Source organism: Pseudomonas sp. PDM26 (genome assembly GCF_019219185.1).
GTDB lineage: Bacteria > Pseudomonadota > Gammaproteobacteria > Pseudomonadales > Pseudomonadaceae > Aquipseudomonas.
The window spans coordinates 170,624-285,966 of the sequence record NZ_JAHUWC010000005.1 but is presented as its reverse complement, the minus strand read 5'-3'; the positions used below and the strand labels follow the sequence as shown (position 1 = coordinate 285,966).

The 115,343-nt window shown below is 60.7% G+C and carries 100 protein-coding genes and 2 pseudogenes (2 of these 102 running past the window's edge); 47 read left to right on the top strand and 55 right to left on the bottom strand.

Going from position 1 to position 115,343, the window contains the following annotated elements:
• The 9 genes in view from KW849_RS12700 to KW849_RS12660 are tightly spaced (each overlapping or abutting the next) and all read left to right on the top strand, a layout consistent with a single transcriptional unit that may run on beyond the window.
• Positions 1 to 1,278: the 3' portion of an MMPL family transporter gene (locus KW849_RS12700; RefSeq protein WP_218429712.1), read on the top strand. 1,062 nt of this gene lie to the left of the window's left edge; only the last 1,278 of its 2,340 coding nucleotides appear in the window; its start codon lies beyond the left edge, outside the window; it ends in the stop codon at positions 1,276 to 1,278.
• Positions 1,275 to 2,435, top strand: a complete 1,161-nt coding sequence (locus KW849_RS12695) for a sodium:proton antiporter (protein ID WP_218429711.1) — start codon at positions 1,275 to 1,277, stop codon at positions 2,433 to 2,435. Before KW849_RS12700 ends, KW849_RS12695 begins: the two co-directional genes overlap by 4 nt.
• A complete protein-coding gene (locus tag KW849_RS12690) occupies positions 2,422 to 3,669 on the top strand; it encodes an NAD(P)/FAD-dependent oxidoreductase (protein WP_218429710.1) in 1,248 nt (415 codons plus the stop codon). Before KW849_RS12695 ends, KW849_RS12690 begins: the two co-directional genes overlap by 14 nt.
• Entirely contained in the window at positions 3,666 to 4,391 is a 726-nt protein-coding gene (locus KW849_RS12685) for a class I SAM-dependent methyltransferase (RefSeq protein ID WP_218429709.1), read from the top strand. Before KW849_RS12690 ends, KW849_RS12685 begins: the two co-directional genes overlap by 4 nt.
• The gene (locus tag KW849_RS12680; RefSeq protein WP_218429708.1) at positions 4,391 to 5,023 is read left to right on the top strand and encodes a hypothetical protein; all 633 of its coding nucleotides are present in this window, start codon (positions 4,391 to 4,393) and stop codon (positions 5,021 to 5,023) included. Before KW849_RS12685 ends, KW849_RS12680 begins: the two co-directional genes overlap by 1 nt.
• Positions 5,020 to 6,216, top strand: coding sequence for a beta-ketoacyl-[acyl-carrier-protein] synthase family protein (locus tag KW849_RS12675; RefSeq protein ID WP_218429707.1), 1,197 nt, complete (start codon positions 5,020 to 5,022; stop codon positions 6,214 to 6,216). The genes KW849_RS12680 and KW849_RS12675 overlap by 4 nt, the downstream gene beginning before the upstream one ends.
• Entirely contained in the window at positions 6,213 to 6,671 is a 459-nt protein-coding gene (locus tag KW849_RS12670) for a hotdog family protein (protein ID WP_218429706.1), read from the top strand. Before KW849_RS12675 ends, KW849_RS12670 begins: the two co-directional genes overlap by 4 nt.
• Entirely contained in the window at positions 6,671 to 7,399 is a 729-nt protein-coding gene (gene fabG / locus KW849_RS12665) for a 3-oxoacyl-ACP reductase FabG (protein WP_218429705.1), read from the top strand. Before KW849_RS12670 ends, fabG begins: the two co-directional genes overlap by 1 nt.
• Positions 7,399 to 8,625, top strand: coding sequence for a beta-ketoacyl-ACP synthase (locus KW849_RS12660; protein ID WP_218429704.1), 1,227 nt, complete (start codon positions 7,399 to 7,401; stop codon positions 8,623 to 8,625). The genes fabG and KW849_RS12660 overlap by 1 nt, the downstream gene beginning before the upstream one ends.
• 208 nt (positions 8,626 to 8,833) lie before the next feature.
• On the opposite strand, the gene KW849_RS12655 is transcribed toward KW849_RS12660, so the two are convergent.
• The 3 genes from KW849_RS12655 to KW849_RS12645 all read right to left on the bottom strand — a co-directional run bounded on the left by KW849_RS12655 (position 8,834) and on the right by KW849_RS12645 (position 10,995).
• Complete coding sequence (locus KW849_RS12655) at positions 8,834 to 9,217, bottom strand: type II toxin-antitoxin system PemK/MazF family toxin (protein WP_218429703.1); 384 nt, start codon at positions 9,215 to 9,217, stop codon at positions 8,834 to 8,836.
• Between the two features lie 98 nt (positions 9,218 to 9,315).
• Complete coding sequence (locus tag KW849_RS12650; RefSeq protein WP_108216253.1) at positions 9,316 to 9,579, bottom strand: DUF6124 family protein; 264 nt, start codon at positions 9,577 to 9,579, stop codon at positions 9,316 to 9,318.
• Between the two features lie 513 nt (positions 9,580 to 10,092).
• Complete coding sequence (locus tag KW849_RS12645; RefSeq protein ID WP_218429702.1) at positions 10,093 to 10,995, bottom strand: LysR family transcriptional regulator; 903 nt, start codon at positions 10,993 to 10,995, stop codon at positions 10,093 to 10,095.
• Positions 10,996 to 11,068: 73 nt separating this feature from the next.
• On the opposite strand from KW849_RS12645, the gene KW849_RS12640 reads away from it, so the two are divergent.
• Positions 11,069 to 12,388, top strand: coding sequence for an MFS transporter (locus tag KW849_RS12640; RefSeq protein ID WP_256357198.1), 1,320 nt, complete (start codon positions 11,069 to 11,071; stop codon positions 12,386 to 12,388).
• Between the two features lie 82 nt (positions 12,389 to 12,470).
• Here the strand turns inward: KW849_RS12640 and hemE are convergent, their stop codons facing one another.
• From hemE to KW849_RS12585, 11 genes are all read right to left on the bottom strand, one after another.
• On the bottom strand, positions 12,471 to 13,538 hold the full coding sequence (gene hemE, locus KW849_RS12635; RefSeq protein WP_218429700.1) for a uroporphyrinogen decarboxylase: 1,068 nt from the start codon (positions 13,536 to 13,538) through the stop codon (positions 12,471 to 12,473).
• 254 nt (positions 13,539 to 13,792) lie between these two features.
• The gene (locus tag KW849_RS12630) at positions 13,793 to 15,211 is read right to left on the bottom strand and encodes an FAD-dependent oxidoreductase (protein WP_218429699.1); all 1,419 of its coding nucleotides are present in this window, start codon (positions 15,209 to 15,211) and stop codon (positions 13,793 to 13,795) included.
• Between the two features lie 32 nt (positions 15,212 to 15,243).
• Entirely contained in the window at positions 15,244 to 19,689 is a 4,446-nt protein-coding gene (gene gltB, locus KW849_RS12625) for a glutamate synthase large subunit (RefSeq protein WP_218429698.1), read from the bottom strand.
• Positions 19,690 to 20,039: 350 nt separating this feature from the next.
• The gene (locus tag KW849_RS12620) at positions 20,040 to 21,641 is read right to left on the bottom strand and encodes an AAA family ATPase (RefSeq protein ID WP_218429697.1); all 1,602 of its coding nucleotides are present in this window, start codon (positions 21,639 to 21,641) and stop codon (positions 20,040 to 20,042) included.
• A 10-nt stretch (positions 21,642 to 21,651) separates the two neighbouring features.
• Positions 21,652 to 22,752, bottom strand: coding sequence for a 3-dehydroquinate synthase (gene aroB, locus KW849_RS12615; RefSeq protein WP_218429696.1), 1,101 nt, complete (start codon positions 22,750 to 22,752; stop codon positions 21,652 to 21,654).
• 150 nt (positions 22,753 to 22,902) lie between these two features.
• Positions 22,903 to 23,421, bottom strand: coding sequence for a shikimate kinase AroK (gene aroK / locus KW849_RS12610; RefSeq protein WP_015093141.1), 519 nt, complete (start codon positions 23,419 to 23,421; stop codon positions 22,903 to 22,905).
• Between the two features lie 4 nt (positions 23,422 to 23,425).
• The gene (gene pilQ / locus KW849_RS12605) at positions 23,426 to 25,498 is read right to left on the bottom strand and encodes a type IV pilus secretin PilQ (RefSeq protein WP_218429695.1); all 2,073 of its coding nucleotides are present in this window, start codon (positions 25,496 to 25,498) and stop codon (positions 23,426 to 23,428) included.
• 13 nt (positions 25,499 to 25,511) lie between these two features.
• Positions 25,512 to 26,039 (bottom strand): pilus assembly protein PilP, encoded by a 528-nt coding sequence (locus KW849_RS12600; RefSeq protein ID WP_218429694.1) that lies wholly within the window; start codon positions 26,037 to 26,039, stop codon positions 25,512 to 25,514.
• A complete protein-coding gene (locus tag KW849_RS12595; protein ID WP_218429693.1) occupies positions 26,036 to 26,659 on the bottom strand; it encodes a type 4a pilus biogenesis protein PilO in 624 nt (207 codons plus the stop codon). Before KW849_RS12595 ends, KW849_RS12600 begins: the two co-directional genes overlap by 4 nt.
• Positions 26,656 to 27,222, bottom strand: a complete 567-nt coding sequence (locus tag KW849_RS12590) for a PilN domain-containing protein (RefSeq protein WP_218429692.1) — start codon at positions 27,220 to 27,222, stop codon at positions 26,656 to 26,658. Before KW849_RS12590 ends, KW849_RS12595 begins: the two co-directional genes overlap by 4 nt.
• On the bottom strand, positions 27,222 to 28,286 hold the full coding sequence (locus KW849_RS12585) for a pilus assembly protein PilM (protein WP_218429691.1): 1,065 nt from the start codon (positions 28,284 to 28,286) through the stop codon (positions 27,222 to 27,224). Before KW849_RS12585 ends, KW849_RS12590 begins: the two co-directional genes overlap by 1 nt.
• A 219-nt stretch (positions 28,287 to 28,505) precedes the next feature.
• Here KW849_RS12585 and KW849_RS12580 point away from each other — a divergent pair, with 219 nt between their 5' ends.
• Positions 28,506 to 30,947: a penicillin-binding protein 1A gene (locus KW849_RS12580; protein WP_371319136.1), complete on the top strand. Its 2,442-nt coding sequence runs from the start codon at positions 28,506 to 28,508 to the stop codon at positions 30,945 to 30,947.
• A 189-nt stretch (positions 30,948 to 31,136) separates the two neighbouring features.
• Here the strand turns inward: KW849_RS12580 and KW849_RS12575 are convergent, their stop codons facing one another.
• The 3 genes from KW849_RS12575 to rpmE form a co-directional block, all read right to left on the bottom strand.
• A complete protein-coding gene (locus tag KW849_RS12575) occupies positions 31,137 to 32,405 on the bottom strand; it encodes a malic enzyme-like NAD(P)-binding protein (RefSeq protein ID WP_218429689.1) in 1,269 nt (422 codons plus the stop codon).
• Positions 32,406 to 32,588: 183 nt separating this feature from the next.
• Positions 32,589 to 33,389: a thermonuclease family protein gene (locus tag KW849_RS12570; protein ID WP_218429688.1), complete on the bottom strand. Its 801-nt coding sequence runs from the start codon at positions 33,387 to 33,389 to the stop codon at positions 32,589 to 32,591.
• Between the two features lie 14 nt (positions 33,390 to 33,403).
• Positions 33,404 to 33,634, bottom strand: a complete 231-nt coding sequence (rpmE, locus tag KW849_RS12565) for a 50S ribosomal protein L31 (RefSeq protein WP_053153366.1) — start codon at positions 33,632 to 33,634, stop codon at positions 33,404 to 33,406.
• Positions 33,635 to 33,922: 288 nt separating this feature from the next.
• Here rpmE and KW849_RS12560 point away from each other — a divergent pair, with 288 nt between their 5' ends.
• From KW849_RS12560 to KW849_RS12515, 10 genes are all read left to right on the top strand, one after another.
• On the top strand, positions 33,923 to 36,142 hold the full coding sequence (locus KW849_RS12560; RefSeq protein ID WP_218429687.1) for a primosomal protein N': 2,220 nt from the start codon (positions 33,923 to 33,925) through the stop codon (positions 36,140 to 36,142).
• Positions 36,143 to 36,325: 183 nt separating this feature from the next.
• Positions 36,326 to 38,062: an arginine--tRNA ligase gene (argS, locus tag KW849_RS12555; protein ID WP_218429686.1), complete on the top strand. Its 1,737-nt coding sequence runs from the start codon at positions 36,326 to 36,328 to the stop codon at positions 38,060 to 38,062.
• A 1-nt stretch (position 38,063) separates the two neighbouring features.
• The gene (locus tag KW849_RS12550) at positions 38,064 to 38,777 is read left to right on the top strand and encodes an SPOR domain-containing protein (protein WP_218429685.1); all 714 of its coding nucleotides are present in this window, start codon (positions 38,064 to 38,066) and stop codon (positions 38,775 to 38,777) included.
• 133 nt (positions 38,778 to 38,910) lie between these two features.
• Complete coding sequence (gene hslV, locus KW849_RS12545) at positions 38,911 to 39,441, top strand: ATP-dependent protease subunit HslV (RefSeq protein ID WP_046031180.1); 531 nt, start codon at positions 38,911 to 38,913, stop codon at positions 39,439 to 39,441.
• Between the two features lie 55 nt (positions 39,442 to 39,496).
• Positions 39,497 to 40,834, top strand: coding sequence for an HslU--HslV peptidase ATPase subunit (gene hslU, locus KW849_RS12540; protein WP_218429684.1), 1,338 nt, complete (start codon positions 39,497 to 39,499; stop codon positions 40,832 to 40,834).
• Positions 40,835 to 40,977: 143 nt separating this feature from the next.
• Positions 40,978 to 41,355 (top strand): gamma-butyrobetaine hydroxylase-like domain-containing protein, encoded by a 378-nt coding sequence (locus tag KW849_RS12535; protein ID WP_218429683.1) that lies wholly within the window; start codon positions 40,978 to 40,980, stop codon positions 41,353 to 41,355.
• Positions 41,356 to 41,614: 259 nt separating this feature from the next.
• On the top strand, positions 41,615 to 43,294 hold the full coding sequence (phaC, locus tag KW849_RS12530; protein ID WP_218429682.1) for a class II poly(R)-hydroxyalkanoic acid synthase: 1,680 nt from the start codon (positions 41,615 to 41,617) through the stop codon (positions 43,292 to 43,294).
• A 165-nt stretch (positions 43,295 to 43,459) separates the two neighbouring features.
• Positions 43,460 to 44,314 carry a poly(3-hydroxyalkanoate) depolymerase gene (gene phaZ, locus KW849_RS12525; protein WP_108216233.1) on the top strand — a complete coding sequence of 285 codons (855 nt, stop codon included), beginning with the start codon at positions 43,460 to 43,462 and terminating at the stop codon, positions 44,312 to 44,314.
• Positions 44,315 to 44,429: 115 nt separating this feature from the next.
• Positions 44,430 to 46,112 (top strand): class II poly(R)-hydroxyalkanoic acid synthase, encoded by a 1,683-nt coding sequence (phaC, locus tag KW849_RS12520; protein WP_218429681.1) that lies wholly within the window; start codon positions 44,430 to 44,432, stop codon positions 46,110 to 46,112.
• A gap of 172 nt (positions 46,113 to 46,284) precedes the next feature.
• On the top strand, positions 46,285 to 46,902 hold the full coding sequence (locus tag KW849_RS12515) for a TetR/AcrR family transcriptional regulator (RefSeq protein ID WP_218429680.1): 618 nt from the start codon (positions 46,285 to 46,287) through the stop codon (positions 46,900 to 46,902).
• 140 nt (positions 46,903 to 47,042) lie between these two features.
• On the opposite strand, the gene KW849_RS12510 is transcribed toward KW849_RS12515, so the two are convergent.
• From KW849_RS12510 to KW849_RS12500, 3 genes are all read right to left on the bottom strand, one after another.
• Positions 47,043 to 47,864: a phasin family protein gene (locus tag KW849_RS12510; RefSeq protein ID WP_218429679.1), complete on the bottom strand. Its 822-nt coding sequence runs from the start codon at positions 47,862 to 47,864 to the stop codon at positions 47,043 to 47,045.
• 10 nt (positions 47,865 to 47,874) lie between these two features.
• Positions 47,875 to 48,297 carry a phasin family protein gene (locus KW849_RS12505; RefSeq protein WP_218429678.1) on the bottom strand — a complete coding sequence of 141 codons (423 nt, stop codon included), beginning with the start codon at positions 48,295 to 48,297 and terminating at the stop codon, positions 47,875 to 47,877.
• Positions 48,298 to 48,549: 252 nt separating this feature from the next.
• Positions 48,550 to 48,825 carry a polyhydroxyalkanoic acid system family protein gene (locus KW849_RS12500; RefSeq protein ID WP_218429677.1) on the bottom strand — a complete coding sequence of 92 codons (276 nt, stop codon included), beginning with the start codon at positions 48,823 to 48,825 and terminating at the stop codon, positions 48,550 to 48,552.
• 155 nt (positions 48,826 to 48,980) lie between these two features.
• Here KW849_RS12500 and ubiE point away from each other — a divergent pair, with 155 nt between their 5' ends.
• The 11 genes and pseudogenes from ubiE to KW849_RS31845 all read left to right on the top strand — a co-directional run bounded on the left by ubiE (position 48,981) and on the right by KW849_RS31845 (position 57,197).
• Positions 48,981 to 49,751, top strand: coding sequence for a bifunctional demethylmenaquinone methyltransferase/2-methoxy-6-polyprenyl-1,4-benzoquinol methylase UbiE (gene ubiE / locus KW849_RS12495; protein WP_008005057.1), 771 nt, complete (start codon positions 48,981 to 48,983; stop codon positions 49,749 to 49,751).
• Complete coding sequence (locus KW849_RS12490; RefSeq protein WP_218429676.1) at positions 49,751 to 50,374, top strand: SCP2 domain-containing protein; 624 nt, start codon at positions 49,751 to 49,753, stop codon at positions 50,372 to 50,374. Before ubiE ends, KW849_RS12490 begins: the two co-directional genes overlap by 1 nt.
• Positions 50,371 to 51,975: a ubiquinone biosynthesis regulatory protein kinase UbiB gene (gene ubiB / locus KW849_RS12485; protein WP_218429675.1), complete on the top strand. Its 1,605-nt coding sequence runs from the start codon at positions 50,371 to 50,373 to the stop codon at positions 51,973 to 51,975. Before KW849_RS12490 ends, ubiB begins: the two co-directional genes overlap by 4 nt.
• A gap of 81 nt (positions 51,976 to 52,056) precedes the next feature.
• Positions 52,057 to 52,458: a phosphoribosyl-AMP cyclohydrolase gene (gene hisI / locus KW849_RS12480; RefSeq protein ID WP_108216225.1), complete on the top strand. Its 402-nt coding sequence runs from the start codon at positions 52,057 to 52,059 to the stop codon at positions 52,456 to 52,458.
• Positions 52,451 to 52,783, top strand: a complete 333-nt coding sequence (locus KW849_RS12475; RefSeq protein WP_007975564.1) for a phosphoribosyl-ATP diphosphatase — start codon at positions 52,451 to 52,453, stop codon at positions 52,781 to 52,783. Before hisI ends, KW849_RS12475 begins: the two co-directional genes overlap by 8 nt.
• Positions 52,784 to 52,808: 25 nt before the next feature.
• Entirely contained in the window at positions 52,809 to 53,081 is a 273-nt protein-coding gene (locus KW849_RS12470; RefSeq protein WP_108216223.1) for a twin-arginine translocase TatA/TatE family subunit, read from the top strand.
• A gap of 10 nt (positions 53,082 to 53,091) precedes the next feature.
• A complete protein-coding gene (gene tatB, locus KW849_RS12465) occupies positions 53,092 to 53,544 on the top strand; it encodes a Sec-independent protein translocase protein TatB (protein ID WP_108216222.1) in 453 nt (150 codons plus the stop codon).
• Entirely contained in the window at positions 53,541 to 54,335 is a 795-nt protein-coding gene (tatC, locus tag KW849_RS12460; RefSeq protein WP_218429674.1) for a twin-arginine translocase subunit TatC, read from the top strand. The genes tatB and tatC overlap by 4 nt, the downstream gene beginning before the upstream one ends.
• The gene (locus KW849_RS12455) at positions 54,332 to 55,039 is read left to right on the top strand and encodes a 16S rRNA (uracil(1498)-N(3))-methyltransferase (RefSeq protein ID WP_218429673.1); all 708 of its coding nucleotides are present in this window, start codon (positions 54,332 to 54,334) and stop codon (positions 55,037 to 55,039) included. The genes tatC and KW849_RS12455 overlap by 4 nt, the downstream gene beginning before the upstream one ends.
• A gap of 241 nt (positions 55,040 to 55,280) precedes the next feature.
• Positions 55,281 to 56,342 (top strand): annotated as a pseudogene (locus KW849_RS31850) (methyl-accepting chemotaxis protein); the annotation flags it as partial.
• Complete coding sequence (locus tag KW849_RS31845) at positions 56,325 to 57,197, top strand: methyl-accepting chemotaxis protein (protein WP_371319135.1); 873 nt, start codon at positions 56,325 to 56,327, stop codon at positions 57,195 to 57,197. The pseudogene KW849_RS31850 and the gene KW849_RS31845, both read left to right, overlap by 18 nt.
• Positions 57,198 to 57,286: 89 nt before the next feature.
• Here the strand turns inward: KW849_RS31845 and mdoH are convergent, their stop codons facing one another.
• From mdoH to hutC, 17 genes are all read right to left on the bottom strand, one after another.
• Positions 57,287 to 59,857, bottom strand: coding sequence for a glucans biosynthesis glucosyltransferase MdoH (mdoH, locus tag KW849_RS12445; protein ID WP_218429671.1), 2,571 nt, complete (start codon positions 59,855 to 59,857; stop codon positions 57,287 to 57,289).
• Positions 59,850 to 61,664 (bottom strand): glucan biosynthesis protein G, encoded by a 1,815-nt coding sequence (locus tag KW849_RS12440; RefSeq protein WP_218429670.1) that lies wholly within the window; start codon positions 61,662 to 61,664, stop codon positions 59,850 to 59,852. Before KW849_RS12440 ends, mdoH begins: the two co-directional genes overlap by 8 nt.
• A 321-nt stretch (positions 61,665 to 61,985) precedes the next feature.
• Positions 61,986 to 62,423: a D-aminoacyl-tRNA deacylase gene (gene dtd, locus KW849_RS12435; protein WP_007989269.1), complete on the bottom strand. Its 438-nt coding sequence runs from the start codon at positions 62,421 to 62,423 to the stop codon at positions 61,986 to 61,988.
• Positions 62,420 to 63,391, bottom strand: a complete 972-nt coding sequence (gene pip / locus KW849_RS12430) for a prolyl aminopeptidase (protein ID WP_218429669.1) — start codon at positions 63,389 to 63,391, stop codon at positions 62,420 to 62,422. Before pip ends, dtd begins: the two co-directional genes overlap by 4 nt.
• A 104-nt stretch (positions 63,392 to 63,495) precedes the next feature.
• Positions 63,496 to 64,401 carry an alpha/beta hydrolase gene (locus KW849_RS12425; protein ID WP_218429668.1) on the bottom strand — a complete coding sequence of 302 codons (906 nt, stop codon included), beginning with the start codon at positions 64,399 to 64,401 and terminating at the stop codon, positions 63,496 to 63,498.
• A gap of 144 nt (positions 64,402 to 64,545) precedes the next feature.
• Complete coding sequence (gene choX, locus KW849_RS12420; protein WP_218429667.1) at positions 64,546 to 65,502, bottom strand: choline ABC transporter substrate-binding protein; 957 nt, start codon at positions 65,500 to 65,502, stop codon at positions 64,546 to 64,548.
• A 244-nt stretch (positions 65,503 to 65,746) separates the two neighbouring features.
• Positions 65,747 to 66,550 (bottom strand): N-formylglutamate deformylase, encoded by an 804-nt coding sequence (hutG, locus tag KW849_RS12415; protein ID WP_218429666.1) that lies wholly within the window; start codon positions 66,548 to 66,550, stop codon positions 65,747 to 65,749.
• A gap of 10 nt (positions 66,551 to 66,560) precedes the next feature.
• Positions 66,561 to 67,766 (bottom strand): imidazolonepropionase, encoded by a 1,206-nt coding sequence (gene hutI, locus KW849_RS12410; protein ID WP_218429665.1) that lies wholly within the window; start codon positions 67,764 to 67,766, stop codon positions 66,561 to 66,563.
• A gap of 17 nt (positions 67,767 to 67,783) precedes the next feature.
• On the bottom strand, positions 67,784 to 69,190 hold the full coding sequence (locus KW849_RS12405) for an amino acid permease (protein ID WP_218429664.1): 1,407 nt from the start codon (positions 69,188 to 69,190) through the stop codon (positions 67,784 to 67,786).
• 109 nt (positions 69,191 to 69,299) lie between these two features.
• Positions 69,300 to 70,832: a histidine ammonia-lyase gene (gene hutH, locus KW849_RS12400; protein ID WP_218429663.1), complete on the bottom strand. Its 1,533-nt coding sequence runs from the start codon at positions 70,830 to 70,832 to the stop codon at positions 69,300 to 69,302.
• Positions 70,833 to 70,945: 113 nt separating this feature from the next.
• On the bottom strand, positions 70,946 to 72,469 hold the full coding sequence (gene hutH, locus KW849_RS12395) for a histidine ammonia-lyase (RefSeq protein WP_218429662.1): 1,524 nt from the start codon (positions 72,467 to 72,469) through the stop codon (positions 70,946 to 70,948).
• A 108-nt stretch (positions 72,470 to 72,577) separates the two neighbouring features.
• Positions 72,578 to 73,408, bottom strand: a complete 831-nt coding sequence (locus KW849_RS12390) for a glycine betaine/L-proline ABC transporter ATP-binding protein (RefSeq protein ID WP_218429661.1) — start codon at positions 73,406 to 73,408, stop codon at positions 72,578 to 72,580.
• Positions 73,405 to 74,256 (bottom strand): proline/glycine betaine ABC transporter permease, encoded by an 852-nt coding sequence (locus KW849_RS12385; protein ID WP_103396924.1) that lies wholly within the window; start codon positions 74,254 to 74,256, stop codon positions 73,405 to 73,407. Before KW849_RS12385 ends, KW849_RS12390 begins: the two co-directional genes overlap by 4 nt.
• A gap of 70 nt (positions 74,257 to 74,326) precedes the next feature.
• Complete coding sequence (locus tag KW849_RS12380; RefSeq protein WP_218429660.1) at positions 74,327 to 75,295, bottom strand: ABC transporter substrate-binding protein; 969 nt, start codon at positions 75,293 to 75,295, stop codon at positions 74,327 to 74,329.
• A 240-nt stretch (positions 75,296 to 75,535) separates the two neighbouring features.
• Positions 75,536 to 77,218: a urocanate hydratase gene (hutU, locus tag KW849_RS12375; RefSeq protein ID WP_218429659.1), complete on the bottom strand. Its 1,683-nt coding sequence runs from the start codon at positions 77,216 to 77,218 to the stop codon at positions 75,536 to 75,538.
• A 512-nt stretch (positions 77,219 to 77,730) separates the two neighbouring features.
• Positions 77,731 to 78,300 carry a HutD family protein gene (locus KW849_RS12370; RefSeq protein WP_218429658.1) on the bottom strand — a complete coding sequence of 190 codons (570 nt, stop codon included), beginning with the start codon at positions 78,298 to 78,300 and terminating at the stop codon, positions 77,731 to 77,733.
• Positions 78,297 to 79,007 (bottom strand): histidine utilization repressor, encoded by a 711-nt coding sequence (gene hutC / locus KW849_RS12365; RefSeq protein ID WP_162135916.1) that lies wholly within the window; start codon positions 79,005 to 79,007, stop codon positions 78,297 to 78,299. Before hutC ends, KW849_RS12370 begins: the two co-directional genes overlap by 4 nt.
• 146 nt (positions 79,008 to 79,153) lie before the next feature.
• Here hutC and KW849_RS12360 point away from each other — a divergent pair, with 146 nt between their 5' ends.
• Complete coding sequence (locus KW849_RS12360) at positions 79,154 to 80,518, top strand: formimidoylglutamate deiminase (protein WP_218429657.1); 1,365 nt, start codon at positions 79,154 to 79,156, stop codon at positions 80,516 to 80,518.
• Positions 80,519 to 80,634: 116 nt separating this feature from the next.
• On the opposite strand, the gene KW849_RS12355 is transcribed toward KW849_RS12360, so the two are convergent.
• Together KW849_RS12355 and KW849_RS12350 are read right to left on the bottom strand one after the other, a co-directional pair.
• Positions 80,635 to 81,204: a lipocalin family protein gene (locus KW849_RS12355; RefSeq protein WP_218429656.1), complete on the bottom strand. Its 570-nt coding sequence runs from the start codon at positions 81,202 to 81,204 to the stop codon at positions 80,635 to 80,637.
• A gap of 30 nt (positions 81,205 to 81,234) precedes the next feature.
• The gene (locus KW849_RS12350) at positions 81,235 to 81,489 is read right to left on the bottom strand and encodes a hypothetical protein (protein WP_056725770.1); all 255 of its coding nucleotides are present in this window, start codon (positions 81,487 to 81,489) and stop codon (positions 81,235 to 81,237) included.
• Positions 81,490 to 81,772: 283 nt separating this feature from the next.
• On the opposite strand from KW849_RS12350, the pseudogene KW849_RS31840 reads away from it, so the two are divergent.
• A pseudogene (locus KW849_RS31840) lies at positions 81,773 to 82,807 on the top strand (cache domain-containing protein); the annotation flags it as partial.
• 93 nt (positions 82,808 to 82,900) lie between these two features.
• Positions 82,901 to 83,665, top strand: a complete 765-nt coding sequence (locus KW849_RS31835) for a methyl-accepting chemotaxis protein (protein WP_371319134.1) — start codon at positions 82,901 to 82,903, stop codon at positions 83,663 to 83,665.
• A 138-nt stretch (positions 83,666 to 83,803) separates the two neighbouring features.
• On the opposite strand, the gene KW849_RS12340 is transcribed toward KW849_RS31835, so the two are convergent.
• The 5 genes from KW849_RS12340 to KW849_RS12320 form a co-directional block, all read right to left on the bottom strand.
• Complete coding sequence (locus KW849_RS12340) at positions 83,804 to 84,406, bottom strand: DUF924 family protein (RefSeq protein WP_218429654.1); 603 nt, start codon at positions 84,404 to 84,406, stop codon at positions 83,804 to 83,806.
• Between the two features lie 3 nt (positions 84,407 to 84,409).
• Positions 84,410 to 85,420: a class 1 fructose-bisphosphatase gene (locus KW849_RS12335; protein ID WP_108216199.1), complete on the bottom strand. Its 1,011-nt coding sequence runs from the start codon at positions 85,418 to 85,420 to the stop codon at positions 84,410 to 84,412.
• Positions 85,421 to 85,696: 276 nt separating this feature from the next.
• The gene (locus KW849_RS12330; RefSeq protein ID WP_218429653.1) at positions 85,697 to 87,070 is read right to left on the bottom strand and encodes a DUF3999 domain-containing protein; all 1,374 of its coding nucleotides are present in this window, start codon (positions 87,068 to 87,070) and stop codon (positions 85,697 to 85,699) included.
• Positions 87,067 to 90,258, bottom strand: coding sequence for a DUF2339 domain-containing protein (locus KW849_RS12325; RefSeq protein WP_218429652.1), 3,192 nt, complete (start codon positions 90,256 to 90,258; stop codon positions 87,067 to 87,069). The genes KW849_RS12330 and KW849_RS12325 overlap by 4 nt, the downstream gene beginning before the upstream one ends.
• A gap of 148 nt (positions 90,259 to 90,406) precedes the next feature.
• Entirely contained in the window at positions 90,407 to 92,857 is a 2,451-nt protein-coding gene (locus KW849_RS12320) for a glycogen/starch/alpha-glucan phosphorylase (RefSeq protein ID WP_218429651.1), read from the bottom strand.
• Positions 92,858 to 93,112: 255 nt separating this feature from the next.
• Between KW849_RS12320 and KW849_RS12315 the strand changes: the two genes are divergently transcribed.
• Entirely contained in the window at positions 93,113 to 93,550 is a 438-nt protein-coding gene (locus KW849_RS12315; protein WP_108216195.1) for a YkgJ family cysteine cluster protein, read from the top strand.
• A gap of 192 nt (positions 93,551 to 93,742) precedes the next feature.
• On the opposite strand, the gene typA is transcribed toward KW849_RS12315, so the two are convergent.
• Together typA and thiI are read right to left on the bottom strand one after the other, a co-directional pair.
• Positions 93,743 to 95,563 carry a translational GTPase TypA gene (gene typA / locus KW849_RS12310; protein WP_046041316.1) on the bottom strand — a complete coding sequence of 607 codons (1,821 nt, stop codon included), beginning with the start codon at positions 95,561 to 95,563 and terminating at the stop codon, positions 93,743 to 93,745.
• Positions 95,564 to 95,702: 139 nt separating this feature from the next.
• The gene (thiI, locus tag KW849_RS12305; protein ID WP_218429650.1) at positions 95,703 to 97,157 is read right to left on the bottom strand and encodes a tRNA uracil 4-sulfurtransferase ThiI; all 1,455 of its coding nucleotides are present in this window, start codon (positions 97,155 to 97,157) and stop codon (positions 95,703 to 95,705) included.
• Between the two features lie 329 nt (positions 97,158 to 97,486).
• Here thiI and glnA point away from each other — a divergent pair, with 329 nt between their 5' ends.
• From glnA to ntrC, 5 genes are all read left to right on the top strand, one after another.
• The gene (gene glnA, locus KW849_RS12300; protein WP_218429649.1) at positions 97,487 to 98,893 is read left to right on the top strand and encodes a glutamate--ammonia ligase; all 1,407 of its coding nucleotides are present in this window, start codon (positions 97,487 to 97,489) and stop codon (positions 98,891 to 98,893) included.
• 298 nt (positions 98,894 to 99,191) lie between these two features.
• Positions 99,192 to 99,707, top strand: a complete 516-nt coding sequence (locus KW849_RS12295; protein WP_218429648.1) for a DUF4124 domain-containing protein — start codon at positions 99,192 to 99,194, stop codon at positions 99,705 to 99,707.
• Positions 99,704 to 100,324, top strand: a complete 621-nt coding sequence (locus KW849_RS12290; protein WP_218429647.1) for a DUF4124 domain-containing protein — start codon at positions 99,704 to 99,706, stop codon at positions 100,322 to 100,324. The genes KW849_RS12295 and KW849_RS12290 overlap by 4 nt, the downstream gene beginning before the upstream one ends.
• 230 nt (positions 100,325 to 100,554) lie before the next feature.
• Positions 100,555 to 101,640, top strand: coding sequence for a nitrogen regulation protein NR(II) (glnL, locus tag KW849_RS12285; protein WP_057712404.1), 1,086 nt, complete (start codon positions 100,555 to 100,557; stop codon positions 101,638 to 101,640).
• The gene (ntrC, locus tag KW849_RS12280; protein ID WP_108216190.1) at positions 101,637 to 103,073 is read left to right on the top strand and encodes a nitrogen regulation protein NR(I); all 1,437 of its coding nucleotides are present in this window, start codon (positions 101,637 to 101,639) and stop codon (positions 103,071 to 103,073) included. The genes glnL and ntrC overlap by 4 nt, the downstream gene beginning before the upstream one ends.
• A 516-nt stretch (positions 103,074 to 103,589) precedes the next feature.
• Here the strand turns inward: ntrC and KW849_RS12275 are convergent.
• Positions 103,590 to 104,030: a hypothetical protein gene (locus KW849_RS12275; protein WP_218429646.1), complete on the bottom strand. Its 441-nt coding sequence runs from the start codon at positions 104,028 to 104,030 to the stop codon at positions 103,590 to 103,592.
• Between KW849_RS12275 and trmL the strand changes: the two genes are divergently transcribed.
• Positions 104,029 to 104,484: a tRNA (uridine(34)/cytosine(34)/5-carboxymethylaminomethyluridine(34)-2'-O)-methyltransferase TrmL gene (gene trmL, locus KW849_RS12270; RefSeq protein ID WP_110751963.1), complete on the top strand. Its 456-nt coding sequence runs from the start codon at positions 104,029 to 104,031 to the stop codon at positions 104,482 to 104,484. The two genes, KW849_RS12275 and trmL, sit on opposite strands and share 2 nt — an antisense overlap.
• Before the next feature lie 116 nt (positions 104,485 to 104,600).
• Here trmL and secB read toward each other — a convergent pair whose 3' ends face one another.
• Genes secB through KW849_RS12255 form a run of 3 tightly spaced genes read right to left on the bottom strand, consistent with a single transcriptional unit; the run spans position 104,601 to position 105,812 of the window.
• Positions 104,601 to 105,086, bottom strand: coding sequence for a protein-export chaperone SecB (gene secB, locus KW849_RS12265; RefSeq protein ID WP_008047739.1), 486 nt, complete (start codon positions 105,084 to 105,086; stop codon positions 104,601 to 104,603).
• 56 nt (positions 105,087 to 105,142) lie between these two features.
• On the bottom strand, positions 105,143 to 105,397 hold the full coding sequence (gene grxC, locus KW849_RS12260; protein ID WP_108216188.1) for a glutaredoxin 3: 255 nt from the start codon (positions 105,395 to 105,397) through the stop codon (positions 105,143 to 105,145).
• A gap of 1 nt (position 105,398) precedes the next feature.
• Positions 105,399 to 105,812 carry a rhodanese-like domain-containing protein gene (locus tag KW849_RS12255; protein WP_108216187.1) on the bottom strand — a complete coding sequence of 138 codons (414 nt, stop codon included), beginning with the start codon at positions 105,810 to 105,812 and terminating at the stop codon, positions 105,399 to 105,401.
• A 153-nt stretch (positions 105,813 to 105,965) separates the two neighbouring features.
• On the opposite strand from KW849_RS12255, the gene gpmI reads away from it, so the two are divergent.
• The 5 genes from gpmI (at position 105,966) to KW849_RS12230 (ending at position 112,582) form a co-directional block, all read left to right on the top strand.
• The gene (gene gpmI, locus KW849_RS12250; RefSeq protein WP_218429645.1) at positions 105,966 to 107,495 is read left to right on the top strand and encodes a 2,3-bisphosphoglycerate-independent phosphoglycerate mutase; all 1,530 of its coding nucleotides are present in this window, start codon (positions 105,966 to 105,968) and stop codon (positions 107,493 to 107,495) included.
• 316 nt (positions 107,496 to 107,811) lie between these two features.
• Positions 107,812 to 109,107, top strand: a complete 1,296-nt coding sequence (locus KW849_RS12245) for a murein hydrolase activator EnvC (protein WP_218429644.1) — start codon at positions 107,812 to 107,814, stop codon at positions 109,105 to 109,107.
• A 34-nt stretch (positions 109,108 to 109,141) separates the two neighbouring features.
• Positions 109,142 to 110,461 carry a S41 family peptidase gene (locus KW849_RS12240; RefSeq protein WP_218429643.1) on the top strand — a complete coding sequence of 440 codons (1,320 nt, stop codon included), beginning with the start codon at positions 109,142 to 109,144 and terminating at the stop codon, positions 110,459 to 110,461.
• 1 nt (position 110,462) lies between these two features.
• On the top strand, positions 110,463 to 111,254 hold the full coding sequence (locus KW849_RS12235) for a divergent polysaccharide deacetylase family protein (protein WP_218429642.1): 792 nt from the start codon (positions 110,463 to 110,465) through the stop codon (positions 111,252 to 111,254).
• 104 nt (positions 111,255 to 111,358) lie between these two features.
• Positions 111,359 to 112,582, top strand: a complete 1,224-nt coding sequence (locus tag KW849_RS12230) for a serine protease (RefSeq protein WP_218429641.1) — start codon at positions 111,359 to 111,361, stop codon at positions 112,580 to 112,582.
• Positions 112,583 to 112,585: 3 nt separating this feature from the next.
• Here the strand turns inward: KW849_RS12230 and KW849_RS12225 are convergent, their stop codons facing one another.
• The 5 genes from KW849_RS12225 to hisH all read right to left on the bottom strand — a co-directional run.
• On the bottom strand, positions 112,586 to 113,341 hold the full coding sequence (locus KW849_RS12225; protein WP_218429640.1) for an ABC transporter substrate-binding protein: 756 nt from the start codon (positions 113,339 to 113,341) through the stop codon (positions 112,586 to 112,588).
• 72 nt (positions 113,342 to 113,413) lie between these two features.
• Positions 113,414 to 114,184 (bottom strand): imidazole glycerol phosphate synthase subunit HisF, encoded by a 771-nt coding sequence (hisF, locus tag KW849_RS12220; RefSeq protein WP_007972752.1) that lies wholly within the window; start codon positions 114,182 to 114,184, stop codon positions 113,414 to 113,416.
• A 9-nt stretch (positions 114,185 to 114,193) separates the two neighbouring features.
• Positions 114,194 to 114,931, bottom strand: coding sequence for a 1-(5-phosphoribosyl)-5-[(5-phosphoribosylamino)methylideneamino]imidazole-4-carboxamide isomerase (gene hisA / locus KW849_RS12215; protein ID WP_007972753.1), 738 nt, complete (start codon positions 114,929 to 114,931; stop codon positions 114,194 to 114,196).
• Between the two features lie 42 nt (positions 114,932 to 114,973).
• A complete protein-coding gene (locus KW849_RS12210; protein ID WP_218429639.1) occupies positions 114,974 to 115,234 on the bottom strand; it encodes a DUF2164 domain-containing protein in 261 nt (86 codons plus the stop codon).
• Positions 115,235 to 115,343 carry the end of an imidazole glycerol phosphate synthase subunit HisH gene (hisH, locus tag KW849_RS12205; protein WP_218429638.1) on the bottom strand. It continues 530 nt past the right edge of the window, so 109 of the gene's 639 nt are visible here — the last part of the coding sequence; its start codon lies off the right edge, out of view — the gene reads right to left on this strand; the stop codon is at positions 115,235 to 115,237.

Sequence of the window (115,343 nt, the reverse complement as noted above, 5' to 3'; positions counted from 1 at the left end):
GGTATCGGCTATCTGGCCCTGGCCTGGACCCCCTTCCCGGCGCTGACCCAGATTGCCGCGTTCTCTGCCGCCGGCTTGCTCGGCGCCTATCTCTCCGCCGTGTGCCTGCTGCCGGCATTGCTCAAGGGCGTAGACCTGCGCCCGGCGCAGTGGCCATTGCGTGTTTGCGAGCTGTTGCTGGACTGTCGTGAAGCGCTGCTCAAACAGGCGAAAACACCGGTCCTGCTGGCGCTGCTGATTGCCTTTTGCGTGGGCGGCCTGTTACAGCTCGGCAGCAAAAACGACATCCGCCAATGGATCAGCGCGCCGCAACAATTGACCGACGAAGCCCAGACCATTGCCCGGATCACCGGCTATCAACCCACCAGCCAGTTCTTCCTGATACGCGCCGCCAACCAGCAGCAACTGCTCGAACGCCAGACTGCCCTGAGAGAGCGACTGGATCAATTGATTGGCCTGGAAAAGCTCCAGGGTTATCTGTCGCTCAATCAACTGGTCAGCCCGCCGCACGAACAGCAACAGGTGCGCGCAGCATTGAGCAAACTGCCGTCGTTCTGGCAACCGTTGCTCGACATCGGCATACCGGCCGAGGCGCTGCAAGCGGAGCTGACGAAGCTACAGGCGTTGCCGATCGTGGACATCGACGCAGCGCTCAGCGGCCCGTTGGCAGAACCCTACCGGCCCCTGTGGCTGGGGCCGACCGATGACGGCGTGGCGGCGATAGTCAGCCTGCAAGGCATCAACAACCCGGCCCTGCTGCGGCTCCAGGGTGAGGACTTACCCGGCGTGACACTGGTGGATCGACTGGGTGAATTGAACAACGTCTTCGCGGCCACCCAAATCAGTGCCGCGGAACTGAAACTCGCCTCCTGCGTGCTGATCGTGCTGGTGCTGATCCTGCCCTTCGGCCTCGGCGGCGCGTTGCGTATCGTGTCCCTGCCCCTGCTGGCGGCGTTGTGCAGCCTGGCCAGCCTCGGCTGGCTGGGGCAGCCGTTGACCCTGTTCAGTCTGTTCGGCCTGCTGCTGGTGACGGCGATCAGCGTCGATTACGCGATCCTGATGCGCGAACAGGTCGGCGGCGCGGCCGTGAGCCTGCTGGGCACCCTTCTGGCGGCATTGACCACCTGGCTGTCGTTCGGTTTGCTGGCGGTGTCGAGTACCCCGGCGGTGAGCAACTTCGGACTGTCGGTGAGCCTGGGCCTGATCTTCAGCTTCCTGCTCGCGCCGTGGGCCGGTCGACAGGCGCATGGGGCTGCGGCCGTGGAGCGGGTAACATGATGGTCGTGCTGTTCTGGGCGATGGCGCTGGCATTGTTCGCAGTGGCGACCCGTGTCGGCCGGCATTTTGGCCTGATTCCCATCGTCAGCCAGTTGTTGCTGGCGACCCTCGGCTTGCCACTGTTGATGTATTTCTGGATCGAGCCCCAATGGCAATTGAGCGGTGCGTTGCTGGTGTCGCCGGGCTGGCTGAAGAACCTCTACAGCCTGAGCTTTGCCCTGTTGCTGGGCTACATCCTCAGCGATGTGATCGACCTGCAACTGGATCGCCAGAGCCTGAAAATCGCCCTGCCCAGCTTTTGCATTCCGTTTGCCTGCGGCCTGGCCACGGCGGTCTGGTTATTGCCGCCGCAGCCGTGGATCAGCTCGCTGGCCGTCGGCCTGTTGTTCGCCATCACCGCGATTCCGGTGTTGTACCTGTACCTGCGGCACATCGATTACCCACCCGCCGCCACCCGGCGACTGGTGCAAACCGCAATCCTCATCGACCTCGCCTGCTGGACCCTGTTCGGCATCGCCCAGGGTAGCCTGCACCTGAGCAGCCTGTTGCTGCCCCTGGCCGGCGCGTGCCTGCCGGTGCTGCTGCGGCTGCTGGGTCTGCGCCAGACATGGCTTTACAGCCTGTGCTTTTTCGCCCTGCTGGTCGTCGCCGAGCACTACAAGCTCAATGCGCTGATTTTCGGCATCGGCTATGTGCTGATCATGGCCGCGCTGAAAGCACCGCTGGTGCTGCCGTTGCCGGCCGTGTGGATGAGCCGCTTGCAGACGTACATCGCCATCCCGCTGATCCTCACGTTCGGCATTGTGCAGATCAACGTGCACAGCGCGATCGACAGCCTCGGCTGGACGCAGTTGGCGGCCCTGCTGCTGTTGCCGATGCTGAGCAAGCTGCTGGGTAACTGGCTCGGCCTCGGCTGGGCCGGGGCCTCGTTCCAGGGCGCCAGCCGCTGGCGGGAAAGTGTGCTGCTGAACATCCGCGGCTTGAGCGAGATCGTTTTTCTCAACCTGCTGCTGCAACAGCAACTCATCAGCCCGCCGCTGTACTTTGCCCTGATGCTGATGGGCCTGATCGCTACACTGCTGCCAGCCCTGGCGGGCATGCACCGAATCCCCCTGAAAACCGCTGTCCCGGCAAGGAGCCCTCATGCCAACCGTTGAAATGGAATGCCGCCAGGTCGTGGTCATCGGCGCCGGCCCTTCCGGTGCCATCGCCGCCGCGTTGCTCAAGCGCAAGGGACACGATGTGCTGGTGATCGAGCGTCAGCATTTCCCACGGTTTTCCATCGGTGAGAGCCTGCTGGCCCATTGCCTGGACTTCGTCGAGGAAGCGGGCATGCTCAACGCCGTCAACGCCGCCGGATTTCAGGTGAAAACCGGTGCCGCGTTTGCCTGGGGCGAGCGCTACAGCGCGTTCGACTTCGGCGAGACGTTCAGCCACGGCAAATCGACGACCTTTCAGGTCCAGCGCGCCGATTTCGATAAGCTGCTGGCCGATCAGGCCGCGCTGCAAGGCGTGGAAATCCGCTATGGCGAAACCATCGTCAGCGTCGACATTGAGCCCGGAAAACCGCAGCTCGGCGTGCGCCGCGAAGACGGTAGCGAGTACCGCATCGAAGCCGATTTCCTGCTCGATGCCAGTGGCTACGGCCGCGTGCTGCCGCGCTTGCTCGACCTTGAGGCGCCGTCGAACTTCCCGGTGCGTCAGGCCGTGTTCACTCACGTTGAAGACCATATCGACCTCCCGTCTTTCGATCGCAGCAAGATCCTCGTGACCACTCATCCAACCCTGCGCGACGTGTGGTTCTGGACCATCCCGTTCAGCAACGGGCGTTGCTCGGTCGGCGTAGTCGCCGCCGAGGAACGTTTCGCTGGCCGCAGCGACAATCTGGATCAGTGCCTGCGCGGCTTTATCGCCGAGACGCCAAGCCTGGCCAGCGTGTTGCAAAATGCGCAGTGGGACACCGAGGCGCGAACCATCGGCGGTTACTCGGCCAACGTCAAAACCCTGCACGGCCCGGGCTTCGCGCTACTGGGCAATGCCGCGGAATTCCTCGACCCGGTGTTTTCCTCTGGCGTGACCATCGCCATGCGTTCGGCGAGCATGGCCGCCGGGGTGTTGCACCGTCAGCTGCAAGGCGAAGCCGTCGACTGGCAAACCGAGTTCGCCGAACCGCTCAAGCGCGGCGTCGACACGTTCCGTTGCTATGTCGAAGGCTGGTACGCCGGGACCTTCCAGGACGTGATTTTCCACGAGGGCAGCTCGCCGGAAATCCGCGGGATGATCAGCTCCATTCTTGCCGGGTACGCCTGGGACCGACGCAACCCGTTCGTCAGCGAAGCCAGGCGCCGGTTGAAGGTGATATCGGAGTTCTGTGCAAGGGATGCGTCATGAACTACTTGAGCGACCACTACGTCGAAGAATCCCGTTTCGGGCTGTGGTTCCTGCGCAGCCAGATCTGGCAACACTATGTGCTGCGGTTGGCGATCGACGATTTGCGTAGCCTGTTCAGCGAAGCGCTGCCTGTCGGCCCGGTGCTGCTGGATGCCGGTTGTGGCCAGGGCAAGTCATTCCCGCTGCTGCGCCAGGCCTTCGCGCCCGCTCGTCTGATTGGCGTCGATGCTGATCCCCACAGCCTGAACCAGAGCCGCGAAGAAGCGGTCCGCCAGGGCATGGCAGTGGAGTTGATCGGCAGTGACTGCGCCAGCCTCAACCTGCCGGACGCCAGTGTCGACCTGCTGTTCTGTCACCAGACCTTCCATCATCTGGTGGAGCAGGAACAGGCACTGGCCGAGTTCTATCGTGTGCTCAAACCCGGCGGTTATCTGCTGTTCGCCGAATCCACCGAGGCTTACATTGATACCTGGGTGATCCGCTGGTTATTCCGCCACCCCATGCACGTGCAGAAAAGCGCGGCGCAGTACCTGCAAATGATTCGCCAGCAGGGCTTCGAATTTACCGCGCAAAACGTGTCTTATCCGTACCTGTGGTGGAGTCGCGCCAAGGATTTCGGCCTGCTCGAACTATTGGGTGTGTGCAAGCCAAAACCCTTTGGCCAACGGGAAGAAACCCTGGTCAATGTGGTGGCGCGCAAACCTTTTGAAGGAGCTGTGTGATGTTCATTGCCAGCCGCTTGAACTGCACAACCTGTGGGAGCGAGCCTGCTCACGATAGCGGTGGGTCAGTCAACATCCATGTCGACTGTATCGCCGCCATCGCGAGCAGGTCGAATCGTCGCACCGTCGCTCCTACAGGGGTAACGGGTGTTCTGCGATTTCTGCTACTTGCTGCAGCCCTGCTTTTGAGCGCCTGCGCCGGTCGGGCGCCGCTACCCGAGCACAATCCGGATGTGCAGTTGCCGCTGCAACTGCACATCCAGCTCTTGCAGCCCGACGACCGCCAGGACTGGGTGCTGGTGATCCAGCGCGAAGAATCAGGCATTCGCTGGTCGATGATGGACCTGCTGGGCATTCCACAGGCTCGCCAGAAGTTGATCGACAAAACCTGGGAGGCCGATGGTTTCTTGCCGCCCAATCCGCAAGCCCGAGAACTGTTCGCGGCGCTGCTGTTTGCGCTGACGCCGCAAGATGAACTGGCGACCAACTATCCCGGCGCCTGGCAGCACGGCAGACAACGGTCCCTGCCCGAGCGCTGGGACATCCGCTACGCACAACCGCAGAATTTTCAATTGAAGTTTCCGAACGGTCCGACCTATCAAGTCACCCCCCTGAGCGGTGAAACACCATGACGGCTTACCTCAATGCCCTCGGATTGGTCTGCGCGTTGGGCCGCGACAGGCAGGAAGTTGCCCGCAACCTGTTTGCCGGCGACTGCGGCGGCATGCGCGAACAAGCCGGGTGGGTGCCGCAACGCACGCTGCCGGTCGGTGCGGTCCAGGGCAAACTGGCAACCCTTCCAGCCGAGATGTCGCGCCATCACAGTCGCAACAATCAGTTGTTGCTGGAGGCCACGCTGCAAATCCGCCCGGACATCGACAGTGCAATCCAGACCTACGGCCGCGACCGCATCGGTGTCGTGCTGGGTACCAGCACCTCGGGTATCGACGAGGCCAGCCAGAGCCTGGCACATTACCTGCGTGAAAAGCAGTTCCCTGCCGAGTACGACTATCAGCAACAGGAGCTCGGGGCGCCGGCGAACTTCCTCGCCGAATGGCTGCAATTGAATGGGCCGGCCTATGTCATTTCCACGGCCTGCACCTCCAGCGCCCGGGCCTTGATGAGTGCCCAGCGCCTGTTGGACCTGGGCATTTGCGACGCGGTGCTGTGTGGCGGTGTCGACACCTTGTGCAAGCTGACCCTCAACGGTTTCTCGGCGCTGGAAGCGGTCTCGGAACAACGTTGCAATCCGTTTTCGGTGAACCGCAATGGCATCAACATTGGCGAAGCGGCGGTGCTGTTCCTGATGACCAAACGTGCAAGCGACAGCCAAGCAATTGCCTTGCTCGGCAGCGGCGCCAGTTCCGATGCGCATCACATCTCCGCCCCGGAGCCGAGCGGGCGTGGCGCCCTGCAAGCGATGCGCAAAGCCTTGGGCCGCGCCAACCTGCAACCGGAGCAGATCGGCTATCTGAACCTGCACGGCACCGCCACCCAGCACAACGACGCCATGGAAAGCCAAGCCATGGCGACGCTGTTCCCGGCCGGCGTGCCCTGCTCGTCGAGCAAACCCATGACCGGTCACACCCTCGGTGCCGCCGGGGCGCTGGAAGCGGCGTTCTGCTGGTTGAGCCTAAGCCCGGACAATCGCGAGCATGCCCTGCCGCCGCACGTCTGGGACGGACAGCCCGACCCCGAACTGCCACCGCTGCACTGGGTGACCCCGGCCACTCGCCTGACGTCCATTGCACCCCGCTACCTGATGAGCAATTCCTTTGCCTTCGGTGGCAACAACGTCAGCCTGATTATCGGAGACGCCCCATGATTGACTGGCCGCTCGCCGAATTGCTGCCCCACGCTGGCGACATGATCCTTATTGATCAGATCCTGGCGTTCGATGAAGAGCAGATTCACACACGCCTGACCGTCAAGCCCGATGGCCTGTTCAATCTCCCCGACGGCAGCCTGCCGGCCTGGGTCGGCATCGAACTGATGGCCCAGAGCGTGGCCGCCTTCGCCGGTTGCCATGCGCGCCAGCGCGGTGATGCGGTGGAGTTGGGTTTCCTGCTCGGCAGCCGAAAGTTCGAATGCAATGTCGAAAGTTTTCCGGCCGGTACCGAGTTGACCATCCATGGGATTCGCTCCCTGGAAGACGACAACGGCATGGGCGTGTTCGAATGTCACATCAACGCCCCCGGCATTCACGTCAGCGCTCGTCTGAACGTGTATCGCCCACCCCAGGCCGCTCAATATCTCCATGAACCCGAAGGAGTCCAGTGATGACTGAATCCGTACTGGTCACCGGTTCCAGCCGTGGCATCGGCCGCGCCATCGCCTTGCGCCTGGCCCAGGCCGGGCACGACATCGTATTGCATTGCCGCAGCGGCCTGGCCGACGCTGAAGCCGTCAAGGGTGAAGTCGAGGCCTTGGGCCGGCGCGCGCGCATCCTGCAGTTCGATGTGGCCGACCGCGCCCGTTGCAAGGAAGTTCTCGAAGCCGACGTGGAAACCCACGGCGCCTATTATGGCGTGGTGCTCAATGCCGGCCTGACCCGTGACGGTGCTTTTCCGGCGCTGAGCGAGGAGGATTGGGATGTGGTGATGCGCACCAATCTCGACGGTTTCTACAACGTGCTGCACCCGGTGATGATGCCGATGATTCGTCGTCGCGCCGCCGGGCGGATTGTCTGCATCACCTCGGTATCCGGCCTGATCGGCAACCGTGGCCAGGTCAACTACAGCGCCTCCAAGGCCGGGTTGATCGGCGCGGCCAAGGCATTGGCGATCGAGCTGGGCAAGCGCAAAATCACCGTCAACTGTGTCGCCCCCGGCCTGATCGACACAACCATGCTCGACGAAAACGTGCCGGTGGAAGAACTGATGAAAATGATCCCGGCACAACGCATGGGCACCCCTGAAGAGGTGGCCAGCGCAGTGAATTTCCTGATGTCGGCGGAAGCCTCGTACATCACCCGGCAGGTTCTGGCCGTCAACGGAGGCCTGTGCTGATGAAGCGCGTCGTCGTCACCGGCATGGCCGGCATCACCTCACTGGGCAGCGATTGGGAGACCATCGCCGGTAACTTCGCGGCCAACCGCAGCGGCATCCGCCGGATGGACGAGTGGGATCGTTTCACCGAACTCAACACGCGCCTGGCTGGCCCCATCGATGACTTCAAGGTGCCGGGCCACTGGACCCGCAAGCAACTGCGCAGCATGGGCCGGGTATCACGGCTGGCCGTCGGCGCGTCGGAACTGGCACTGGCCGACGCCGGATTATTGGGTGACGAATCGATCAAGGACGGGCGCATGGGCGTCGCCTGCGGCTCCTCCACCGGCAGCACCGACGAGATCAAGGCGTTCGGCAACATGCTGCTCAACTCGGTGGCCGAAGGCCTGAACGCCAACTCCTACGTGCGCATGATGCCGCACACCACGGCAGCCAATATCAGCATCTTCTTCGGCCTCACCGGCCGCCTGATCCCGACATCCAGCGCCTGCACCAGCGGCAGCCAGGGCATCGGCTATGCCTACGAGGCGATCAAGTTCGGGCGCCTGCCGCTGATGCTCGCCGGCGGCGCCGAAGAGCTGTGCCCGACCGAAGCCATGGTCTTCGACGCGCTTTACGCCACCAGCCTGAAAAACGACACCCCGCAACGCAGCCCGCGCCCTTACGACTCCGCACGCGACGGCCTGGTGATCGGCGAAGGCGGCGGCATGCTGGTGCTCGAAGAACTGGAACACGCCCTGGCCCGCGGCGCCCACATCCATGCCGAGATCGTCGGCTTCGGCAGCAACGCCGACGGCCAGCACACCACCCGTCCCGAACAGATCACCATGCGCCGGGCCATGGAACTGGCCCTGGAAGACGCCGGGCTGAAACCGTCGGACATCGGCTACGTCAACGGCCACGGCACCGCCACCGAACAGGGCGACATTGCCGAAACCCTGGCCACCAGCAGCCTGTTCGGCGAACACATGCCGATCAGCTCGCAGAAAAGCTTCCTCGGCCACACCCTCGGCGCCTGCGGTGCGCTGGAATCGTGGTTCAGCATTGAAATGATGAACCGCGACCTGTACGCCCACACCTTCAACCTCGACGAAGTCGACCCGCATTGCGGCAAGCTCGACTACCTGCGCGGTGAGTTTCGGCAGATGAGCAATCGGTACGTGATGAACAATAATTTTGCGTTTGGCGGGGTGAATACTTCGCTGATTTTCAAGCGCTGGTCGTAAGGCCAGAAACGACAAAGGGCGCCTTTCGGCGCCCCTTCACAGACAGGTTGGCTTGTCATCGCCCTTCACCTGCCTGGCTCTGTGATTGCTGGTTGCCCAGGATCCTCAGAGTCTCACAAGCCCCTTTCGGGAACGCCGTCAGTATTGTCGGAAATCATCCTGCGAACAACAGCTGGCAACTGGCCTGCCTCAATCAAACTTGCTGTGATTACAGGCCCAAGGCCTTGCGCACCGCGACTTTGATCGCAAAAAACTCGTCTGTTTCAAGTTGTAAAATGACGTAAGTGCGCTTCCCTCGACGATCTCGGCTCTTGATCCGGTCGAGCCTGGAAAGACTGACGGTGGCAACCATATCGCATTTAGCCCAACACGTCGGACTTGCTCCCTGCAGATGATTCGGCAGCTCCAGATGATGTTCAAGCATATGATCTGGAGCGGTTGTACTAAGCGGCACAACCGTCACCAACAAGTTGTTGGTTCTGTGTTTGCGAATCACGACAACAGGTCTGATCTTGATCATCTCGGGAACTTCATACCCCCTGAAATCACAAATCAGTACGCTGCCTTCCTTGGGTTGATATAGAAGTGGCATCCATGGCACTCAGCTAAAGAAATCGATTCTGCTCAATAATCGGGTAAATCGCGAAACCGGATCCGTTACGCGAAGTGTCCCAACGCTCCCTGGGTGATTCAGGGTGGATCGAGGTTATCCAACACCCGATTCACCGCCAGTTCCCCCAGCATTATCGATTGCTGAATCCCCAGCAGTGTGTGGCTCTGCGCTCCGTTCAGATTCCTCGCGAAGTCGCTCGCCATGACATTGGCTGATGCCAGTGACACGCAGGCGTATTCCAACAGGGTGTGGTTGTCGATTTCGGGGGCGATGAAGAAGATATTGCTGGCTTGGTGTGGAGTGTCCGGATCGGTATCCGGTGGGTTTGGTGTATGCGTCATGATTCAGCGTCCTGACAGTGGGGGGGCCACACCGAATCGCTACTGATCAAAGGGGTGGCAGCTGTACGCAGGTTAGTAGACCGGGCAAAGCGAAAACCGGCGCGCCCGAAGGCGCCCTGCGCACAGCTACCGTCAAGGGCAGGTATGGACATACCTGCCTATCAGGAGCGCATGTGCGCTTCGGTTTGCTACGGGCTACTAAACCCGATCACTGACAATCAGTGACCCGATCAAGCTACCGATGACCTCCAAGGCGCACAAGCCGGCGGATTCTGGAGTAGTTGCAGGCAACGTCGCAAGGCGCTGTAGCCTCTCTGAGGGATTTCGGAAATGTCCCACTGGCGGCGGTGAATCTTCTGACACAGCCTCCGCTGACAGTTGGTTTTTGTGGTGCTCTTGCGGGCGCTTTCGCGGGCAAGCCCGCTCCCACAGGGTTTTGCAATGTGGCCAATATTGTGCTCACACCGCAGATCCTTGTGGGAGCGGGCTTGCCCGCGATTGACGGCGCAGCAGTCACGCCTGCAACGGCTCAACCTTTCGCGTCAGCAGTTCAACAAACGCCCGCGCCATCGCCGACTTCTGATCCTTGCGCTGCACCAGCCACACCGCCGACACCGCCGCCGGATCCAGCAAGGGTCGATAGACCACACCGTCGATGCGCATCCGCTGATAAGACGCCGGTAGCACCGACACACCGAGCCCCGCCGCCACCAGCCCGATGATGGTCATCGCCTCTCCGGCCTCCTGGGCGAAGTGTGGGCTGAAACCGGAGTCCCGGGCCAGGCTGAGCAACTGCGCATATAGACCGCTGCCGTAGCTGCGCGGAAAAAACACAAAGGGCTCAAGCGCCAGGGCGGACAGAAACAAGCCCTCCTCGCTGCCCTCCACCAACGGGTGCTTGGAGCTGAGCACCGCGACCAGTGGCTCGCGCATCAATTCGACCACGCTGAGGCAGTCCGGCAGCCCGAGCGGGCGCATGATGCCGACCTCGATCGACTCGTCCACCAGCGCATCGGCGACCTGGGTGCTGCTCATTTCCCGCAGGTTCAGGTGCACCGCCGGGAAGCGCTGGCGGAAAGAGAAAATCGCCTGGGGAATGGTCGAGTTGAAGGGGGCCGACGAGGTGAAGCCGATTTTCAGCTCACCCAACTCACCCAGTTGCGCCCGTCGCGCGACATCCGCCGCTTTGTCGACCTGCGCCAGCACCAACCGTGCCTCTTGCAGAAACAGCCGACCGGCCTCGCTCAGCTCGACCCGACGATTGGTACGTTCGAACAGCCGTGCGCCGACTTCCTGTTCCAGCGCCTGAATTTGCTGGCTCAGCGGCGGCTGGGAGATGCCCAGTACCTGTGCGGCGCGGCCGAAGTGCAGTTCTTCGGCGACGGCGATGAAGTAGCGCAGGTGACGCAATTCCATGGAAACCCCATTAGGTCGTAAAAGCTATCAAACAGGTCGAACAATATATTGGATTGAATCATTAGCCAGCTATATGCTTTTTTCATTGCCTGACCGGCTGCGTCCTCCGAGGTCCCACGTGAAAACTGCTGTCGCCCCACTCGCCCATGAAGTTCCTCCCGCAGCAGCGGACGCTATCGCCGCTGAGCGGGCGGAGATCTACATCGAAAAAGGCACGCCAGCGTTCATGCGCACGGTGCTGGCGTTGTTCTGCGGCGGCTTCGCGACCTTCGCCCTGCTCTACTGCGTGCAGCCGATGATGCCGCTGCTGTCCCACGAGTATTCCATCAACGCGGCGCAGAGCAGCCTGATCCTGTCTATCGCCACCGGCATGCTTGCCATCGGCCTGCTGATCACTGGCCCGATTTCCGACCGTATCGGGCGTAAACCGGTGATGGTAGCCGCACTGTTGGCCGCTGCGCTGTGCACCATGGCCAGTGCAATGATGCCGAGCTGGCACGGTGTGCTGCTGATGCGTGCGCTGATTGGATTGTCGTTGAGCGGTCTGGCTGCGGTTGCGATGACTTACTTGAGCGAAGAGATCCACCCACAGCACATCGGCCTCGCCATGGGTTTGTACATCGGTGGCAACGCGATTGGCGGGATGAGCGGACGCTTGATCACCGGGGTATTGATCGACTTCGTCAGCTGGCACACGGCGATGCTGGTGATCGGTGGCCTGGCGCTGATTGCCGCGGCAGTGTTCTGGAAAATCCTCCCGGAATCGCGCAACTTCCGCGCCCGCTCGCTGCACCCGCGCAGCCTGCTCGACGGTTTCACCATGCACTTTCGCGACGCCGGCCTGCCGCTGCTGTTTCTTGAAGCCTTTGTGTTGATGGGCGCGTTCGTCACGCTGTTCAACTACATCGGCTATCGCCTGCTGGCCGCGCCGTACCACATGGAACAGGCCTTTGTCGGGTTGCTGTCGGTGGTGTACCTGTCGGGCATCTACAGCTCAGCGAAAATCGGCTCGCTGGCCGACAAACTCGGTCGCCGCAAAATGCTCTGGAGCACCATCGCGCTGATGATCGGCGGTCTCGCCTTGACGATGTTCACGCCGCTGCCGCTGGTGATCATCGGCATGCTGGTGTTCACTTTCGGCTTTTTCGGCGCCCACTCGGTGGCCAGCAGCTGGATCGGCCGCCGAGCCACCACGGCCAAGGGGCAGGCATCGTCGCTGTACCTGTTCAGCTATTACGCCGGTGGGAGCATCGCCGGAACCGCAGGCGGCGTGTTCTGGCATATGGGCGGGTGGAACGGGATCGGGTTGTTCATCGGCTCGCTGCTGGTGATTGCGCTGCTGGTCGCGTTGAAGCTTGCGAAGTTGCCGCCACTGGGTGATGTGAAGGCCTGAAGACAAAAACATGTGGGAGCACAATCCAAAACCTCTTACAAAAACGCCCGGCATATGCCGGGCGTTTTTTATTGGGTGCCGATCACTCGTGATATTGCGCCGACAATTCATGCACGGCACGCAGGAACGCGCCGGCGTGCTCCGGGTCGACTTCCGGCGTGATGCCATGGCCGAGGTTGAACACGTGGCCGCTGCCCTTGCCGTAGCTGGCCAGAATACGCCCGACTTCTGCGCGGATGGCTTCCGGTTTGGCGTAGAGCACGGTCGGGTCCATGTTGCCTTGCAGGGCAACCTTGTCGCCGACACGGGCGCGGGCGTTGCCAATATCGCAGGTCCAGTCCAGGCCCAGCGCATCTGCGCCAGCCTCGGCAATGCTCTCCAGCCACAGGCCGCCGTTCTTGGTGAACAGGATGACCGGCACCTTGCGGCCTTCGTGCTCGCGGATCAGGCCGCTGACGATTTTGCGCATGTAGGCCAGGGAGAATTCCTGGTACGCCGCCGCCGACAGGTTGCCGCCCCAGGTGTCGAAGATCTGCACCGCTTGCGCGCCGGCCATGATCTGGCCGTTGAGGTAGCTGGTGACCGACTGCGCGAGTTTATCGAGCAGCAGGTGCATGGCTTGCGGGTTGTCATAGAGCATGGCCTTGGTCTTGCGGAAGTCTTTCGACGAGCCGCCTTCGACCATGTAGGTCGCCAGGGTCCACGGGCTGCCGGAGAAACCGATCAACGGCACACGGCCGTTCAGTTCGCGGCGGATGGTGCTGACCGCGTCCATCACGTAGCCCAGGTCTTTCTGCGGGTCAGGAATCGGCAGGGCTTCGATGTCGGCCAGGGTGCTGATGACTTTCTTGAAGCGCGGACCTTCACCGGTTTCGAAGTACAAGCCCTGCCCCATGGCATCGGGGATGGTCAGGATGTCGGAGAAGAGGATCGCCGCATCCAGCTGTGGATAACGGTCGAGCGGCTGCATCGTGACTTCGCAAGCGAACGCCGGGTTCATGCACAGGCTCATGAAGTCGCCGGCTTTGCCACGGCTGGCGCGGTATTCAGGCAGGTAGCGACCGGCCTGACGCATCATCCACACAGGGGTGACGTCTACGGGTTGCTTAAGCAGGGCGCGCAGGAAACGGTCGTTCTTCAGGGCAGTCATGTCGGCATCCGGAAAAAAAGTGCGGTCATTTTCTCAGAGCCGGGCGCAAAAGGCACGGCAAGAGCGGAGGCTTTTGTCTTTCGGGTCAATTTGTCGCAATGAAATACAGAGTTTAGCAACACCGCGAAACAACTGTGGGAGCGGGCTTGCTCGCGAAGAGGCCGGCACAACCAACATTGAAGTTGGCTGACAGACCGCTTTCGCGAGCAGGCTCGCTCCCACAGGGTTACTGCATTTCAAGTCTGGATCGAGGCTCAGACCCCCAGATAATCCAGAATCCCTTCCGCCGCATTACGGCCTTCGAAGATCGCCGTCACCACCAGGTCGGAACCGCGCACCATGTCGCCACCAGCAAAGATTTTCGGATTGCTGGTCTGATGCTTGTACTGACCTTGTTCCGGCGCCACCACGCGGCCCTGGCTGTCGGTCTGGATGCTGAACTGCTCGAACCATGGCGCCGGGCTCGGGCGGAAACCGAAGGCGATGACCACGGCGTCGGCCGGGATGATCTCTTCGGAACCAGGGATCGGCTCGGGGCTGCGACGGCCGCGGGCGTCCGGTTCGCCGAGACGGGTCTCGACCACCTTCACGCCTTCGACCTTGTCTTCGCCGACGATGGCGATCGGCTGGCGGTTGTAGAGGAACTTCACGCCTTCTTCCTTGGCGTTCTTCACCTCTTTGCGCGAGCCCGGCATGTTCGCTTCGTCACGACGATAGGCACAGGTCACCGACTTGGCGCCCTGACGAATCGAGGTTCGGTTGCAGTCCATCGCCGTGTCGCCGCCGCCCAGGACCACGACCTTCTTGCCTTTCATGTCGACGAAATCTTCCGGCGACTTTTCAAAGCCCAGGTTGCGGTTGACGTTGGCGATCAGGAAGTCCAACGCGTCATACACGCCAGGCAGATCTTCACCGGCAAAGCCGCCCTTCATGTAGGTGTAGGTACCCATGCCCATGAACACGGCATCGTATTCTTCGAGCAGTTGCTCGATGGTTACATCCTTGCCGATTTCGGTGTTCAGGCGGAACTCGATACCCATGCCGGTGAAGACTTCGCGGCGATTGCTCAGCACGGTCTTTTCCAGCTTGAACTCGGGAATGCCGAAGGTCAGCAGTCCGCCGATTTCCGGGTTCTTGTCGAACACCACCGGGGTCACGCCACCACGTACCAGCACGTCGGCACAGCCCAGGCCGGCAGGGCCCGCGCCGATCACCGCAACCCGCTTGCCGGTCGGCTTGACCTTGGACATGTCCGGGCGCCAACCCATGGCGAACGCGGTGTCGGTTATGTACTTCTCCACCGAACCGATGGTCACCGCGCCGAAGCCGTCGTTGAGGGTGCAGGCACCCTCGCACAGACGATCCTGCGGGCACACCCGGCCGCAGACTTCGGGCAGGGTGTTGGTCTGGTGCGACAGCTCGGCGGCCTGGAGGATGTTGCCCTCGGCCACCAGTTTCAGCCAGTTGGGAATGAAGTTGTGCACCGGGCACTTCCATTCGCAATACGGGTTACCGCAACCCAGGCAGCGGTGGGCCTGGTCGGCCGACTGCTGGGGTTTGAAGGGTTCGTAGATTTCCACGAACTCTTTCTTGCGTTGACGCAACAGTTTCTTCTTCGGATCCTTGCGCCCGACCTCGATGAACTGGAAGTCATTATTCAGACGTTCAGCCATTTTAAAACCTCATCAAACTCTTCAGGCGCATATCACTGCGGGTTGGCACGGGTGCTGGAAAGCAACGATTTCAAGTTGGCAGCCTTGGGCTTGACCAGCCAGAAACGGCGCAAGTAGTCATCGAGGTTTTCGGCGAGTTCACGCCCCCACTCGCTGTCGGTTTCCGCGACGTACTCGTTCAGCACGTTTTGCAGGTGGCTGCGATAGGCTTCCATCGCCTCGCCGCTGATCCGCTGGATTTCCACCAGTTCGTGGTTGACCCGGTCAACGAAGCTGTTGTCCTGGTCGAGCACGTAGGCGAAACCGCCGGTCATGCCAGAGCCGAAGTTGTAACCGGTCTTGCCCAATACGCAGACAAAACCACCGGTCATGTACTCGCAGCAGTGATCGCCAGTGCCTTCCACCACAGTGTGGGCACCAGAGTTACGCACGGCGAAACGCTCGCCCGCGGTGCCGGCGGCGAACAGCTTGCCGCCAGTGGCGCCATACAGGCAGGTGTTGCCGATGATGGCACTGTCCTGGGTGCGGTAGACGCTGCCTTTGGGCGGTACGATGACCAGCTTGCCGCCGGTCATGCCCTTGCCGACGTAGTCGTTGGCGTCGCCTTCCAGGTACATGTTCAGGCCACCAGCGTTCCACACGCCGAAACTCTGCCCGGCCGTACCTTTGAAGCGGAACGTGATAGGCGAATTGGCCATGCCCTGGTTGCCATGCTTGCGCGCGATTTCGCCGGAGATCCGTGCGCCGATGGAACGGTCGCAGTTGCAGATATCCAGGGCGAATTCCGCGCCGCTCAGGTCGTTGATCGCCGAGGTGGCCATGTCGACCATTTTCTCGGCCAGCAGCCCCTTGTCGAACGGCGGGTTGCGTTCAACGCCACAGAACTGCGGCTTGTCCGCCGGGACGTGGTCGCTGCCCAGCAACGGGGTCAGGTCCAGGTGATGTTGCTTGGCGGTCTGACCTTCGAGGACTTCCAGCAGATCGGTACGGCCGATCAGCTCTTCGAGGGAGCGCACGCCCAGCTTGGCCAGCCACTCACGGGTTTCTTCGGCGACATAGGTGAAGAAATTCACCACCATGTCGACGGTACCGATGTAGTGATCCTTGCGCAGCTTCTCGTTCTGGGTCGCGACGCCGGTGGCGCAGTTGTTCAGGTGGCAGATGCGCAGGTATTTGCAGCCCAGGGCGATCATTGGCGCGGTGCCGAAGCCGAAGCTTTCAGCGCCGAGGATCGCCGCCTTGATCACGTCGAGGCCGGTTTTCAGGCCGCCGTCGGTCTGTACCCGGACTTTGCCGCGCAGGTCGTTGCCGCGCAGGGTCTGGTGGGTTTCGGCCAGGCCGAGTTCCCACGGAGCGCCCGCGTATTTGATCGAGGTCAGTGGCGATGCACCGGTACCGCCGTCGTAGCCGGAGATGGTGATCAAGTCCGCATAGGCCTTGGCCACACCGGCAGCGATGGTGCCGACGCCCGCTTCTGCCACCAGCTTTACCGAGACCAGTGCCTTCGGGTTGACTTGTTTCAAGTCGAAAATCAGCTGCGACAAGTCTTCGATCGAGTAGATGTCGTGGTGCGGTGGTGGCGAAATCAGGGTTACACCCGGCACTGCGTAACGCAGCTTGGCGATCAGACCGTTGACCTTGCCCCCTGGCAGTTGACCACCTTCGCCCGGCTTGGCGCCTTGGGCGACCTTGATCTGCAGCACTTCAGCGTTGACCAGGTATTCCGGGGTCACACCGAAACGGCCGGTCGCCACTTGCTTGATTTTCGAGCTCTTGATGGTCCCGTAGCGCGCCGGGTCTTCGCCGCCTTCGCCGGAGTTGGAACGCGCACCGAGGCGGTTCATGGCTTCGGCCAGGGCTTCGTGAGCTTCCGGCGACAGGGCGCCCAGCGAGATGCCGGCGGAGTCAAAGCGCTTGAGCACCGATTCCAGCGGCTCGATTTCACTCATATCCAATGGAGTGTCGAGGGTTTTGACTTTCAGCAAGTCGCGGATCATCGACACCGGGCGGTTGTCCACCAGCGACGTGTATTCCTTGAACTTGCTGTAGTCGCCCTGCTGCACAGCGGCTTGCAGGGTGCTGACCACATCTGGGTTGTACGCGTGATATTCGCCACCGTGGACGAACTTCAGCAGACCACCCTGCTGGATCGGCTTGCGCGGGCTCCAGGCTTCGGTGGCCAGGGCTTTCTGCTCCGCTTCGATGTCGACGAAACGCGCCCCCTTGATGCGGCTCGGCACGCCACGGAAGCTCAGGTTGCAGACTTCCTCGGACAGGCCGATGGCCTCGAACAACTGCGCACCACGGTACGACGTGATGGTCGAGATGCCCATCTTCGACAGGATCTTGAGCAGGCCCTTGGTGATGCCTTTACGGTAATTCTTGAACACCTCATAGAGGTCACCCAGCACTTCACCGGTACGGATCAGGTCGCCGAGCACTTCGTAGGCCAGGAACGGGTAAACGGCGGAGGCGCCGAAACCGATCAACACGGCGAAGTGATGCGGATCGCGGGCGGTGGCGGTTTCCACCAGGATGTTGGAGTCGCAACGCAGGCCCTTTTCGGTCAGGCGGTGGTGCACCGCGCCGGTAGCCAGGGACGCGTGGATCGGCAACTTGCCCGGGGCGATGTGACGATCACTCAGTACGACCTGGGTACGACCGGAGCGCACGGCTTCTTCAGCCTGATCGGCAACATTGCGGATCGCAGCTTCGAGGCCGACGCTTTCGTCGTAGTTGAGGTCAATGATCGCGCGCTCGAAGCCCGGACGATCGAGGTTCATCAGCGAGCGCCACTTGGCCGGGGAAATGACCGGCGAGCTGAGGATCACGCGCGAAGCGTGTTCCGGCGACTCCTGGAAAATGTTGCGCTCGGCACCGAGGCAGATTTCCAGCGACATGACGATGGCTTCACGCAGCGGGTCGATCGGCGGGTTGGTGACCTGCGCGAACTGCTGGCGGAAATAGTCGTACGGCGTGCGCACGCGCTGGGACAGCACGGCCATCGGCGTATCGTCGCCCATCGAGCCCACGGCTTCGTAGCCCTGTTCGCCGAGCGGACGCAGCACCTGGTCGCGCTCTTCGAACGTGACCTGGTACATCTTCATGTATTGCTTGAGCTGATCGACGTCGTAGAACGCCGAACCGTGGTCGTTGTCTTCCATGGTCGCCTGGATGCGCAGGGCATTCTTGCGCAGCCATTGCTTGTACGGATGACGGGACTTCAAACGGTTGTCGATCGCATCGGTGTCGAGGATCTGACCGGTTTCGGTGTCCACGGCAAAGATCTGGCCAGGTCCCACACGGCCCTTGGCGATCACGTCTTCAGGCTGGTAGTTCCAGACACCGATTTCCGAGGCCAGGGTGATGAAGCCGTTCTTGGTGGTGACCCAACGCGCCGGACGCAGACCGTTACGGTCGAGCAGGCACACCGCGTAACGACCGTCGGTCATTACCACGCCGGCCGGGCCGTCCCACGGTTCCATGTGCATCGAGTTGTATTCGTAGAACGCACGCAGATCCGGGTCCATGGTCTCGACGTTCTGCCACGCAGGCGGAATGATCATCCGCACGCCACGGAACAGGTCGATGCCACCGGTGACCATCAGCTCGAGCATGTTGTCCATGCTCGAGGAGTCGGAACCGACGCGGTTGACCAGCGGGCCGAGTTCTTCCAGGTCCATCAGATCGTTGGTGAACTTGGTGCGACGGGCCACGGCCCAGTTGCGGTTGCCGGTGATGGTGTTGATCTCGCCGTTGTGCGCCAGGAAGCGGAACGGTTGGGCCAGCGGCCATTTCGGCAGGGTGTTGGTGGAGAAGCGCTGGTGGAACACGCAGATCGAGGTTTGCAGGCGCTTGTCGCTGAGGTCTGGATAGAAGGCGGTCAAGTCCGCCGGCATCATCAGGCCTTTGTAAATGATGGTCTTGTGCGAAAAGCTGCAGACGTAGTGGTCGGTGTCAGCGGCGTTGGCCACGGACGAGCGACGACGGGAGGTGAACAGCTTGACGGCCATGTCCTGATCGCTCAGGCCTTCACCGCCGATGAACACTTGCTCGATCTGCGGCAGGCGCTCAAGGGCCAGGCGGCCGAGGACGCTGGTGTCGATCGGCACTTTGCGCCAGCCGACCAGCTGCAGGCCGGCGGCCAGGATCTCGCGGTTCATGTTCTCGCGAGCAGCTTGGGCTTTGACCGGGTCCTGGTTGAAGAAAACCATGCCCACGGCATATTGCCTGGGCATTTCGACGCCGAAGGTTTCCTGGGCGATGGCTCGCAGGAACACGTCCGGCTTTTGAATCAGCAGACCGCAACCGTCACCGGTCTTGCCGTCGGCATTAATCCCACCGCGGTGGGTCATGCAGGTCAGGGCCTCGATGGCCGTTTGCAAAAGGGTATGACTGGGCTCGCCCTGCATATGAGCAATCAGGCCGAAACCGCAGTTATCCTTGAATTCATCTGGTTGGTACAGACCTGCTTTCATAGACACTTTCTCACCAGGCTGCCTCTGATCGAGGCAAATTTCTTTTCAATTCAACCACTTGCCATCCGCGCCGAACGCACGCCAGCTTTGCGGAAACAAAAGGGAGGTCATTGTACACACCGACACTTGGCCTCACAAATTTGACGACGAAATGTCGCAAATCTATGTCGCATTTGTGAAAGGTTTAAAGCGATCTGCTGTGCTAGTCAAAACTTTTTTTAATTTTGACCGCTACGACTCAAAAGCTACTATGACGCAGACACCACAAGGCACGCAGCCCGGAAGGCGGCGCGCACTTGTAGAAATTTTGAGGTGCTTGGAGAGGCGGCCTGGGTAAGGCCGCCGAATCTTCAGCGAGTTGTTGCCAGTTCCTGTTGGACGCTGGCGACAGTGCGAGGCCAAGGTTTACCAGCCTGAACCTTCGCTGGCAAGGCCTTGATGGCGGAAACAGCTGCATCACGATTGGCAAAGTTGCCGTAGGTGATCACGTAGAGCGGCTTGCCGTTGAGGACTTTCTTGAAGTAACGGTACTCGCCACCCTGCTCCTTGACGAAGCTTTGCGCGCTCGCTTCGGAGCTAGTGCCGAGAATCTGTACCACGTAATTGCCCGGTGCTTGCCCTGCGTACCAGGTGCCGCCAGCCGCCTTGGCCGCCGGAGCCGGAGCCGGAGCCGGTTTCTCGGCAGGCTTGGCTGCAGCAGCAACGGCTGGTTTGGCTGGTGCTGGAGCAGGTTTAGCCACTGGAGCAGGCGCTGGCTTGGCACTGGCGACCTGAGTCGGCGCAGGCGTCGGCTTGGCGGCTGGCGTCGGCGCAGGGCCGGCAGGAACGCCCACAGGCGGTGCAGTGGTGGTCACCGTCGGCGGTGTGGCGCTGGAACCTTCGACCGGCACGCCGTCGTCGCCTTCGGTGATGCCGCCTGCGGCTTCAGCCAGCGGACCGCGCATGACCGGCTGCGAATTGCCGACCAACGGCAATGGCATCGGCTGCGTGTTGCCGGCGAATTCGACGGCCGGAGCACCGCCATTCGCTGTTGGCTGACCCTGACCAAGCGGCAGTTGCGCCTGTTCATTGGCCGGTGCACCCGTGGTCGGTGCCTTGTTGCGACCCGGCATCAACCAGGCGGCAGCTACCGCGACCACGACCACGGCGGAAATCGCCAATACGTGTTTCTTCGGCATATTGAACCCCATTTTTGGACGCTTGACCGCTGAGCGGCTGGCGATCATGGCTTCGATCATTGCATCGCGGGCGACCTGATTGATGCTGCCAGGCCAGCCTTCGGAGCTTTCGTGAATATCAGAGATCTGATCTGCGGTGAAAAGTTCGATACCGCGACCAGCGCCTTCAAGCCGCTGCTCCAGATATTCGCGGGTTTCTTCCTCGGTGTAGGGTTGCAGCTCGATGACATGGAAACGTTCTTCCTCGAGATGCAAAGCCTCAAACTGAGCAATCAGCGAGGTTTCACCGAACAGGAACACATGCGGGCGGCCCTCAGGCGCGCCGGCAGCGAGGATCATCAGCGCCTCAAGGGCGGACTCGTCGAGTTGTTCGGCGTCATCGACCAGCAGATAGACTTCCTGCCCGGTCAGTGCAAGCTGTACCACCTGGGCCAGAATAGCGTCCGCATCAGCCCGGGCAACGTTCAGCGCCTGGGCCACCTGACGCAACACTCCGGCCGCATCGCCGGCGCCACGGGCGGACACCACCAGACTTTGTACCGATTGCTTGTTGGTGCTGGCGACCAAGGCCTGACGCAACAGGGTCTTGCCACTGCCCTCGGGGCCGGTGACCACCAGCAGCAACTGGCTGTAACGCGCCAGGTGATGCAGTTGTCCCAGCACCGGTTTGCGCTGGGCCGGGAAAAATTTGAAGCCAGGCACCCGAGGAGCAAAAGGGTCATGACTCAACTGGTAATGGCCGAGGAAAGCCTCGTCGGCATGCAAACTAGTCATCGTGTTCTTATTAACCTTTAAGCTGGGCCAGGGCGCGGTAGTCTGCCCCCAGCGTGGCCTGTAGAACCTCTTTCGGATAATCGTCGGTCACCACCGCTTCACCCATGTGGCGCAGCAGCACCAGGCGCAAACGACCGTCGATCACTTTTTTATCAATGGACATGTGTTCGAGGAAATCGGCTTCTGTCATCTCTTCTGGCGGTATGACCGGCAGCCCCGCACGCTGGAACAGGCGAATGCCGCGATCGCGCTCTTGCTCGCTGATCCAGCCCAGTCGCGCGGACATTTCCAGCGCCATTACGGTGCCAGCAGCCACGGCTTCACCATGAAGCCATACACCATAGCCCATGTGGGTTTCGATGGCGTGGCCAAAAGTGTGGCCCAGGTTCAACGTGGCACGAACACCGGTCTCTTTCTCATCGGCACCGACCACCGCTGCCTTGGCCGCGCAGGAGCGCTCGATGGCATAAGTCAGGGCTTGTTGATCCAGATTGCGCAGACGGTCGACGTTGTCTTCGAGCCAGGTCAGGAACGGCTCATCGCAGATCAGCCCGTACTTGATGACTTCGGCCAATCCGGCGGACAGCTCGCGCGCCGGCAGGGTATTGAGGCTGGCGGTATCGATCAGCACCACGTTCGGCTGATAGAAGGCACCGACCATGTTCTTGCCCAGCGGATGGTTGATCCCGGTCTTGCCGCCCACCGAAGAGTCGACTTGCGACAACAGCGTGGTCGGAACCTGAATGAAATCGACGCCGCGCTGGTAGCAGGCGGCGGCAAAGCCGGCCATGTCACCGATCACACCGCCACCGAGGGCGATCACTGTCGTGCGGCGGTCATGCCGGGCAGTCAGCAGGCCGTCGAAAATAAGTTGCAGGGTTTCCCAGGTCTTGAAGGCTTCGCCGTCGGGCAGCACCACGGAAATCACCGAGAACTGCGCCAGGCTGCGGGTCAGACGCTCGAGATAGAGCGGCGCAACAGTCTCGTTGGTAATGATCGCTACTTGCCGTCCGCGAATGTGCGGGGCCAGCAGCTCAGGCTGATCCAACAAACCTTCGCCAATATGAATCGGGTAGCTGCGCTCGCCTAGATCGACCTTGAGTGTCTGCATGTGTCCCCACAGTGAAAATGAATCAGGCATCCTGCCCTGAGTTTACGGATATCCACGGCCTCTGCTGGTGTGACGCCGTTCGCAAGCCATCCGCCACAACCTTGAGCGGTCATGGCGCGACGTCGAGGATAGCGCATTTCGCGCGGCGCTTTAACGGGGTGGCAACTGCTGCAAGCGCTCTAGAATGTCGAGTACGACCATTCGTGGCGGGCGCTCATCGGTTTCGACCACCAGGTCGGCAATTTCCCGATAAAGCGGATCGCGGATCGCCAGCAGATCCCGAAGGGTCTTGGCCGGATCGGCAGTACGCAATAATGGCCGATTGCGGTCGCGGGCCGTACGGCCGACCTGCTGCTCGACCGACGCGTGCAAATAAACCACCCGCCCACCGGCATGCAGTGCCCGGCGATTGGCTTCGCGCATGACCGCGCCGCCGCCTGTCGCCAGCACCACACCGTCGTAATCGCACAGCTCGGCAATCATTGCCTGTTCGCGATCACGAAAGCCCGGTTCGCCTTCTTTATCGAAGATCCAAGGGATATTGGCGCCCGTGCGCAATTCAATTTCCTTATCGGAATCTTTGAATGGCAGGCGCAGCTCTTTGGCCAGCAACCGGCCGATGGTGCTTTTTCCAGCACCCATCGGTCCAACAAGAATCAAATTTCGCACAGAATCAATGACTCACAGCAATCGCCTGGTTATTCATGATACGCGGAGTGAGGAATACCAACAGCTCGGATTTTTTCTCCGAAACCACATCACGCCGGAAAAGGCGGCCAAGATACGGCACATCGCCAAGAAATGGCACCTTATCTACGACCTTGCTCTGAGTATTTGAGAAAACACCGCCAATGACGATGGTCTCGCCATCGTTGACCAGGACCTTGGCGTTGACTTCGTTTTTCTTGATGGGCGGCACATCCTGGACCTTGTTCAGGAAGTCCGGTTCGTCCTTGGTCACCTTGACCTCCATGATGATCCGGTTGTCGGGCGTGATCTGCGGCGTCACCTCCAGCGACAGCGAAGCCTCCTTGAACGACACTGAAGTCGCGCCACTGGAACTGGCTTCCTGATAGGGAATCTCGGTGCCTTTGAGGATTTTGGCGGTTTCCTTGTCGGACGTGACCACCTTGGGTTGCGAGACGATTTCCCCGTTGCCGGTTTTCTCCATGGCTGTCAGTTCCAGGTCCAGCAAGACGTTATCGGTGATGAACGCGATGCCGATGCCCGAGGTGTTATTGACCGTGCCCATGTCGACGAACGGTGAATTGGTGCCGGTACTCCCGGGTGTGCCAATGGTCGACGACCCATTGATCCCGTTGCTGACACCGGAGGTGTTCCAGTTGCCCTTGTTCTGTATCGAACCGCCCCAGCGCACCCCGAGGCTTTTGTCATAGTCGACGTTGGCTTCGACAATGCGCGCCTCGATCATGACCTGACGCACAGGGATATCCAGCTGCGTGACAATCCTGCGCAGCTCATCAAGCCGGTCCTGGGTCTGGTAGGCAATGATGTTGTTGGTGCGCTCATCGACGGTGATCGACCCCCGTTCGTCGGGTTTCGCTTCGGCACTGGTCACCGACTGGAAGAGCTTGGCGATGTCCGCCGCCTTGGCGTAGTTGACCTGCAACAGCTCCCGACGCAATGGCGCCAGATCGGCAATCTGCTTCTGTGATTCGAGCTCCTGGCGCTCACGGGCAGCAATTTCATCGGCCGGCGCAACAAGCAAGACATTGCCGACCTTGCGCTTATCCAGCCCCTTGGTTTTCAGCACCAGATCCAGCGCCTGATCCCACGGCACGTTCTGCAAGCGCAAAGTGATGCCACCCTGCACCGTGTCGCTGGCCACCAGATTGAGGTTGGTGAAATCGGCGATCAGTTGCAGCACCGAACGTACATCGATGTCCTGGAAATTCAGCGAAAGCTTCTCGCCGCTGTAGGCCTGTTGCCCGGCATTGCGCTTTTGCAGGTCGTCGACCGTCGCCGGGCGAACGCTGACCGTGAGCTTGTTGTCGGTCTGATAGGTCGAGTAATCGAACCTGCCACCGGGCTCAATGCTGATGGTGGCTCGATCGCCGCTGGCGCTGGCGTTGACGAACTGCACTGGCGTGGCGAAATCCTTCACATCCAGACGCACGCGCAACGGCTCGGGCAATCGGGTTTTGGCAAAGCCAACGATGATCTTGCCCTCGCGCTCTTGTATGTCGGGCGCCATCGATGGATCCGACAAGTCGATCACCACGTTGCCTTCACCCTGGGTTCCCCGCTGGAAATCCACACCGCGGATGGCCTTGCCTGCCGGCGCAGCGGCTCGTGCCGGAGCCGGCATTGTTGCTGTAGCCGCCGGCCTGGATGTCGACGGCTTGACACCCTGCCCGACTACTACCAGCAAATTGTTGCCTTCAATTCGCGATTCGTACGGCGCTGGCTGAGTCAGATTGATGATCAATCGCGTACGGTCCCGGGCTTCCACCACCGTCGCACTGCGGGCATTTCCACTGCCGAGATCGCGAGTCTTGCTGGCCAGCTGACTGGCGACACCCGGCAAATCCAGGGCAATCCGGGCCGGCGACTCTGTCGTGTAGCCGTGGGGCACCGGGGGCGGTTCATCGAACGACAACTTCAACTCGACACGGTCTCCCGGCAACACAGCGACATCCAGCGCCTTGAGATTGGCCGCTTGTACCGTCGGCGACAACAACGCTATCCATAGCGAAAGGCCGAAGGTGGAGAAGATCCTGTTCATTATTGGAGTTCCACTATGAGTGCTCTTTCAAAGGAATGGTCCGGGGACGCTCCAGCCACGCGCCCTGACCATCAGGGACAATTTCAACCACATCGACCTGCGAGCCACTGATCGCAACGATCCGTCCGTCGTTGCGCCCCAGGTAATCGCCGACTTTCAACCGATGGACCCCACCCGCCCCACGCAGCAAGGCATAGGAGCCCTTTGCATTGGAAAGGGTGCCGACCATTTCAAACTGCTCGATGTTGAAACCTTCGAGGTATTGCTTGACCCGACCAGGGTCGGGCTTGACGTTAGGTGAACCCCGCCGCCGGGCCGCCAGATCAGTGCTGATCTGCGGTGAAAACGGGCTGCGCAGATTCGCCGCGTTGTAAGTGAATGTCGGGTAAGACCGGAATACCGGCGTTGGTTCAATCCTGCCCGGCCCACGCAGGCGCATTTCGTCCATGTACGCGTCCAGATCGTTGTAGTCATCGCCTGCGCCACAACCGGACAGAACAGACAGCAGCACCACTACCGAAAAACACTGCGCCGGCCTCATTGATGCTGTCCCTTGTCGCTGTAGCGGTAGGTCTTGGCGAGGATGCTCAAGCGCAGTTTCGGACCACCCTGGGGGCTGACGGGCGCAAGGTCGAAATCGTGCAAGGTGACGATTCGCGGCAACCCGGCCACACCACTGACGAAGGTGGCCAGATCGTGGTAATCCCCGGTGACCGTGATCTGGATCGGCAGTTCGATGTAGAACGGCCGGGCGACCTCCGGCAGCAGCTTGATCTCTTCGAACTCCAGGCCACTGCCCAGACCGGTACGAGTGATGTCTTCCAGCAAGCCGGGCACCTCGGTGTCGCTGGGCAATTGTCGCAGCAGTACGACGAAGGCGTTCTCCATCTCCTTCAGTTGCCGGGTGTAGAGATCCAGATTCGCCGCCTTGCGGGTTTTGTCGGCGAACTGTTCCTTGAGTGTCGACTCCTCCTCGCGCTTGAGATCGAGCTGGCTCTCAAGGTCGCGAGTGGAAAAGTTGTAGCCCAGGGCCAGCACCAGAAGCATGAGCAACCCGGCCACCAGAATCTTGATCGGCGGCGGCCAGGAACCCATGTTGCTGGTATCCAGCTCATTGATGTCGATCTTGCGCAGCCCTTCGAACCATTCGGATGGACTCATTTGCCCTCCTCCGGTGTTGCGGGTTGAGTCTGACGAACGGTCAACTGGAAGACGTTGGCCTGCTCCACCTGGCCGGCAGCTGTGGCCTTGACTTCGGTCAGGTTCGGCGCATCGAACCAATCTGATGCCTCGAGGTTGCGCATCAAGTCTGAAACACGGTTGTTCGATTGCGCAGCGCCGGTGATGGACAAGGTCTTTGCGGTCATTTTCACTTCGGTGAAATACACGCCGTCGGGCAGTGCTCGCGCCAATTGGTCAAATATTCGCCCGCTGATTTGGCGATTGCCTTGCAGGTCCTGGATGATGCGCATGCGCTCGACCAGTTGCTGACGACGCGCCTTGAGATCATCGATCTGTTTGATCTGCTCATCGACCACAGCGACTTGCTTGCCGATGTAGTCGTTACGGGTGACTTGCCGGTCGATGGCAGCGCTGATGGCCTGGTTCGCGACCAGTACCGCGCCCATCGTGCCCACCATCACGGCCACCAGGATCAGCAGCAAGCGCTTGCGACGGGCTTCACGCCGCTCCTCGCGCCAGGGTAAAAGATTGATCCGTGCCATCAGTCGAAGCTCCTGAGGGCCAGGCCACAGGCGATCATCAACGCCGGGGCATCACTCGCCAGAGCAGCACCATTGACCTTGCTGCCCAGCGTCATTTCGAAAAAAGGATTCGCAACCTGGGTCGGCGTGCCCAATTGCTGCTCGATCAATCGGTCCAGCCCCGGGATCGACGCGGTACCGCCGGCTAACAGGACATGGTCGACGGCGCTGTACTGGCCTGAGGCGAAGAAGAACTGCAACGAGCGCGACACCTGCTGCACCAGCGCCTCTCGAAATGGCTGCAAGACCTCACTGGCATAGTCATCCGGCAGGCCGCCCTTCTTTTGCGCCAGCCCCGCCTGCTCCAGCGTCAGGCCATAGCGACGCTGGATTGCCTCGGTCAATTGCCGACCGCCGAACAATTGTTCTCGGGTGTAGATAATCCGCCCGCCGTGCAGCACGCTCAGGGTGGTCATGGTGGCGCCGATGTCCACCACTGCGACCGTCGAAGATTCCCCGGAAACCGCGAGCCGACTGGCCAGCAATTCGAAGGAGCGCTCCAGCGCGTAGGCCTCGACATCGACCACGCGGGCGGTCAGCCCCGCCAGGGCCAGGGCTGCCTCGCGAACTTCGACGTTTTCCTTGCGGCAAGCGGCGAGCAGCACGTTGACGCGCTCGGAGTTGCGCTCAGAGGTGCCCTGGACTTCAAAGTCGATCGCGACTTCATCCAGGGGATATGGAATGTATTGATCAGCCTCAATCTTCAGCTGGCTTTCCATCTCGTCCTCGGAAAGACCGGCCTCCATCTCGATGGTCTTGGTGATCACCGCAGAGCCCGCCATGGCCACGGCCACGTTCTTGAGGCCGGTTCTGGCCTTGGTCAGCGCGCGGGCGAGGGCCAACCCCACGCCTTCGAGCTCGGCGATATTCTTTTCGATCACCGCGCCGACCGGCAACGGCTCGACCGCATAGGCCTCGACCCGGAAGCGCTCGCCCTGACGGCTCAACTCCAGAAGCTTCACCGAGGTGGAGCTGATATCGATTCCCAGCAGCGTATTGGATTTTTTGTTGAAGAGTCCTGGCACTACCAATTCCCTATGACTTTCCGTGAGTTACGGACTCTGCAATGTCAATTGCGTTCAATCCACCCGTCTTGACAGCAGCGCCAACCACGCTCCCGAGCAGAAAAATGCTTATAATGCCCAGCGCTTTTTTTCCGCATTTGCTCAATGCGCGGGTCGTTCTCATTTAGCCTGAACCCTGTTGCCCAATTCATTTTTTGCCCTGGATATCCAAAAGCCTTGATTCGTCTGCTGAAGTTTTTCGGTTGGTCCATCGTCGCGGTTTTCTGCGGACTCCTTCTGGGTCTGAGCGGGGCGTACCTCTACCTTAGTCCCGGGCTGCCGTCCGTGGAGGCACTGAGAAGCATCCAGTTGCAGATCCCTTTGCGGGTCTATAGCAGCGATAACAAGTTGATCGCAGAATTCGGCGAAATGCGCCGTACACCGATCCGTTTCGCCGACATTCCCCCCAATTTCATCAATGCGTTACTAAGTGCTGAAGACGACAATTTCGCCAACCACTACGGCGTCGATCCGAGCAGCCTGATGCGTGCCGCGACCCAGTTGGTCAAAAGCGGACACATCCAGTCCGGTGGCAGCACGATCACCATGCAAGTGGCGAAGAACTTCTTCCTGAGCAGTGAACGCAGCTTTTCGCGCAAGACCACCGAGATCCTGCTGGCCCTGCAGATCGAACGGCAGTTGACCAAGGACGAGATCCTCGAGCTGTACGTCAACAAAATCTATCTGGGTAACCGTGCGTACGGCATCGAGGCGGCAGCGCAGGTCTATTACGGCAAATCGATCCGTGATGTCAGCCTGGCGCAGATGGCGATGATCGCCGGCCTGCCCAAGGCACCGTCGCGCTTCAACCCGCTGGCCAACCCGGCGCGCAGCAAGGAACGTCGCGACTGGATCCTGGGGCGCATGTACAAGCTCGGGAAAATCAGCGAGGCCGACTACACCACTGCGATCAACGAGCCGCTGAACGCCAGCTATCACGTGCCGACCCCGGAAGTGAACGCCCCGTACATCGCCGAAATGGCCCGTGCCGAAATGGTTGGGCGTTATGGCAGCGACGCGTATACCGAAGGCTTCCGCGTCACCACCACGGTGCCGAGCAACCTCCAGGAACTGGCCAACACCGCGGTCCACGAAGGTCTGATGACCTACGATCAGCGCCACGGCTATCGCGGACCCGAGTCGCGGCTACCGGGCAAGACTCGCGAAGCCTGGGCCACCGAGCTGACCAAACAACGCACCATCAGCGGCCTGGAACCGGCCATCGTGACCCTGGTCGACAAGAACGGCCTGCAAGTGCTGACCCGCACCGGCCAGGAACACGTGAGCTGGGACACCATGAAATGGGCCCGCCCGTTCCTCAATACCAACAGCATGGGCGCCAATCCGAAGCAGCCTTCGGACGTGGCTCAAGTGGGCGATCTGATTCGCGTGCAGCGTCAGCCGGACAATTCGCTGAAGTTCAGCCAGATCCCGCAGGCCCAGGGCGCGCTGGTGTCCCTGGACCCGCAGAACGGCGCCATTCGTGCGCTGGTCGGCGGTTTCGCCTTCGAACAGAGCAACTACAATCGCGCACTGCAAGCCAAGCGCCAGCCGGGATCGAGCTTCAAGCCGTTCGTCTACGCCGCCGCACTGGATAGCGGCTACACCGCCTCCAGCCTGGTGAACGACGCACCGATCGTGTTCGTCGACGAGTACCTGGACAAGGTCTGGCGTCCGAAGAACGACACCAATACCTTCCTCGGCCCGATTCGCCTGCGTGAAGCGCTGTACAAGTCGCGCAACCTGGTATCGATCCGCTTGCTGCAAGCGATGGGCGTAGGCAAGACCATTGACTACATCACTCGCTTCGGCTTCAACAAACAGGACCTGCCACCCAACCTGTCCCTGGCGCTGGGCACCGCGACCCTGACGCCTATGGAAATCGCCACCGGCTGGAGCGCCTTCGCCAACGGCGGCTACAAGATCACCCCGTACATCATCGACAAGATCGAAAGCCGCAACGGCGACACACTGTTCGTCGCCAACCCACCAAGCGTGCCTCTGGGCAGCGCAGCCAGCGATGGCATTGCCGCGCCAACCGCCCCTCAAGCCTTCACAGTCAACGCAACGGTGGGCGAAACCCCAGGCACTACGTCGACGCCACAAGCACCCGCCGTGGCTGAACGCATCATTGACGGGCGCACCACGTACATCCTCAACAGCATGCTTGAGGACGTGATCAAGCTCGGCACCGGTCGCCGCGCACTGGCCCTGGGCCGCCCGGACATTGCCGGCAAGACCGGTACGACCAACGAATCCAAGGACGCCTGGTTCTCCGGTTACAACGCCGATTACGTGACGACCGTGTGGACCGGTTTCGATCAACCGGAAAGCCTGGGCCGCAAGGAATTCGGCGGCACCGTCGCGCTGCCGATCTGGATGAACTACATGGGCCCCGCGCTCAAAGGCAAACCGCCGCATACGCAGCCGGAGCCGGAAGGCATCCTCAGCCTGCGAGTCGATCCGGTCAGTGGCCGCGCAGCCACCCCAGGCACGCCAGGGGCCTATTTCGAGCTGTTCAAGGCCGAAGATACGCCGCCATCAGTCAACGAACTGGGCAACGGCTCAGTGCCAGGCAGCCCGCTGCCGGCGGATGAAGCGGCGCCGATCGATTTATTCTAGAGAGGCAGCTGCAGGAGCGAGCTTGCTCCGGGCGGCGTTCCGACGAAGGACTCAAGGATGGCGCGTTTATTCAGAACACACGCGCTATCGTTCACGTCCATCGTCGGAACGCCGCCCGGAGCAAGCTCGCTCCTACAGTGCCCATAAAAAAACCCAGCGCTTGGCTGGGTTTTTTATGGGCGACTGCTGTTAACCGTTGAACACATCATCCACGCTTTTCAGCGGGTAGTTCTTCGGGTACGGCAGGGTCGCCACACCGGTCTCGATGGCGGCTTTAGCCACGGCATCGGAGATCAGGGTGATCAGGCGGGCATCCATTGGCTTCGGAATGATGTACTCACGACCGAATTCCAGCTTGATGCCGCCGTAGGCGTCGCACACTTCCTGAGGCACCGGCAGCTTGGCCAGTTCGCGCAGGGCGTTGGCCGCAGCCACTTTCATTTCTTCGTTGATGCGCTTGGCGCGAACGTCCAGGGCACCACGGAAGATGAACGGGAAGCCCAGTACGTTGTTGACCTGGTTCGGGTAGTCGGAACGACCGGTGGCCATGATCACGTCGTTACGGGTGGCGTGCGCCAGTTCCGGGGCGATTTCCGGATCAGGGTTGGAGCAGGCGAACACGATCGGGTTAGGCGCCATCGACAGCAGGCCTTCAGCGCTCAGCAGGTTCGGGCCGGACAAGCCTACAAACACGTCAGCGCCTTGCAGGGCGTCAGCCAGGGTGCGCTTGTCGGTCGCGTGAGCGAACACCGCCTTGTACTGGTTCAGGTCGTCACGGCCGGAGTGGATCACGCCGGTACGGTCGACCATGTAGATGTTTTCGATGTTGGCGCCCATGCTCACCAGCAACTTCATGCAGGAGATGGCGGCAGCGCCGGCACCCAGGCAGACGATCTTGGCTTCCGACAGGGTTTTGCCAGCGATTTCCAGGGCGTTGATCATGCCGGCAGCGGTCACGATAGCGGTGCCGTGCTGGTCATCGTGGAATACCGGGATATCGCACTGCTCGATCAGAGCGCGTTCGATTTCAAAGCACTCTGGTGCCTTGATGTCTTCCAGGTTGATGCCACCGAAGGTGATGGAGATACGCTTGACGGTGTCGATGAAGGCTTGCGGGCTTTCGGAGTCGACTTCGATGTCGAAAACGTCGATGCCGGCGAAGCGCTTGAACAGTACGCCTTTACCTTCCATCACTGGCTTGGAAGCCAATGGGCCGAGGTTACCCAGGCCGAGAATCGCGGTGCCATCGGAAATAACTGCAACCAGGTTGCCTTTGCCGGTGTACTTGTAGGCGAGTTCAGGATCGCGGGCGATCTCGCGTACTGGTTCGGCTACGCCCGGGCTGTAGGCCAGCGACAGGTCGCGAGCGGTAGCAGTGGCCTTGGTGAGCTCGACACTCAGCTTCCCTGGACGAGGATTGGCGTGATATTCGAGAGCGGCAGTTTTCAGATCAGACATTTTGGCATTCCGCTTTTTACTGTTGGACAGACTGGTCAGCGAGGATACGCCCCTCGCAAAGTCCCCACAAGACTGACCGGTCACCCCTGTCAAGCGCCCGGCCCTACGACTTTGGGCCAAGAGCCACGGTACACAAGGGTCTGACTGTTCACAATCGACAGAAAAAATGTCTACAATTTTTTATCACTGTGCCGCTTGCAGCATCGCCGGATCGGTCAAGGGCAACATCCAGCGCGCCTGGCCATCCTTAAGACCGCCTTTGCGCGAGCGATCCAGCACCCAGCCGCGCGCCTCGACCTGCTTGCCCTTGAGGCTTTCCAGTGAGTTCACATCGAAACGCGCCAGCAGATTGGGCGCAACGCGTAATACAACCGAATCCTGCAACTCGATCCAAACGCCGCCGCGATTGCGCTGAACCTTGCTCACACGACCGCTGAGCACAGCAAAGCCGGAAGCGCTGATCTGCTCCGCTTTCAGTACAGGTGACTGGCGCCACAACCCGAGCCCGGCCTGACGCGCACTGCGCTCGGCCGCTTGCTGACAGGCGACCAGATCGACATTCGGCGCCACGGCCACCAGAAAACCCAGGCCTTCGGCGAGCATCTGCGCTTCGAGGTTGGCGCCATTGGCACCGTAGACATGGGCCAGGGTGCGGCCGTAATGGTCCTCGCTTTCTTCGCCAGGCACCAACCCAACCCGCCCGTCACTCGCCGCCACCAGGGCTTCGAGGCGTTTGCGCGCGGCCACGGCGAATGGTTCATCGGAACGGCCCTTCTTGCCCAGCTCCGGCGTGTTCAAGCCGATCATGCGCACGCTGCGGCCATCGCTCAGGCGCAGAGTGTCGCCGTCCACTACCCGCTGCACCGCGACGGACGTCAAGCCGCTGGGTGCCGGGCAAAACGCCTGGGCGCCAGACAGCCAAATCGCGGACACAAAAAAGGCGCCCGCAAGGGACGCCTTTTTTAACAGCAAGGAAAAGCCCATAAGGCTCTTTAACCTTACTCTGCAGCAGCTGGAGCTTTCTTGCCGAAAGCACCGAAACGGTCGGCGAAGCGCTGAACGCGGCCGCCAGTGTCCAGAGTCTTCTGCTTACCGGTGTAGAACGGGTGGCATTCGTTGCAAACGTCGATCGCCAGGGCTTTGCCGAAGGTCGAACGGGTTTCGAACTTGTTGCCGCAGCTGCAGGTAACAGCAACTGCCGGGTATTCTGGATGGATATCAGCTTTCATGGTGTCTTCCTCAGGCTAGCGTGCCGCCACCCAACACTATTGTTGAATACCGCACGTAATTAGGCCGCGGATTCTACCAGACAATCCTGATCACGCAAGCTGTCCCTGAAACCAGTCGTCTGCTAGGCTCCCGGCCCAATACGCGATCCCCTGTAGGAGTGAGCCTGCTCACGATAGCGGTCTGCCAGTCGCCGCAATGTTGACTGCAAGATTGCTATCGTGAGCAGGCTCACTCCTACAGGTTATATGTCACGCCCCCCTATTATTTGTTGATCGAGATCCCCCCGCGTGCCCAACGCCATTCTGCGCCTCGCCCTGCCTTCGCCGCTGCGCCGCCTGTTCGACTACCGCGCTCCGGCCGGCGTCCTGCGCGCGCAACTGCACCCCGGCATGCGCCTGCGGGTACCGTTCGGCCGGCGCGAGATGATCGGGATTCTGGTGGAAGTCACCAACACCAGCGAAGTCCCGGCCGAGAAACTAAAGCCGGCCCTGGCCCTGCTCGACGCTACGCCACCACTGCCGCCCGCGCTGTTCAAGCTGTGCCTGTGGACCTCCCAGTATTATCAGCACAGCCTTGGAGACACTTTGAGCTGGGCGCTGCCGGTTTTGCTGCGCCAGGGTGAGCTGGCCGAAGCGCGCCAGGAGCGCTTCTGGTCCGCCGCGCCTGGCGCCAGCTTTGATGATCCGCGCATCGCCCGCGCCCCGCGCCAGCGCGAAGCCCTGGCCACGCTGGCCCAGCATCCCCACGGCGTCGCCCATCAGTTGCTGAGCAAACTGATGCTGAGCAAGGACAGTCTGGATTTGCTGCTGGCCAAGGAGCTGGTGCAGGTCGAGATCCGCCGCCACGCCCCGGGCGTACGCCACGAACACTGGCTGGCGCAACCGGAACTGCCGCTGAACCCCGAGCAACGCGCCGCCTATGAGGCGATTCGCGCCGGCTTCGACAGTTATCACGCGTTCCTGCTGGCCGGCGTCACCGGCAGCGGCAAGACCGAAGTCTATTTACAGTTGATCCGCGAAACTCTGGAGGCTGGCAAGCAAGCACTGGTGCTAATCCCGGAAATCAACCTCGGCCCACAGACCCTGGCGCGCTTTGAACAGCGGTTCAATGCCCGCATCGCGTTGATCCATTCGGCGGTCAATGACCGCGAACGCCTCGAGGCCTGGCTGGCCGCCCGGGACGGTGAGGCCGACATTATTATTGGCACCCGTTCGGCCCTGTTCACACCGATGAAGAACCCCGGTCTGATCATCATCGACGAAGAACACGACGGTTCCTATAAACAGCAGGAAGGCTTGCGCTATCACGCCCGCGATCTGGCGCTGGTGCGGGCGCGACAGGAAAACATCCCGATCGTCCTCGGCTCCGCCACCCCGTCGCTGGAAAGCCTGCACAACGCCTACACCGGCCGCTACGGGCTGCTGCGCTTGAACGAGCGCGCCGGCGGTGCCAAACAGCCGCGCTTCCTGCGCCTGGACGTCAAAAGCCGTCCGCTGGACAGCGGCATTTCCGGGCCGATGCAACAGGCTATTGGACAGACCCTGGCTGCCGGGCAACAGGTACTGGTGTTCCTCAACCGACGCGGCTTCGCCCCGACCCTGTTGTGCCATGACTGTGGCTGGATGTCCGAGTGCCAGCGTTGCGATGCGCGGATGACCGTGCACCAGCGTCACGGTGAATTGCGTTGCCACCATTGCGGCTACGTCGAGCGTGTGCCGCGCCAGTGCCCCAAGTGCAACAAGGTCGATCTGCGCCCCGTGGGCGCCGGCACCGAACGGGCCGAGGAGCGCCTGGCGATTCTGTTCCCGGACTATCCGGTGCTGCGGGTCGACCGCGACAGCACATCGCGCAAGGACGCGATGAACCAGTTGTTCGCAACCATTCAAAAAGGTCAGCCGTGCATTTTGATCGGCACGCAGATGCTTGCCAAAGGTCACCACTTTCCGCGGGTGACGCTGGTGTCGATCCTCGATGCCGACGGCGGCCTGTTTTCCGGCGACTTCCGCGCCAGCGAGCGCATGGCTCAGCTGATTGTGCAGGTCGCGGGCCGCGCAGGCCGCGCCGAAGAGCCGGGGAAAGTGATTATCCAGACGCACCTGGCCGACCACCCACTGCTGGTGCAATTGACCGAGCAAGGCTATTTCGCCTTTGCCGAACAGGCCTTGAGCGAACGTCGTGCGGCAGGCTTGCCGCCGTTTGCGCACCTGGCGCTACTGCGAGCCGAGGCGCACAAACCGGGTCAGGCCGAAGGCTTCCTGGATGAGGCGTGCAGCGAGGCGGAACGCTTGCTGGCCGAGCAGAATCTGACGGGGATCGAGTTATTGGGACCGGTCCCGGCACCGATGGAGCGCCGGGCCGGGCGCTATCGTGCGCAGTTGTTGTTGCAGGCTACGGCGCGGGCACCGCTGCATCGGTTGCTAGCCAATTGGTTGCTGGTGCTGGAGCAGATGCCTAGCGGACGGGCAGTGCGCTGGTCGCTGGATGTTGATCCGGTGGATTTGTATTAAGAAGGTCAAGATCAAAAGATCGCAGCCTTCGGCAGCTCCTACCCTGCGATCTTTGCCTCTTTTGTCACCACACATCCATATCCTGCCTGCTATGGTTGGCAAGCCCGTCTTCGCAACGGATAATGCCCAGTTTTTCCACCAGCGCATGATGCGCCGCCGCGCCTGCGGTCGAAAGAGAAGACCATGAAAGACACCATTCGCCAGCTGATCCAACAAGCCATCACCCAACTCGTCAACGAAGGTGTGTTGCCTGAAGGCCTGTCGCCGGCGATCCAGGTGGAAAACTCCCGCGACAAGAAGAACGGCGATTTCGCCAGCAACATCGCCATGATGCTGGCCAAGCCGGCCGGTATGAAGCCGCGCGATCTGGCGGAAAAAATCATCGCCGCACTGCCGGCTGACGAAAACGTCGCCAAGACCGAAATCGCAGGTCCCGGCTTCCTGAACTTCTTCCAGAACACCGATGCCCTGGCCGCACGCCTGGACGCCGCCCTGGCTGACACCCACATCGGCGTGCGCAAGGCCGGCCCGGTACAGCGCACCGTGGTCGACCTGTCGGCACCGAACCTGGCCAAAGAGATGCACGTCGGCCACTTGCGTTCGACCATCATCGGCGACGGCGTGGCCCGGGTACTCGAATTCCTCGGCGACACCGTGATCCGTCAGAACCACGTCGGCGACTGGGGCACCCAGTTCGGCATGCTGATGGCTTATCTGCAGGAAAACCCGTACACCCGCGACGAACTGTCGGACCTGGAAAACTTCTACCGCGCCGCCAAGCAACGCTTCGACGAATCCGCAGAGTTTGCCGATCGCGCCCGTGGCCTGGTGGTCAAGCTGCAGGCCGGCGATGCCGACTGCCTGGCACTGTGGACCAGGTTCAAGGACATCTCGCTGTCCCACTGCCAGAAGATCTACGAACTGCTCAACGTCAAACTGACCATGGCCGACGTAATGGGCGAAAGCGCCTACAACGACGACCTGATCAACGTGGTCAATGATTTGAAGGCGGCAGGCATGCTGGTCGAGAGCAACGGCGCCCAGTGCGTGTTCCTCGACGAATTCAAGAATGCCGATGGCGACCCGCTGCCGGTGATCATCGTCAAGGCTGACGGCGGCTACCTCTACGCCACCACCGACCTGGCGGCCGTGCGCTACCGCAGCGGCAAGCTCAAGGCCGATCGCGCGCTGTACTTCGTCGACCAGCGTCAGGCCCTGCACTTCCAGCAAGTGTTCGCCGTGGCGCGCAAGGCCGGTTTCGTGACCCATCCGATGGAAATGGAACACATGGGCTTCGGCACCATGAACGGCGCGGACGGTCGTCCGTTCAAGACCCGTGACGGCGGCACCGTGAAGCTGATCGACCTGCTGACCGAAGCACAGGAACGCGCCTACACCCTGGTCAAGGACAAGAACCCGGAGCTGGCCGAAGCCGAGCTGCGCAACATCGCAAAAGTGGTGGGCATCGGCGCAGTGAAATACGCCGACCTGTCCAAGCACCGCACCAGTGACTACAGTTTCAACTTCGACCTGATGCTCAATTTCGAAGGCAACACCGCGCCGTACCTGCTGTACGCCTACACCCGCGTGGCCGGCGTGTTCCGCAAACTCGGCAAGGATTTCAGCGAAGTCGACGGCCAGATCGTTCTGGAAGCAGCGCACGAACACGAACTCGCGGCGAAACTCGCGCAGTTCGGTGAAATCCTGAACAACGTGTCCGAAAAAGGCACCCCGCACATTCTTTGCACTTACCTGTACGACGTCGCCGGCCTGTTCTCCAGCTTCTACGAGAACTGCCCGATCCTCGCCGCCGATACCCCGGCACAAATGCAAAGCCGCCTGCGCCTCGCCGCGCTGACCGGACGCACCCTCAAGCAAGGCCTGGAACTCTTGGGCCTGGAAACTCTGGAGCGTATGTAAGTTGGCTGCCAAGAAAAAACCTGCACCCAAGCGTGGCGCCAGCCGTTACCAAGCTCCTGCAAAACAACCGATCCCGGGCTGGCTGTGGATGGCCATCGGCCTGACGGTCGGCGCCTTCATCGTGTTCCTGATGAAGCTGGAACCGGGCAAGGGCAGCGACACGGTCAAGCGTGAAAAAGTCGAGCAACAGCAACAGCAGAAAGCCAGCAAGATCGCCGAGGCCAACAAGACCCCGCCGAGCCCGACGCAACCGGTGAAGCCAAAGTACGACTTCTACACCTTGCTGCCGGAATCGGAAGTCATCGTGCCGCCGGATGCCGTGCCGGAAAAAACCCTGCCGACGCCGCAAGTACCGGTCATCCCGACTACGCCGGTCACCCCGGCCGAAGCGGCGAAGATCGATACGGCTCGCGCCCAGGCAGCCCTGGCCGGGATCACGCCGCCACCAGCGCCTCCGGTCAAGGCGGCGCCGGTGACGAAGTTTTTCCTGCAGGCTGGCTCGTTCCGCAAAGAGACTGATGCGGACAAGGTTCGGGCGCAGATCATCCTGCTGGGTCAGGCTGTAGCGGTTGAATCGGGCACGGTGAAGGATGAAACCTGGTATCGGGTGCTGGTCGGTCCATTCAGTAACCGGGAACAACTGACCACGGCGCAGAAACAATTGGCCGGTGCGGGTTTCAGCAATCTGTTGTTACAACAACGCCAGAGCCGCTGATCACCTGCCATCGCAGCTCCTACGCGCCTCGCACCACTCGTCCCCTCTCCCGTCCTACAGTTGAAATCCACTCCAGCACCCCCATATGAATGGGCATAAGGCATTTTCGCCCCGCTGCGTGGAGACTCTTCCCTTGACCACCATCGTTTCAGTTCGCCGCCATGGCAAAGTCGTCATGGGCGGCGACGGCCAGGTTTCCCTTGGTAATACCGTGATGAAAGGCAACGCGAAAAAAGTTCGTCGCCTGTACCACGGCCAGGTCATCGCCGGTTTTGCCGGTGCCACCGCTGACGCCTTTACCCTCTTCGAACGCTTCGAAGGCCAACTTGAGAAACATCAGGGCCACCTGGTGCGGGCCGCCGTCGAACTCGCCAAGGAATGGCGCACCGACCGTTCCCTGAGCCGCCTCGAAGCCATGCTCGCCGTCGCCAACAAAGACGCCTCCCTGATCATCACCGGCAACGGCGATGTAGTTGAACCCGAAGAAGGCCTGATCGCCATGGGTTCCGGCGGCGGTTACGCCCAGGCCGCTGCCAGTGCGCTGCTGAAGAAAACCGATCTGTCGGCCCGGGAAATCGTCGAAACCGCCCTCGGCATCGCCGCCGACATCTGTGTATTCACCAACCACACCCAGACCATTGAGGAGCAGGACTGCGCCGAGTAAGCCCGTGCAGCCCACCGCACCACGGCTCATTCTTGCTTGAGGTCCACAGAATATTATGTCCATGACTCCCCGTGAAATCGTCCACGAACTCAACCGCCACATCATCGGCCAGGATGATGCCAAGCGCGCCGTCGCCATTGCCCTGCGCAACCGCTGGCGCCGCATGCAGCTGCCTGAAGAGCTGCGCGTTGAAGTCACGCCAAAGAACATCCTGATGATCGGCCCGACCGGTGTAGGTAAAACCGAGATCGCCCGTCGCCTGGCGAAACTGGCCAACGCACCGTTCATCAAGGTCGAAGCGACCAAGTTCACCGAAGTCGGCTATGTCGGCCGCGACGTCGAATCGATCATTCGTGACCTGGCCGATGCCGCGATCAAGCTGCTGCGCGAGCAGGAAATCGTCAAGGTTCGCCACCGCGCCGAAGACGCTGCAGAAGAGCGCATCCTCGACGCACTGCTGCCACCGGCGCGCATGGGCTTCAGTAGTGACGACGCCCCGACTGCCGACTCCAACACCCGTCAGTTGTTCCGCAAGCGCCTGCGCGAAGGTCAGCTGGACGACAAGGAGATCGAAATCGAAATCGCCGAAATGGCCGGCGTCGATATCTCCGCGCCACCGGGCATGGAAGAGATGACCAACCAGCTGCAAAGTCTGTTCGCCAACATGGGCAAGGGCAAGCGCAAGAGCCGCAAGCTCAAGGTCAAGGAAGCGCTCAAGCTGGTGCGCGACGAAGAAGCCAGCCGCCTGGTCAACGATGAAGAGTTGAAGGCCAAGGCCCTGGAAGCGGTCGAGCAGCACGGCATCGTGTTCATCGACGAAATCGACAAGGTCGCCAAGCGTGGCAATTCCGGTGGCGTCGATGTGTCCCGCGAAGGCGTGCAGCGCGACTTGCTGCCGCTGATCGAAGGCTGCACGGTCAACACCAAGCTGGGCATGGTCAAGACCGACCACATCCTGTTCATTGCTTCCGGTGCGTTCCACCTGAGCAAGCCAAGCGACCTGGTGCCAGAACTGCAAGGTCGTCTGCCGATTCGTGTTGAACTCAAGGCACTGAGCCCGGAAGATTTCGAACGCATCCTCAGCGAACCGCACGCCTCGCTCACCGAGCAATATTGCGCCCTGCTGAAAACCGAAGGCCTGGGCATCGAGTTCCTGCCGAGCGGCATCAAGCGCATCGCGGAGATCGCCTGGCAGGTCAACGAAAAAACCGAAAACATCGGTGCCCGTCGCCTGCACACCCTGCTCGAGCGCCTGCTCGAAGAGGTGTCGTTCAGCGCCGGCGACCTGGCCAGTGTCCATGACGACAAGGTGATCCAGATCGACGCCGACTACGTCAACAGCCATCTGGGCGAATTGGCGCAGAACGAAGACCTGTCTCGTTATATCCTGTAGGTCACCTACTCTCCTGTGAGAACGAAACACTTGTAGGAGCTGCCGCAGGCTGCGATCTTTTGATCTGGTTTTTGAAGCAAGATCAAAAGATCGCAGCCTGCGGCAGCTCCTACAGAACGTTCCACATAGACGGACGACCTGTCATGACCCAACTCCCCACCGACATCAAGCTGCACAAAGCCTCGAAAACCCTGACGCTCAAATACGCGTCCGGCGAGGAATACACCCTGCCCGCCGAGTTCCTGCGCGTGCACTCTCCTTCCGCCGAGGTCCAGGGCCACGGCAAACCCATCCTGCAATTTGGCAAGATCAACGTAGGCCTGACCAAGGTAGAACCGGCCGGACAGTACGCACTGAAACTGACCTTCGACGACGGCCACGACAGCGGCTTGTTCACCTGGGAATATCTGTACGAGCTGGGGCGACGTTATGACGCACTCTGGGATGATTATCTGGCCGAGCTCAAAGCCGCCGGAAAAACCCGCGACCCGAACGAATCCGTCGTCAAGCTGATGCTCTAATCCGAGCCTCTTGCTCTTTAGAGGGCATTTTCTAATTTCATCTGTTTGAATGCTCCGCTTCAGGGCCACCGACTGGCCTGCTTGCGAAAAAAATTAAACTCGGGTAACCAATGGAACTGGCAAGTTCCCTGCAGTGCTCTCTGCATTAAAAAAGCAGCGGTGCAGTATTAACGGTCACCCCGAGCAGTAGTACCTGGCATTGGCTGTGTGACTGCACAGCAGGACCCGGTACTCGTCTCAGGACAATGGAGCGTCGTAGATGAGTAAACAGAATAACGATGACTTGAAGTATCAGGCCTCGGAAAACACCTTGGGCCTGAATCCTGTCGTTGGGCTGCGTGGAAAGGATCTACTGGCATCTGCTCGCATGGTACTCAGGCAGGCCATCAGGCAACCCGTGCACAGTGCGAAGCATGTTGCGCATTTCGGCCTTGAACTCAAGAACGTACTGTTCGGCAAATCCGAGCTGCAACCGACCAGCGATGACCGTCGCTTCGCGGATCCGGCCTGGAGCCAGAACCCGCTCTACAAACGTTATCTGCAAACCTACCTGGCGTGGCGCAAGGAACTCCACGCCTGGATCGACGACAGTAACCTGCCAGCCAAGGATGTCAGTCGCGGGCACTTCGTGATCAACCTCATGACCGAAGCTTTCGCGCCGACCAACACGGCGGCCAACCCCGCGGCGGTCAAGCGTTTCTTCGAAACCGGCGGTAAAAGCCTGCTCGATGGTCTCTCGCACCTGGCCAAGGACCTGGTGCACAACGGCGGCATGCCGAGCCAGGTCAACATGGGCGCCTTCGAGGTCGGCAAGACCCTTGGCGTGACCGAGGGTGCGGTGGTCTTTCGCAACGACGTGCTGGAGCTGATCCAGTACAAGCCGATCACCGAGCAGGTGCATGAACGCCCACTGCTGGTGGTACCGCCGCAGATCAACAAGTTCTACGTGTTCGACCTGAGCCCGGACAAGAGCCTGGCGCGGTTCTGCCTGCGCAACAACGTGCAAACCTTCATCGTCAGCTGGCGCAACCCGACCAAGGAGCAGCGCGAGTGGGGCCTGTCGACCTACATCGAAGCGCTCAAGGAAGCGGTCGATGTGGTCACCGCCATTACCGGCAGCAAAGACGTGAACATGCTCGGCGCCTGCTCCGGCGGCATCACCTGCACCGCGCTGCTGGGCCACTACGCGGCAATCGGCGAGAGCAAGGTCAATGCCCTGACCCTGCTGGTCAGCGTGCTCGACACCACTCTGGACAGCGACGTGGCCCTGTTCGTCGACGAGCAAACCCTTGAAGCCGCCAAGCGTCACTCCTACCAGGCCGGCGTCCTCGAAGGCCGCGACATGGCGAAAGTCTTCGCCTGGATGCGCCCCAACGACCTGATCTGGAACTACTGGGTCAACAACTACCTGTTGGGCAATGAGCCGCCGGTGTTCGACATTCTGTTCTGGAACAACGACACCACCCGATTACCTGCCGCGTTCCACGGCGACCTGATCGAGATGTTCAAAAGTAACCCGTTGACCCGTGCCGATGCACTGGAAGTGTGCGGCACGCCGATCGACCTGAAGAAAGTCACCGCCGACATCTTCTCGCTGGCTGGCACCAACGACCACATCACCCCGTGGCGTTCCTGCTACAAATCGGCGCAACTGTTCGGCGGCAACGTTGAATTCGTGCTGTCCAGCAGCGGGCACATCCAGAGCATTCTGAACCCGCCGGGCAATCCGAAATCGCGTTACATGACCAGCACCGAAATGCCCGCCAGTGCCGATGAATGGCAGGAAGAGTCAACCAAGCATGCCGATTCCTGGTGGCTGCACTGGCAGGCATGGCAGGCACAACGTTCAGGCAACCTGAAAAAAGCTCCGCTGAAATTGGGCAACAAGGCCTATCCAGCGGGTGAAGCGGCGCCAGGCACCTATGTGCATGAGCGGTAACTGACACACCTCGCCCCTTGTAGGAGCGAGCTCGCTCGCGATGAACGTCAACGATAACGCGTGCTGTCTGGATGAATGCGTTGCCTTTGCGTTTTTCGCGAGCAAGCTCGCTCCTACAGGAGGGACAGGGAAGAATTCGAGAAAGCGACCCACAGGGCCTGAAGCATGCCGCAACCCTTCATATTCCGTACCGTCGATCTGGATGGCCAGACGCTCCGCACGGCGGTACGCCCCGGCAAGCCTCACTTGACGCCCTTGCTGATTTTCAACGGCATCGGCGCCAACCTGGAGCTGGTGTTCCCGTTCATCGCGGCGCTGGATCCGGACCTGGAAGTCATCGCCTTCGACGTACCCGGCGTCGGCGGTTCGTCGACGCCGAACCGGCCGTATCGTTTTCCGAGCCTGGCGAAACTCACGGCGCGGATGCTCGACTATCTCGACTACGGGCAGGTCAACGTCATCGGTGTGTCCTGGGGTGGCGCCCTGGCCCAACAGTTCGCCTACGACTACCCGGAGCGCTGCAAGAAACTCGTGCTGGCGGCGACGGCGGCTGGGGCGGTGATGGTGCCGGGCAAGCCGAAAGTGCTGTGGATGATGGCCAGCCCGCGACGTTACATCCAGCCATCCCACGTGATCCGCATTGCGCCGATGATCTACGGCGGCTCTTTCCGTCGCGACCCAACGCTGGCCGCGAGCCATGCGGCCAAGGTGCGTTCAGCGGGCAAGCTCGGCTACTACTGGCAGCTGTTCGCCGGCCTCGGCTGGACCAGCATTCACTGGTTGCACAAGATCCGCCAGCCGACCCTGGTACTGGCCGGCGACGATGACCCACTGATCCCGTTGGTCAACATGCGCTTGCTGGCCTGGCGCATTCCCAACGCCCAGCTGCACATCATCGATGACGGGCATTTGTTCCTGATTACCCGGGCCGAAGCGGTGGCCCCGATCATCATGAAATTCCTGGAAGAGGAGCGCCAGCGCGCGGTGATGCATCCGCGTCCGGCGCCATTGGGCGGCTAAAGCGCTGCATCAGCGGTCGGCAGGACGCCGCGCCGCGCAACAACCCGTTACAGCGTCTATGGTGTTCTGGTTCGGTGTATTTGTTTTTGGCCTGAAGACGAAGGAGTGTTGACTCATGCGCGAGAAACCAGCGAGGGATTCCCTACCGACTCCCGCCGCGTTCATCAATGCACAGAGTGCGATTACCGGCCTGCGCGGCCGGGATCTGTTGTCGACCCTGCGCAGTGTGGCCGCCCATGGCTTGCGCAATCCGGTGCACAGCGCCCGACATGCCCTCAAGCTCGGTGGTCAGCTTGGCCGTGTGCTGCTGGGTGACACCCTGCACCCGACCAACCCGCAGGACGCTCGCTTCGCCGACCCCGCTTGGAGCCTCAACCCGTTTTATCGCCGCAGCCTGCAGGCCTATTTAAGTTGGCAGAAGCAGGTCAAAAGCTGGATCGACGAGAGCAACATGAGCCCGGACGACCGCGCCCGCGCCCACTTCGCTTTCGCCTTGCTCAACGACGCCGTATCGCCCTCCAATACCCTGCTCAATCCACTGGCGGTCAAGGAGCTTTTCAATTCCGGCGGAAACAGCCTGGTGCGTGGCATCAGCCATTTGGTGGACGATCTGCTGCACAACGATGGCCTGCCTCGACAAGTCACCAAGCAAGCGTTCGAGGTCGGCAAGACGGTCGCCACCACCACCGGTGCCGTGGTGTTTCGCAACGAACTGCTGGAGTTGATCCAGTACAAGCCGATGAGCGAAAAGCAGTATTCCAAGCCCTTGCTGGTGGTACCGCCGCAAATCAACAAGTACTACATTTTCGACCTCAGCCCCCACAACAGCTTCGTCCAGTTCGCCCTCAAAAACGGCCTGCAAACCTTCATCATCAGCTGGCGCAATCCGGATGTGCGTCACCGCGAATGGGGGCTCTCGACCTACGTGGAAGCCGTGGAAGAGGCCATGAATGTCTGCCGGGCGATCACCGGCGCACGCGAGGTCAACCTGATGGGCGCCTGCGCCGGCGGGCTGACCATTGCCGCGTTGCAAGGCCACTTGCAGGCCAAACGGCAGCTGCGCAGGGTGTCCAGCGCGACCTATCTGGTGAGCCTGCTCGACAGCCAGCTGGACAGCCCCGCTTCGCTGTTCGCCGACGAACAGACTCTGGAGGCAGCCAAGCGCCGCTCCTATCAGAAAGGTGTGCTGGACGGCCGCGACATGGCCAAGGTCTTCGCCTGGATGCGCCCCAATGATTTGATCTGGAGCTACTTCGTCAACAACTACCTGTTGGGCAAGGAGCCACCGGCGTTCGACATCCTCTACTGGAACAACGACAACACGCGTTTGCCGGCCGCCCTGCATGGCGACCTGCTGGACTTCTTCAAGCACAACCCGCTGACCCACCCGGGCGGGCTGGAAGTGTGTGGCACGCCGATCGATTTGCAGAAGGTCACCGTCGACAGCTTCAGCGTCGCCGGCATCAACGATCACATCACACCGTGGGATGCGGTGTATCGCTCTACGCTGCTGCTCGGTGGCGAGCGCCGCTTCGTGCTGTCCAACAGCGGTCATGTGCAGAGCATCCTCAACCCGCCGAACAACCCGAAGGCCAACTACGTCGAGAACGGCAAACTGAGCAGCGACCCACGGGCCTGGTACTACGACGCCAAGCGTGTCGATGGCAGTTGGTGGACCCAATGGCTGGGCTGGATTCAGGAACGCTCCGGCGCGCAGAAGGAAACCCACATGGCGCTTGGCAACCAGAACTACCCACCGATGGAAGCTGCGCCCGGTACCTACGTACGTGTGCGCTGAACCTAAAAAAGGCCGCAGTCAGTCTCCGACCCTGTAGGAGCGAGCATGCTCGCGATGGACATCCAGACGCCGCGGGTAATCAGGTAGCCCGCGTAATCGTTAACGACCATCGCGAGCATGCTCGCTCCTACAGGACTGGAGGTTGGCCTGGCACGAACATTAAGAAGACTGGATGAAAACCCGCGACCGGATCCTCGAATGTGCCCTGCAGTTGTTCAATCAAAAGGGCGAACCGAATGTCTCCACCATGGAAGTTGCCAATGAAATGGGCATCAGCCCGGGCAACCTCTATTACCACTTCCACGGCAAGGAACCGCTGATTCTCGGGCTGTTCGAGCGCTTTCAGGGCGAACTGGCGCCCTTGCTCGATCCACCGGCCGATGTCGAACTGGCACCCGAAGATTACTGGCTGTTCCTGCACCTGATCGTCGAGCGCCTGTCCCACTACCGGTTCCTGTTCCAGGATCTGTCGAACCTCGCCGGACGCCTGCCGAAACTGGCCAAGGGCATTCGCAATCTGCTCAATGCACTCAAGCGCACACTGGCGTCGTTGCTGGCACGATTGCAGGCGCAAGGGCTGCTGGTCAGCGATACCCAGGCACTGGGGCAATTGGTGGAGCAGATCACCCTGACGCTGCTGTTCTCACTGGATTACCAGCGGATTCTCGATCGCGAAGGCGAGGTGCGGCTGGTGGTTTACCAGATCATGATGCTGGTGGCGCCACACCTGCTGCCGTCGATGAAGGCTGCGACCGAACAGATGGCGATGGAGTATCTGGAAGAGCATTAAGATCAAAAGATCGCAGCCTGCGGCAGCTCCTACATGGGATCGCGTTTACCTGTAGGAGCTGCCGCAGGCTGCGATCTTTTCAATACTCAAACAAAAACGCCCGACCTTCACAGGCCGGGCGTTTTCTTGAGCCCTGAAAATCAGGACTGACTGGTTGGCGTCGATGGAGCTGGCGCGGCAGTCGGGGTGACAGCAGGGGTTGGCGCGGCAGCGGAGTTCGATGCGCTGACCGGAGCTGCCGGGGTCGCCGGTTTGGCAGCTGCCACTGCTGGTTTTGGCGCGGCGGCTTTTGGAGCTGCCGGCTTTTTCACTGCAGGTTTTCTCGCCGCAGCGGGTTTGGCCGCTGCAGTTTTCGCTGCAGGCTTGGCGGCCGGTTTAGCCGCTGGTTTGGCAGCGGCTTTTGCGGCGGCCGGTTTGGCGGCTGCAGTTTTAGCTGCAGGCTTGGCAGCAGGTTTAGCCGCTGCTTTTGCCAGTGGCTTGGCTGCGGTTTTGGCGGCCGGCTTGGCAGCAGGTTTGGCTGCCGCGGTTTTCGCCGCAACAGGCGCAACCTTGGCGCCGGTCAGTTTTTCGATTTGCTTGGTCAGTGTTTCGACCTTGCTGTGCAGTGCCTTGACTTCGTTGCGGCTCGGTACGCCCAGACGCGAAATGGCGCTGTTCAGACGCTTGTCAAAAGCGCCTTCCAGCTCATCCCACTTGCCCAGTGCGCGATCTTTCACGCCGCTGATGCGCGACTTGGCCGAGGAAGCAGAGTCCTTGGCGGCGTCGACTGTCTTGCCAACAGCGCTCTTGGTGAGCTTCTCGGCTTTCTCGCCGTCCTTAACCAATGCATCGAAGAGCTTGCTGCCGTCAGTGTCGATCTTCGAGTACACGCCTAAACCAGCCAGCCAGATTTTTCGGGAATATTCTTCAACCTTCCCGATCCACGAGCTGCCTTCTTTTTCGGTTTTCTTTTTAACAGCCATCCCGTTCTCCTTAAGATTTACGCGCGACACGTTCGAGCAATGCCGTCAGCTCATCGAGCTTAGCAGAGAGTGTCTCAACGTCATGTTTAGACGGAATGCCGATACGATTCAAGGCACTTGCGACACGCGTGTCGAACGCCTTCTCGACCTTGTCGAGTTGAACTTCGACGCGGCCTTTGAAAGTGCTGATTTCACTCTTGGCTTCATCGATTTCGGCATTGGCCGCTTCCAGTTTCTCGGCGACTACCTTTTTGCTTTTCTTTTCAACAACCTGACCAGCCTTGATCAACTCTTGAAAGTATTCGCCGCCCTCTTGACCGACCTTGGCGTAAGCACCCAGGCCTGCCAGCCAGATCTTGCGGGCATAGGATTTGACGTCGCTCAGCGTACTGGTCGATACGTCGGTTTTTTTCTTCAGAATGGCTTTGGCCATGGTGCACCTCACGCGCAGAAGGTTTGAGGAACCGCCCGGACAAGTGTCGGGCACTGGCACAAAGTAGGGAGAAAAATTAGAAACGGCACCCTAACAAATGACATAAACCTTTGAGCACACCACATCAAAAACTGTAGGAGCGGGCTTGCCCGCGAAGGGGCCGGTACATCCACCATATTGTCTGTGGCTGAACTACCGCCTTCGCGGGCAAGCCCGCTCCTACAGGGGGATCGGTTCGGCGCGAAGTCGGGATCAGACCAGGACCTTATCCAGCGCCTTTTCGATTTCCGCTTTGATCATGCCGCTCATGGCCGACATCATCAGGCCCAGTTCCACTTCGACGCGAATCGAACCCTCGGTGACATGCACCGCGCCCTTCACACCCGAGCGCGTGAGGTTCAGGGTATCGCCGGACCACCGTGGCTCCAGGCCATACTGATCGGAAAGTTTCTGCGCCAGCTTGTCGGCCTTCTCGCGAGCCGCTTCCTTACCCAGGCCATGGGCACGTTCAACACTAATACGGGCCATCGAATGACTCCTGCTTTATGAATGCTTTCCCGAGGCATCTTGACCCCTGCTGCGTCAAAACGTCCCGATGGTTACCCATCTTACCTTCAGCCTTGCCAAGACAAAGCATGCCTTGGGGATTAGAATGTCGCGCATTCTCTTTTGGTGACAGCGATATGACTGATCAGCGCAAAGGCAGCGATGCCGAACCCACCACTCACTTCGGCTTCAAAAACGTTCCGGAAAGCCAGAAAGCGGAAAAAGTCGCTGAGGTATTCCACTCGGTAGCCGCCAAGTATGACCTGATGAACGACCTTCTGTCGGGCGGCATGCACCGTCTGTGGAAGCGTTTCGCGATCGAACTGTCGGGCGTGCGCACCGGCAACCGCGTGCTGGATATCGCCGGCGGTACCGGCGACCTGACCCGCAAGTTCTCGCATCTGGTAGGCCCCACCGGCCAGGTCGTGTTGGCCGACATCAACGAGTCCATGCTCAAGGTCGGTCGTGACCGCCTGCTGGACCTCGGTGTGTCCGGCAACGTTGAATTCGTCCAGGCCGATGCGGAAAAACTGCCGTTCCCGGACAACCATTTCGACTGCGTGACCATCGCCTTCGGCCTGCGCAACGTGACCCACAAGGAAGATGCCCTGCGCTCGATGCTGCGCGTGCTCAAGCCGGGCGGCCGTTTGCTGGTGCTGGAATTCTCCAAGCCGACCAACGCGCTGATGTCCAAGGCCTACGACGCCTACTCGTTCGCCTTCATGCCGCTGATGGGCAAGCTGATCACCAACGACTCGGAAAGCTATCGCTACCTGGCCGAATCGATCCGCATGCACCCGAATCAGGAAACCCTGAAGTCGATGATGGTCGAGGCCGGTTTCGATCGCGTGACCTATCACAACATGACCGCAGGCATCGTCGCCCTGCACCGCGGCATCAAGCCCTGATGCTGCTCGCCGGCCTGCTCGCCAGCGTTGAACTCGGCCTGAACCGGGTGCTGCGTCTCGACAGCACGGCGCTGCCGCGGCTGGCGCATTTGAGCGGCAGAGTGATTGCCGTCGACTGCCGCAGCCCGGCGCTGCAACTGTTCATCCTGCCCAGCGACGAAGGCCTGATGCTCGCTTCCCAGTGGGAAACCGGCGCCGACTGCACCTTGCGTGCACCGGCCTCGAGCCTGTTGAAACTGGCGATGAGCAAGGACAAGACTTCTGTTCTGCACGCCCCTGAAGTCGAACTCGACGGCGACAGCGGCGTACTGCTGGAACTGGCGGCGATCCTCCAGGACCTGGAGCTGGACTGGGAGTACGAACTCTCGCGCTGGTTGGGCCCTGTGGCCACGCAACTGGTCGGCGGTCACCTGCGCAGCCGCGCCCGCTGGTATCAGCAAGGCTTTGCCAGCTTGGGCCAGAACCTGGGCGAGTACCTGGCCGAAGAGTCGCGCACCCTGGTCGGTCAGCGCGAAGCCGAAGCCCGATTCAGTGAACTGGACCAGATCAAGCTCGATCTGGAACGTCTCGAGGCGCGTTTCGAGCGCCTTTCCCGATCCCTCGACCCAAGCGATAACGCATGAAGCTGCTTGCCGTCCGCCGTTTGTTGCGCATCCAGCGCGTCGTGATCCGCTACCGCCTCGATGACCTGCTGTTCGCCCTGCCACTGCCCTGGTTCCTGCGGGCGCTGCGTTATGCCCTGCCGTGGCGCTGGTTCCCGCGCAAGACCCTGGACCTGAGTCGTGGCGCGCGCTTGCGCCTGGCGTTGCAGGACCTGGGGCCGATCTTCATCAAGTTCGGGCAGATCCTGTCCACTCGCCGCGACCTGTTGCCCGAAGACATCGCCGACGAACTGATGAAGCTGCAGGACCGCGTTCCGCCGTTCGACTCGCAAGTGTCGGTCAAGCTGATCGAAGAACAACTCGGCAAGAAAATCAGCGAAGTGTTCAGCCGTTTTGATGTCGAACCGCTGGCCTCGGCCTCAGTGGCGCAGGTGCATGCCGCGCAACTGAAAACCGGTGAAGAAGTGGTGGTCAAGGTGATCCGCCCTGGTCTCAAACCGGTGATCGCCCAGGACCTGGCGTGGCTGTTCATCCTCGCTCGCGCCGCCGAAAAACTTTCGGCCGATGCGCGCCTGCTGCACCCGGTGGACGTGGTCAGCGATTACGAAAAAACCATCTACGACGAACTCGATCTGCTGCGCGAAGCGGCCAACGCCAGCCAGTTGAAGCGCAATTTCGACGGCTCTCCGCTGCTGTACGTGCCGCAAGTCCATTGGGACTGGTGTCGGCCGAAAGTGCTGGTGATGGAACGCATCTACGGCATTCAAGTTACCGATCTGGCGACCCTGGCCGACCAGCGTACCGACATGAAAATGCTCGCCGAGCGTGGCGTGGAGATTTTCTTCACCCAGGTGTTCCGCGACAGCTTCTTCCACGCCGACATGCACCCGGGCAATATTTTCGTCAGCACCGTGAATCCGTGGAGCCCGCAGTACATCGCCATCGACTGCGGCATCGTCGGCAGCCTGACTCCGGAAGACCAGGATTACCTGGCGCGCAACCTGTTCGCCTTCTTCAAGCGCGATTACCGTCGCGTGGCGCAGCTGCACATCGATTCGGGCTGGGTGCCGGCGGAAACCAAACTCAACGAATTCGAAGCAGCGATCCGCACGGTGTGCGAGCCGATCTTCGAAAAACCGCTGAAGGATATTTCCTTCGGCCAGGTGCTGATGCGCCTGTTCCAGACCGCGCGACGCTTCAACATGGAAGTGCAGCCGCAGCTCGTGCTGCTGCAGAAGACCCTGCTGAACATCGAAGGCCTGGGTCGCCAGCTGTACCCGGACCTCGACCTGTGGAACACCGCGCAACCGTTCCTCGAACGCTGGATGCGCGAGCGGGTCAGCCCCAAAGCCCTGCTCGGCAACGTGCACAGCCAGTTCGAACAGATCCCGCACTTGGCCAACATGGCCCGCGACCTGCTTGAGCGCATGTCCCAACCCCACGCCTACGACCCGCCGCCAGCGTGGCATCGACGCCGCGATGACTGGTTCCTGCGCCTGCTCGGCACGGCCCACCTGGCCGGAGGCGCAATCCTTGCTGCTGGCGGCCCGCTGAACCAGTTGGCTTACTGGCCGGCCGGCATCATGATGGCGGTCGGCTTGTATCTGGTCGTGCGCCGATAGCCAGTTGTGTGAACGACTGGCACACTGTTTCAACGCCTGAGCTCGACTATTGAAGGGTCGAGCCCGCTGTCGGAGTCGAAGATGAAAAACTGGCTGGACGAGATCAAGTGGGACGCCGACGGCCTGGTGCCGGCGATTGCCCAGGATCACAAGACCGGGCGCGTCCTGATGATGGCCTGGATGAACCGCGAAGCACTGGAACTGACCGCTGCCGAGAACCGCGCCATTTACTGGTCGCGCTCCCGTGGCAAGCTGTGGCGCAAGGGCGAAGAGTCTGGCCATGTGCAAACCCTGCACGAGATGCGCCTGGACTGCGACGCCGACGTCATCATCCTGATGGTTGAGCAGATCGGCGGCATCGCCTGCCATACCGGCCGCCAGAGCTGCTTCTACCGCGTCTTTGAAAACGGCGACTGGACAACGGTCGACCCGGTGCTCAAAGATCCGCACGCCATCTACTGCGCAGGGCACACACATGAGTGACACACTGACCCGTCTGGCCGAAGTACTGGAAGAGCGCAAAGGCGCTGCCGCCGACAGCTCGTATGTCGCCAGCCTGTATCACAAGGGCTTGAACAAGATTCTGGAAAAAGTCGGCGAAGAGTCGGTCGAAACCATCATTGCCGCCAAGGATGCCGCCGTCAGCGGCGACTGCAGCGATGTGATCTACGAAACCGCCGATCTGTGGTTCCACAGCATGGTCATGCTCGCCCAATTGGGGCAGCATCCACAGGCTGTACTCGATGAACTGGACCGTCGCTTCGGTCTCTCCGGACACGCCGAGAAAGCCTCGCGCCCGTCCGCCTGAATAACGATTAGAGAGGAGCAGCAGCATGGGCATTTTTGACTGGAAACACTGGATCGTCATCCTCGTTGTCGTGGTACTGGTGTTCGGCACCAAGAAACTGAAAAACCTCGGCACCGACGTCGGCGAATCGATCAAGGGCTTCAAGAAAGCCATGAACGACGACGAAAAACCGGCTGACCCGAATGCGAACCCGGCCCAACCGGTGCCACCGGTACAGCCACAGGCCTCGGTGAACCAGCCGCACACCATCGATGTGCAGGCACAGAAAGTCGAAGAGCCGATCCGCAAAGACGTGTGAGCACTGACTAATGTTTGGTATCAGCTTCTCTGAACTGCTGCTCGTCGGCCTCGTTGCCCTGCTGGTGCTGGGCCCCGAGCGCTTGCCGGGCGCTGCGCGCACCGCTGGCCTGTGGGTCGGGCGTCTGAAGCGCAGCTTCAACGCAATCAAACAGGAAGTTGAACGTGAAATCGGTGCCGACGAGATTCGTCGGCAACTGCACAACGAGCACATCCTGTCGCTTGAGCAGGAGGCGCGGAAAATCTTCACGCCGACCCAGCAGGAGCCGACGCCGGTGGAGCATGTGGGAGAGCAGACGATTCATGCGCCTGCCGCTGCTGTCGACCCGACACCTGCTCCCGTTGTAGCGCCTGTCGAACCTGCACCTGTTGTTGCAGCAACTCCGGTTGAACCCGTTACACCTGCGGCTGCGCCCGTTGCGCCGGCCCCTCATGACCCAACACTGCCGCCGCGAGCCCCATGAGCGACCTTCCCGAAAACGACCAGCACATGCCGCTGGTTTCGCACCTCACCGAGTTGCGTACCCGACTGCTGCGCTGCGTAGCGGCGATTTTCATCATCTTCGCCGGCCTGTTTGCTTTCACCCAGCAGATCTACACCTTCGTCTCCACACCACTGCGCCAGTACCTGCCGGCCGGCGCGACGATGATTGCCACCGACGTGTCGTCGCCGTTCCTCACGCCACTGAAGCTGACGATGATGGTCTCGCTGTTCCTGGCGATTCCGGTGATCCTGCATCAGATCTGGGGTTTCATCGCCCCCGGCCTGTACAAGCATGAAAAACGCATCGCCGTGCCCTTGCTGGTCTCCAGCATCTTTTTGTTCTACGCCGGCATGGCCTTCGCCTATTTCCTGGTGTTCCCGCTGATCTTCAAGTTCTTCGCCTCCGCCACTCCGGCCGGCGTGGAAATGATGACCGACATCACCAGCTACCTCGATTTCGTCATGACGCTGTTCTTCGCCTTTGGTGTGGCGTTCGAAATCCCGGTGGCCGTGGTGCTGCTGGTGTGGATCGGCGTAGTCGACGTCAAATACCTGAAGAAAATCCGCCCGTACGTGATCATCGGCTGCTTCGTGGTTGGCATGATCCTGACGCCGCCGGACATCTTCTCGCAGACCCTGCTGGCCGTGCCGATGTGGTTGCTCTTCGAAATCGGCATCCTGTTTGGCAGCCTGATCAGCAAGCGTGGCGAGCACCCGGACGACCAGCCGGCTGACGACCACAACGACCAGCCGCCAGCGACTCAACCGTGAACCTGCTGCTGCTCGAAGAAGCCGATTTCATTGCGGCCGACCGGGTGATCCTGCGTGATCGCCGGTTGACCCACATGCAGGAAGTCCACCGCTGTGAAGTGGGCGACAGCATGCGCGTCGGGCGGATCGGCGGGCTGATGGGCTCGGCCGAAGTGCTGCGCCTGGACACCGGCGAAGCGGAGTTGCGCGTCACCCTCGACCAGCGGCCACCGGCCAAGCTGCCATTGACTCTGGTGTTGGCCCTGCCACGCCCCAAGATGCTGCGCAGGGTGTTCCAGACCGTGGCGGCCATGGGTGTGCCACGGATCGTGCTGGTCAACAGCTATCGTGTCGAGAAGAGCTTCTGGCAGACTCCGTTCCTGGAGCCCGAGGCGATTCGCGAGCAGTTGATCCTCGGCCTCGAACAGGCACGGGACAGCGTGCTGCCGGAAGTCGTCATCGAGAAGCGCTTCAAACCCTTCGTCGAAGACCGTTTACCGGCGATCACCGACGGTACCCTCGGTCTGGTGGGGCATCCGGGCAATTACCCGCCCTGCCCTCGCGCACTCAGCGAACCGGTGACCCTGGCCATCGGCCCCGAAGGTGGCTGGATTCCCTACGAGATCGACCTGCTGGGCAAGTCCGGCCTGCAACCGGTGCAACTGGGCGAGCGCATTCTGCGGGTCGAAACCGCCGTGACCGCGCTGCTGGCCCGACTTTTCTAAATCCCTACGCGATCACTGTGGCGAGGGGGCTTGCCCCCCCGTTCGGGTGCGCAGCAGCCGTAAAAAAGTGCATGCGGTTTGGCTGGAACAAACAACAGTGGCCGCTTCGCGCCCAAACGGGGGGGCAAGCCCCCTCGCCACAGATCACCGCGCATCTGAAAAATCCTGAGCACCTATAGATCCGCACAGTCCAGCCGATACACCCCCCATAAAACCAAATTGTGGTCCAGGGAGTTTCAGCATGTACCAATGGCTAGCCGAGAATCTGGGAAACGTCAGCGTCAAACGCAAGCTGGGGATCGGCTTCGGCCTGGTGCTGTTACTGACCCTGCTGATCACCTTCACCGGCTGGAGTGGCCTGAGCGGCGTGACCAGCCGTGGCGATAAACTGGGGTTCATCGCCAGTCTCAACGACCTGACCAAGGACCTGCGCATCGCTCGCCTGGAATACGAGATGCGTCGCGGCGAACAAGGTCCCGGTGTCGTCAACGATCTGTTGGGCAAACTCGAAAGCGGCCTGCAGACCGCCCGCGGCCTGATCGAGCAACCGGCTGATACGGCCATGGTCGATCAACAACTGGCCGCGGTCGCCGAATACCGCCGTGCCTTCAGCGACATGACCCAGGCCGGCGCCCAGCGTGAGGAGGCCCGCAGCAAACTCGGCGCCACCGCCGACAATGCCGTGGCCCGCGTCGCCGAAGTGGAAAAATCCATGCTCCAAGGCGACAGCATGGCGGCGTTCAACAGCGTGATCGACCTGAGCAAACTGATCCAGCAGGCGCGTTTCCAGGTGCGTGGCTACACCTACAGCGGCAAGAGCGAGGCCGAACAACCGGCCCTCGACGCGATTGACAACGCCCTGAAGAACCTCCAGAGCCTGCCGGCCAAACTGCCTGAAGAACACATCGCCAACCTGCAACAGGCGACTGATTCGCTGAAGGCCTACCGCGCCGCTGTCAGCCAGTTCCGCGACTCTCAGGTGGCCAGCGCCAAGGCCCTGGTACGCATGTCTGCCCAAGGCGATACCCTGTCGGGCATGAGCCAGAAACTCACCGTCTCGCAAACCGTCGTGCGTGACACCGACGCCGCCCATGCCAAGAACATGCTGACCCTCGCCACTGTGCTGGCCATCGCTTTCGGCCTGCTGGCCGCTTGGGCGATCACCCGGCAGATCATCATTCCGTTGAACCAGACCCTGGCCGTCGCCGAGCGCGTCGCCAGTGGCGACCTGACCCACAACCTGACGTCGCAGCGCCGCGACGAACTCGGCCAGTTGCAGCGTGCCATGCAGAGCATGACCCAGGGTCTGCGCGAACTGATCGGCGGCATCAGCGATGGCGTCACGCAAATCGCCAGCGCCGCCGAAGAGCTGTCCGCCGTCACCGAGCAGACCAGCGCCGGAGTCAACAGCCAGAAGGTCGAGACCGATCAGGTCGCCACTGCCATGAACGAAATGGCCGCCACCGTGCAGGAAGTCGCGCGCAACGCCGAAGAAGCCTGCGAAGCTGCCGTCGCCGCCGACCAGCAGGCCCGCGAGGGCGACAAAGTGGTGGGTGAAGCCATCGCCCAGATCGAACGCCTGGCCAAGGAAGTCGGCCACTCCACCGCTGCCATGGGCGAACTCAAGCGCGAAAGCGACAAGATCGGCAGCGTGCTCGACGTGATCAAATCCGTGGCCCAGCAAACCAACCTGCTGGCACTCAACGCGGCGATTGAAGCCGCCCGCGCCGGTGAAGCCGGGCGTGGTTTTGCCGTGGTGGCAGACGAAGTCCGCAGCCTGGCCCAGCGCACTCAGAAGTCCACCGAAGAGATCGAAGAGCTGATCGTCGGCCTGCAAAGCGGCACGCAGCAAGTGGCGACCATCATGGACAACAGCCGCAACCTGACCGACAGCAGTGTCGAACTGACCCGCCGCGCCGGCAGCTCACTGGAAAGCATCACCCGCACCGTCTCGGCGATTCAGGCGATGAACCAGCAGATCGCCGCTGCCGCCGAACAGCAAAGCGCCGTGGCCGAAGAGATCAACCGCAGCGTGCTGAACGTGCGGGATGTGTCGGATCAGACCTCGGCAGCCAGTGAGGAGACCGCAGCCTCCAGTGTTGAACTGGCGCGACTGGGTACACATTTGCAGATGCTGGTGGGCAAGTTCAGGGTTTGAGTAGCACCCCGTCGCGAGCAGGCTCGCGATGGGAGCGACGCGGTATAACTTTTGAAGCCAAAAAAAACCCGCTTTCGCGGGTTTTTTCATTATGCCAACTGAGGCTGCACACTCATTGGCTTGAGCGGCAGCAACGGCGCGTGGGGATCGGCCTTGACCGACTTGCGCCATGCATCCAGCCACTCGGCATGGCCTTCGCTCCAGACCTGCTCATGCAGGCGGGCCAATGCCACCGGGTCGCTCAACAGTTGCACACGCTCGTTGTTGCTCAGGCCTTCAGGTCCAACCTTCATCGCGTGCCGTACCCGCTCGATCCGCAGCCATTCGATCGGCTCGGCCTGACGGTGACGCGAGGTCGCCAGCGAGCACGCCAGGGCGTTCTGCTGTGGATCGACCACCGAACGGACGAAGCCGTCGTTCAGCGCGTGCCAGCGGTTTTCGTGGGTGTACTGGTCGGTGGCCAGCAACGCCTGCGGCGGATTGTATTCCTCAGGGATCAGGAACAGGCTCTCGTCACGGGACTTGAGGCCCAGGCCAACGCGGCTGGAGATCACCGACACCGGGATCGACAGCATCAACGAACCGACGATCGGCACCAGCCACCACAGGAAGCTCGGGTTCAGCCAGATCACCAGCATGGCCCAGAAGAAGCCCAGCAGGGTTTGCGGGCCGTGGCGCTTGACCGCCTCGCTCCACGGCGTGGAGTCGTCGTCACGTTGCGGCGAGTTCCAGGTCGCGGCCCAGCCGAGGAACGCGGCGAGGACGAAACGGGTGTGGAAGATCATCCGCACCGGCGCCAGCAGCATGGAGAACAGCATCTCCAGCAGCATCGACAGGGTCACCTTGAACTTGCCGCCGAACTCTTTCGCACCCTTGGCCCAGATCAGGATGATGCTCAACAGTTTCGGCAGGAACAGCAGCACGACGGTGGTCGAGAACAGCGCAATCGCCTTGTCCGGGTGCCATTGTGGCCACAACGGGTAGAGCTGGCGCGGTTCGAGGAAGTACTGCGGTTCCATCAGCGTGTTGACCGCCAGCAGCGCGGTCGACAACACCAGGAAGAAGAACCACAACGGTGCCGACAGGTAGGACATCACACCGGTCAGGAACACCGCGCGGTGCACCGGGTGCATGCCCTTGACCAGGAACAGGCGGAAGTTCATCAGGTTACCGTGGCACCAGCGACGGTCACGCTTGAGTTCGTCCAGCAGGTTCGGCGGCAGTTCTTCGTAGCTGCCCGGCAGATCGTAGGCAATCCACACGCCCCAACCGGCACGGCGCATCAGCGCGGCTTCAACGAAGTCGTGGGACAGGATCGCGCCGGAGAACGCGCCTTTACCCGGCAACGGCGCCAGGGCGCAGTGATCGATGAACGGCTTCATGCGGATGATCGCGTTGTGGCCCCAGTAGTGCGACTCGCCCAGTTGCCAGAAGTGCAGGCCGGCGGTGAACAACGGGCCATACACGCGAGTGGCGAACTGCTGCATGCGCGCATACAGGGTGTCCATGCCCGACGCACGTGGCGCGGTCTGAATGATCCCGGCATCCGGCGTGGCTTCCATCAGGCGCACCAGACTGGTCAGGCACTCGCCGCTCATCACGGAGTCGGCATCGAGTACGACCATGTACTTGTAGTCACCGCCCCAACGACGGCAGAAGTCATCGAGGTTGCCGCTTTTACGTTTTACGCGACGACGACGACGGCGATAGAAGATCTTGCCGAAGCCCCCGGCTTCGCGGCAGACATCCAGCCAGGCCTGTTGCTCGGCGACACAGATATCGGCGTCGTTACTGTCACTGAGGACAAAGAAGTCGAAGCGGTCCAGGTCACCCGTGGCCGCGACCGACTCGAAAGTCGCGCGCAGACCGGCGAATACCCGTGGCACGTCTTCGTTGCAGATCGGCATCACCAGGGCGGTGCGCGCATCCTTGGGAATCGGCTCATTGCCGGCACTTTTACCGGAGATACGGTATTTATCGTGGCCGGTGAGCAATTCGAGGAAGCCCATCAGTGCGGTCCAGAAACCAGCCGAGACCCAGCAGAACAGAATCCCGAACAGGATCAGGATGCTGGTCTGCAAGGCATACGGCAGCACTTGTGTGGCGGTTTGCAGCAGCGGTTGGTGCAGCACTTCGTTGAGGTCGACGAACGACCAGCCCTGGTACGGCATGATGCCTTTCATGTACCAGCCGGCGACGATGGTCTGGCCGAGCATCAGTAGCAACAGAATGTAGCGACGGGTCGAACCCACGGTGCGCCAGCGCGCAGCAGGCAACACCCGTTCGTCCTTCGGCGGCTTCGGCGGGTTGGTACGACCGGTCATCCGGCGCCAGCCACGCACCAGAATGTTGGTGCGCCACGGCTCCGGCACGACCTTGGTCCGCCGGATCGGCGGGGTCGCCTTGAGGCAGACCCGGCCGTTGGCGTCGAGTGCCAGCATTTCCGCGTCCTGCAACTCCTCGGCGGTGCTCAGGGTCAGGCGTTTGCCAACCGAAGCCTGGGCGGCTTCGGTCGGGGCGTCGAACGTCGATGACGACAGGCGTTCGTGCAATTCGCTGAAAGACTGGCAGCCCGCGAGTTCCGCGCGCTGCTGGTCGGTCATCGGCAGATGCGCCAGATACTCGGAGAGAGTTTCTGGCCGTACTTGAGAGTTACTCATCGGCAGGCAACTGATAGCTCCAGGTTTCGGTCAGGACTTCTTCAGTCGGCGCCGATTCCGGTGTGGCTGGGGCCGCGTCGGCAGCGGCAGGCTGCTTGGCGTCTTGATTGGCCTTGTCCTTGGCATCTGCAGCAGGCTTCGCGTCAGCCTGCTTGGCCTCTGCTTGCCTGGCTTCCTTGTCCTCTTTCTCCTGTTGCCTGGCGGCAACCTTGTCGGCCTTGGCAACCGACGAGTTCGACGACGGAATCGAAGTCTTGGCCAGGTCCGCAGGCACGATGTTCTGCACCAGCGCGGCACGCATCTCGGTGGACTTGCTCGGATCCTTGATCTTCATCCGCAGGGTCAGGCGCCAGCCCTTGGTTTCAGGGTTGAAACGCACGCTGTTTTCCACCAGTTCGGCATTGTCGCCGACGCTGACCTGGCTGCGAACCTCCGCATCGGCAGGCAATGCCGCCAGGGACGGGCCTTCGAAGTCCACCAGGTAGGCGACGCTGCCATCCGGCTGACGAATCAGGTTGGACTGTTTGACGTCACCGGTGGAACGCAGGGTCTGTTTGACCCAGGCGCTGTCCGGCGCATGAATCGTCTCTTCGTCCATGGTCCAGTGCATACGATAAGCGACATCGAGCGGCTGACCAGGTTCCGGCAATTTTTCCGGGTTCCAGAAGGCTACGATGTTGTCGTTGGTTTCGTCGGCGGTCGGAATCTCGACCAGGTCGACAGTGCCCTTGCCCCAGTCACCCTTCGGCTCGATCCAGGCGCTTGGGCGCTTGTCGTAGCGATCGTCGAGGTCTTCGTAGTGGCTGAAGTCGCGGCCACGTTGCAGCAGACCGAATCCGCGCGGGTTTTCCACGCTGAAGTTGCTCACGGCCAGGTGTTTCGGGTTGTTCAGCGGACGCCAGATCCACTCGCCGTTGCCGGCATGGATCGCCAGACCGCTGGAGTCGTGCAGTTCGCGACGGTAGTTCAGTACCTTCGACGGCTGGTTGGCGCCGAACAGGTACATGCTGGTCAACGGGGCGATACCCAGCTTGCCGACCTTGTCACGCAGGAACATCTTCGCCTTGACGTCGACGATGGTATCGCTGCCCGGACGCAGGATCAGGCGATAGGCACCGGTGGCACGCGGAGAGTCGAGCAGGGCGAAGATCACCAGGTGCTTGTCGCCTGGCTTGGGCTGCTGAACCCAGAATTCGCGGAAACGCGGGAACTCTTCGCCGGACGGCAACGCGGTATCAAGCGCCATGCCGCGAGCGGACAAGCCATAGACGTGACCCTTGCCGACGACGCGGAAGTAGCTCGCGCCGAGCATGGTCATGATTTCGTCTTGCTTGTCGGCCTTGTTGATCGGGTACAGCACACGGAAACCGGCATAGCCCAGTTGTTCGGTGGCCTTGGGATCGAACTGCAAGTCGCCGAAGTCGAAGCGACTCGGGTCGTATTTGATCTCTTCGACGGTGTTCGCAGTGATTTCGTTGATTTTCACCGGCGTATCGAAATGCATGCCCTGGTGATAGAAGGACAGCTTGAACGGCGTCTTCTGATCAGCCCATTCGGCTTTTTCCGTCAGAAAACGAATTTTCTGATAGTCCGCGAATTTCATGTCGCGGAACTCGTTCGGCAGGTTACTGCGCGGCGCTTCGTACTTCTGCGCGGCCAGCTCTTTTGCCTTGACCGATACATCATCCAGACTGAATGCCCAAAGCTGGCCGGCGCTGAGCAGGCAGAGCAGTGCAGAGCCCGCTACCAGGGCGCTGCGTAACCGTTTGGCAGACAATTTTGGTGCAATACAGGGACTAACAATCACGAGCAACCCTCGCCGAAAACAGATCAAAAAACCAACGGCCAGTTAAAGGGTCTGCTCGGTGTACGGTATGAAAAAACCGCCCTTGCAAACCACTCTTGCCAAGTTGGCGAGCATTGTTCCGACTCCGCTGGGGCGAAATGATTCCCCAATCGGATCCGGACAATTCTCTACCTAAGTCAAAATGGACCAACGAACGCTGATCCCCGTAGCGCGCGATTATCTAGTAGGCCGCGTTACAACGCATCAGGGGTAACAAAGTATTTATCGCGAAAAAGTCCTGTTTTCAGTCGAATTGAGCGTAAAAACTTGTTTCAAACGCTTTCAGGTCTGTAACAGGAAGGTTACCGGGCCATCATTGACCAGGTGCACCTGCATATCCGCGCCGAATCTACCTGATGCCACAGTGCCATGCACCTGTTTCGCTTTGCTTAATAAATAGTCGAATAGCTCCTCGCCCAGCGCCGGAGGGGCCGCGGTCGAGAAACTCGGACGCAACCCGTTTTTAGTATCGGCAGCCAGAGTGAACTGAGAGACCAGCAGCAGCCCGCCACCCACATCCGCCAGGGACAGATTCATCTTGCCCTCAGCGTCACTGAACACCCGATAGTTAAGCAGCTTATTGAGAAGTTTGTCGGCGCTGGCCCGCGTGTCGTCGGGCTCTACGGCTACCAGCACCAGCAATCCCTGATCGACGGCACCTACGACTTCGCCCGCGACCTCGACCCGCGCGCCGCGCACCCGTTGCAACAGGCCCTTCATGCTTCTTCAGGCGGCAGGTCAAGCAGTCGCCGGGCCATCAGATTGGCGGCGCGCACCAGCGCGTCGGTAATGCCCGGTTCGGAAGCGGCATGGCCGGCATCGCGGATGACCTGCAGTTCGCTGTTCGGCCAGGCTTGATGCAGTTCCCAGGCGTTATCCAGCGGGCAGATCACGTCATAACGACCATGGATGATCACGCCGGGCAAATGGGCGATCCTGTCCATGTTGCGGATCAACTGGTTCGGCTCCAGGAAGGCGTGGTTGCTGAAGTAGTGGCATTCGATGCGGGCAATCGACAATGCACGTTGTGGCTCGGAAAAGCGATCGACCACCAGCGGGTTGGGACGCAGGGTCGCAGTGCGGCCCTCCCAGGTGGACCAGGCCTTGGCCGCGTGCATCTGGGCAATCTGGTCGTTGCCCACCAGACGCTTGTGGAACGCGGTAAGCAAGTCGTTGCGCTCGTCCAGAGGGATCGGCGCGATGTAGTCCTGCCAGTAATCGGGGAACAGGCGGCTGGCGCCGGACTGGTAGAACCATTCGATTTCCTGCGCACGGCAGAGAAAGATCCCGCGCAGGATCAGACCGTGTACACGTTCAGGATGGGTTTGTGCGTAGGCCAGCGCCAGGGTCGAACCCCATGAGCCGCCAAACAGCACCCATTTGTCGATGCCCAGGTGCTGGCGAATCCGCTCAAGGTCGGCGACCAGATCCCAAGTGGTGTTGTTTTCCAGGCTGGCGTGGGGGGTGGAGCGACCGCAACCGCGCTGATCGAAAGTGACAATGCGATAGAGATTGGGATCGAAGAAGCAACGACTCTGGGCATCACATCCGGCACCGGGACCACCATGGATGAACACCACGGGCAAACCTTCCGGTGAACCGCTTTCGTCGACGTACAGGGTGTGGGTCGCATCGACGGCCAGATCGTGCCGGGCGTAGGGTTTGATCTGTGGGTACAAAGTCTGCATTGCGCACTCCGTAAGGGGTCAAGGTCATCCCTGGGGGGACTTCTATTATTCTGCCGTCCGGCATCATAAACCCGAATTACGTCAATGAGCATGCCCGTGCGAAGTCAGAGTTTCTCCGCCAGATATCCGAACAAGGTTTCGTACAGCGCATCGACCTCGGCCACCTGCCCGCGACCCCGCAAACAGCCATGAACCAAACCCTCGCCGATATATAGCGTGGCAGCCACGCCCGCAGCCTTCAGTCGCCCGGCATACAGCACGCCGTCATCGCGCAACGGGTCGAATTGCGCCACGGCGATCCATGCCGGTGGCAGTCCGCTGAAATCCGTGGCGAGCAATGGCATGGCGTAGGCGTTCGGATGGCGGGTGCCTTGCAGGTAAAGCGCGTGATAGCAATCGACGTCAGTGCTGCTAAGTAACGGCGCGTCGATGCACTCACTGCGCGACGGCAGGCGGGGATCGCCGCCCAACCCCGGATAGATCAGAACCTGCGCGCAAGGCAGCGGCTCGCCGGTATCGCGCAGCGCCAGGCACAACGCCGCCGCGAGGTTGCCACCGGCACTGTCGCCGGCCACCAGCATGCGCGCAGGGTCAAGTTGAAACGGCCTGGCGAGCAGTGCTCGCCAGACCTTCAGGCAATCATCGAATGCAGCGGGAAACGGATGCTCCGGCGCCCGGCGGTAATCGACCGCAATCACCCGTACACCCAGTGTCGATGCCAATTCGACGCAAATGAAATCGTGGGAATCGAAGTCCCCCACCACCCAGCCACCGCCATGCAGGTAAACGATGCACGACGCACCGCTGGTCGGTGGTTGATAGGAACGAACCGCAACACCGTCCAACTCGAAATCGACCACCTGCAACCCGGTGGGGCGTTCCGGGGTAAACGCCCGGCACATCTCGCTGTAGGCCTGGCGCAACCCGGTGATACTGCTGTCGGTGCTGTTGAAACTGACGGTTTTCTCGATGAATGCCGTCATTTGCTCGGAAAGCGGGTAAGGAGCCATGAGCCTGGTGCCCGTTCAGGGAAATGCATGGCCTGTAGGAGCGAGCTTGCTCGCGATGATCGTCAACGATAATGCGGGAATCCTGATACCCCGCGGCGTTCTCGTGTTTATCGCGAGCAAGCTCGCTCCTACAGGGGTTTGCTGTCAGTTTTTCAGGCTGGCCTGAACCGTGGCAACGCCGTCCTTGCCATCAAAGCTGCTGACCCCGGCCAGCCAGCGCTGAAGATCTTCCGGATGGCCACGCAGCCATTTTTTCGCGACATCCTGAGCTGTCTGGCGCTCCATGATCGGCACCATCAACTGGCTTTCCTGAGCCGCGCTGAATGTGAGGTTCTCCAGCAGCCGATTGACGTTCGGGCAGCGCTGGGCGTAATCCGGCGCGGTTACGGTGGAAACGGTCGCGGCACCTTCATTCGGCCCATAGACGTCTTCGCTGCCGGTCAGGTAGTTGATCTTCATGTTGATGTTCATCGGGTGCGGGGTCCAGCCGACGAACACCACGAACTCCTTGCGATTCACCGCCCGCTGCACGGCCGCCAGCATCCCGGCCTCACCGGACTCGATCAGTTTGAAATCCTTCAGGCCGAAGTGATTGCTCTCGATCATGGTCTTGATCGTGGTGTTCGCGCCGCTGCCCGGCTCGATGCCGTAGATCTTGCCGCCGAGCTGATCCTTGAATCTGGCGATGTCGGCGAAGGTATTCAGCCCGGCCGCTGCCACATAGGCCGGGACCGCGAGGGTGGCCTGGGCATCGGCCAGGCTCGGTTGGTCCATGACCTTGACCTGATTGGCCGCCACGAACGGTGTGATGTTTTTATCCATCGCCGGTTTCCAGTAACCAAGGAAGATGTCCAGCCGCTTGTCGCGGATGCCGGCGAAGATGATTTGCTGCACGGCGCTGGTTTGCCTGCTTTCGTAGCCAAGACCGTTGAGCAGTACATCCGCCATGCCACTGGTGGCGATCACATCGGTCCAGTTGACCACGCCCATGCGCACGGTTTTGCAGGAAGCGTCGTCCGCGGCCATGGCGCCGGCGCTCAACAGAGCGGTGCCGCAGAAGATTGAGAGACAGCGGGTGAACAGACCTTTGGGGCTTGTCATAGAGAGCATTCTCGTGCGGCAGCGGATTATTGTCGGGGCGGTGTCTTTGTGCACCGTGGCCAGAACATTACGCAGCAGACGAGCGGTAGAAGCGACCTGTGGCGACCGTGTTTTGCACGGTGGCGACTTGTAGGAGCGAGCTTGCTCGCGATGGAGGACAACGATGACGCGGGCTGCCTGAATGCACACGTTGACCTGACGTTTTTCGCGAGCAAGCTCGCTCCTACAGAGACCGCACCAAGCCTTAATGCCCGTAGTGTTTTTCACCCCAGGCCAGCAACCCTTGCAGCAACTCCTTGAGCACCTCCCGCGTCGGCTCCGCCAGGTCCGGGCGATAACGGAACGGCTCGAACTCTTCCATGTAGGTGCACTGCCCCAGCTCCAGTTGCACGGCGTGGATGTTCTCGACCGGGTTGCCGTAATGGCGGGTGATGTGGCCACCCTTGAAGCGTCCGTTCAGCACGTGGGTGTAGTTTTCGTGACGTGCGCAGATCGCTTCCAGTTGGGTCGCAAGCTGTGGATCGCAACTGGCGCCATTGAAGGTACCAAGGTTGAAGTCCGGCAGTTTGCCGTCGAACAGGTGCGGGATTATCGAGCGGATCGAATGCGCATCGAACAGCAGCGCGTAGCCGAACTCGGCCTTCAGTCGCGCCAGTTCCTGCTGCAAGGTGCTGTGGTATGGCGTCCAGATTTGCTCAAGATAGGTTGCGCGCTCTTGTTTCGAAGGCTCCAGTCCTTCGCGGAACAACGGCACACCATCGAACAGCGTGGCCGGGTACAGGCCGGTGGTTGCACCCACGTACAAGGGTTTGTCGTCGGATGGCCGGTTAAGGTCGATGACGAACCGCGAATACTCGGCAGCCAGGGTGCTGGCACCCAGCTCCTCGGCAAAATCGTACAACTGCGGGATATGCCAGTCGGTGTCCGGCAGGCTTTTCGCCTGCGGGATCAACCCGGCTTCCACCGCAGGCGTCAAGCGCACACCAGCGTGGGGCATGCTGATCAGCAGCGGTACGCGGCCTTGTTTGAAGTTCAGAACCTTATCCACAACAGATCTCCTACAGACTTGATTCGACGCCGTGGCGCACGACGCGTTTTTCCAGGTCACCACCCAGCCAGTACGACAGGTCGGCCGGGCGATCAATTTGCCAGGCGACGAAGTCCGCGACCTTGCCGGCCTCCAGCGAACCATGAGTGGCGGCCATGCCCAGTGCGGTGGCAGCGTGAATCGTCGCGCCGGCCAGGGCTTCTTCCGGGGTCATGCGAAAACAGGTGCAAGCCATGTTCAGCATCAGGCGCAACGACAGTCCCGGCGAGGTGCCCGGATTGAGGTCGCTGGCGATGGCGATTTTCACGCCGTGCTTGCGCAGGGCGTCCATCGGCGGCAATTGGGTTTCACGCAGGAAGTAAAAGGCGCCGGGCAACAGCACCGCAACCGTGCCGGACTTGGCCATGGCAATGGCGTCGTCCTCGGTCATGAACTCCAGGTGATCGGCGGACAACGCGTGGTAACGCGCCGCCAGGCTCGAACCGTGCAGCGACGACAATTGCTCGGCGTGCAGCTTCACCGGCAGGCCCAGTGCCTGGGCGGTGATGAATACACGCTCGACCTGCGCCGGGGAGAACGCCAGGTATTCACAGAAGGCATCCACCGCGTCGACCAGCCCTTCAGCGGCCAGGGCCGGCAGCATTTCGGCGCAGATGTGATCAATGTAGTCATCGGCGCGATCGACGTATTCCGGCGGCAGGGCGTGAGCGGCCAGGCAGGTGCTGCGCACGCTGACCGGTAGTTCGGCGCCGAGGCGACGGGCCACACGCAGCATCTTGCGCTCGTTGGCCAGGTCCAGGCCGTAGCCGGACTTGATTTCGATGCTGGTGACGCCATCACGCATCAGGCTTTTCAGACGTTTGCTGGCGCTGGCGAACAATTCATCTTCGCTGGCGGCGCGGGTGGCGCGCACGGTGCTGGCGATGCCGCCACCGCTGGCGGCGATTTGCGCGTAGCTGACGCCTTGCAGGCGCTGCTCGAATTCGCCGCTGCGGTTACCGCCGAACACCGTATGGGTATGGCAGTCGATCAGGCCCGGTGTGACCCAGGCTCCGTTCAAATCATTGACGGCCGGATACTCGCCCGCCGGCAATTCACCGCGCGGGCCGATCCACTCAATGTGCGCTCCTGACGTCACGATGGCCGCGTCCTCGATGATCGAGTAGACGCCTTGTGCCATGGTTGCGACGTGACAGTGTTGCCAGAGAGTTTTCATCCTTGGCCTCCATTAGGTTATCGATGAGAAAAAACAGGGTCCTGTGTCACCAGGGCTGCCTGGCCCGCCGCCGGTTTCACCCACGTCAGGTAAGCCAGCACCAGCAACACGATCCAGACCACGCCGACAATCAGCGCTGCCTGGGTGTCCGGGAAATAGCCGAGCACGCCGAAAATGAACAGCATGAAGGCAATCGCCGCCGCCGGCGCATAGGGCCAGAGCGGTACCGGGAATTTCAGTTGTGCAACCTGTTCGGCGCTCATGGACCGGCGCATGGCCACTTGGGTCACCAGAATCATCAGCCAGACCCACACCGTGGCAAAGGTCGCAATGGAAGCGATCAACAGGAACACGTTTTCCGGGATCAAATAGTTCAGCAACACGCCCAACAGCAGCGCGGCGCTCATCACCACCACGGTCAACCATGGCACGCCATTGCGCGACAGACGGGCGAAGCCCTTGGGTGCATGGCCTTGCTGGGCCAGACCGAACATCATGCGGCCAGCGCCGAAGATGTCACTGTTGATCGCCGAAATCGCCGCCGTGATCACCACGATATTGAGAATGGTGGCAGCCGAGCTGATCCCCAGCTTGTCGAAAATCTGCACGAACGGGCTGCCCTGGCTGCCGATCTGCTGCCATGGAAAGATCGACATCAGCACCAGCATTGTCAGCACGTAGAACAGCAGGATGCGCAACGGCACGGCATTGATCGCCCGGGGCAGCACGTGCTGCGGGTCTTTGGCTTCACCCGCCGTTACGCCGATGATTTCAATACCGCCAAACGCAAACATCACCACTGCGAACGAAGCAATCAGACCGCCCATGCCATTGGGCATGAAGCCGCCGTGGTTCCAGAGGTTGCTGATGTCGGTCGCCTGGCCGGGGGCCGAGCTGATGCCGAACCACATGATGCCGAAACCGCCCAGGATCATCGCGACGATGGCCGCGACCTTGAGCAGCGACAGCCAGAACTCCATTTCACCGAAGACTTTGACGTTGCACAGGTTCAGGCCGCCGACGATGGAAACGACACCCAGCACCCAGATCCAGCGGGAAACCTCCGGGAACCAGAAGCCCATGTAGATACCGAACGCCGTGACGTCGGCCATGCCGACGATGACCATTTCGAATGCGTAGGTCCAACCGAGGATGAAGCCCGCCATCGGCCCCAGGTAGGTGCTGGCGTACTGGCCGAAAGAGCCGGCCACCGGGTTGTGCACCGCCATCTCACCGAGGGCGCGCATGACCATGAACACCGCCGCGCCACCGATCAGGTAAGCGAGCAGTACTGCAGGCCCGGCCATTTGAATGGCCGAGGCAGATCCATAAAACAGCCCGGTGCCGATCGCCGACCCCAGCGCCATGAAGCGAATATGTCGGGCAGAGAGCCCGCGTTTCAAACCTTTTTCTGGCTGTTGCATTGCTCGTCCCTAATTATTGTTATTCGACGCAAAATCGAATCGCCGGCAAGCCGGCTCCTACAGGTTTATGCGACCCCCTGTAGGAGCTGGCTTGCCAGCGAACGGGCCCTTAAAGGCTCGGCAGCAACTTCGCCGCCACCAGCTCGTTCAGGCAACGCGAGGCCAACAATTCAGTCGCCGCATTGATGTCCGGCGCGAAGAAACGGTCTTTCTCATAGAAAGGCACTTCGTTACGCAGAATGGCACGGGCCTTTTCCAGTTTTGGCGAGGTTTTCAGGCCGTCGCGCAGATCCAGACCCTGAGCCGCCGCCAGCCATTCCACGGCGAGAATCCCGCGGGTGTTCTCGGCCATTTCCCACAGACGCTTGCCAGCCGCCGGAGCCATCGATACGTGGTCTTCCTGGTTGGCGGAAGTCGGCAGGCTGTCCACCGAATGCGGATGGGACAGCGCCTTGTTCTCGCTGGCCAGTGCCGCTGCGGTCACCTGGGCGATCATGAAGCCGGAGTTCACGCCACCGTTGGCCACCAGGAACGGCGGCAATTGCGACATGTGCTTGTCCATCATCAGCGAGATACGGCGTTCGCTCAGGGAGCCGATTTCAGCGATGGCCAATGCCATGTTGTCAGCGGCCATGGCCACAGGCTCGGCGTGGAAGTTACCACCGGAGATCACGTCGCCTTCAGCGGCGAACACCAACGGGTTGTCCGATACGGCGTTGGCTTCGATGGCCAGCACTTCGGCGGCCTGACGGAACTGGGTCAGGCAGGCGCCCATGACTTGCGGCTGGCAACGCAGGGAGTATGGATCCTGGACCTTTTCGCAGTTTTCATGGGAGTCGGAGACTTCGCTGCGCTCGCCCAACAGATCGCGGTACGCGGAGGCGGCATCGATCTGGCCTTTCTGGCCACGGGCAGCGTGGATGCGTGCGTCGAACGGCGAACGCGAACCCAGTACCGCTTCAACGGTCAGGCCGCCCAGCGCCAAGGCACCGGCGAACAGGTCTTCACCTTCGAACAGGCCACGCAGGGCAAATGCGGTGGAGACTTGAGTGCCGTTGAGCAGCGCCAGACCTTCTTTGGCGGCCAGGGTCAGCGGAGCCAGACCGGCGACTTTCAGCGCTTCGGTGGCTTCCATCCACTCGCCTTTGTAGCGCGCCTTGCCTTCGCCCAGCAGCACCAGTGACATGTGGGCCAAAGGCGCCAGGTCACCGGAGGCACCGACCGAACCTTTCAATGGAATATGCGGGTAAACCTCGGCGTTGATCAGGGCGATCAGCGCATCGATCACCACACGACGGATACCGGAGAAACCACGGCTCAGGCTGTTGACCTTGAGCACCATGATCAGGCGTACCAGATCGTCGCTGATCGGCTGACCGACACCGGCGGCGTGAGACAGCACCAGCGAGCGCTGCAGGTTTTCCAGGTCTTCGCTGGCGATGCGGGTCGAGGCCAGCAGGCCGAAACCGGTGTTGATGCCGTAAGCGGTGCGGTTCTCGGCGAGGATCTGCTCCACGCAGGCAACGCTGGCTTCGATCTGGGCCGAGGCGCTGTGGTCGAGGGTCAGTTTCACCGGCTGCTGATAGACGTCACGCAGTTGGGCGAGGCTCAGTTGGCCGGGAATCAGGTTTAGCGCAGTCATTTTGTGCTCCTTTTGAGAGTTGTTGTTAACTCACCAGACGCTCCGGAGATGTCCGTTGTCCGTCGCGTCTGCCTTTTGGGGAGCCGCGCCTTGGCACGCTGGTGTTGTGGAAGTCAGTTCAGTTCTGGAAAAGCGTTGTGCAGCAAAATCGGGTCTTTCAATACCGCAGCAGCGGCGGCAATGTCCGGTGCCAACCAGCGATCCTGGTCGTAGGGGGCAACATGCTCGCGCAGCAGGCGCCAGGCAGCATCGGTGCCCGTGCCGAAGCGTTGTTCTTTGAGGAACTCGAACGCCTGGGCCGCCAACAGGTACTCGATGGCGAGGATCTGCGTGCAGTTTTCCAGCGCGCGATGCAGTTTGAGCGCGGCGTTGGTACCCAGGCTCAGGTGGTCTTCCTGCAGACCGGAAGTCACATAGTTGTCGAGCACTGCCGGTTGCGCCAGTTGACGGTTTTCCGCGCACAGCGAAGCGGCGACGTATTGCACGATCATCATCCCGGAGTTCACACCCGGGTTGGCCACCAGGAAGGCCGGCAGGCCGCTGACGTGCGGGTTGATCAAACGGTCCAGGCGACGCTCGGCGATGGAGCCGATTTCCGCCATGGCAATCGCCAGCAGGTCCGCCGCCATTGCCACGGACTGGCCATGGGGGTTGGCCTGAGACACCACGCGGTAATTGTCCGCAGTACCCAGCACCAGCGGGTTGTCGGTGGCGCCGTTGAGTTCGGTTTCGATCTGTCTGGTCGCATGCACCAGTTGATCGCGTGCGGCGCCGTGCACCTGCGGAATCGAGCGGATGCTCAGCGCGTCCTGGGTACGAATGCCTTTGCTCTGGGCAATCACTTCGCTGCCGTCGAGCAAGGCTCGCAGGTTGATCCCGACCTGTTGCATGCCCGGGTGTGGCTTGAGCGCGATGATCTCGGCGTCGAAGGCGTCGATTTGCCCGCGTTGGGCTTCGAAGCTCATGGCGCCGATCACGTCGGCCCATTCCAGCAGGCGCGTAGCATCGGCAATGGCCAGGCAGCTCAGGCCAGTCATGCACGGTGTGCCGTTGACCAGGCACAAACCGTCCTTGGCGCCGAGCTTGACTGGTTGCAGGCCTTCTTCGGCCAGCGCTTGCTGCGCGCTAACGACCTGACCGCGATAGCTGACATTGCCGACGCCCAGCAGCGCGATGCCGATGTGGGCCATGTGGGTCAGGTAACCCACGGAACCCTGGGACGGCACTTGCGGGGTGATGCCACGGTTGAGCAGTGCCAGCAGTGCTTCGACGACCTGACGGTGCAGGCCGGATTTGCCGTGGCTGTAGTTGACGACGGCGGCGCACATGATCGAGCGGGTCTGCTCGTTGCTCAGCGCTGCACCCACGCCACAGGCGTGGCTGAGCAAGGTGTTGCGCGACAACTGGCTGAGTTGTTCGTCCTGCAGCGAGACGTTGCACAGCGCACCCAGGCCGGTGTTGATGCCATAAGCACGTTCGCCGCTGGTGACGATGCGCTGAACGATGGCCTGCGCGTTTTCGATGCGCGCCCAGATCGGCGCCGACAGCACAAGCTGTGCGCCATCGCGGGCCACGGCGACCACGTCCTGCCAGGTTACCTGCGCTTGGGTGATAACGATTTTTTCAGCCTGGGACATCTTCAACCTCATCTAAATAAAATCAAAAGATCGCAGCCTTCGGCAGCTCCTACACCGGGTACGGCTCGCTCCTGTAGGAGCTGCCGCAGGCTGCGATCTTTTAAAGACTCAAACCACCGCCGCCCGACGCTGCACAAAGCGGTCGACGTACTCATCCGCCGGCGAGTGCAGGATCTCTCTCGGCGTACCGACCTGGATCAGGCGGCCATCCTTGAGGATCGCGATACGGTTGCCGATGCGCACGGCCTCGTCGAGGTCGTGGGTGATAAAGACGATGGTCTTGTGCAGGGTCTTTTGCAGCTCCAGTAACTGGTCTTGCATCTCCGCGCGGATCAGCGGGTCGAGAGCGCTGAAGGCTTCGTCCATCAGAATGATGTCGGTGTCCGCCGCCAGGGCACGGGCCAGGCCCACACGCTGACGCATGCCGCCGGAAAGCTGATGCGGATATTTGTTTTCGTAGCCCTTGAGGCCCACGGTGTTGATCCAGTGCTGCGCACGCTCGGCGCACATGGCTTTGCTTTCGCCGCGGATTTTCAGGCCGTAGGCGACGTTGTCCAGCACGCTCTTGTGCGGCAACAGGCCGAAGCTCTGGAACACCATGCTGATCTTGCGTCGGCGAAATTCGCGCAGGGCTTCCATGTCGTATTGCAGGATGTCCACGCCGTCCACCAGGATCGCGCCGCTGGTCGGGTCGATCAGGCGGTTGAAGTGGCGCACCAGGGTCGACTTGCCGGAACCCGACAGGCCCATGATCACGAAGATCTCGCCGCTGCCGATGCTCAGCGACAGGTCGTTTACACCCACCACGCAGCCGGTTTCGGCCAGCACCTGATCCTTGGTCTTGCCCTGGCCGACCATGGCCAGCGCGTCCTTGGCACGGTTGCCGAAAATCTTGAAGACGTTTTTGACTTCGATCTTGCTCACGGTTGCGTTGTTCATTTGCTCACCTCATGCCGTGCGCGACCGTACGCCTGAGTAATGCGGTCGATCACCACAGCCAGAATCACGATCGCCAGACCGGCCTCAAGACCACGTCCGACGTTGAGGGTCTGAATCCCCACCAGCACGTCTTCACCCAGACCACGGGCACCGATCATCGAGGCGATCACCACCATCGACAGGGCCATCATGGTGGTCTGGTTGATCCCGGCCATGATGCTCGGCAGGGCCAGCGGCAGTTGCACGCCGAACAGTTGCTGCCAGCGGTTGGCACCGAAGGCGTTGATCGCTTCCATCACTTCGCCGTCGACCTGGCGAATGCCCAGATCGGTCAGGCGGATCAGCGGTGGCGCGGCGTAGATCACGGTGGCGAAAATCGCCGGGACCTTGCCCAGGCCGAACAGCATCAGCACCGGAATCAGGTACACGAAGCTCGGCATGGTCTGCATGATGTCCAGCAACGGCATCAGCACCGAACGCAGGCGGTTGCTGCGCGCCGAGAGAATGCCCAGCGGGATGCCGATCAACACCGAAATGATCGTCGCCACCATCATCAGCGCCAGAGTCTGCATCAGCTTGTCCCAGAGGCCGACTGCACCCACCAGGAACAGCAAGCCGACGATGACGGCGGTGGTCACGACTTTACGGGTCGCGTGCCAGGCCACGCCCGCCACGATTGCCAGCATCAGCCACCAGGGCGCTGCACGCAGCAGGCTTTCAAGATTGACGATGGCCCACAACAGGGTGTCGGAGATGTGCCGGAACACGTCGCCGTAGTTGGTGACCAGCGAATCGACCCAACCGTTGACCCAGTCGGCGATGGAAAAGGTAAAGCTTTCGGGAAACATAAGAGACTCTCAATCAAGGGGTTGCGATCAAGCATCCGACTGCCGTCGCCGACAGTCGGAGAAGCCCGACCTACAAGGCCGCGTCGATTTTCTTGGCTGCGTCTTCGCTCACCCATGCGTGCCAGACTTCAGGATGTTCCTTCAGGAAGATCTTGGCCAGTTTTGGTGACTCGATCCGCTCTTTGGTCATGCGCCCCAGGTTCTGGTTCAGCAGGTCGATTGGCACGTTGACCTTTTCCAGCACGGCCACCAGTTCCGGTGCTTCGTCGTGGAAAGTCTTGGACAGGCCGACCTTGATATCCACGGTCTTGTTCACGCCTGGTTTCTCTTCGAGCTTGACCACGTCAACCTGGCCCATCAGCGGCGTTGGCGACCAGTAGTAGAACAGGATCGGCTCGCCACGCTTGTAGCTCGACAGCACGGCGGCATCCAGCGCCGGGCCGGTGCCTGGGCGGAAGTTGGTGTAGGTGCTTTCCAGGCCGTAGCTTTTCAGCATTTCGCTGTTGTCCAGCTCACAGGTCCAGCCAGCCGGGCAGTTGTAGAAACGGCCCTTGGACGGCTCTTCGGCGTCCTTGAAGATCGCCGAGTACTTGCCCAGGTCAGCAATGTTTTTCAGGTCCGGCGCCTTGGCCTCCAGCTTGCGCTTGGCATCGCCTTCGATCACGTAGCGCGGCACGTACCAGCCTTCAATTGCACCAACAACCGGTGCGCCGACACCGACGACCTTGCCGGCCTTCTCGGCCTTGTTCCAGACTTCGCTGCGGCCGACCCACTCCTCGGCAAACACTTGAATATCGTTGCTGCTCAGGGCGTTTTCCATGGTGATGGAGTTACCCGGCAGGCTGTCGGTCTTGCAGTCGTAGCCTTTCTCCAGCACGACTTGCAGCACGTCGGTCAGAAGCATGGCGCTTTCCCAGTTCAGGCCGGCGAATTTCACCGGTTTGCCCGACTCGCACCAGCCCGCCGCCTGAGTGGCGCCAGCGCTGGCCAGCAGGCCCATGGAAAGCAATGTGGTCAGCAGGGTCTTGTTCGATTTCATTGTTGTGACGCTCCTAATCATGAGTTGGCTTACGGCAGTCAAGAGGCATCCAGCCATGTCCACGTCCAATCAGGCCTGCGCAACCGCGCGACCCGCCCCGCTTGTTGTTAGGTCTGCAACGTCCTGATCTCTGCAGGAGGTGCCGCAGGCTGCGATCTTTTGCTTTTAAAAGATCAAGATCAAAAGATCGCAGCCTTCGGCAGCTCCTACAGGTTTGCATTGGGCCAAGGCCCGCTTTCTTTATTTGCCGGTAATCATCGGCAGGTTCAGCCCTTGTTCCTTGGCGCAGTCGATGGCGATCTGGTAACCGGCATCGGCGTGACGCATGACACCGGTGGCCGGGTCGTTGTGCAGCACGCGAGCGATACGCTCGGCCGCTTCGTCAGTACCGTCGCAGACAATCACCATGCCCGAGTGCTGGGAGAAGCCCATGCCGACGCCGCCGCCGTGGTGCAGGGACACCCAGGTCGCGCCGCTCGCGGTATTGAGCAGGGCGTTGAGCAGTGGCCAGTCAGACACGGCGTCGGAACCGTCCTGCATGGATTCGGTTTCGCGGTTAGGGCTGGCAACCGAACCGGAGTCCAGGTGGTCGCGACCGATCACGATCGGCGCGGACAACTCGCCGCTGCGCACCATTTCGTTGAACGCCAGACCCAGCTTGGCGCGCAGGCCCAGGCCAACCCAGCAGATACGTGCCGGCAGACCCTGGAAGCTGATGCGCTCGCGGGCCATGTCCAGCCAGTTGTGCAGGTGGGCGTCATCCGGGATCAGCTCTTTGACCTTGGCGTCGGTCTTGTAGATGTCTTCGGCGTTGCCCGACAGCGCAGCCCAACGGAACGGGCCGATACCGCGGCAGAACAGCGGACGGATGTAGGCCGGTACGAAGCCCGGGAAGTCGAATGCGTTTTCCACGCCTTCTTCTTGTGCCATCTGACGGATGTTGTTGCCGTAGTCGAAGGTCGGCACGCCCATTTTCTGGAAGTCCAGCATCGCTTTAACGTGAACGGCCATCGATTGCTTGGCGGCCTTGATCACAGCGGCCGGCTCGGTCTTGGCGCGAGCGCGGTACTGGTCCCAGGTCCAGCCGGCCGGCAGGTAGCCGTTGAGCGGGTCGTGGGCGCTGGTCTGGTCGGTAACCATGTCCGGGCGCACGCCGCGCTTGACCAGTTCCGGCAGGATTTCTGCCGCGTTACCCAGCAGGGCGATGGAAATCGCTTTGCCTTCGGCGGTGTATTTGGCGATGCGGGCCAGAGCGTCGTCGAGATCGGTAGCCTGCTCATCGACGTAGCGGCTTTTCAGACGGAAATCGATGCTGACCTGCTGGCATTCGATGTTCAGCGAGCAAGCACCGGCCAGGGTCGCGGCCAGAGGCTGAGCGCCACCCATGCCACCGAGGCCTGCGGTCAGGACCCAACGACCTTTCAGGTCATCGTTATAGTGCTGGCGACCGGCTTCGACGAAGGTTTCGTAGGTGCCCTGGACGATGCCCTGGCTGCCGATGTAGATCCAGCTGCCGGCGGTCATCTGGCCGTACATGGCCAGGCCTTTGGCGTCCAGTTCGTTGAAGTGTTCCCAGCTCGCCCAGTGTGGAACCAGGTTGGAGTTGGCGATCAGTACGCGCGGGGCGTTGCTGTGGGTCTTGAACACGCCGACCGGCTTGCCGGATTGCACCAGCAGGGTCTCGTCGTCGTTCAGGTTGGTCAGGCTTTCAACGATCTTGTCGTAGCATTCCCAGTTACGTGCAGCGCGACCGATACCACCGTAAACCACCAGTTCTTTAGGGTTCTCGGCGACTTCCGGATCGAGGTTGTTCATCAGCATGCGCAGCGGCGCTTCGGTCAGCCAGCTCTTGGCGGTCAGCTTGTTACCGCGTGCGGCACGGATTTCAACGTCACGAAACTTTGTAGGTTTAATGTCAGTCACGAAAAAGACTCCTCAGCAATCAATCCAAACCAACCCAGGCAGTGGGCGAGCAAGCCAATGGGCATCAGTGCACACCGGCGAATCAGTGGACGATGGTTGAGTCCTCGTGACTCATACGCATACGTCTTTACTTGTACATACAAGCATATGCAATCAAGCGGCCAACTTGTTGGATGAGTATTCAAGAAAAATTCTGAAACGGCTGGAGAGCGCCTGGGACAAGGGTTCTGGCGTAGATGAAATTTTTTCGGGAGGATTTTTGTCGCAAGGGGGTTTTGTTACTTGAGCTTGGTTTTGCGCCACGCTGGGGCGTTCGGTAACAAAGTGGTGCGCTGTGGGGAACGTAATTTTTTTTTTGGGGGGGGGGAACGACATCGCGAGCAAGCCCAACCCCTGTAGGAGCAGCCGGTCGACGCTCGATTGCTCGCGATGGTCGTGAACGATAACGCGTAAAACCAGATGCCCTGCGGCGCCTATGGGTTTTTCGCGAGCAAGCTCGCTCCTACAGGAGATCAGCGCGTTGTCAGTTCGATCACGCAGCAGGCGCCGTTGCTGGAGATTTCCAGCAGACCAGTGTTGCCTTCGAGTTGCAGACAATCATGCCGGCCAAGTTGCGAAGCGTTGCTATCGACCACCACTTCCAGCGCATCGCTGATGCTGAACACCAGCACCGTGCCCGCCGAGCTGAAAAACCGCTGCTCGCCACTCAACCACTGCAACCGCGCACCGTAACGCTGCGGCGCATAAATCAGGTTGAAATCGCGAATCGGCCCACCCAGCAATGTGCAGGAAACCTTGCTTTCACCACTGAAGGCAAGCGGGTCCAGCGGTAACAGTGGCCGCGTTACCTGACCATCAACCGACAGGGTCATGCCATCGCCCTGCAACACGGTGATGATCCGCTCGTAACCGGCGAAGATGGAAAACCCACCCGACTCGCCAATGTCGGCAATCGACAGGCGCCAGCCAAACCCGTCCAGACCTGTACCCGCATCACGAGTGATTTCTTCAGTGCTGCCGCCACCGTTCTTCCACGGCATGCGCGGATAATCCTTGGCGCGTAAAACCTTCAACTGTTTCATTTGTGAAACCGACCTTCCAGACGATGACGAGAACCGGGGTGGATCAAGCGCGCAGCAGTCACCGGCTGACGACCGGACCAGGTGCGGCGGCGAATCAGCAGGCACGGCTCGCCCTTTTCAATCTGCAGCAATTTGCATTCGGATGGCTCGGCCAGGATCGCCTCGACCACGTGCTCGCCCTCGGTCAGCGGCGCGACCTGGTTCAGATAGGCGTAGGGCGTTTGCAGGGTGAAGTCCTGCTTGAGGTAGTCCGGCGCCACCAGCGCATTGACGAAACGGTCTTCGATTTGCACCGGAATATCGTTTTCGAAATGCACGATCAGCGAGTGGAACACCTTCTGCCCTTCGCGCATGTCCAGGGCCAGGGCGCGCTCGGAGCCGGCGGCCTCCTCTTCAAGGGTGATGACCTTGCAGGTGTGGCGATGACCGCGGGAGGCAATTTCATCGGCGATATTGTGCACTTCGAACAGTGCAGACTGGCTTTTCGGCTCGGCGACGAACGTACCGACACCTTGCATGCGCACCAGCAGGCCATCGGCGGTCATCTCGCGCAGGGCGCGGTTGATGGTCATGCGGCTGAAGCCCAACTGGCTGACCAGCTCGCTTTCCGACGGAACGCGGTAGTGCGGCGGCCAGTTTCCACTGTCGATTTGCTGGGTGATCATTTGTTTGACGCGGGCGTACAAGGGCGCCGGACTGTCGCCCATGTTCGCGGCCAACGGAGAGACTGGAGGCGGAGTCGGCACGGTTAATCCTTGGTCGTTTGATAGATGTCGCTAGCTTGCCGGAGTTTACCGGGCAGGCAAACGTCTGTATATGTATATACAAATAACACACGATGGGGTGATGAACCATGTCCGCCTTCTTTGCCGAACGCGCGCTGCTGCCTAGTGGATGGGCCAACAATGTACGTCTTGAGGTCAGCGCCGATGGCGTTTTGACCCATATCCAGGCCGATTCCCATGCAGATGGCGCCGAGCGGCTGAGCGGTCCGCTGCTGCCTGGCATGCCGAACCTGCACTCCCACGCCTTCCAGCGGGCCATGGCCGGGCTGGCGGAAGTGGCGGGCAATCCGAACGACAGTTTCTGGACCTGGCGCGATCTGATGTATCGCCTCGTCGGAAAAATCAGCCCGGAACAACTCGGCGTCATCGCCCGCCAGTTGTATATCGAAATGCTCAAGGCCGGTTACACCTCGGTCGCAGAATTTCACTACGTGCATCACGACCTCAATGGTCAGCCTTACGCGGATCCGGCCGAACTGGCCCTGCGTATCAGTCAGGCTGCCAGTTCCGCGGGTATCGGCTTGACCCTGCTGCCGGTGCTCTACAGCCACTCAGGCTTCGGTGGCCAAGCGCCGAACGACGGTCAGCGTCGCTTTATCAACAGCACCGAAAACTACCTCAAGCTGCAATCGCGCCTGCAACCGTTGCTTGCGCAGCAACCGGCGCAGTCGCTGGGCTTGTGTTTCCACTCGCTGCGCGCGGTCACGCCGCAGCAGATCAGCGAGGTGCTGGCGGCCAGCGACAAGCAATGCCCGGTGCACATCCACATTGCTGAACAGCAGAAAGAAGTCGACGACTGCCTGACCTGGAGCGGTCGTCGCCCGCTGCAATGGCTGTACGAAAACATCGACGTCGATCAGCGCTGGTGCCTGGTCCATGCGACCCACGCCAACCCGGAAGAAGTCACGTCGATGGCCAAGAGTCGCGCCGTCGCCGGCCTGTGCCTGACCACCGAAGCCAACCTGGGCGACGGGATTTTCCCGGCGGTGGACTTCCTCGCCCAGGGCGGGCGCATGGGCATCGGTTCCGACAGTCATGTGTCATTGAGCGTGGTGGAAGAATTGCGCTGGCTGGAATACGGCCAGCGTCTGCGCGACCAGCGGCGTAATCGTTTGTATGGCGCGGATCAGCCAATGGTCGGCCGCACGTTGTTCGATGCCGCGCTGGATGGCGGTGCTCAGGCGCTGGGCCAGCCGATTGGCGCACTGGAAGTCGGCAAACGCGCCGACTGGCTGGTGCTCGACGGCAACGATCCGTATCTGGCAACAGCCAATGGTGACGGGATTCTCAACCGCTGGCTGTTTGCCGGTGGCGATCGCCAGGTGCGGGATGTGCTGGTGAATGGCCAGTGGGTGGTGCGTGACGGGCGGCATGCCGGCGAGGAAGAAAGCAATCGCGCCTTCACTCAGGTACTGCGCGACTTACTCGGTTAAAAGCAAAAGATCGCAGCCTTCGGCAGCTCCTACATGAACCCGGTTGGCCGCAATAATGCGGATCAACACGAAACCTGTAGGAGCTGCCGCAGGCTGCGATCTTTTTGGTTACACCATTAATTTGAAGTCTCGGCCATCTGCTGTTCCGACGCCCGCCAGATCAGTCGCGTGGTGTCGTAACCCTGCTGACGCGCCTTGCTCAGCAGCTCCTCACGCACCACACCATTCACGTTCGGCGTGCGCGACAACAGCCACAAATACTTCCGGCTTGGATCACCGACAATGGCGGTCTTGTAGTCATCGCTGACGTACAGCACCCAGTATTCGCCCTTCGCCGTACCCGGGATCAGCCTGGAGAACCAGGTATCGAACTCGATCCACAGCTTGTCGCCCTTGCCGGGCTCCTGTGGATAAGCCGTGCCTTTGACCTCTTCCCATTGCCACTGCGCCGTCAGGCAGCGGTTCAGCACCGCCACGTTACCGTCAGGCTTGAGCGTGTAATGGGCTTCGGATTGCGCACAGTCGCGCTGGAAGTACATCGGCATGCGCGCCAACTCGTACCAGGTGCCCTGGTAGCGCTTGAGATTGACGCTTTTGACAGTCTTGGGGGCCAATGGGTCCTGGCCAGACGTGGCACAGCCGGCCAATAGCAGACCGGCAAAAAGGATGATCAATAACCGTTTCATTATTTTTCTCCCGCGGGCAAACGCCCCGGTTTACTTCAGGCCTTGGCCGGAAAACATCAGCACTTTGTCACCGGCGAACTGCACGCTGATAAAGCTGTTCTTGTCGCCCCAGGTGCAACTGGACATGCCGAGCGCGCCTGAACAATCGGCGGGTTTGCCCAACAGGGTCTCCACCTCGGCCTTGGCCATGCCAGCCGAGAGCTTAGAGTAGTTTTCCTGATTGACTTTGCTGCAGGCAGCCAGCAACACGCAAAACGAAAGCAAGGCGATGGAACGCAGCGACATGGTGAAACTCCGGGGGGGCGTAGGGGATTGGCATGGCTGCCAAGCTGAAGCTTAGAAGAGAAAACCCCTGTGAGGTTCCGTGCCCAGCAGGCTATTTATCGGGCCACTCGTCTACCTTTTGCCGAAAATCGGTCACTTTCCTTGTTCATCGAGCATTTCGTCGTTTTTCAGAACATCCGCCTAATCTTTGGCGCCGATCAGTCGACATACATGCAACGCAAAGCCACGTCGGTGGCATTTGCTCCCCCATTTTGTAGAACAGCCCCTCTGCGGTAGCTCATCCATGACCAGAAACATGAAGTTCAGCCACAAGATATTGCTGGCTGCTGCCCTCGTGGTAGCCGTCGCATTCGCTTGTTTCATCCTGTTCAACGACTATCGCCAGCGCGAGACCTTGCGCAACAGTACCGAAGCCTCGATGCAGGAACTCGGCAGCCTGACCACCAGCAACATCCAGACCTGGCTGGAAAGCCGCATGCAATTGCTGCAGTCGATGGCCCAACAGGTCAGCGCCGATGGCAATGCTGCCGCCAGCCTGAAACGGATCATCGACCTGCCCGCCTACACCGGCAACTTCCAGCTGAGCTACTTCGGTGGCGCCGACGGGGTGATGTTCTCGGTCCCGGCGGGCAACCGCGCGGCGGACTACGACCCGCGCGCCCGTGGCTGGTACAAGGCGGCCAATAGCGCACAACAGACCATCGTCACCGAACCGTACATTGCCGCGTCTTCCGGCAAACTGGTGATCACCGTGGCCACCCCGGTGCAGCACCAGGGCCAGATGATCGGCGTCGCCGGTGCCGACATCGACCTGTCCAGCGTCAGCGCGATCATCAACTCGCTGAACTTCGGCGGTCACGGTCATGCGTTTATCGTCGGTGCCGACGGCAAGATCCTGATTCACCCGGACAGCAAGCTGGTGCTCAAGAACCTGGCCGAGGCCTATCCGAGCGACACGCCCAAAGTCAGCCCGGGCATGAAAGAAGTCGAGATCGACGGCAAGCGTCAGTTCATCTCCTTCACCCACGTCAACGGCGTGCCATCGGCGAACTGGTACGTGGCACTGGTGCTCGACCAGGAAACGGCGTTCTCGATGCTCAGCGAGTTCCGTACCTCGGCGATCATCGCCATGGTGATTGCCATAGTGATCATCATTGCGCTGCTGGGCATGCTGATCAGCCTGCTGATGCAGCCGCTGCTGACCATGGGCCGCGCCATGCACGACATCGCCGAAGGCGAAGGTGACCTGACCAAACGCCTGACCATTCATGGCCACGACGAATTCGGCGCGCTGGGGCTGTCGTTCAACCGCTTCGTCGAGCGCATTCACACCTCGATCATCGAAGTGTCCTCGGCCACCGGCCAGGTCAACGAAGTGGCGTTGCGTGTGGTGGCCGCGTCGAATTCGTCGATGTTCAACTCCGACCAGCAGGCCTCGCGTACCAGCAGTGTGGCCGCGGCGATCAACCAGCTCGGTGCCGCCGCCCAGGAAATCGCCCAGAACGCCGCCCTCGCCTCGCAACATTCCAGCGATGCCCGCAGCCTGGCCGAAGACGGCCAGCAGGTGGTGGATAAAACCATCGCGGCGATGCAGCAGTTGTCGGCCAAGATCAGCGATTCGTGCGGCAGCATCGAAACCCTCAACAGCAACACGGTCAATATCGGGCAGATTCTGGAAGTGATCACCAGCATCTCCCAGCAGACCAACTTGCTGGCGCTCAACGCCGCCATTGAAGCGGCACGTGCCGGTGAGGCCGGGCGTGGTTTCGCGGTGGTGGCCGATGAGGTGCGCAATCTCGCTCACCGCACCCAGGACTCGGCGCAGCAGGTGCAGACGATGATCGAAGAACTGCAGGTCGGCGCCCGGGCAGCGGTGGGCATCATGACCGACAGCCAGCGCCAGAGCGAAAGCAGCGTCGGCATCGCCAACCAGGCGGGCGAACGCCTGGGCAGCGTGACCCTGCGCATCGGTGAGATCGATGGCATGAACCAGTCGGTCGCCACTGCCACTGAAGAACAGACGGCTGTGGTGGAGTCGATCAACGTCGACATCACCGAGATCAATATGCTGAACCAGGAAGGGGTGGAGAACCTGCAGTCGACCTTGCGTGCGTGTGCCGATCTTGAGCAGCAGGCGGCGCGGTTGAAGCAGTTGGTGGGTAGTTTCCGGATCTAAAGATCAAAAGATCGCAGCCTTCGGCAGCTCCTACAGGTTCAGGGTTCGACGCAAAAACCGCGGCGCAACACCAATCCCCTGTAGGAGCTGCCGCAGGCTGCGATCTTGGCGACCTCGACTACAGCGTAAATATCAAGACTAAAAACGCGACCCTGGCTTCGAAAGAAACGCCAACTCTTCTACCGTAGATTCGCGCCCCAACACCGCATTGCGATGCGGAAAGCGCCCAAACTGCGCAATCACTTTCTGATGCCGCTCGGCGTAGTCCAGGTAATCGCTGAACAGCGCCCGATCGATTTCCGGTTGCTGCGCCACCAGCTCGATGTAGCGCGAGACACCTTCGTTCTGCACCGCGAGGTCTTCGCTGTGCTCGAACACCAAGTAGATGAACACCCGCTGGATCGGCTGCAACTGCCGGTCGTAATCCGCGGCAATGCCTTGGGCTACCAGCTTCTGCGCCCGGAGATCGCCTGCAAAGGCTTTGGGAGTATCGCGAAAGATCATTCGCGGGATTTGATCGAGCAACAGCACCAGGGCCAGCCAACCTTCGGGATGTTGCATCCACTCGGTCAATCCGCCGGCCAGTGCCTGCTCGGTCCAGTCCCCGAAACGCTCGCGCGCTTCGAGGTCCTGGCTGTCGCGCTTGCCGAACCACAACTTGCGCTTCTGCGCCGCCACTTCCCTCGCTGATTCGGAGCTTCCGAACCACCAGTCAAGCAACGGCTGCCAGGGCGCGGTCATGATTTATTCCTTGTGGTAAGCCGTGACGCGGGCAACTTCTTCTTTCGAACCGAGGAACACCGCAACACGCTGGTGCAGGCCTTCCGGCTGGATGTCGAGGATGCGCTGGTGGCCGTCGGTGGACGCACCGCCCGCCTGTTCCACCAGGAACGACATCGGGTTGGCTTCGTACATCAGGCGCAGTTTGCCCGGTTTGGAAGGCTCGCGGCTGTCGCGTGGGTACATGAACAAACCGCCGCGGGTCAGGATGCGGTGCACGTCGGCCACCATCGCGGCGACCCAGCGCATGTTGTAGTTCTTTTTCAGCGGGCCGGTCTCACCTGCCAGCAATTCGCCAACGTAGCGCTGTACCGGAGCTTCCCAGTGACGCTGGTTGGACGCGTTGATGGCGAATTCCTGGGTGGTTTCAGGAATGGTGATGTCTTCGTGGGTCAGGACGAAGCTGCCCATTTCACGGTCCAGGGTGAAGCCCTTCACGCCGTGGCCCAGGGTCAGGATCAGCATAGTCTGTGGACCGTAGATCGCGTAACCGGCGGCCACTTGCTGGGTGCCTGGCTGCAGGAAGGCCTTTTCATTCAAAGGTTCGTTCTGGCTCAGGTATTCGTTCGGGCAACGCAGTACCGAGAAGATGGTGCCGACCGGCGCGTTGATGTCGATGTTCGACGAACCGTCCAGCGGGTCGAATACCAGCAGGTACGCACCTTTGGGGTATTTGCCCGGGATCTGGTAGGCATTGTCCATTTCTTCGGACGCCATACCGGCCAGGTGACCGCCCCATTCGTTGGCTTCAAGCAGGATTTCGTTGGAGATCACGTCGAGCTTCTTCTGCACTTCGCCCTGGACGTTTTCAGTGCCCATGCTGCCCAGAACGCCACCCAGGGCGCCTTTGGACACGGCGTGACTGATCTCCTTACAGGCACGCGCCACCACTTCGATCAGGAAGCGCAGATCGGCAGGAGTGTTGTTGCTGCGGGTCTGCTCAATCAAATAGCGACTCAAGGTAACGCGGGACATGGAAGGCTCCGGAGGAATGGGGGGGGGCTAAAAACCCGCGCAGTTTAGCGCGAGTCGGGGCGCATTTCCTCCTATCAGACGTGATCGGCCGAAGAGAGTTCATGCGCGGGGATGAGCGTAGTTGGAAATGGGCTGGGTGTGGGCCTGAGAACTGCAGTCATTTCGGCATTTTCAGTGACTGGGCGAACGCTTTCGCGAGCAGGCTCGCTCCTACAGGGGTACGCGTTCCAAATGTGGGAGCGAGCCTGCTCGCGATTGGGTGCGCAGCACCCACTATCAGGATTTGGCTGGTGGTTTGCGCAACAAACTGAATGCCATCGCCGCCAGGAACAAGACACTGAGCAACAACACTGCCCACAAGCCGAACTTCTTCCACTGGGTGTCCGTCGTCGCCAGCGTTTTCTCAGTCGATGCATTCGAGACCACCGCCCCGACCTCCACCATGGCCCGGCCCAGGGTCGCCAGCTTCGCCGGGCTGTAATCCGGAATCAGCGTCGACAGCGGCAAGTTCGCCGCCTTCGTCGTCGCATTCCCCACGACCAGCGTGTAAGGCCCCGGCCCGCGCGCCAGGAACACCAGTTGCGTGGCGCGCACGGCAAACTTCAGCGTCGGCGCCTGATCACCCAGGCCACCGCCGCGTTCGTCTACGGTCAGTTTCAATTGCTGGACGATTTGCCCTGACAACGGCAATTCGTTTTGCACCACGTCCTGACCGTTCTGGGTCAGGCGATAGAGCAAACCGCTGCCCAACGGCTGCCATGGCAGGCTGCTGTCGCGCCGACCGGCCAGGCTCACCGGCGCCAGGCTGCCGGGCTGGCTCAGCTCGACCTGCACTCGCTCGACATTCAGCCCCGTCGGCAACTGCCAGGTGTACTCACCCGCCTTCGTGCTGCTGCCGGCCAACGCCTGGGACCAGACCAACGGCAGCGGCAGGCTGCGGGGACTGGCGCTTTGCAGTTGCGCCGAAGTCAGCGTCGGTGCCGAATGCGGTGTAATCCACAGCAAACGCAGGTAGCGCGCCGACTGGCCCGGCAGGTTGACTTCATGCTGCTCGACCCGCTCGTCGGCAAAGGTCAGGCGCGCCACCTGCCCTTCGCCCCAGAACTGCCAATGCTGTAAATCGTCGCTGGCTTCGAGGGTGAAACGCTGGAAGCCGTCGCGCTCGCTGGTCCAGTCGAGAATCAATTGCTGCAACGGCGCCTTGATCGCGGAAGCGTCGAGCAACCAGCCGCGCAACTCCTCCTCACCCGGCTCCAGCTGACTGGAGGGCTGCACCTCGACCAAGGTGCCGTTGGCGCTCGATTGCACCCGTACGCTCGGCGCGCTTTCAGTGGCGTCCACCGAGTTGTACAGCGCAAACCTTTTCACCTCGTTCAAGGTGCGCGTTTCACTGCTCTGCGCCGACTCCCGGGCCAGGGCATAAGCCTGAACATCACCGACGGCGTTGAACACCCGCAGATCGCTCAGGTCGGCCTGGCGTGCATTCAGTTGTACGTTCAGGGGCAGTTCAAGGCGATACCAGGGGCCTTCGCCCGTCACCGACAAGGGCACTTGGGTGGTGAAGTCAGCCGGTTTTTCCTGGGCAACCGCCGAGAACACCACACCCATCGCAACAGCGCCCAGCCACCCCAGGTTCAGCTTCTGACTCAAGATGACACTCCTTCGGATTCCGCGAGCGGTTTCCCGGTATCCGGCACAGCGTCGGCGCGCTTGGGCGGCAGCGGGGCGAAATAGCCCACCACCAGCAGCAACACGCCGACTCCGATAAAGGACACGATCCGCGCCAGCCCGCCGCGATTGCTCAATTCGACAAAGAACAGCTTGGCCACGACCACGCCGATCAAGGCGGCGCCGATCAACCAGACTTCGCGGCGGCGACGCAAATGGCCGCCGATCATCAGGCTCAGGGCCATCAGGGTCCAGACGATGGACAGGCCGGCTTGCACCCGCATCGACGCCAACAACAGATCCAGCTCGAACGGCACCCCGCTCCAATGGTGCGCTGTGCGCATCACCAATGCAGTAAAGAACACGAACAGCGAGGCGCCGGTGACCCCTTGCGTGGCGATGGCGACGTAATCCTCGCGGACCGCCAGTTGTGTCATGGCACTGCGGGACCAGACATAGACGCCGAACAGCGCGAACAACAGGCCGAGCTCCAGCGGGTTGATCAGTGGCACGTAGGGCAGTGGCTCGGCATTGCCGTCACTGGCGACATTCGCCAGCCAGAACCAGCCGAGCATCAGCAACGCCAGCGGCGCGGCGGCGTATACACGGTATTCCCTCGAATATGCCGACACCGGCCAAGGCCACGCGCGAGGTGCCGCCATCGACACCAGATACAGACTTGGCAGGATCGCCCAGCCCAACCAGCGCCAGGCGTTGTATTGCTCGGACAACACCAGCAAGGCGTAACGCAGTTCCAGAGCCAGCACCCCCATCAACAGCCAACAGCCGAGCACATGGGCGACGCTCAGCACGCGCGCCGGCAGCATGGGTGCCAGACGCCGCAGGGACATGAAATGCACGACGAACACGGCGGCCCACGCCAGCCAGCCGACGTTGGCCGCCGGGTGGTAACGCGAGTGCCAGGCCGCCAGCAGCACCAACGCTGCAGCGGGAATCAACACCGTGCAGAGCACGCCCAGTGACGGCCAACTCAGGCGCTGTGCCAATGCCGTCCACAGTGCGACACTCACGGCAGCCATACTCAACAAAAAAGTCGCCTGCATCGGCAACGACGCGAAATGCAGCACCTCGATGACCCAGGCCAACGCCCACCAGCCTGCGCCCCACACCAGCAACGCCTGGGACAATCGCAACAGACTCAGCCCTTCGAACGCTCCGAGCGAATGACCAACCTGCAAACGCCAAGCCCCGACCATCGCGGCCAGCCCTAGCACCAGCGGCGCCCAGAACCCGCCATGGGCCAAGGGGATCACCCCTTCACTGAACTGCGGCCCCGTCGCCAGGAACAGCGCGCCAGCCAACAGTTGCACAGCGAGCGCGGTGAACACGAACGTGCGCGATGGCAGGTGCAAGCCAACCCACAACGTCAGCGCCCCGGCCAAGGCCCAACTGATCACAGTGCCGTGACTGAAGAAAAACAGCGGTGCCAGCAAATAGAGAAACGCCAGCCCGAGGCAAGCCAGGACTGGCAGGCCTATCAGCTCCCAAGGCCTGATCTGCTCCGGCAAGGCTTTGCGTAACAGGTAGAAGCTGAACAACAACGCGACACCCAACAACAGCGCGCCTAATGGCACACCGCCGAGCAGGCTGCTCTCGCTGCTGTGCAACTCGCTGAGAAACGCCAGCGCCGCCCCCAGTTGCAGGAGCAAGGCAAAGGCCCGGGCCAGGGGCCTTTGCTGACGCAGACCGAGCCAGAAGATCCCCGCGCCTTCCACCGCCCACGCCGCCGTCGTCCAGCGCGCATCGAGCCCCAGCGGAATCGCCAGGCTGGCGAAAATCACCCCCAAGGCCAGGCAGGTTTCCCCCAGCAACAGCGTGCGCCCGGCCATCAGCCAACGGGCGAGCCCCATGTAAATCATGCCCAGCGTCAAAGCACTGAACGCCGCAGCGAATTCCAGATGCTGCACCAGTGCGAACTGCAAGCCGAAACCCACCAGCGGCGGGCCAAACAGCAGCGTGCCGTCGACGTAGTCACCCTTGCGCGCCGACCACTGCAGCAGCGCTTCGCGATTGCCCTCTGCCGGTGCATCGCTCATCGCCATCAACTTGCGCCGGGCGTACAACAGACCAATGGCCAGGTACATCAGGAAAAACACAATCAGGAACGGCTCGGTGCTCCACAGCAACTCCGGCGAGTAGGAGCGCAGGCCCCAGGCGAAACCGATGCCGAAGGTGCCGGTGAATCCGATGACGTTCAACAGCCGCCAGGCCTTGAACCAGGCAATGGCGAGGATGCCGGCATTGAGCAGGGCAAAGTAACTGAACAGCGCGACGTGGCTGCCGGCGCCGGTGGAGGCCAGGATGGGCGCGGCGAAGCCACCCAGTGCGGCAGCGGCGGCCAGCCCCAGGGAGTCCTGGGTAATGGCGAGAATCGCCGAACAGATCGTCACCGCCACCAGCAGGCCAAACGCCGCCGAGGGATCGAGCAACGGATGCAGGCGCATCGCGGCAAACACGGTCAGGTACAACACGGCGATCCCGGCACCCTGCAGGATCAATGCGTAACTGCTGTTGCGCGCTCGCAACCACCAGCCCAATCCGAGCAACCCCAAGGCTGCCGCCGCAACGCCTGCGTAGCGCAACTCAAGCGGCACCACCACGCCTTCGGTGGCATAGCGCAGCAGAAAGGCCAGACCGAGGAACAGCAGCACCACACCGACACGCAAGACGGTATTGCCGCCGAACAACCAGGCACGGGCGCGGCTGATGGCGCGGTCGATGAGGTTCGGGCCATGCGGGGGGATAGTCGATTGTGCTTCGCGAGCGGTCGGCTCGGGTTTCCAGGCATCGGCGATTTCGCTGGCCGCTGCGGGGATTGGCTCGAGCTCGGGCGGTAGCTCCCAGATCAATTCCGGGGCTGCGACAGGTGTTTCATCAAGGAGGGCTTCAGGCGATACCAGCGGTTCACGGGTTTGCGGCGCCTTGACGCCTGATGCTTCAAGCACTGCCAGCCGTTGCTCGACCGCTTGCAGCGCAACCTGTGCCTGTTCCAGCAGTCGCTGCTGCTCGACTGCCCGAAAGTCCATTCGAGCCATGCGAACGGCCTGGCCGATACCCAATCCGAGTAATGCACCCAGCAGTGCATCACTGAATGACTCGTCGAGTATCCAGCCGAGCACCAGCCCGATCAGCATGAAAATCCATTGCATGGTCGATATCCCTAAGCGCAATCCCGAAAGATTAGCGTAACCAGCGGCCAAAAGATCGCAGCCTTCGGCAGCTCCTACGCGATCCTGTAGGAGCTGCCGAAAGCTGCGATCTTTTCCGGCGCGCCAGTATATCCACCTGCCTGAAGACTTACTCCAGCGCCTTCCAGATCTCCGTGGCGTACTCGCGAATGGTCCGGTCCGACGAGAACCAGCCCATCCGCGCCGTGTTCAACACCGCCGAACGCCACCACTGGTTCGAATCGTGCCAATGGGCTTCGACGCGCATCTGTGCGTTCCAGTACGAGTCGAAATCGGCGCAGACCAGGAAGCGGTCGTAATCCACCAACGAGTCGATCAGCCCGGTGTAACGGGACGGATCATCCGGCGAGAACACCCCACCACGAATCGCTTGCAGCACATCGTTGAGGCGATGGGAGGCGGCAATATCCGGTGCCGCATTGAACTCATGGTTCTGTTTGCGTGCCTCGACCTGCTGTGCGCTGAGACCAAAGATAAACATGTGCTCGGTGCCGATGCGCTCGCTCATTTCCACGTTGGCGCCGTCCAGGGTGCCGATGGTCAGCGCGCCGTTCAGGCCGAATTTCATGTTGCTGGTGCCTGACGCTTCGAAACCGGCGGTGGAGATCTGCTCGGACAAATCCGCCGCAGGGATGATGCTCTCCGCCAGGCTGACGTTGTAGTTGGGCAGGAACACCACTTTGAGCAAACCACGCACGGTCGGGTCGTTGTTCACCACCCGGGCGATGTCGTTGGTCAGTTTGATGATCAGTTTGGCCTGGTGATAACTCGCGGCGGCCTTGCCGGCGAAGATTTTCACCCGTGGTACCCAGTCGATTTCCGGTTCCGCGCGAATCGCCTGGTACAACGCCACGGTGTGCATCAGGTTGAGCAACTGGCGTTTGTATTCGTGGATTCGCTTGACCTGCACGTCGAACATCGCCGCCGGGTTGACCGCGACGCCCAGCCGCTCATGAATCAGGTACGCCAGGGCTTTCTTGCTGTGCAGGCGTTGCTCGGCAAACGCCTTGCGAAATGCATTTCTCTCGGCGAACGGTTCGAGGGCGAGCAAACGCTCTTCCGGGTTATCCAGCACTTTAGGCCCGAGGGCATCGACCAGCATCGAGGTCAGCTCGGGGTTGGCCTGGTACAGCCAGCGTCGGAAGGTAATACCGTTGGTCTTGTTGTTGATTCGCTCCGGGTACAGCTTGTGCAGTTCAGAGAACACCGTTTGGCGCATCAGTTGCGTGTGCAACGCGGACACACCGTTGATGCTGTGGGAACCGAGAAACGCCAGATTGCCCATGCGCACCCGACGACCGTTGTCTTCCTCGATCAGCGACACCGCACGCAGCACGTCGAAATCGTGGATGCCCTTGGCTCGCAGGGAGTCGATGTGCTGGGCGTTGATCAGGTAAATGATCTGCATGTGCCGCGGCAACATGCGTTCCATCAGGCCGACCGGCCAGGTTTCCAGCGCTTCTGGCAGCAATGTGTGGTTGGTGTAGGAGAGCGTATCGACGGTGACCTGCCACGCCGCATCCCACGCCACGTCATACACGTCGACCAGTTGCCGCATCAGTTCAGCCACCGCAATCGAGGGGTGAGTGTCGTTGAGCTGGATCGAAGCGTGATCGCCCAGGGTCAGCACCGAGGTGTGCATGTTGCGATGGCGGCGCAGCAAGTCCTGCAGGGACGCCGCGACGAAGAAGTATTCCTGGCGCAGTCGCAACTCCTGGCCGGCTTCGGTGCTGTCCGCCGGGTACAGCACCCGGGAGATACTTTCGGCCCGGGCCACTTCGGCCACGGCGCCCAAGTGGTCGCCGGCGTTGAAGCGCTCCAGGTGCAGTTCTTCCATGGCCCGGGCGCGCCACAGGCGCAGCGTGTTGACGCTCGCCCCGCGCCAGCCGACCACCGGCGTGTCGTAGGCAATGGCCCGCACGGTTTCCGCCGGATGCCAGACTTGCCTGGACTTGCCGTTTTCATCGGTCACGGTCTCGACACTGCCGCCAAAGCCGATCGGGTACACCACCTCCGGCCGCTCGAACTCCCACGGGTTGCCGAAATCCAGCCAGTGTTCGGTCTGCTCTTGCTGCCAGCCATCGACAATCGCCTGGCGGAACAACCCGTGCTCATAGCGGATGCCGTAGCCATGACCGGCGATGCCGAGGGTCGACATGCTTTCCAGGAAACACGCCGCCAGACGCCCGAGGCCGCCGTTGCCCAGGGCCGCATCGGGCTCCAGCAAGCGAATGCGCTCAAGGTCGACACCGAGTTCGGTCAGGGCTTCGCGGGCCACGTCGAGCAGGCCGAGGTTGCTCAGGCTGTCGAACAGCAGCCGACCGATGAGAAATTCCAGGGAGAGGTAATAAACGCGCTTCTGACCTTTGCGGTAGATCTGCCGCGTATGGTCCATCCAGTGCTCGACCATGTGGTCCCGCGCGGCCAGGGCAATGGCCTCGAACCAGTCATGGTCGAAGGCGTGATCCGGGTCTTTACCCACTGCATAAGTGAGTTTGGTCAAGACGGCGTCGCGGAATGCGGCCACCTCTGCTTCGCGAACAAGTGGTTCTTGAGTCATCGATAGGACCTCGAGCGAGCTTGAAGTTGTCTGAGCCTAGACGGTCTGACAGGCGGTAGAGGCTCTTGTTCGGCAGTTTTTCCAGTTAGTGCGAATCGGGTTGGCAATACATTGTCGTGTACCTGATTCAATGCAGGGGTTGTGCCGGATTAACGGCTTATTGGCCGGCAGTGAAAAAATCTGGCGAAAGGTTGTTCAAAAATCCACCAGTCCCGGTATTATCGCGCGCCCTGATGCACACGCTGGTAACAAACGATGATGAAGCCGAACCTGATCGCTGCCGCAGAGATCGACCGCCTCGATACCTGGGCCAAGTACTCTGCCCCGATGTGCGGCTCGTGCATGTCCAGTTGCTGCACCCTGCCCGTCGAAGTCAAGATCAAGGATCTGATCCGCATCGGCGTGGTCGATGAGTTCGAGCTGGGCGATCCACCGAAGAACATCGCCAAACGCCTGCAAAAGGAAGGTTTGGTCGAGCGCTTCAACCAGAAGTCAGGAATCTTCACCCTCCAACGCATGAGCAACAATGATTGCCTGTATCTGGATCGTAAGAGCCGTCTGTGCACTATTTATGAAAAGCGCCCGGATACCTGCCGCAACCACCCGAAAATCGGCCCGCGGCCGGGGTATTGTGCGTACAAGCCGAAGGAAGTGGAACGCGAGCGTAGTTCGCGGAGTATCGAGCGGTTCTGATCCGTATTGCATCATCTGTGGCGAGGGAGCTTGCTCCCGCTGGGTTGCGAAGCGACCCCAAGATTTTACGACTGCTGCGCAGTCGAGCGGGAGCAAGCTCCCTCGCCACAAGGTCTCGCACAAATCGCAGACAAACAAAAACGCCCCCGGCCTTTCGACCGGGGGCGTTTTTTTGTCAGCTAACTAAATGACTTAGTTACCGGACTTCTTGGCAGCGCGGGTACGCTCGCTTTCGCCCAGGATCTTCTTGCGAAGACGGATGGACTTAGGCGTGACTTCACACAGCTCGTCTTCTTGTACGAATTCCAGAGCTTGCTCCAGAGTGAAGCGTACAGGCGGAACCAGAGCGATGGTTTCGTCTTTACCCGAAGCACGCATGTTGTCGAGCTTCTTGCCTTTGGTTGGGTTAACACCCAGGTCGTTGTCGCGGCTGTTCAGACCAACGATTTGACCTTCATAGATGTCCTGGCCGTGTTCGATGAACAGCTTGCCACGCGACTGCAGGGTTTCCAGCGAGTAGGTCAGTGCCTTACCGGTAGCAACCGATACCAGCACGCCGTTCTGACGGCCGGACATGTCACCGGACTTCATGGTGTCGTAACGGTCGAAGATCGAGGTCAGGATGCCTGCACCGGAGGTCAGGGTCAGGAACTCGTTACGGAAACCGATCAGACCACGGGCCGGGATGTTGTACTCAAGGCGCACACGGCCCTTGCCATCCGGAACCATGTTGGTCAGGTCGCCTTTACGGATACCGATCTGTTCCATGATCGCGCCCTGGGATTCTTCCGGCAGGTCGATGGTCACGTTTTCGTACGGTTCGTGCTTGACGCCATCAACCATACGGATGATCACTTCCGGACGACCAACACCCATTTCGAAGCCTTCGCGACGCATGGTTTCGATCAGTACCGAGAGGTGCAGCTCACCACGGCCGGAGACTTTGAACTTGTCGGCGGTGTCGCCTTCTTCAACGCGCAGAGCAACGTTGAACAGCAGTTCCTTGTCCAGACGTTCCTTGATGTTACGGCTGGTCACGAACTTGCCTTCTTTACCGCAGAAAGGCGAGTCGTTTACCTGGAAGGTCATGGAAACGGTTGGTTCGTCAACGGTCAGCGGCTTCATCGCTTCGACGTTCAGTGGGTCGCACAGGGTGTCGGAGATGAACAGCTGGTCGAAGCCACTGATGCAGACGATGTCGCCAGCCAAAGCTTCTTCAACGTCAATGCGGTGCAGGCCGTGGTGACCCATCAGCTTCAGGATACGACCGTTGCGCTTCTTGCCGTCAGCGTCGATAGCCACAACCGGGGTGTTCGGCTTGACGCGACCACGGGCGATACGGCCAACGCCGATCACACCCAGGAAGCTGTTGTAGTCCAGTGCGGAGATCTGCATCTGGAACGGACCGTCACGGTCGACTTTCGGTGCTGGTACGTTGTCGACGATCGACTGGTACAGCGGGGTCATGTCTTCAGCCATTTCGGTGTGGTCCAGACCGGCAATACCGTTCAGGGCCGAGGCGTAGACGACTTTGAAGTCCAGCTGTTCTTCGGTGGCACCCAGGTTGTCGAACAAGTCGAAGATCTGGTCCAGAACCCAGTCCGGACGCGCGCCTGGACGGTCAACCTTGTTGATCACCACGATTGGACGCAGGCCGGCTTCGAAAGCCTTCTTGGTCACGAAACGGGTTTGCGGCATAGGGCCGTCTTGAGCGTCAACCAGCAGCAGAACGGAGTCGACCATCGACATTACGCGTTCAACTTCGCCGCCGAAGTCGGCGTGGCCCGGGGTGTCCACGATGTTGATGTGGTAGCCGTTCCAGTTGATGGCGGTGTTTTTCGCCAGAATGGTAATGCCGCGCTCTTTTTCCTGGTCGTTGGAGTCCATCACGCGCTCGTCGTTGAGCTCGTTGCGCTCCAGGGTGCCGGATTGACGCAGGAGTTTGTCTACCAGGGTGGTCTTACCATGGTCAACGTGGGCAATGATGGCGATGTTGCGTAGATTTTCGATCACTTGTGTATCTCGATCAGAGGATTCGGTGTGCTGACAAGTCTTGGCAGCGATTAACAGTAGCGTCCGTGAAAGCCGTTACAGCTTGACGGTGGCATCGGGGGGCCGGTGACGCAGGCCACAGGCAAACAGCCCCGGGCACTTAGCTCGGTCGATAAACGCGCACATTGGCATGCCCCTCACTGAGCAAATGGTGGGCATGCAGGCGACTCATCACGCCTTTGTCGCAATACAGCAGGTACTGGCGAGTAGGGTCCAGTTCCTTGAAACGAGCGTTCACTGCATAAAACGGCATCGTTTGTACCTCGATGCCAGCGAGTTCCAGCGGGTCGTCTTCAGCGGCATCCGGGTGGCGGATGTCGATGACGATCTGACCGGCCAGCGCTTCGCTGACTTCTTCAATCTGCAAGTCCTGGCCCAATTCGTCGATCACGCGATCGATCGGCACCAGCTTGGCGTTTTCGAGCGCACGCTCGAGTACCGCCATATCGAATTCTTTCTCTTCATGCTCGACGCGATAGCGCTTGGCCGCGGTCTTCGGATTGACCGAGATGACGCCGCAGTATTCCGGCATGTGCCGGGCGAAATCGGCGGTACCGATTTCGTTGGCCAGGTCGATGATGTCCTGCTTGTGGCTGGCGATCAGCGGACGCAAGACCAGCTTGTCGGTCACACAGTCGATCACGCTCAGGTTCGGCAACGTCTGGCTCGAAACCTGGGAGATCGCCTCACCGGTGACCAGTGCGTCGATGTGCAATCGATCGGCAATTTGGGACGCAGCGCGCAACATCATACGCTTCAATACTACGCCCATATGACTGTTATCGACTTTGCCGAGAATTTCGCCCAAAACTTCTTCGAACGGCACACTGACAAATAGCACGCGTTGCGAGCTGCCGTACTTCTTCCAGATGAAATGCGCGACTTCCATGACGCCCAGTTCGTGGGCACGTCCGCCCAGATTGAAGAAACAGAAGTGTGCCATCAGCCCACGGCGCATGATCTGGTAGGCCGCCACGGTGGAATCGAAGCCGCCGGACATCAGCACCAGCGTCTGCTCCAGGGCGCCCAGCGGATATCCGCCGATGCCGTTGTGCTGGCTGTGGATCACGAACAACCGTTGGTCGCGAACTTCGATGCGGACTTCGATTTCCGGCGTTTTCAGGTCGATCCCGGCGGCGCCGCACTCGCGACGCAGCTTGCTGCCGACGTATTTTTCGACGTCCATCGAGCTGAACGGGTGCTTGCCCGCCCGCTTGCAGCGCACCGAGAAAATCTTCCCGGCCAGCGCATCGCCGTAGTGGTGTTTGCACTTTTCGGTGATGTCGTCGAAGTCGCCCAGCGGGTACTCGTCGATCTGCAGAAAGTGCGCGATGCCCGGCATGCAGGTCAGGCGCTCACCCATCTCTTTCAAGGCTTTGGGGTCGGTGACACGGGTTTCCAGCTCGAGATTGTCCCACACGCCGCTCACCACCACGGCCGGGTCCAGATCGCGGAGCACGGCGCGGATGTTTTTGGCCAACTGGCGGATAAATTTCGTCCGGACAGGTCGACTCTTGATGGTGATCTCGGGGAAGACTTTTACGATTAATTTCATGGAAACAGCGCGCGCAGGGCCTGCCGAAAAAGGGGGGCGCGGATTATAGCGGAAATTGCTCAAGGTTTAACCAGTTAATGTGTAGAAGGTTTTTCGCGCACCAAAACAGGTCACTTATTGGATTTGACGCCACATTACAGGGCGATATTTTCTGCTTTAAAGCGTAAAACAGCCTCACAAGCGTGAATTTGGGGCAAAAAACCCATGCTGGGGCACTGGCATGCAATTTGCTCCCTTGTGAGGCAGGTTGCCTTGGCAGAGTATTCGCGCCGGCATCACCCACATTATAAGGGCATCCATTACTAGCCCGAAGCCACCCGGAGGACACTATGTCGAAGTCGGTTCAACTCATCAAAGATCATGACGTCAAGTGGATTGATCTGCGCTTCACGGACACCAAAGGCACTCAGCACCACGTGACCATGCCGGCTCGCGATGCGCTGGATGACGACTTCTTCGAAGTCGGCAAAATGTTCGACGGTTCCTCCATCGCTGGCTGGAAAGGCATCGAAGCTTCCGACATGATCCTGATGCCGGACGACTCCACCGCTGTTCTGGATCCGTTCACCGAAGAACCGACCCTGATCCTGGTCTGCGACATCATCGAGCCTTCGAGCATGCAAGGCTACGATCGCGACCCACGTGCGATCGCCAAGCGCGCCGAAGAGCACCTGAAAGCCACCGCTATCGGTGACACCGTATACGCCGGTCCAGAGCCAGAGTTCTTCATCTTCGACCAGGTGAAGTTCAAGTCCGACATTTCCGGCTCCATGTTCAAGATCTACTCTGAGCAAGGTTCGTGGATGTCCGACCAGGACATCGAAGGCGGCAACAAAGGCCACCGTCCAGGCGTCAAAGGCGGCTACTTCCCGGTTCCGCCGTTCGACCACGACCACGAAATCCGTACCTCCATGTGCAACGCACTGGAAGAAATGGGCCTGACCGTCGAAGTTCACCACCACGAAGTGGCAACTGCCGGCCAGAACGAAATCGGCGTCAAGTTCAACACCCTGGTGAAGAAAGCCGACGAAACCCAAACCCTGAAATACGTTGTGCACAACGTAGCCGATGCCTACGGCCGTACCGCTACCTTCATGCCTAAGCCGCTGTACGGCGACAACGGTTCGGGTATGCACGTACACATGTCCATCTGGAAAGATGGCAAGAACACCTTCGCAGGCGACGGCTATGCCGGCCTGTCCGACACCGCTCTGTACTTCATCGGCGGCATCATCAAGCACGGTAAGGCCCTGAACGGCTTCACCAACCCGGCGACCAACTCCTACAAGCGTCTGGTTCCAGGCTTCGAAGCCCCAGTGATGCTGGCCTACTCGGCTCGCAACCGTTCCGCTTCGATCCGCATTCCTTACGTGTCGAGCCCGAAAGCCCGCCGTATCGAAGCGCGCTTCCCGGATCCGGCTGCCAACCCGTACCTGTGCTTCGCCGCACTGTTGATGGCTGGCCTGGACGGCATCCAGAACAAGATCCACCCTGGCGACGCTGCTGACAAAAACCTGTACGACCTGCCGCCTGAAGAGGCCAAAGAGATCCCACAAGTTTGCGGCAGCCTGAAAGAAGCCCTGGAAGAGCTGGACAAAGGTCGTGCGTTCCTGACCAAAGGCGGCGTTTTCAGCGACGACTTCATCGACGCTTACATCGCCCTGAAAAGCGAAGAAGAAATCAAGGTACGTACCTTCGTACACCCACTGGAATACGAGCTGTACTACAGCTGCTGATCCGGTAGCGCCTGCGCAAGCGGCGTGACAAAAAGAGAGGCCTCCTTCGGGAGGCCTTTTTTATGAGCTCAATTCAACGACCGACAAAGAACCCTGTGGGAGCGGGCTTGCCCGCGAAGGCGTCGGTACATCCAATATCTCTTTCTCAGACAGACCGCTTTCGCGAGCAAGCCCGCTCCCACAATGAATTACTGCGTTCTATAGAGATTGATAATTCATACCCAAATGTTAACGCGCTGGGCCAATCGACAGCCCTGCCCTATGCTGCAACCCAACGTTTTCGTTTCCGGTCGATTCCATGGGTCGCGGTTCTCTCTTCATCCTGCTGCTGATCGTTCTGCCCGCCACGGCGCAGATCTACAAGTACACGGACGCCAACGGCGCCACCGCGTACAGCAATCAACCGCCTGACGGCATCAGCGCCCATCCGGTCGACCTGCCGCCCCTCAACAGCGTCGAGCGCCAGCCTCCCGGCGAAGCCGCACCTACTGCCGAAGCCGCTCGCAATGAACCGCCCCACAAGGCCTACGAAGTACTGGAGCTGACCGGCCTGCCCACCACCGAAGCCCTGCGCGCCAACAACGGAACGTTCACCATAACGGTACTGATCAAGCCGCGCCTGCAAGGTCCCCACCTGCTGCACCTGCTACTGGACGGTCAGCCCTACGGCCAGCCAGGCAACGTGCCGACCCTGCAACTGGTGAACATCGATCGCGGCGAACACCGCCTTGCCGTACAAGTGATCGATGGCGAAAACGTTGTGCAGCAGAGCCCTGCGGTGACATTCACCGTACAGCGGGTGCACAAGCCTTGAAGGCCTGGCTACTGATCGCCTGCCTGATCGCCCTGCCCGCCTCGGCAGAGGTCTTCATGTATATCGACGCTCAGGGCAATCGGGTTTTCACCGACCAGCCCAAACCCGGCGACGCCAGGCGCGTACCGCTGGCAACGACCAATCGAACGGCAGCCAACCCCGCCAGCGCAGCGCCGTTGCTTGCCCGGAGCAGCCCTGAAGTACAAGCGCTGTTCCACTATGAAGTACTGCGCATCCTGATCCCGGAACCCGACGCCACCATCCGCAGCAACACCGGCAAAGTCATCGTCAGCGCCACCAACGAACCGGCCCTGCACCCCGGTCACCGCTACCGGTTGCTGCTCGACGGCCAGCCCATCGCCGAACCCGGCCTGAGCCCGGTGTTCGCCTTGAGCAACATCGATCGCGGCAGCCATACCCTGTCCGTGGAAATCCTCGACGAACAGGGGCGCATCGTCGAACGCAGCGCCAGCCAGCCTTTCCACATGCAACGCACGTCTCTCGCCCAGAAGCGCAGGATCAAACCCTGCACTCTCGAAGACTACGGCCAGCGGCCGGAATGCCCGCTCAACAACAAACCCGGCGAAGAAAAAAATCCTTTCCTGAGACTTTTCTAACCTCGTTCAGGTTTGCGCACTATATTGGTGCAATTGCTTGCACCGTACTCACATTCCAACCCATTTTGGTTCGAAAGTACCCGCGAAAGCTGGCAAAGCGCCACGCAAACGAGCGTCAAACGCCCGTTTCAGGCGCTGAACGCTTCTTTTCGGAGCCTTGGTTTGGTTTTTGCATTTTGCCCGTACCAGCGCTTTTTTCTTGCGCATGCTCTGCCCTAAAAGAGGTCCCGATGACCATTAGCGACGCACTCCACCGCTTGCTACTCGACAACCTCACCACTGCCACCATCCTGCTCGACGCCGAACTGCGCCTCGAGTACATGAACCCGGCGGCGGAGATGCTGCTGGCCATCAGCGGTCAACGCAGCCATGGGCAGTTCATCAGTGAGTTGTTTACCGAGTCGACCGAAGCGCTGAATTCGTTGCGCCAGGCCGTCGAACAAGCGCACCCGTTCACCAAACGCGAAGCCATGCTCACCGCCCTCACCGGCCAGACCCTGACCGTCGACTACGCGGTAACGCCAATCCTGAGCAACGGCGACACGATGCTGCTGCTCGAAGTCCACCCGCGTGACCGCTTGCTGCGGATCACCAAGGAAGAAGCACAGCTTTCCAAGCAGGAAACCAGCAAGATGCTGGTCCGCGGCCTGGCCCATGAAATCAAGAACCCGCTGGGCGGGATTCGCGGCGCGGCACAATTGCTGGCCCGGGAACTGCCGGAAGAAAGCCTGCGCGACTACACCAACGTCATCATCGAAGAAGCCGACCGCCTGCGTAACCTGGTGGACCGCATGCTCGGCTCCAACAAGTTGCCGTCGCTGGCCATGTGCAATGTCCACGAAGTGCTTGAGCGTGTCTGCCATCTGGTGGAGGCCGAAAGCCAGGGCTGCATCACCTTGGTGCGCGACTACGACCCAAGCATCCCCGACGTGTTGATCGACCGCGAGCAAATGATTCAGGCCGTGCTGAACATCGTGCGCAACGCCATGCAGGCCATCAGCAGCCAGAACGAACTGCGCCTGGGCCGCATCAGCCTGCGCACCCGCGCCATGCGCCAGTTCACCATCGGCCACGTGCGTCATCGCCTGGTGACCAAGATCGAGATCATCGACAACGGTCCGGGCATCCCTGCAGAACTTCAGGAAACCATTTTCTTCCCCATGGTCAGCGGACGTCCGGACGGTACCGGACTGGGCCTGGCCATTACCCAGAACATCATCAGCCAGCACCAGGGCTTGATCGAATGTGACAGCCACCCCGGCCACACCACCTTCTCGATCTTTCTGCCACTGGAACAAGGAGCCACATCGACATGAGCCGTAGTGAAACCGTGTGGATCGTCGATGACGACCGTTCTATCCGTTGGGTCCTGGAAAAAGCCCTGCAGCAGGAAGGCATGACTACGCAAAGCTTCGACAGCGCCGATGGTGTGATGAGCCGCCTGGCGCGCCAGCAGCCGGACGTGATCATTTCCGACATCCGCATGCCCGGCGCCAGCGGCCTGGAGCTTCTGGCGCGGATTCGCGAGCAGCACCCACGACTGCCGGTCATCATCATGACCGCTCACTCCGATCTGGACAGCGCTGTCGCGTCCTATCAGGGCGGCGCTTTCGAGTACCTGCCCAAGCCGTTCGACGTCGACGAGGCGGTTTCCCTGGTCAAGCGCGCCAACCAGCACGCCCAGGAACAACAAGGCCTGGAAGTCGCCCCGACCCTGACCCGCACCCCGGAAATCATCGGCGAAGCGCCGGCGATGCAGGAAGTGTTTCGCGCTATCGGGCGCTTGAGCCACTCCAACATCACCGTACTGATCAACGGCGAATCGGGTACCGGTAAAGAGCTGGTGGCCCACGCCCTGCACCGTCACAGCCCGCGGGCAGCGTCGCCGTTCATCGCGCTGAACATGGCGGCGATCCCCAAAGACCTCATGGAATCCGAACTGTTCGGCCACGAGAAAGGCGCGTTCACCGGCGCGGCCAACCTGCGTCGCGGACGCTTCGAACAGGCTGACGGCGGCACGCTGTTCCTCGATGAAATCGGCGACATGCCGGCTGACACCCAGACCCGCTTGCTTCGCGTACTGGCTGATGGCGAGTTTTACCGCGTCGGCGGTCATGTGCCGGTGAAGGTCGATGTGCGCATCATCGCTGCGACTCACCAGAATCTGGAAACCCTGGTGCATGCCGGAAAATTCCGTGAGGACTTGTTCCATCGCCTCAACGTGATCCGCATCCACATCCCGCGCCTGTCGGACCGTCGCGAAGACATCCCGACCCTGGCCAAGCACTTCCTCAGCCGCGCAGCCCAAGAGCTGGCCGTCGAGCCAAAGCTCCTGAAAAGCGAAACCGAGGAATACCTGAAGAACCTGCCGTGGCCCGGCAACGTACGGCAGCTGGAGAACACCTGCCGCTGGATCACGGTGATGGCTTCAGGTCGCGAAGTGCATATCGGCGACCTGCCGCCGGAGCTGCTGAGCCTGCCGCAGGATTCGGCGCCCGTGACCAACTGGGAACAGGCCCTGCGCCAGTGGGCCGACCAGGCGCTGGCCCGCGGTCAGTCGAGCCTGCTCGACAGCGCCGTGCCGGCCTTCGAGCGGATCATGATTGAGACCGCGCTCAAACACACAGCCGGCCGCCGTCGCGATGCCGCCGTGTTGCTGGGCTGGGGGCGCAACACCTTGACCCGCAAGATCAAGGAACTGGGGATGAAGGTGGATGGTGGGGATGATGATGAGGGGGATGAGGGTTAAGTAATTCCTCGTCATTGGAGGACCCCTTCGCGGGCAAGCCCGCTCCTACAGGATTACATTTGACCTGTAGGAGCGGGCTTGCCCGCGAAGCTTTTTGGGCTCTTGTGCACCGACTGAATGCACCGTGAACCGCAATCGCGCACAAAAACAGCGTCGAAACCCTGCCTGCGTTCGCAATCGAACCCCTATTGAAAAAACACGAAAGCCCCGGATTACGGGGCTTTCGGCGTTTATACGCAGCTTTCTGTTTCAATTTGTTAAAACCTGGCACGTCCCCTGCAACAACCCTTTCAAGTGAATCAGTTCACCCACCCGATTTCGGGGACCTTGGTACAGGCAGGCCGGGGATTCCCCTCTTTACACCGGGCTCACATCGCATCCGCGACGAGCCCAGCCGTTTTGGGGTCCTTGGTACAGGCAGGCCGGGGATTCCCTCTTTACACCGGGTTCAGACGCGATGCGCGAACCCTCCCGTTTCGGGGACCTTGGTACAGGCAGGCCGGGGATTCCCCTCTTTTATTGCTCCCGGAGATGGATCTCCAGCCGCCAGTGGTCATCGACCTCGCTACCGGCCCACTCGCCCTGCAGGGGCCGGGCCGCCACCAGTGTCAGCAACAACCCCCCATCGCTCAAACGTACCCGCCAGTTCACGTCCTTGCCGCCGAGCTTGAGCTGGCCTTTCTGCGCCTTGCCCTCGGCGCCAAACAGCAGCGCGACACTGCCATCAACCATCTCGCCGTGGGTCTTGGGTTCGTTGTTGAACCACACCACCAGCCCGTCGCTCGTCTCCTCAACCTGCTGCAACCGGCTGGGGTCTGGCGTGGTCAGGCGACCGATCATCATCCCGACCATCACTCCGACAATCGCCAGCGAGCCCATTACCCGCAGGAATAGTTTCGAACGCACGCCTTCTGGCGGCGTAGAATGCGCGTCATCTTTACCTTCGGAGCCGTGCATGTTTCACGTCATCCTTTTCCAACCAGAAATTCCGCCGAATACCGGCAACGTTATCAGGCTGTGCGCCAACAGTGGCTGCCACCTGCATTTGATCGAACCGCTGGGCTTCGAGATGGACGACAAGCGCCTGCGCCGGGCCGGCCTCGATTACCACGAGTATGCCACCCTGCAACGCCACGCGGACCTTGCCAGCTGCCTGGAAAGCCTCGGCCATCCACGACTGTTCGCCTTCACCACCAAGGGTTCGCGGCCGTTCCACGATGCCAGCTTCGCCCCGGGCGATGCGTTCCTGTTCGGCCCGGAAAGCCGGGGCTTGCCGGCTGAAGTGCTCGATGCACTGCCGGCTGAACAACGTCTGCGCCTGCCGATGCGCGAGGGCTGCCGCAGCCTGAATCTGTCGAATACCGTGGCGGTGGCCGTTTACGAAGCCTGGCGTCAGAACGACTTCAAATAACACCCAAAAAAATGTGGGAGCGAGCTTGCTCGCGATGGAGGTGCATCAGTCAACATTGATGTTGAAGCTGCTGACCTCATCGCGAGCAAGCTCGCTCCCACAGTATTGAAACGCTTTTATTGTACGGTCGGCGTCTCGCCAGCTGCCTGCATGCGTTGCAGCTCTTGCGCGTACAGCGCATCGAAGTTCACCGGAGCCAGCATCAGTGCCGGGAACGAACCGCGGGTCACCAGGCTGTCCAGGGTTTCACGAGCGTACGGGAACAGGATGTTCGGGCAGAACGCACCCAGGGTGTGGCTCATCGAAGCGTCATCCAGGTTCTTGATCAGGAAGATCCCGGCCTGTTGCACTTCAGCGATGAACGCCACTTCGTCACCGTTTTTCACGGTAACCGACAGGGTCAGCACGACTTCGTGGAAGTCGGCTTCCAGCGTCTTCTGACGGGTGTTCAGATCCAGACCGACGCTCGGCTCCCACTGCTGGCGGAAGATCGCCGGGCTTTTCGGAGCTTCGAAGGACAGGTCACGCACATAAATGCGCTGCAAGGAGAATTGCGGAGCAGTTTCTTCTTCGTTCGCAGCAGTGTTCTGTTGGTCAGTCATCGCAGATCCTTCTTGATCCAGGGTTCTTTTAGGTTTGCTTGTTTGGGGTATTACCGTCAGGCCCTGAGCAGCGCGTCGAGCTTGCCGGCACGCTCCAGGGCGAACAAATCATCACAACCGCCCACGTGAGTGCTGCCGATCCAGATTTGCGGCACGGACGTACGACCGGCCTTCTGGGCCATCGCAGCGCGCACCTGCGGCTTGCCATCGACCTTGATCTCTTCGAAGGCCACGCCTTTGTTCTCGAGCAGGTACTTGGCTCGCGAGCAGAAAGGGCAGTAATCGCTGGAATAGACGACGACGCTACTCATATCACTTCACCAGCGGCAGATTGTCGGCTTTCCAGCTGGAGATACCGCCGGACAGCTTGGCGGCAGTGAAGCCGGATTTCATCAGTTCGCGGGCGTGGGTGCCGGCGGTCTGGCCCATGGCGTCGACCAGGATGATGGTCTTGGCCTTGTGTTTTTCCAGTTCGCCAACGCGGGCGGCCAGTTTGTCCTGGGGAATGTTCAGCGCGCCGACAATGTGACCGGCGGCGAAATCCTTGGTTGGACGAATGTCGATCACCACGCCTGCGTCCTTGTTGACCAGCCCGGTCAGTTCGCCGGTGCTCAGGCTACGGCCGCCGCCCTGCATTTGATAGGCAATCAGCAACGCCAGCAATACGACGAAGATACCGACGAGAATGTAGTGGTTAGTGGCGAATTCAATCAGGTGAGCAACCATCGAAGGAGGTTCCAGGGCGTTAAAATGTCGGCCAGTATACACAGCCACTATGGTGGGCCAAACCCCGTCCGGCGGTGACGCGGCCGGAACTTCGCTTTAAACTGCGACTCCCTTTTTCCATTACCCCTTTTACCTCAGCCACGAGTGGATTCCATGACTACCACGCCTAAACCTTTGGTCCTGATGATTCTCGACGGCTTCGGTCACAGTGACAGCCCCGAATCCAACGCCATCTATGCGGCCAAGAAGCCCGTACTCGACCGTTTGTGGGCCACCGTGCCTAACGGCCTGATCTCGGGCAGCGGCATGGACGTCGGCCTGCCGGATGGCCAGATGGGCAACTCCGAAGTCGGCCACATGAACCTCGGCGCCGGTCGCGTGGTGTATCAGGACTTCACGCGCGTCACCAAATCGATCCGCGACGGCGAGTTCTTCGAGAACCCGACCATCTGCGCCGCCGTGGACAAAGCCGTCGCCGCCGGCAAAGCCGTGCATTTCATGGGCCTGCTGTCCGATGGCGGCGTGCATAGCCACCAGGATCACCTGGTCGCCATGGCCGAACTGGCCTTCAAGCGCGGTGCGCAAAACATCTACCTGCACGCCTTCCTCGACGGCCGCGATACTCCGCCAAAAAGCGCGCAGTCGTCGATCGAACTGCTCGATGCGACCTTCCAGGCCCTGGGCAAAGGCCGGATCGCCAGCATCATCGGTCGCTACTACGCCATGGACCGCGACAACCGCTGGGACCGCGTGTCTCAGGCCTACAACCTGATCGTCGATGGCCAGGGCGAATTCAACGCCGCCACCGCCCAGGAAGGCCTGCAAGCAGCCTACGAGCGTGGCGAGAGCGACGAATTCGTCAAGGCCACCTCCATTGGTGAGCCGGTAAAGGTCGAAGACGGCGATGCCGTGGTGTTCATGAACTTCCGCGCCGACCGCGCCCGCGAACTGACCCGAGTGTTCGTCGAAGACAACTTCAGTGAGTTCGAGCGTGCCCGCCAGCCGAAACTGGCCGGTTTCGTCATGCTGACCCAATACGCCGCCAGCATCCCTGCGCCGTCGGCTTTTGCTGCCGGCAGCCTGGAAAACGTGCTGGGCGACTACCTGGCGAAAAACGGCAAGACCCAGCTGCGCATCGCTGAAACCGAAAAATATGCCCACGTGACCTTCTTCTTCTCCGGCGGCCGCGAAGAACCGTTCCCGGGCGAAGAACGCATCCTGATTCCATCGCCGAAAGTCGCCACCTATGACTTGCAACCGGAAATGAGTGCACCGGAAGTCACCGACCGCATCGTCGATGCCATCGAAAACCAGCGTTACGACGTGATCGTGGTCAACTACGCCAATGGCGACATGGTCGGCCACAGCGGCGTGTTCGAAGCGGCGGTCAAGGCTGTTGAATGCCTGGACCTGTGCGTGGGTCGCATCGTCGATGCACTGGAAAAGGTCGGTGGCGAAGCGCTGATCACGGCTGACCACGGTAACGTCGAGCAAATGTCCGATGAGACCACTGGCCAGGCGCACACTGCGCATACCACCGAGCCGGTACCATTCATCTATGTTGGCAAGCGCGACCTGAAGGTCCGCGAAGGCGGTGTGCTGGCGGACGTGGCGCCGACCATGTTGAAGTTGCTGGGCCTGGAACAACCGGCTGAAATGACCGGGACTTCGATTCTGGTCTGATTAGATCTTCCGAACGCCACAAAACCCTGTAGGAGCGAGCCTGTGTGGCGAGGGGGCTTGCCCCCGTTCGGCTGCGTAGCAGTCGTAAAACCATTGCATGCGGTGTACCTGATACACCGCTATTGCAGATTTTGGGGCCGCTTCGCGACCCAGCGGGGGCAAGCCCCCTCGCCACACAGGCTCGCTCCCACATTGGTTTTTGGGTGTTTTCAGGGGCAACTCTGCTCCAGTCATCACACAGTCAGAAATGGGCATTTTTTTTGCCGCCCATGGCGGGCATACTAGGCCGTCCCTTTCCCTGGTGCCGCCCGCCCCTATGCTTCGCGTCCTGATAGCCCTAGCCTTGACATGCCTGCTCCAACCGGCCTTTGCTGACGAGCGCGCAGACACCCAACAGCAGTTGGACGCCACGCGTCAGGACATTGCCGAGTTGAAGAAACTGCTGGGCAAGCTGCAGGAAGAGAAGTCCGGTGTGCAGAAAGAGCTCAAGGGCACCGAAACCGAAATGGGCAAGCTCGAGAAGCAGGTCGAAGCCCTGCAAAAAGAGCTGAAGAAAAGCGAAGCCGAGCTACAGCGCCTCGATGTGGAGAAAAAAAAACTCCAGAGCGCGCGCACTGAACAGCAACGACTGATCGCCATGCAGGCCCGGGCGGCCTACCAGAACGGTCGTCAGGAATACCTCAAGCTGCTGCTCAACCAACAAAATCCGGAAAAATTCGCCCGTACCCTCACCTATTACGACTACCTGAGCCAGGCTCGCCTGGAGCAGCTGAAAAATTTCAACGAAACCCTGCGCCAACTGTCAAATGTCGAGAAAGACATCGCCATGCAGCAGGCGCAATTGCTGGTGCAGCAAAGCAGCCTCGATACCCAGCGTGGCGAACTCGAGAAAGTTCGCCAGGAGCGCCAGAAAGTCCTGGCCAAACTCAATGACGACGTAAAGGCTCGCGATCAGAAACTGGCGGCTCGCGAGCAGGATCAGGCAGACCTGTCTAAAGTCCTTAAAACCATTGAAGAAACCCTGGCCCGCCAGGCCCGTGAGGCAGAAGAAGCGCGACAAAAAGCGCTGATTGCCCAGCAGGAAGCCGAAAAAAAGCGTTTACGTGAGGCCCAGGCGCAGGCAGATGCCAGCGACGATGCCCCACGCAAACCGATCAGATCGACACCAGGCGCACTGGTTTCCAGTTCCGGCGAGACCTTTGGCGGGCCGTTTGCGTCAACCCGCGGCAAACTTCCCTGGCCTGTCGACGGTCGACTGCTGGCGCGTTTCGGTGAAAGCCGTGGCGACGATGCCCGGACCAAGTGGGACGGCGTGATGATCGGCGCGTCTGCCGGCAGTGCGGTGCGTGCCGTACACGGTGGTCGCGTGGTGTTCGCCGACTGGTTGCGTGGCGCCGGGTTGCTGGTGATTCTCGACCACGGCAATGGTTATCTGAGTCTGTACGGTCACAACCAGACGCTGCTCAAGTCTGCGGGTGACGTTGTAAAAGCCGGTGAGCCTATTTCCACTGTCGGTAACAGTGGCGGGCAGGACACACCAGCGCTGTATTTCGCAATTCGTCAGCTGGGTCACCCGAGTGACCCCGCGCAATGGTGCCACGCGCAAGGATAGGCGTTGAGTTACCTACATTAGGAGTTCGTTCGACATGCTGTATTTGTCCCGCCTTACCTCGCTGGCCCTGACGATCGCCCTGGTGATCGGCGCGCCTCTGGCGTTTGCCGCTCAACCAGCCCCGGCGGTTGCGCCTGCAGGCACTGCTGCGACCACCAAGGCGCCACTGCCACTGGACGAGTTGCGCACCTTTGCCGAGGTGATGGACCGGATCAAAGCCGCTTATGTCGAACCGGTGGACGACAAGACCCTGCTGGAAAACGCCATCAAGGGCATGCTCAGCAACCTCGATCCGCATTCGGCCTACCTCGGCCCTGAAGATTTCGCCGAGTTGCAGGAAAGCACCAGCGGGGAATTCGGTGGCCTGGGTATCGAAGTCGGCGCCGAAGATGGCTTCATCAAAGTGGTGTCGCCCATCGATGACACCCCGGCCTCCAAGGCCGGCATCCAGGCCGGTGACTTCATCGTCAAGATCAACGGCCAGCCGACCCGCGGCCAGAGCATGACCGAAGCCGTCGACAAGATGCGCGGCAAGATCGGCCAGAAAATCACTCTGACCCTGGTGCGCGACGGCGGCACACCGTTCGACGTGACCCTGACCCGCGCTGTCATTCAGGTGAAGAGCGTGAAGAGCCAGTTGCTGGAGTCGGGCTACGGCTATATCCGCATCACCCAGTTCCAGGTCAAGACCGGCGAAGAGGTTTCCAAGGCCCTGGCCAAGCTGCGCAAGGACAACGGCAAGAAGCTCAAGGGCATCATTCTCGACCTGCGCAACAACCCGGGCGGGGTGTTGCAGGCGGCGGTCGAAGTGGTCGATCACTTCATCACCAAGGGCCTGATCGTTTACACCAAGGGCCGTATTGCCAACTCCGAGCTGCGCTTCTCTGCCACCGGCAAGGACGAAAGCGAAGCCGTGCCAATGGTCGTGCTGATCAACGGCGGCAGCGCTTCGGCTTCGGAAATTGTCGCCGGCGCCCTGCAGGACCAGAAACGCGCCGTACTGATGGGCACCACCAGTTTCGGCAAGGGCTCGGTACAGACGGTTCTGCCGCTCAACAACGAACGCGCATTGAAGATCACCACGGCGTTGTATTACACGCCGAACGGCCGCTCCATCCAGGCCCAGGGCATCGTCCCGGACATCGAAGTGCGCAAGGCCAAGATCACCAGCGAGCAGGACAGCGACTACTTCAAGGAAGCGGACCTGCAGGGTCACCTGGGCAACGGCAACGGCGGCGCCGACAAACCGACCGGTTCCAGCGGCAAAGCCAAGCCGATGCCACAGGACGATGATTACCAATTGGCCCAGGCCCTGAGCCTGCTCAAAGGGCTGAGCATCACGTCCGGCCGTTGAGATGCTTCTGCGGTTGCTGATCGGGCTGTTGTGTTGTCTGGCGGGTGTTGCTCACGCAGAACCCGCCGGATCGACGCCCCACAAAGCCTACCTGAGTCTGATCATCGATGACCTGGGGCAGAACCTGCCCCGGGATCGCCGCGTGCTGGCCCTGCCCGGCCCTGTGACCACGGCAATCATGCCCGACACGCCCCACGCCACCGAGTTCGCCCGCGAAGCCCGTCGCGCCGGCAAGATCGTCATTCTGCACATGCCTATGGATCCGGCCACCGGACCGTTCGCCTGGCATCCCGAGCTGCCCGTCGAGGAGCTGGAAAAACGCCTGAACGCCGCGTTCAAGATGGTCCCGTACACCAGCGGCATCAACAACCACATGGGCAGCCGCATGACCGCACAACCAGCGGCTATGGCATGGTTGATGGCGGACTTGCAACGACGACACAAGTTCTTCGTCGATAGCCGCACCAGCGCCCGGACCGTGGCCGCTGCCCAAGCGCAGAAGATCGGTCTGGCGAGCGTTTCGCGGGATGTGTTTCTCGATGATGAACGTACTGAAGCAGCAATCCTGACCCAGTTGCAGACCGCGATCAGCCTGGCGCACAAGCAGGGTTCGGCGGTGATGATCGGGCATCCGTATCCGCAGACCCTGGCAGTGCTGGAACGCGAATTACCCAAGCTCAAGGCCCAGGGGATCGAGTGGATTGATATCCGGCAGATGATCAGTGTGCGCGGCAATCGGGCGACGTCGGCGCATGGCAAGGATGGGGTGTACCGCCTCCCGGTCACCCCGTAATTCCTCGCAGCCCACTTCATTTCGCGATAACTATTTATATCTGTCAGCACACCGACGCGTGCCACCATGGCGCTCACCCTGAATTTCATCACCAAGGAATGGCCATGAAATACTTCAGCTACCTTTTTTCCACAGGCCTGATTGGCCTGCTGGCTACTTGCGCAGTGCAGGCCCGCGACCTGGGCGAAGGTGCCGTCAACGATTCACCTTCAAGAGCCCTGCACAACAGTGGGCATTTTTATGAAATCTGGAGCGGTGTGGGGCGACTCAGTCTGCAGTCGGGAGAATCCTGTAGTGCCGTTCTTCTGGACACGCGAAACAGGCAAGGCCGTGCTACCGGCCCTGCCTATCTACTCACCAGTGGTCATTGCGTGTTCTTTCAGTACGGTTCGGCGCGGACCAATCTGCCTTTGAAAGCCAGCGTCACCTTCCACTACTTTCATGACACGCCAAAACGTCAGCGCCAATACGCCATCCGAACCGCCCGATGGAGCAGTATGGTCGGGACCGATCTTGCAGTGCTCGAGGTCGAGGCCACATTGGCATCGCTCATACGGGCCGGAATCAATCCGCTCAAGCTGGCGTCCCATCAAACCGACGAGAGCCATGACGTGCTTAACGTTGGCGCGCCGAGCGGCTTTACCGAACAGGGGCTTCGATTGAGCGCCTGCGCTGAACAAACCGCCGGAACGTTCATCGATCACCCGGGGGTGTTCCCTTTGTCCATGAAAAACAGCTGCGACCTTCACGCTGGCAGCTCCGGCAGCCCGATGCTGAACCGCCGCACCAACGAAATCACCGGCATCGTCAGTAAAGTCGCGGTTTCGCGCAATACACCAGCGCCGCCCGGCTGTGAGCAATCGACGTCTTGCACGGCCGCCCGTTTCAACTACAGCTACTCTGCCAACTTCCTGCACAAGTGCTTTATTGACGGTGTTTTCACCAGCGATGGCGTGGACTGCTCGTTGGAGCCGGTCGAGTTGACTGTCACGGAGCCTTGGAAGCTCAAGTCATACGTTCATAGAACGCAAAATGCGGATGGGCAGATTGTATTACCTACCTGGGACTTCAGGTTCTCCCTCGAAGCGCCCTTCTATCGCTACAAAACAGTCCGTAACGCCAGGAACTGCAAAGCTTTCGACAATTACAGCACCACCATCAGCGCTGAAGACGCTTATATCAATACTGAAATCGGGCCACAAAGCGGCGCACATGCACTCTGCATTATCGGCGTCGGCTCCGCACAACAGAGCCTGACAAGGGCATCACTGAATAACGTGTTCACGAGGGCTGTGTATGCCGCTCCGTTTCAGGTTATATCGAGGTGATGATTACAGATACCGCGCCATGATGTCGTCCACCACACCTTCCTTGCGCAGCTGATCCAGCGCGGCTTGCAGCTTGGCGACGGTTTCGTCCGGCACGTTCTTGTTCAGCGCCAGGTACAGCTCGGCACTGTTGAATCGCAGCACGGTCTTGAGTCCGGTTACACCATCCTGCCGCGCCAGATACCGCCCGGCAGGATCACCGGTGGCCCACAGGTCGATCTGGCCGTTGACCAGTTTTTTCGCGTTGTCCTGATCACGCAACACAACGATCGGGTTGAGGCCTTGCTTGGCCAGCGTCTCGGCAATGGCGTCGCCCTTGTAGGCGCCGATCTTGTACTTGCGCGCATCATTCAAGGTTTCGAGGGTGATCTTGCTGTCAGCCTTGGCCAGCATGATCCAGTCGTCCGGGCCAATCGGACCGACCCATTTGAACAGCTTCTCGCGATCCGGCAACCGCGCCATGACGAATACGCCGTAACCGGGTTTTTCCAGGGTGAGTTTGTAGATTCGCTCCCAAGGGAAACGCAGCGTCAGGCTGTAGGTAATGTCGGCGCGCTTGAAGATCTCGCGGACGATATCAGTGGCGATGCCATTGATGTTCTCGTCCTGAGCGAAGTTCTTGCCGTTCTTCGCCATGTTGTATGGCGGGAAGTTTTCCGTCAGCAACACCAGGTCGGTATCGGAACGGTCTGCAGCGTGCGCCCCGTTAATGAGCAACAGAGAAGCACTGGCGAGAACGAGAAGAAAGCGTTTAAGCATATCTGGCTACCGAAATCCATGGCGTACCCAAGAGTGCCTTGGGCCCGCCATGATGTCCACCAGCCTGTATGTTTAGCGCATCACTATTCCGCGATGGGCCATATAGGCCTTGGCTTCCTGCACGGTGTATTCGCCGAAGTGGAAAATACTTGCCGCCAATACCGCACTGGCGTGGCCTTCGATAATGCCGTCGGCCAGGTGCTGCAGGTTGCCGACACCGCCGGAGGCAATCACCGGAATGCCCAGCGCATCGCTGATGGCGCGGGTGACGCCCAGGTCGAAGCCGTTTTTCATGCCGTCCTGGTCCATGCTGGTCAGCAGGATTTCGCCGGCGCCCAGGCCTTCCATTTTTTTCGCCCACTCAACGGCGTCGAGACCGGTTGGCTTGCGACCGCCATGGGTGAAGATTTCCCAGCGCGGGGTTTCGCCCGGTCCGGAAACCTTCTTCGCGTCAATGGCCACCACGATGCATTGCGAACCGAAATGCTGCGCGGCTTCGCCGACGAATTCCGGGTTGAACACAGCTGCGGTGTTGATCGAAACCTTGTCCGCACCGGCATTGAGCAGGTTGCGGATGTCCTGCACGGTGCGCACGCCACCGCCCACGGTCAGCGGGATGAACACCTGGCTGGCCATGCGCTCGACGGTGTGCAGCGTGGTGTCGCGGCCATCGACACTGGCGGTGATGTCGAGAAAGGTAATCTCGTCGGCACCCTGCTCGTCGTAGCGACGGGCAATTTCCACCGGGTCACCGGCGTCGCGGATGTTTTCGAATTTCACACCCTTGACCACCCGGCCGTTGTCCACGTCCAGGCAAGGGATGATGCGTTTGGCCAGCGCCATGATCAGTCCTCAGCCTTTGTACGAATCGCAGAAAGCTTGCGCTTCAGCGACATCGAGGGTGCCTTCGTAGATCGCACGACCCGTGATCGCACCGATGATGCCTGGCGCCTTGGCGTCGAGCAGGGTCTTGATGTCACCCAGGTTGTGGATGCCGCCGGAAGCGATCACCGGGATCTTGGTGGCTGCAGCCAGTGCAGCGGTGAACGGTACGTTGCAGCCCTGCATCATGCCGTCTTTGGCAATGTCGGTATAAACGATCGCGGAAACGCCGTCGGCTTCGAATTGCTTGGCCAGATCAATCACCTGGATGGTGCTGATTTCAGCCCAGCCGTCGGTGGCGACAAAGCCGTCTTTGGCATCCAGACCGACGATCACCTTGCCCGGGAACGCGCGGCAGGCTTCAGCGACGAAGGCTGGATCTTTCACGGCCTTGGTGCCGATGATCACGTAGCTCACGCCCGCTTTCACGTAGTGCTCGATGGTTTCCAGCGAGCGGATACCGCCGCCGATCTGGATCGGCAGGTTCGGGTAGCGCTTGGCGATGGCGGTGACCACCTCGCCGTTGACTGGCTGGCCTTCGAACGCGCCGTTCAGGTCGACCAGATGCAGACGGCGGCAACCGCCCTCCACCCACTTGGCAGCCATGCTCACCGGGTCATCGGAGAACACCGTGGAATCTTCCATACGGCCCTGGCGCAGACGAACACAGGCACCGTCTTTAAGATCGATAGCGGGAATAATCAGCATCTGGCAAACCTTCAAATTTGAATGTTCAGCTTGGCTCGGAAATCAGTTTTTCTCGAGCGCCCACAGGTCGCTTTCGATGCTTTCGAACCTCTCTTTGAGGTGCGCCTGCACATCGAAAATCGCCCTGTTGTAATAGTGCGGAGCAATTTCACGGGTAAACAGCTCAAGAATCTCCGCCGCCTCGAACGAGCCGAGGACGAGTTCGAAGCGGTCTTCCATGAAACGCTTGATCTTGCGATTGGCCTCGTTCTCCTGCTCGGGAGTGAGGGTCAGAATCGGCGGCTTGGACTTCTTGGTTGCCATTTACCAGCGACCGTCCCACGCAGCGAAGTTCTGCAGCAACTGCAGGCCATGGGTATGGCTTTTCTCCGGGTGGAACTGCACGGCGAAACGCGAGCCTTCGGCCAGCGCC

Excerpts from the sequence above, each read along its gene's own strand:
- aroB (WP_218429696.1), bottom strand. The coding sequence starts at position 22,752 with ATGCAGACACTCAAGGTCGATCTAGGCGAGCGCAGCTACCCGATTCAT.
- rpmE (WP_053153366.1), bottom strand. The coding sequence starts at position 33,634 with ATGAAAGCTGATATCCATCCAGAATACCCGGCAGTTGCTGTTACCTGC.
- KW849_RS12680 (WP_218429708.1), top strand. The coding sequence starts at position 4,391 with ATGTTCATTGCCAGCCGCTTGAACTGCACAACCTGTGGGAGCGAGCCT.
- KW849_RS12570 (WP_218429688.1), bottom strand. The coding sequence starts at position 33,389 with ATGGGCTTTTCCTTGCTGTTAAAAAAGGCGTCCCTTGCGGGCGCCTTT.
- KW849_RS12640 (WP_256357198.1), top strand. The coding sequence starts at position 11,069 with ATGCTTTTTTCATTGCCTGACCGGCTGCGTCCTCCGAGGTCCCACGTG.
- KW849_RS12650 (WP_108216253.1), bottom strand. The coding sequence starts at position 9,579 with ATGACGCATACACCAAACCCACCGGATACCGATCCGGACACTCCACAC.
- phaC (WP_218429682.1), top strand. The coding sequence starts at position 41,615 with ATGAGTAAACAGAATAACGATGACTTGAAGTATCAGGCCTCGGAAAAC.
- KW849_RS12575 (WP_218429689.1), bottom strand. The coding sequence starts at position 32,405 with ATGTCTGATCTGAAAACTGCCGCTCTCGAATATCACGCCAATCCTCGT.
- KW849_RS12505 (WP_218429678.1), bottom strand. The coding sequence starts at position 48,297 with ATGGCCAAAGCCATTCTGAAGAAAAAAACCGACGTATCGACCAGTACG.
- KW849_RS12425 (WP_218429668.1), bottom strand. The coding sequence starts at position 64,401 with ATGGCTCCTTACCCGCTTTCCGAGCAAATGACGGCATTCATCGAGAAA.
- KW849_RS12660 (WP_218429704.1), top strand. The coding sequence starts at position 7,399 with ATGAAGCGCGTCGTCGTCACCGGCATGGCCGGCATCACCTCACTGGGC.
- KW849_RS12230 (WP_218429641.1), top strand. The coding sequence starts at position 111,359 with ATGAAATACTTCAGCTACCTTTTTTCCACAGGCCTGATTGGCCTGCTG.
- KW849_RS12695 (WP_218429711.1), top strand. The coding sequence starts at position 1,275 with ATGATGGTCGTGCTGTTCTGGGCGATGGCGCTGGCATTGTTCGCAGTG.
- KW849_RS12210 (WP_218429639.1), bottom strand. The coding sequence starts at position 115,234 with ATGGCAACCAAGAAGTCCAAGCCGCCGATTCTGACCCTCACTCCCGAG.
- hslU (WP_218429684.1), top strand. The coding sequence starts at position 39,497 with ATGTCCATGACTCCCCGTGAAATCGTCCACGAACTCAACCGCCACATC.
- KW849_RS12360 (WP_218429657.1), top strand. The coding sequence starts at position 79,154 with ATGTCCGCCTTCTTTGCCGAACGCGCGCTGCTGCCTAGTGGATGGGCC.
- KW849_RS12235 (WP_218429642.1), top strand. The coding sequence starts at position 110,463 with ATGCTTCTGCGGTTGCTGATCGGGCTGTTGTGTTGTCTGGCGGGTGTT.
- KW849_RS12655 (WP_218429703.1), bottom strand. The coding sequence starts at position 9,217 with ATGCCACTTCTATATCAACCCAAGGAAGGCAGCGTACTGATTTGTGAT.
- KW849_RS12490 (WP_218429676.1), top strand. The coding sequence starts at position 49,751 with ATGCTGCTCGCCGGCCTGCTCGCCAGCGTTGAACTCGGCCTGAACCGG.
- KW849_RS12240 (WP_218429643.1), top strand. The coding sequence starts at position 109,142 with ATGCTGTATTTGTCCCGCCTTACCTCGCTGGCCCTGACGATCGCCCTG.
- pip (WP_218429669.1), bottom strand. The coding sequence starts at position 63,391 with ATGCAGACTTTGTACCCACAGATCAAACCCTACGCCCGGCACGATCTG.
- glnL (WP_057712404.1), top strand. The coding sequence starts at position 100,555 with ATGACCATTAGCGACGCACTCCACCGCTTGCTACTCGACAACCTCACC.
- gpmI (WP_218429645.1), top strand. The coding sequence starts at position 105,966 with ATGACTACCACGCCTAAACCTTTGGTCCTGATGATTCTCGACGGCTTC.
- hemE (WP_218429700.1), bottom strand. The coding sequence starts at position 13,538 with ATGACTGCCCTGAAGAACGACCGTTTCCTGCGCGCCCTGCTTAAGCAA.
- ubiE (WP_008005057.1), top strand. The coding sequence starts at position 48,981 with ATGACTGATCAGCGCAAAGGCAGCGATGCCGAACCCACCACTCACTTC.
- KW849_RS12255 (WP_108216187.1), bottom strand. The coding sequence starts at position 105,812 with ATGGTTGCTCACCTGATTGAATTCGCCACTAACCACTACATTCTCGTC.
- hutH (WP_218429662.1), bottom strand. The coding sequence starts at position 72,469 with ATGTCCCAGGCTGAAAAAATCGTTATCACCCAAGCGCAGGTAACCTGG.
- argS (WP_218429686.1), top strand. The coding sequence starts at position 36,326 with ATGAAAGACACCATTCGCCAGCTGATCCAACAAGCCATCACCCAACTC.
- thiI (WP_218429650.1), bottom strand. The coding sequence starts at position 97,157 with ATGAAATTAATCGTAAAAGTCTTCCCCGAGATCACCATCAAGAGTCGA.
- hisI (WP_108216225.1), top strand. The coding sequence starts at position 52,057 with ATGAAAAACTGGCTGGACGAGATCAAGTGGGACGCCGACGGCCTGGTG.
- KW849_RS12320 (WP_218429651.1), bottom strand. The coding sequence starts at position 92,857 with ATGACTCAAGAACCACTTGTTCGCGAAGCAGAGGTGGCCGCATTCCGC.
- KW849_RS12590 (WP_218429692.1), bottom strand. The coding sequence starts at position 27,222 with ATGGCACGGATCAATCTTTTACCCTGGCGCGAGGAGCGGCGTGAAGCC.
- KW849_RS12275 (WP_218429646.1), bottom strand. The coding sequence starts at position 104,030 with ATGCACGGCTCCGAAGGTAAAGATGACGCGCATTCTACGCCGCCAGAA.
- KW849_RS12600 (WP_218429694.1), bottom strand. The coding sequence starts at position 26,039 with ATGAGGCCGGCGCAGTGTTTTTCGGTAGTGGTGCTGCTGTCTGTTCTG.
- KW849_RS12325 (WP_218429652.1), bottom strand. The coding sequence starts at position 90,258 with ATGCAATGGATTTTCATGCTGATCGGGCTGGTGCTCGGCTGGATACTC.
- KW849_RS12500 (WP_218429677.1), bottom strand. The coding sequence starts at position 48,825 with ATGGCCCGTATTAGTGTTGAACGTGCCCATGGCCTGGGTAAGGAAGCG.
- trmL (WP_110751963.1), top strand. The coding sequence starts at position 104,029 with ATGTTTCACGTCATCCTTTTCCAACCAGAAATTCCGCCGAATACCGGC.
- KW849_RS12225 (WP_218429640.1), bottom strand. The coding sequence starts at position 113,341 with ATGCTTAAACGCTTTCTTCTCGTTCTCGCCAGTGCTTCTCTGTTGCTC.
- grxC (WP_108216188.1), bottom strand. The coding sequence starts at position 105,397 with ATGAGTAGCGTCGTCGTCTATTCCAGCGATTACTGCCCTTTCTGCTCG.
- KW849_RS12690 (WP_218429710.1), top strand. The coding sequence starts at position 2,422 with ATGCCAACCGTTGAAATGGAATGCCGCCAGGTCGTGGTCATCGGCGCC.
- KW849_RS12245 (WP_218429644.1), top strand. The coding sequence starts at position 107,812 with ATGCTTCGCGTCCTGATAGCCCTAGCCTTGACATGCCTGCTCCAACCG.
- KW849_RS12475 (WP_007975564.1), top strand. The coding sequence starts at position 52,451 with ATGAGTGACACACTGACCCGTCTGGCCGAAGTACTGGAAGAGCGCAAA.
- KW849_RS12385 (WP_103396924.1), bottom strand. The coding sequence starts at position 74,256 with ATGTTTCCCGAAAGCTTTACCTTTTCCATCGCCGACTGGGTCAACGGT.
- KW849_RS12335 (WP_108216199.1), bottom strand. The coding sequence starts at position 85,420 with ATGTCCCGCGTTACCTTGAGTCGCTATTTGATTGAGCAGACCCGCAGC.
- secB (WP_008047739.1), bottom strand. The coding sequence starts at position 105,086 with ATGACTGACCAACAGAACACTGCTGCGAACGAAGAAGAAACTGCTCCG.
- phaC (WP_218429681.1), top strand. The coding sequence starts at position 44,430 with ATGCGCGAGAAACCAGCGAGGGATTCCCTACCGACTCCCGCCGCGTTC.
- hisF (WP_007972752.1), bottom strand. The coding sequence starts at position 114,184 with ATGGCGCTGGCCAAACGCATCATCCCTTGCCTGGACGTGGACAACGGC.
- gltB (WP_218429698.1), bottom strand. The coding sequence starts at position 19,689 with ATGAAAGCAGGTCTGTACCAACCAGATGAATTCAAGGATAACTGCGGT.
- pilQ (WP_218429695.1), bottom strand. The coding sequence starts at position 25,498 with ATGAACAGGATCTTCTCCACCTTCGGCCTTTCGCTATGGATAGCGTTG.
- mdoH (WP_218429671.1), bottom strand. The coding sequence starts at position 59,857 with ATGAGTAACTCTCAAGTACGGCCAGAAACTCTCTCCGAGTATCTGGCG.
- phaZ (WP_108216233.1), top strand. The coding sequence starts at position 43,460 with ATGCCGCAACCCTTCATATTCCGTACCGTCGATCTGGATGGCCAGACG.
- choX (WP_218429667.1), bottom strand. The coding sequence starts at position 65,502 with ATGACAAGCCCCAAAGGTCTGTTCACCCGCTGTCTCTCAATCTTCTGC.
- KW849_RS12370 (WP_218429658.1), bottom strand. The coding sequence starts at position 78,300 with ATGAAACAGTTGAAGGTTTTACGCGCCAAGGATTATCCGCGCATGCCG.
- tatC (WP_218429674.1), top strand. The coding sequence starts at position 53,541 with ATGAGCGACCTTCCCGAAAACGACCAGCACATGCCGCTGGTTTCGCAC.
- KW849_RS31835 (WP_371319134.1), top strand. The coding sequence starts at position 82,901 with ATGTTCAACTCCGACCAGCAGGCCTCGCGTACCAGCAGTGTGGCCGCG.
- KW849_RS12295 (WP_218429648.1), top strand. The coding sequence starts at position 99,192 with ATGGGTCGCGGTTCTCTCTTCATCCTGCTGCTGATCGTTCTGCCCGCC.
- hutC (WP_162135916.1), bottom strand. The coding sequence starts at position 79,007 with ATGGGCGACAGTCCGGCGCCCTTGTACGCCCGCGTCAAACAAATGATC.
- KW849_RS12670 (WP_218429706.1), top strand. The coding sequence starts at position 6,213 with ATGATTGACTGGCCGCTCGCCGAATTGCTGCCCCACGCTGGCGACATG.
- KW849_RS31845 (WP_371319135.1), top strand. The coding sequence starts at position 56,325 with ATGCAGAGCATGACCCAGGGTCTGCGCGAACTGATCGGCGGCATCAGC.
- KW849_RS12380 (WP_218429660.1), bottom strand. The coding sequence starts at position 75,295 with ATGAAATCGAACAAGACCCTGCTGACCACATTGCTTTCCATGGGCCTG.
- KW849_RS12595 (WP_218429693.1), bottom strand. The coding sequence starts at position 26,659 with ATGAGTCCATCCGAATGGTTCGAAGGGCTGCGCAAGATCGACATCAAT.
- KW849_RS12390 (WP_218429661.1), bottom strand. The coding sequence starts at position 73,408 with ATGAACAACGCAACCGTGAGCAAGATCGAAGTCAAAAACGTCTTCAAG.
- KW849_RS12355 (WP_218429656.1), bottom strand. The coding sequence starts at position 81,204 with ATGAAACGGTTATTGATCATCCTTTTTGCCGGTCTGCTATTGGCCGGC.
- KW849_RS12510 (WP_218429679.1), bottom strand. The coding sequence starts at position 47,864 with ATGGCTGTTAAAAAGAAAACCGAAAAAGAAGGCAGCTCGTGGATCGGG.
- dtd (WP_007989269.1), bottom strand. The coding sequence starts at position 62,423 with ATGAAGGGCCTGTTGCAACGGGTGCGCGGCGCGCGGGTCGAGGTCGCG.
- glnA (WP_218429649.1), top strand. The coding sequence starts at position 97,487 with ATGTCGAAGTCGGTTCAACTCATCAAAGATCATGACGTCAAGTGGATT.
- KW849_RS12515 (WP_218429680.1), top strand. The coding sequence starts at position 46,285 with ATGAAAACCCGCGACCGGATCCTCGAATGTGCCCTGCAGTTGTTCAAT.
- KW849_RS12340 (WP_218429654.1), bottom strand. The coding sequence starts at position 84,406 with ATGACCGCGCCCTGGCAGCCGTTGCTTGACTGGTGGTTCGGAAGCTCC.
- KW849_RS12645 (WP_218429702.1), bottom strand. The coding sequence starts at position 10,995 with ATGGAATTGCGTCACCTGCGCTACTTCATCGCCGTCGCCGAAGAACTG.
- KW849_RS12315 (WP_108216195.1), top strand. The coding sequence starts at position 93,113 with ATGATGAAGCCGAACCTGATCGCTGCCGCAGAGATCGACCGCCTCGAT.
- KW849_RS12630 (WP_218429699.1), bottom strand. The coding sequence starts at position 15,211 with ATGGCTGAACGTCTGAATAATGACTTCCAGTTCATCGAGGTCGGGCGC.
- ntrC (WP_108216190.1), top strand. The coding sequence starts at position 101,637 with ATGAGCCGTAGTGAAACCGTGTGGATCGTCGATGACGACCGTTCTATC.
- KW849_RS12675 (WP_218429707.1), top strand. The coding sequence starts at position 5,020 with ATGACGGCTTACCTCAATGCCCTCGGATTGGTCTGCGCGTTGGGCCGC.
- KW849_RS12470 (WP_108216223.1), top strand. The coding sequence starts at position 52,809 with ATGGGCATTTTTGACTGGAAACACTGGATCGTCATCCTCGTTGTCGTG.
- hisA (WP_007972753.1), bottom strand. The coding sequence starts at position 114,931 with ATGCTGATTATTCCCGCTATCGATCTTAAAGACGGTGCCTGTGTTCGT.
- ubiB (WP_218429675.1), top strand. The coding sequence starts at position 50,371 with ATGAAGCTGCTTGCCGTCCGCCGTTTGTTGCGCATCCAGCGCGTCGTG.
- KW849_RS12620 (WP_218429697.1), bottom strand. The coding sequence starts at position 21,641 with ATGACTAGTTTGCATGCCGACGAGGCTTTCCTCGGCCATTACCAGTTG.
- KW849_RS12685 (WP_218429709.1), top strand. The coding sequence starts at position 3,666 with ATGAACTACTTGAGCGACCACTACGTCGAAGAATCCCGTTTCGGGCTG.
- hutI (WP_218429665.1), bottom strand. The coding sequence starts at position 67,766 with ATGAAAACTCTCTGGCAACACTGTCACGTCGCAACCATGGCACAAGGC.
- hutH (WP_218429663.1), bottom strand. The coding sequence starts at position 70,832 with ATGACTGCGCTAAACCTGATTCCCGGCCAACTGAGCCTCGCCCAACTG.
- KW849_RS12535 (WP_218429683.1), top strand. The coding sequence starts at position 40,978 with ATGACCCAACTCCCCACCGACATCAAGCTGCACAAAGCCTCGAAAACC.
- tatB (WP_108216222.1), top strand. The coding sequence starts at position 53,092 with ATGTTTGGTATCAGCTTCTCTGAACTGCTGCTCGTCGGCCTCGTTGCC.
- fabG (WP_218429705.1), top strand. The coding sequence starts at position 6,671 with ATGACTGAATCCGTACTGGTCACCGGTTCCAGCCGTGGCATCGGCCGC.
- KW849_RS12405 (WP_218429664.1), bottom strand. The coding sequence starts at position 69,190 with ATGCAACAGCCAGAAAAAGGTTTGAAACGCGGGCTCTCTGCCCGACAT.
- KW849_RS12350 (WP_056725770.1), bottom strand. The coding sequence starts at position 81,489 with ATGTCGCTGCGTTCCATCGCCTTGCTTTCGTTTTGCGTGTTGCTGGCT.